Origin of the sequence: Shewanella sp. SACH, assembly GCF_001887095.2 — a bacterium.
GTDB classification, from domain to species: domain Bacteria; phylum Pseudomonadota; class Gammaproteobacteria; order Enterobacterales; family Shewanellaceae; genus Shewanella; species Shewanella baltica.
The window spans coordinates 200,176-315,518 of record NZ_MPDG02000001.1 but is presented as its reverse complement, the minus strand read 5'-3'; the positions used below and the strand labels follow the sequence as shown (position 1 = coordinate 315,518).

The following is a 115,343-nucleotide window of genomic DNA, read 5'->3' as shown; positions in this document are numbered from 1 at the left end:
GTTAAACACGGATGTTGTTCAAGTCAATCCGTGGATGCAGGGCCGCTCCATCCTGCTCTTTGATGAACGGCGCCATCTCTGATATTTATCTGTGTACGTTAGTGACGCTTAAATATAAACCCAACATTAAGATATTGATTTAAAATGTGATATTACTACATTCTAAGGCAATCGTTAGTGATAAGCAGGGGATCTTTATCAAGTCGCTTTAACCACGTGCGATAGCGCACATACTGAGGATACCTTGGTAGTCTCCTCGACTCGGTTGGCTGTATTCTCGACTACGTCTATTAGGCATTTATAGTAAAGGTGAGTAAATGAACGAAGTATTACTACAAATAAAGGCGCTCACCAATGGTGATCCTTTGTTGACGGCTGTCACTGTTGGAGTATTAACATTAACGTTAATTGGACTCGTAGGCTATATGATAAAAGATGTCCCCGCGAAGCTGTTAAGTTGGCTCAGTAGTCTGCTGTTTGTGCGGCTCACTATAGACGATAGCCATCAGGCGCGCACAGAGGTATTCAATAAACTGTCCTTTTTGATCAGTAATACTACCATTCCGTTTTTTTCACGCTCTATCTCTGAGGCTGTGTACTATGACTATAGTGTGAGTTACGACGGGCGTGTCAGTGTTAAGTCTATCGGCTACGGTATGCACCTGTTTAAATACGGTGGTTGTTTCATGTTGGCTACCCGCTCTAAGGTCGATAGTACGATGGCATACGATACTATTACTGTAAGTGCACCATGGTGGGCAAAAGATAAACTACATAGTTTTTTAGAAGATACTCGTGGAGACATCTCTACTGAGCCGAAAGTTAATATTTTCGAAGAAACCGAATGGTGTCGCTATGGCATATTGAAATCATCGGGTTTTAGTGAATTAGTGCTAGATGAAGGGTTTAAGCAGGAGTTGATGGGGGAAGTTGATAACTTCGCAAGTAGGGGGGAATCGGTTGTAAGTAAGCTAACCATACTGTTACATGGAAAAACGGGTACGGGTAAGACGGGTATAGCGAGGGCGTTAGCTGTTGAGTATCATCGCGATCTATACATATTGAATCTATCGACTGTAAATGATGCCACTATTCATAAGGCTATTAGAAAAGTACCGCCCGGAGCTATGTTGTTAATCGAGGACTGTGACTGTGTAAAGGCTACGGTATCACGAACTGCTGAAAGCAATGCAGATAACCCACCACTCACTTTAGGTGGCGTTCTAAACGCGTTAGACGGAATCATTCCTCTTGATGACTGCCTTGTAATAATGACCACAAATCATCCTGATAATCTTGACCCAGCGTTGATACGTAAAGGTCGTGTAGATGTCAGTATTGAAGTACCACTTATTAGTGCAAAACAAGTTAATGAAGACTACTTTGAACGTTTTGGCGCAGTTCTTAATAGAACTGAGCCATTGTTAGGTTGTGAAGTCTATGAACTCCATCGCAGAGCGAACTTAAGATATGGTGTGTGTTGTAAGCCAGTGTAACCCTCTTCCTCTGTAATAGACGAGAGTGTCTTCAACACTTATCTGAGTTCTGCGAGGGTGCGGCCTCATTTTGAGGGGCGCTTAGAAAACCATATCGATCTGTGAAATTAACCTGACACAGAATTATGTACAGCCTCTACAAACCTCCTTGTTTAATGCTTAACCCAAGCATAGTCGGAGGTTAACAACTGCGCTATTAAGCGCTGGGTTTCACTGTATTCTTTTTCCATAGATAAATTTATTTATGCAAATAAAATCCAAACTTTTCAAGATATTGTCTATTACGTATTTTTATTTTTTCTATATATTCATTTGTTTTATCTTCCCCCATATCTAGACAAGATAAAAACTCAACCACATCGCCTTCTATTAATGGATATCCCCCCTTTGATTCTATTGCATTTCTAATTATCTTTTCTCCAAGCAACTTATCACCAACACAGTAATGCAACAGGCCTAAATTCAACTGACTATAAACACCAGAAACTGATGATGGAAATAAACTTAACAGTTTAATAAAATCATTTTGTATTTTTACATCATCAAAGTCTTTTACTCTTTGGGTAATATAATCAGCCACCTCATTTATCAATGTATCCTCATCTTTTTTAGGCGATAATAATTCAGAATTTACATTATATGAAATTAGTCCACTACGTCCTCCTCCAAGGTCCCATCCATCAAAAACCCAAAACGTTAGTGGTTCACTAGGGTAAGAAAAATGAATCAACGGGCAAAACCAAGTACAAACTAAAATACCTGCGCGAGCTTTGATAAGAAAAACACCTTTCAAAAGTTCGTCATCTGAGCTCTCTGAAACAAATATTTTTGCCAATTTAAACTTAGAAACAAAAAATAAACCACTTAAATTATCAGAAAGCTTGGAGTAAAAATTTTTATTCATATACGCCTCGTTAAAAGATTATTAATTACCTTGTACCAAAACAAAAATATGGCTATCAATTTTAGACCAAAAACATAATGCACTTTTGGTTTGTCTACACTTGTACGAGCTAAAATAGCTTAAACTAGAGCCATTAAAAAATTGGTGTATTTAAGACATGCTAACAAAAAAAATCTGGCCATCCATTTTAGATCAACAACATAATGCACTTTCAGTTTGCCTACAACTTGTACGAGCAAAAATTGCTTAAATTAGAGTCATTAAAAGTTGAAGGGCTAAAGCTGATGCATAAAAATGAGCTAACTCATTAAAAAACGGGTGTATTTTAGACATGCCCACCCAATAAAACAAATGGGCAGTGATTGGTTTGGATAAGCAAGGTTACAGTGAGTTGCAGGACATGACATCCCATTTTTAAGCTAGGCCAGTCAATAATTGATTTTTTACTTTTTATAAGGGAACGACCAAGTGTTCTTGGGCGTTTTTATATTTGGATTAACCAATCGCAATGCATCGTATAGTTCGCTTCGCTTATATGGATAGTTGGGACTCAATAAAACTGATGAACCATTATTCATTTTCACTGAAATGAGGCTAGCGTTTGCGCCTATATCTGTACTGTGTTCAATTTCAATAATGTCTTGCGGATTGACGCTGAACGTCCATTCTTTAAAAGTAGGATGAAATGAGCTCAACTCAGAATTTGTAAGCTTGATATAAAATTTTGCCGGATGAGTAAGTAACCATGCTGCTAGCAACAATAGTACAAGCTCTGAGCCCACAACAATATATTTTATATAAAACAAGAATTCGTCATAAAAAGGCTCATTTTTTGAAATCAACATCCAAATAAGCCAAAGGATAAGCGGCAAAAATAGCATATTGAAAACGAGCACTTTGGCTTGTTGTTTTCGGCTTCTTTCGTAATAGAAAAATGTGCGTTCGATATGCATACATTTAACGCCCAGATTTAGCACGAAAAGCTGCGCGGCGGGTTGACGTTGCAGCCGGCACTTTTTGCTGGCGATAACATTTGTTTGTTATGTATCCGATGATTCATTAAACAATAACTTATTTGAAAATGGATCTGTCACAGTGAAACACCTCGCCCCCCAAGTTGCCTCTTCAATGCTTGGCTTATTATATTTGTATGGCATTGCAGTAATTTGTGTAAAAAGTTTATCTAGGTTGCTGACATTCACGAAAACCTTACTGCCAGGCGTGCAGTCACCGGAATGTTCACTTAGGTGTAAAACAAAATTGCCAAGCGACACTTGCATATAAATAGGGTAACCCTCTTCAAAACGATGTTCCCAATCTAACTCCATGCCAAGAAAACCAAGATAAAACTCTTTGGCTTTATCTTCATCAAAAATCCGCATAATTGGGATAGCCTGAAACTCCATGTCAACAACTCCATCACTGATAAAACCAAACAACTGACTATTCTAAATCGACAACATAATGCACTTTAGGGTTACCTACAACACGCTCAGATTAAAATGGCTTATTAAACGAGCGCTTTGGTAAATTGCGGATATAAAAAATGGCAGCGAAAAAGACTTGCGCTGCCATTTCGATGAAAAAAGCTCAGTCGATGTTTCTACAACAATCCGTTACATAAAGGCTTTAGTGAACGCTTCCTTCGACTGGCGAATGTAGTTACGGGCGCTTTGGGCGTGTTGCTCCCATACGGCGCGATCGCTTGGGTCGGTGAAGGGGTTTTGTTCAGTGGCAATCGAACGTTCAAATTTATCGTAGAAGGTTAGCATGGCCGAGGTGATCTGGTTAAAACGCTCCTTGAATTCTTGAAATTCATCAATTTTTTCAGTAGTTTTAATCATGTACTGCACCAGTTCAGCATTGCTATTCGAAGCCAATAAAGCTTCGGCTTTGGCGCTGATATTGGCACTCGCCTCAGTAATCACAAGTGCTCGAGTCTGCTCATCTTTACTCATCACTCGGCTGTAGTTTTCAGGTGTGCGAGCAATGCCAGCATGCTGTAAATAGCCGCGTAGATGCTTATCGAGATCCTTACGGAACGTATCTAAGTTCTTCTGCATGCTGACTAAATCATTGTCTAGTGCCGTGACTTGTTGCAGCTCTTTTTCGATTTCAGACATAAAGCGTTCGGCCTGCTGATAAATTTTCAGGCCATTTTCTTCGGCAAACTTTTTATCGCTACGGCTCAAGTCGCTGTTGTCATAATTAGAGCGATCGAAGGTCGCGGCCAAGAATGATTTAAAAGGTTCGGCAAAGGCGGAATAAGCACCGGCACTGACCACATTTAAGGTCGCTGTGGCCAAGTCGCCAAAGGGTTTCACCATAGAGCCTAAGCGTGCCTGCTGGATAGGTGATGCCACACGTTTAGTGTCGGATAGCACCGACCTAAAGGTGTTATATCCCATAGGGTTAGACATCTTGTTGCGCTCAGATGTTGCCAACACAAAGGTGATACTGGAATAGATGGCATTCGAGTATTCGAGGTATTGTCTTTGGCTCTCAAGCTGGGCGGCGTAATTTTTACCTAAAGTGCGGAACGACTCAGACTGCACTTCGTAGTTCTTGTCAGCTTTAAGCTTATCTAAAATCCCGCCGATAATTTTCTGCTCATTTTTTTGCAGGGCCATATCGAGGCGAATTTTATCTAAGCTCAAATCGTCCAGACTGATGGGGCCATTAATGGACTCAATGTCGAGGCGAATATACTGGCGGCTCGGATCGTCGATAGAGACTCTGTGTGCTAAATACTCGTTCGCACCCGGAGTGATATCGATTAAGGCAACATGCTGCCACTGGGCATCGAGCTTTAATACTGGTGAGGTTAATACATTGATTCGATACTGGGTTTGAGTATTTTGGGTTTTAACCCAAAACTCCAACAGACCCGCTTCAGAAATGGGGTACTTGCTGACTATGCTGCTATTACCTTCGGCACATAACAGCGCACTTTCACCACTGTGGGGTTCAGCGCCTTCAAATTGACAACCCATGATCCACGACCAAGGTTGAGATAAACGATTGCCTTCAAAGTCGCTGGCAAACACTAACTCATTCTCTTTGGCACTGGCATTAACAGTGGTTAACACGCCAAGCAACAGCATAGAAATGACTGCAGTGGTGCGCATAAGGGCCTCATAAAACATAAATTACTAAAATCAACGAGCGAGTCATTCGGCTCAATACCCAGTTATATCGACGATCAACTGACCCAAATTTCAAAGCGAATCTAGCTGGTTTTCTGAGGGTTATGACCTCGAAAAAACCGCCAGCTTGAAGGCGTCATTTTTGATAGCAGATTAAACCAGCGAAATGTATCAGAGGCCATCATCCCACGCTAGCCCTAAGTCATGTTTGGCGCAGAAAGATAGCAGTTGAATGGCAATCGGGGCCATAAATCGCCCCGATACTGAAAACAATAGTGAAATTAATGATGAAATCGATTATAAAATTGATTATGAAACTCAGGGAAAACTAACCACTTATGCCTCTGTTCATATATCTATTCTTACCGCTTGTCTGGCCGCTTATTTTGCCTTCCTTTGCCCTCTTCCCTCATCATCAGCGCACGCAAAAAAACAGCCAAAACCAAGACCCAAGCAAAACAGGATTATTGCAGCCGCACCTCGACTCGCTTCATGGCGTAGAACATCCATATCGTCAGAATAGTGCTACAGGTTGCGAGCGATACCCACACACCAATCACGCCAAACATCCAAGCGAAGCAGTAGATAATCGCCGCGATCAGGATAAGTTTCGCGCCCGTCAGCATAGAGGCTTGTTTCGAGCAATTAATCGCTTGGAAGAAACTCGCACCGACTAAGATTAAACCTTCCATTGGTAAGCCCCAGAAATACCAGCGCATCCCTTCAATCGCCACGGGCGTTAGGTTCTGATTATCGCCGGCAAACAAATACACTAACCATTCTGGGCGAGAATAAATCAGCGCTAAGCCCAAGGCAGCGGTGAGCAGTGTCATACCAAAGGCAATATTGCGTGCCTGCTTGACCCTATCGAAACGCCCAGCGCCCGCATTGAAGCTGTAAATGGGTTGTGTGCCGAGGGCGATACCTTCAAAAATCAAATAGAAGAATGCTTCTGTGTAACTGACTACGCCATAGGCTGCCACGTGTAAGGGGCCGCCCACCCACAAAAATGCCGTGTTGTGTAGGGTTAACACTATCGATAAATAAAGGTTCATCAAAAAGCTGGGTAAACCCACGCGGGCTATGTTCAAGCAATTGTCGAGCTTAAGCTTCATCTGCTCAAGGTCGATCCTCAACTGAGTCCGAGGACTGAAAAAATGCTGCAAACACAAAAGTCCAGTCACCGCCTGCGACATCATAGTCGCAATCGCAGCGCCCGCTAAACCAAAGGGGAAGACCACAATAAACAGCCAATCTAAGAAAGTGTTTAATACACCGCCCAAGATCAGTACCCAAGTTACCATAGATGGCCGACCATCATTACGCAGCAATGTGGTGAAGGTCATTGAAATAATAGGGAAATGACACAGAGCGAAATACCAGAACAGGTATTCGTTGGCGTTTTCGAGAATGTCCCCCTGCGCCCCGAGGGCGATCAAAATATCCCGCGAGAATATCCCACCCATGAGGGCAAAAATGGCCCCTGCCAATAAACACAAACTAAAGGCATTACCAAGTAATTTACGGGCCTTAGCCACATTGCCTTGACCAAGGTTGATCGACACTAATGCCGCGCTGCCCATGCCGATCATAGCGCCAATCGCATACAAAATAGCGCCGACTGGATAGGCTAACATCATCCCCGCCAGCCCTGTTTCACCCAAATAGTGGCCAACGAAGATGCCATCAATCGTCACATAGACGCCCGTCACCAACATAGAGGCGATGGTGGGTATGGTATAGCGCCAAAAAAGCTTCGCAATCGGCTCCTCGAGCAGGCTCATATCCGCAGGAGCATGATTAGATGTTATTGCTGTCATTAGCGTTTCTCACAAAAAAGGGGGCAAGAGTCGTATCTATTTAGAAAAATGATCGGGTGAACAAAAATGCGACAATGGATTGTACCTAAAATCAGCCGTAACTCAAAGCAAGTTAAGTATGAAGATGTAACCACAAAGATTAATTATCACAATGACTTAAGTGTACACAGTCCAATTCCAGTCAAATGACAAACCGAGCACAGTCCAATAACAGATGTAGGCTAACTCATCATTTTTTGCTACTTTTTTGGTGTTTAAGGCCGAATTAGGTAAAGTATCAGCTCAAGCAAGCCTATTCGCGTATTTTAGCAAGATGAAATGATTAACTATAAAAATTTAAGATATTGATAATTAATGGCTTAATTAATAATAAATTCAATAACAATAATAAGGGAAGGACATGAGTCAGAATAGTCCAAATGCAGGCAACGACCTGCGGGAAGTCAAACAGCTCGGTATGTGGGCCTCCATTACTAGCTTAGGTTATGTGTTTTGGCTGGTCGGCGGGATGGAGTTAGTCGAGCGTATCGCCTACTACGGCGTCAAAGCCAGTGCGGGGCTGTACGCTAAAGCGCCTGAGTCTGCGGGCGGCCTTGGCATCAGCCTAAGCGACTACGGCATTATTATTTCCCTCTGGGCGATCATGCAAACCTTTGTCCCAGTGTTCACCGGTGGCATGTCTGACCGCGTCGGCTACAAAGAAACCATCTTTGGCTCCACCATCATTAAAATATTTGGCTATCTGGTGATGGCATTCTTCCCCAGTTTTTGGGGTTTCCTTGCTGGCGCATTACTCCTTGCCATCGGCACAGGGATATTTAAACCGGGTATTCAAGGCACCTTAGTGCTGTCCACCAATCGCAATAATACCTCTATGGCTTGGGGCATTTTTTACCAAGTCGTCAACATTGGCGGTTTCCTCGGGCCGTTAGTGGCCGTACATATGCGCCAATTGTCGTGGGACAATGTGTTTTTCGCCTGCGCCGCGATTATCTCACTCAACTTCTTATTTTTACTGACTTATACAGAGCCAGGTAAAGCCGAGCGACTCGCACGTAACAAACAAATCAAGTCAGGTGAAGTCAAACAAGAAGCCCTGTGGCGTGATGCTTGGCGTGAGCTGAAAAAGCCGATTGTGATTTACTACATGTTGGTATTTTCAGGCTTTTGGTTCCTGTTCAATGCCCTATTCGATGTGTTGCCTATCCATATTTCCGAATGGGTCGATACCAGCGTAATAGTCACATCCCTTTTTGGCAGCGAAGGCACCAGTAACGGCATTCTGCAATTTTGGCTTGGCCTCAATAACGAAGGCACTAAGGTGATGCCCGAAGGCATGCTCAACCTTAATGCTGGCCTGATCATGACCTGCTGCTTTATCGTCGCCGCACTGACGGCTAAATACCGTATCACTACTGCTATGTTTATTGGTTGTTTGCTGAGTATTTTGGCCTTTGTGTTTATCGGCGCCTTCCATGCGGCTTGGTTTATCGTGCTCGCAATTGCGATGTTCTCCATTGGCGAAATGATGATTAGCCCGAAGAAAAATGAGTTTATGGGCAACATAGCGCCCGAAGGTAAAAAAGCCATGTACTTGGGCTTTGTGATGTTACCCCAAGGGATCGGCTGGGGATTAGAAGGCTACTTTGGCCCTAAACTCTATGAGATTTATGCATCGAAAGAATTGTTTTCGCGGGATTTATTGTTAGAGCGCGGCATGAACAGCACTGAGGTTAGCGCCATTCCCCAAGGTGAAGCCTTTACTACCTTGGTGAGCTACACAGGTGAAAGCGCCCAGGATCTCACCCAACTGCTGTACCACAGCCATAACATTGGCATGGCGTGGTACATCATCGCCGCCATAGGGACTATCTCAGCGGTGGGGATTTTTATCTATGGTAAGTGGTTACTCACACTGCAAAGAGCCCAGCAAGCCGCCTAAGCGGGACTCGCTAACCTCATTCGGGGTAAGGGCGATAAAGACAAGATAAGGGCTAGATAATGGCAAGGTGAGGAGCGATCTTCATCTTGCCTTGTCAGTATCAAAAAGGACGCGTCAGCAGATCAGGCGTAAATTGTTCAGGCGACAGCAATAAACCTAAGCTCTCGATTTGTGCATTCAAACGATTGAGATCTTGAGTCAGCGCTGGCAAGGTCAGCGTATTGTCATCGAGTTCATACACTTGTCTTAAACTCGTGTAATAAAACAGCAGTATAATCAAAGCATTCACATCATTTTGCGCCGCAGCGGCTTTAATCTTAATCAACTTGCGATAGATACGATTATGGAGCTGCTTTAATTGCCACACATAATAAATTTCACTAAAGAAGGGTTTATCCTTCAAGTTGTAAATCACTGCGCTACACAGACCCAGACTGAAAATCACCCCTAAGAGATTCAAATGGAAATTACCTGTAGGCTCACCCGGCACAGGCGTCGCACCAAACAGCGCAATCAACCCAGCTCCAAAAATCAGTGACAGCACGACTAAGCTAACAACTAAAATTACGATGAATAAATTCATGTTTTTACGGTACAAGGTTTTATCGATTTCCTGCAGCTTCATAACATCCCGCTCAAATAGGCCGCCTAGCGTTGGCGTATCAATCAATTAATGGCAGAGCATACCGCAATCCCCTTTATTCGGCCTTAACTGATTTAAACGCATAGCTAAAATACATTTCTCATCCTCACCCGCGAGCGATACAAATTGACACCTTTAGGTGTAACCAAACTGGCTGAAGGATAGGATGATGTATCAATTGAAGAACAACGGCTTAATGCCCTTGCGATTCAGCGTATGAAAAATAATCTTGCGTTTATCTCAAAACATTAAAATGTTAACGTGCGCCCCAATCAGGGTAAAATTTGCTAACCTTTACTTCAGTGAATGTCCTAACGATATCGCCGCTTTTACAAGATACCGTGCCTTAAGTTCCCGCATTCAAACCACACAAGGAATGCCATGATACTCAGCAAAGCCTTTGCACAAGTCGTCCTTTTGGCGCTCAGTAGCCTTTGCTTGACTGCGCAGGCCAAAGACCTGCTCGCGGTGGGTGCGAGTTTCAGCCAAATTTTCGAACTACAGCCCAATGGCGAATATACCGGCTTAGGTGTCGATATTTTAAATCGCTTCGCCCAGCAGCAAAGTGTGAACATTCACTATCAAATTACCCCTTGGCGCCGCGCCATTTCTATGGTCGAACGTGGCCAAGCGGATATTCTTATTGGTCCCTACGATACCCCAGAGCGTGAAGCAAACTTGGCTTTTGCTACGAAAGCGTTTTACCGCGATAACATGGTGTTCTATGCCCGTGTAGGCCATGAAACAGTATGGAATGGCGACTATGCCAGCATTAAAGGTCAACGGATTGGTAAGATGCAGGGTTGGAGTTATGGCCCGACTTTTAATGAACAAACTAAATCATTGAACATCAATGAATTTGTCGATATTAAAAGTGGGATAGAACGCCTCTCTCGGGGGGATTTAGATTTACTCGCCACAAACAGCCGTAATACCGATGCTGTGCTCGCCCAAATCAAAATCCCTAAGGCAATTACCCCAATCACGCCGATAATCGATGTTCAAGACGGTTTTATGGCATTTCCGAAACAGGCGAAATTTGATCCCTTAAGACATAGGTTTGACAGCTTTTTCGATGAGATGATCCAAAATGGCACCTTTACAACACTCGGCCAAAAATATCGCGTAACCTTGCCTTACTGAGCCTGCGCGATTGATCATGCACGACCGCTGCAACTTTATTAGCACCCGCCTAACCTATGCTCACATGTGTAATAAAGGGCGACGGGAAAGCCAGTTAACCGTTAGAAGCTAGCAGTTAGCAGTTAGCAAAGACAAGCGAGCAACTGCTGCTCTATCTCGTCCCAATTGACTTCGTCCACGGTAATCATCTCTAGTCTGGAATCTAAGCTGTCATCGAGTTCAACCACAGTAAACTCATGATCAATCCAGTTAAATCCAGCTATCCCCTCAGAGGTGATCATCACGGCCTTTAATCTCAGCAATACTTGCCCGACGTCTGATGACTGAGTGTGGCACTGAATAAACGCCATTAACTTATCAAAATCAAACTCTTGCCTTGGATCAAACACCCAGCCACAGCTAAAACAGCCTTCGCCTTGATTCTGCTTACGCACTATGCCGCGTGCATCAAATTCAAGTGCGACTTCGATTGCGCCTTCAGCAAAAAGACTTAGCTCACTCAAACGCGAACCACCCGTGCGGAACAAGCTAGGAGCAGTCGTTGTAAGATTACCTAGCTTAGGGACTATGCCACCATTACTGCTAATGTTGAGTGACACGCGCCTTGGTTGGTTTAAATAATCCAGCAGCGCGCTAGGTAAAGGTTGCTGGTTAGTGTGGCTCACCACAGGAATATCAGTGCGTTCGATATGGCTTAAATAGGTCTGTAACTCATAGAGTAACTTGGTATTTTCGGCATCATATAAATCTGACTTAGTCGCGATAATCACATCGGCCACTTGCAGCTGTTGGATGAAGTTTGCATGTTCGCGATAGCGGGGATCGTGGATTTTACGCGCGTCCACCAAACATAAAGTACTGCGCAGTGAAATCACATTCTGATAATGGGGCGCACTCAATACTTTAATGATTTCATTAGGATGCCCAAGCCCAGTCGGTTCTATCAGTAAGCGGTCAGGTTTCGCTTTCGCAATCAACTGATTGATCGCCACTTGCGTCGGTACGCCCGCGGCGCAGCACATACAGCCACCCGCCACCTCACGAATTTGTATGCCGTTATCGGAGGCGTTCAGTAACCCCGCATCAATGCCGACCTCACCAAACTCATTGACCAGCACAGCCCAAGTCTCATCCGCGGGTTTAGTCGCCAGCAATTGTTTAATCAAAGAGGTTTTACCTACGCCTAAAAAACCTGTGATGATATTGGTGGGAATCGCTTTGATAATCATAAGGAAACTCGCTCGAATAGAAAGCTTGGCGCTCGAGTGTAGAAGTATTGGCTTTGAAGCTCAACAAAAAGCGCATCGGTGAGGATGCGCTTTTAGAATGGCGACGGGCTATTTAACAAACTAGGCAACCGTCAAACAGCGAGGCTGACAGGCGCTTGGCGCTTATTAGCCTTGATTGTTGGGCTTAGCTTATTTTGACTTAACTTATTTAGACTTAACTTATTTTGACTTAACTTATTTTGACTTATTTGCGCGAGAGCCAAAACCTGACTTATTGCTCACCAAATTCGACTTAGGTTTAGTCGCATTAAACGGCTTACCTGAGCCCGAAGCTGGCTTAGCACGGCTAGAGGATTTCTCGCCACCTGCTTTGCTGTCCTGCGCTTTACCTTTAGCGTACTTGCCCTGACGAGACTGACCAATAGTGCGATCCTGCGGCGCCTTATGGCTCCACTTTCCAATCGGCTTAATCGGTGCCGCTGGCGCATCACGGTAGCGGGCAGGTAAAGGCGTGCCTTCTTCATAACCCGGTTGTACCGACACAGGCAGTTTTTGCTCAATCAAGGCTTCAATTTCAGCGAGCATTTCATCGTCTGAAGGTGACACGAACGAAATCGCGCGGCCGGTTAATCCTGCACGGCCTGTACGACCAATACGATGGATATAATCTTCGGCGAGGAAAGGTAATTCAAGGTTGATCACCATAGGCAAGGCATGAATGTCTAACCCACGTGCAGCCACATCGGTTGCCACCAGCACACGTAATTTACTGGCTTTAAACTCTTCTAACACCCGATTACGGGCGCCTTGAGTTTTATCACCATGGAACACGCCTGCGGCTATGCCATCAAGCTTTAATTCTTGCAATAAATGCTCGGCGCTTTCTTTCGTGCTGGCAAAAACCAACACTTGACGCCAATTGTTGCGGCCAACGAGTTCTGACAACAGCTCGGCTTTGCGACGTTTATCAACGCGATACACTTCCTGCACTACTGTAGATGCCGTTGTCGTATCGGCAACATTCACCCACTGAGGTTCATTCAGCATTTTCTCGGCAAGTTGTTTCACCGCATCGCTATACGTGGCTGAGAACAACATGGTTTGATGCTGAGGCGCAATTAAGCGTTTCACTTTTTCAATGTCGCGCACAAAGCCCATGTCTAACATGCGGTCGGCTTCGTCGATCACTAAGGTCGTGACGCTCGACAGATCTAACTGGAATTGGCCGATAATATCGAATAAACGACCTGGGGTTGCCACCAAAATATCAACGCCCTGCTCTACCCCTTTACGCTGGGGATTCATGTTGGCGCCGCCGTAAACCGCTAAGGTTTTCAGTGGCAGGAACTGGCTGTATTTCTGGATATTTTCGCAGACTTGAATCGCGAGTTCACGGGTGGGAGTCATCACCAACGCGCGTAAAATCGGTTTATCATTGCTGTCATTTGTTAAAGACTCAGCCGCCAGCTTTTCAAGTACAGGCAGAGCAAAGGAAGCCGTCTTACCTGTACCCGTTTGGGCGCAGGCCATAATGTCTTTGCCTTCAAAGGCAAGCGGGATCACTTTCTCTTGCACTTGAGTGAGTTGCTGATAGCCACACTCAGTTATCGCATTCAAAATAGGAGAAGATAAACCGAGTGTTTCAAATTTCATAGGGACTCTTTAGCTAAGTAGTAAAACTTTGATGCGAGGTGATACTCAATGCCCCAACGCGGGGCCGCGGAGTCTAGCAAAATCCGCGGCGTTTTTATAGGCAATTATCATGTCTCAGTTAATATCCCCTCAGACACGGGAGACTAACGGCGGATCCTGCAGGTATTTTTGGGTAAATTCAGCGGCAGGCACAGGTCTTGAGAATAAGTAACCTTGGCCGTAGTCACAACCTGCTGCCAACAACACTTGGCGCTGCGCTTCGGTTTCGACACCTTCGGCAATCACCTTCATCCCCAACTTGTGGGCCATCACGATTATCGCCTCACAGAGAATTTGATCGTTTGAATCGGTATCAATATGGCGGGTAAAAGATTGATCAATTTTAAGATAGTCGATATCAAACTTTTTCAGATAGGCGAGTGACGAGTAGCCCGTACCAAAATCGTCCAACGACACTTGCACGCCCGCATCGCGGTAGGCCAGTAGTTTTTCGGTCACGCCCATACTGGCGTCCAATAACAAGCCTTCGGTAATTTCAACGCACACGCCCGCACCCGTGATATTGAGATCTTGCAATAACTTCAGCCAATCATTGAGCAGCGTGCCTTCATCGCGAAATTGGATTGGGGATTTGTTGACGCTGATTTGGATTTCAACCCCTAACTCGTGGCGCCACGCCGCACTTTGACGCGCAGCTTGCTCAAACACCCAATTACCGATTTCAACTATCAGCCCAGTGTCTTCCGCCACCGGAATAAACTCGGCGGGTGACACAGCGCCACGCTCAGTATGGTGCCAGCGGATCAATGCCTCGGCCTTAGTCACTTCCCCTGTCGCTAAGGCAACAATTGGCTGATAATGCAGTTCAAATTCTTTATTGGCGACCGCTTGACGCAAATCTTGGATCAAGCGCATGCGGTATTTGGCGTATTCCTGCATCGACGGGGTGAAATAGTTGAAACGATTGCGCCCTTGATCTTTCGCCGCATACATCGCCTGATCCGCATGCTTAAGCAGTCCTTCAATACTGGTCGAATCATCGGGATACAAAGTGATCCCAATACTGGCGCTGATGTAAGCCGTTTCTTCACCCAGCACATAGGGCTCGGCAATTCGCCGCAGAATATTCTCGGCAACGCGCTCAATGCCCTTATGATCTTCCATCGAACTTAACACTACAGTAAATTCATCGCCGCCAAGACGCGCCACGACGTCGGCATCACGCACGCAGGATTTTAAGCGGCTCGCAGTTTCTATCAGCAGTAAATCGCCCATGGCATGGCCTAAGGTGTCATTCACTTCTTTAAAGAAATCTAAGTCCAAGAACAATAAGGCAAAGTGGTTGCGATTGCGGTCAGCGTTTTTCACTTCGCTGCTTAAATATTCCAACAACATGCGCCGATTGGGCAAGCCCGTCAGCGTATCGTAGTTGGCTTGCTTCCAGATCAGATGCTCATTTTGCTTCTTGTCGGTAATGTCAGAAAACAGCGCCACACGTCGATAGGGATGGCCTTCTTTGTCATTGATGGTATTGATGGTTAACCAGATGACATATTCCTCGCTGTTTTTACGCCGCTGCCACATTTCCCCTTGCCACTGGCCCTTTTCACGGATCTCATTATTCATTTTGGTGTAAAAATCGCGGCCATTGAGGTCACAATAAAGCAGTCGAATATGTTGATCCCGCACTTCAAATGCGCGATAGCCGGTCATCACACTAAAGGCGGCATTGACGGTAATAATCACGCCTTTTTCATCGAGCACACTCATGGCTTCTGAGCTGTTGTCGTATACCAGCGCCGACAATTTTAACGATTCTTCAATCATTTTTGCGTCGGTAATATCGGTATAGGTTCCGCACATCCGCAGGGCATTGTTGTTTGCGTCACGGCTCACTACTTTACCCGTGTCTAAAATCCAGCGCACTTTGCGATTGAGTGTATTTAGACGATATTCCATCTTATGCTGCGCCGTTTCGCCGCGAATATGGGCCTCAATCGAATGCAGCACTTTAGGTCTATCTTCGGCGACAATCGCGTCCATCCATTGGCGACTGTTAGCGTTGAGCATATCCACATCGCAGCCGAGAATATCGGCGCTGCGAGCGTTACGTTCGATACGATCATGACGAATATCCCAATCCCATACCCCAAGATCGCTACTGCTCAACACCAGTTCGAGTTGTTCACGACTAGCAAGCACCTCTTGGTCGGCTAAGGCCTGTGAGGTGATATCCAGATATCCGGCAATCACCAGCAGCGCAGTATTACTACCACCGCGCTTGCAGGCCACTGTCATATGGGTATAAACCACACTGCCGTCTTTAACGATAAAACGTTTATCCATCTCGTAATTATCAATTTCTCCGCGCAGCATGAGCTCAAATTGCAGCGCATCGCTTTCTAAATCATCGGGATGGGTAATTTGCGCCCACGTCATCCGCAGCAATTCAGCCTCTGAATATTTGAGCATTTGGCATAAACGTGGATTCACCTTTATCCACTTTTGGTCAATCCCCGTTATCGCAATACCAATGTTGCCGACGTTAAATTGGCTACGAAATAGGAAATCATCCTGCAGGCGAATTTGTTCATCACGTTCTAACTCAAAACGCCGTGACAACAGGCGGCTCAGTAGCCAAGTCGCAATGGGAAAAATGGTGAGCACAGGTAAGGTGACTTGTTCAAGTAAGGGCATTCCGATGCCATTGGGTAAAAATACAAACCACAGCAGCATTACGATATGCACTGCATAGGCGAAGAGAAAGATTTCTCTACCTGAAATGTTCGCTAAATAGGATTTGCGATATTGACGCCAGATCACCCCAATTAACCCGGATGACACTATCACGCCGACGCCAATCCACATCCCCGCGCCACCAATACTGATGCGATATAGCGCCGTCATCACCACAGCAATAAAGGTCGGCAAACCACCGAAAAAGAGGCCTGAAATACAGAGGATAACCGAGCGAGTATCGAAAAAAACGCCCGGTTGATATATCCAAGGCGTGCTCATGATGGTGATACCAATACCACCGATGAGCATCCCAATAATGATACGCCACAGCAAGAAATACTGCCGCTGATGCTTTTTAGGGATCACGTCGTACAAAAATACCAACGCCAGCAGCAAAGCCGCATTTTGCACTAACGGAAAGAGAATACCTTTATCCATGACTCAGGGAGCGACTCCAATAAATGAGGGGGCTTGATACAATTTTAACATTCCCCTCACTAGTGTAGCAGAATCACTTAGAAATCATGCGCTAATTCCTTTTACCACATCACACTTTGTATATGCTGCATCACACTTTGCAATAGAGTTGTTGACGATATTGTTCAGCAATGGAATGCCAGTCAAAACGCTGTGCCATGGCCGCCGCACGCACCTTTGACCATGTTTTCCCCTCGAAACAAGCAATGGCTTGCATCAACCTTTGCAAAAACGCTTCGGCTTGCTCGTCTAAGCTATTGCCGTTAAAAGCAAAGCCAGTCACGCCATCCTCAACGGTATCCTTCAATCCGCCCACACCATGCACCAAGCAAGGCTGTCCGGCGCGCATCGCGAGCATTTGACTGATGCCACAGGGCTCAAAGGAGCTTGGCATTAAGAAGAGATCGCCATGCTGATACAGCGCCTCGGATAACGCCTCGTTATATCCCTGCAAAAATAATAGGTTATCGTATTTAGCTCCTAACGCTTGAAAGGACTTAGCAATCGATGCATCGCCGCTGCCGAGTAAAATCAGCAGCGCCGTCGGTTTTGTTTGCTTCAACGCGTTAAGTAAGGTTTCAAGCACAGATAAACCCGAGGGTAATTGATGGCGCAGCAATAATACTTTTTGATCGGTCAAGCGGCCAACTGAAGTGAGTAACAGGCTCGGTACTTGCTCTGCCATCGCTTGGCGCCAATGGGCTTGCGTGCGCGCAAAGGCAATCATATCTACGCCGCTCACTTGGGTTTGATGTCCCTGCCATTGCACTAACGCAGTCTCAATCGCACTGAGCAGTTGTTTGAACTCAGCCCCTTGAATACGCGCCTTTGGCTTAGCGGGTAAATCCGATACTGACGAATATACACAGCCATTTAAAATCCCCACCACTTTGCCGTCATTAGCCTTGACCTGTAAGTCATGCTCTAACCCTTCGCCACCAAAGAATCCCGCTTCTGGTCTGGAGGGCTGCAACACTTCCTTGGCATAACTGGGTGAGACTAAATGCACTTTGTCGCTTAACACTATGCCCATGCGCATAGGGTTAACACAGTAGGGATAACGGGGATCGGTGATCAGCTGTTTTTGCCCCTGCGTTAAAGACGCAAATAACTCGGGAAACCAAGCCGCAAACGAGGACGAGTCTTGGCTTAGGGGACGTATCCCCTGCAGCGCCAAATTGTGGATGGAGAACACGCACTCAATCTGTTTAAGTGCGCTGAACTCAGGCACAAACGCCCTTAGCATGGCTAAGCAGCCCGCATGCCAATCATGTAAATGCAGCACAGCCGGCATTGGCACTCGACCCGTGGCTAATGCCGTGGCGACACTCGCGCAAAGGAAAGCAAACTTAGTTGCATCGTCGGCAAAAGGACGCTCGGCGCTGCCTTGGCTATAAATTTGCCCAGGTACGGATTGCCATAATGCATGTTCGAGCAGATAAATCATCGCCTCTGGCACTTGAGGATGGGGCATGGCAAACACATGCACCCGCTCCAATCGGCCGCCAAAGGCTACGGTTAACTCCCCCAGATCTTGGGGTTGATTCGCGACCGTAGTCAAAAAACCATAGCTTGGCATAATCACATCGGCGCACAAATCCACACCCGCCAAAGCGTCGGGCAAGTCACGGATCACATCCGCCATACCGCCAACCTTGGCGCCCGCAAGGGCACCGTTTTCAGCCGCGACCATCAAAATGCGTTGTTTCAATTAATTGGATACTCCCGCTACTTCATTTCAGCGGCTTATTAATAAGCTGACTGTACCTAAGCGCTAAATCTAAGGGCTAAATCTAAGGGCTTAATCTAAACACTTAACTTAAGCCCGTACTTAAAGCTCGAACTTAAGCCCGTTCCTAAGCCGTTTGTGCACATTATGCTCGGCGACTCAAAAGATGAATTGCAACCGCTATTCATAACCCACTGGTAAACCTAGCATGTCACGGGTCACTAAGGTGACGCCTTTTTCCGACACCCTAAAACCTTTGGCTCGGTCGTGATCGTGGTTATAACCTATCACCATGCCTTCGGGAATAATGCAGCCACGGTCGAGTATTGCATTCTTGATTTTGCAATGGCGCAGCACGACCACATCGGGTAGCACGACTGAATCTTCAACCAACGAATAAGAACAGACACGTACTTCGTTAAACAATACGCTACGGCGCACGGTCGCACCCGAAATAATACAACCGCCCGAAACAATCGAGTCCAACGCCATACCGCGTCTGTCATCGTCATCAAACACAAATTTAGCGGGAGGCAATTGTTCTTGGAAAGTCCAAATTGGCCATTTTGCATCGTACAAATTCAGTGCTGGCGTGGGCGATAACAGCTCCATATTCGCTTGCCAGAAAGAGTCTAGCGTCCCCACATCGCGCCAATAGGCTTGCTCGTTCGGGAAAGCGCTCTTAAAGGGATAGGCGAACACATTATGTTTTTCGATGATCGCAGGAATAATATCCTTACCAAAATCGCGATCTGAGCTTTCGTTTAGGGCATCTTTCTTGAGCTGGTCAAACAAAAACTCAGTGTTAAACACATAGTTGCCCATAGATGCTAAACACATTTCTGGATTGCCCGGAGAATGTTTAGGCTGCAGCGGCTTTTCTTCAAAGCCTAAAATGCGCATCTCGTCGTCGACTTCCATCACCCCAAACGAACCCGCCGCTTCGGCGATAGGCACCTCAAGGCATGAGACTGTCATGTCTGCACCCGACTCGGCATGGGCGGCTAATAACCCCGCATAATCCATGCGATACACATGATCGCCCGATAGCACCATCACATACTTAGGTAACTCGTGGCGAATGATGTCGATGTTTTGGAATACCGCATCGGCGGTGCCTTGATACCAGTTTTCCGAATAGCGTTGTGAGGCGGGTAAAATCTCCACCGACTCGCCTAACTCTTTCTTAAAATGGCCCCAACCGCGCATTACATGGCGGATCAAGGAATGCGACTTGTACTGAGTGACCACACCCACGCGGCGAATACCTGAGTTGATGCAGTTAGACAGCGGAAAATCGATAATACGAAACTTACCACCGAAATACAGCGCCGGTTTAGCACGCCAATCCGTGAGTTCATGCAAGCGAGACCCGCGCCCACCAGCTAAAATCAACGCATAGGTTTCACGAGTTAAATTACTGATATAACGAACATTAGACATAGGCTCTTACTCCGAAATCGGCAAACTGATTGCCCATAAATGGCTTCTCGATACGGCAGAAACTGCCGTATTCCCCTGAGTATTTCTCACTTGCATTCCCCATTCCTTCCATTGATTGTTGCTTTCCTTTCAAACACTTATACTCATCCGCTATAACAAGACTTATAACCCAGAGCCCAGCCCTTACAGTTTCCAAATTTCATCGCGATAACCCGCGATCGTCACATCACTCGAAAAACGTCCACTGGCGGCGGTATTGCGAATACTCATTTGCGTCCAAACCTGCGGATCTTTATAGGCCCGCGCCACGGCTTCTTGCACGACTCGATAACTGTCAAAGTCAGCGGCCGTCATCCATTGATCGTCGCTACTTTCGATGGCGGCAATAATGGGATCGAAAATCCCTGGCTCCAGCAGATTGAAATGACCACTTTTGAGTAACTTCATCACCTCAGATAACGCCGGTGAATCGTCAATAATGCTGCGTGGATGATAGTGGTTACGTACCTCTGAGACCTGCTCCGCATTGAGTCCAAACAGGAAGAAGTTCTCTGAGCCTACTTCCTCTAACATCTCGATATTGGCGCCATCCATAGTGCCAATCGTCAGTGCGCCGTTCATCATGAACTTCATATTGCCCGTGCCCGATGCTTCTTTACCCGCGGTCGAAATTTGCTCTGATAAGTCAGTTCCCGGGCAGATTTTTTCCATGGCGCTGACGTTGTAATTGGGTAAGAAAGCAAAACGTAGGTAAGGCGTGACTAAAGGATCGGAATTGACCATGTGGGCGACATTGCTGGCGAGCTTGATGATCAACTTAGCCATAAAGTAACCGGGCGCCGCTTTACCGCCGATCAACACGCAACGTGGCACCATGTTTTCGGTGTGGCCTTGTTGGATCTGATGATAGAGATGGACCACGTGTAAGATATTGAGCAGCTGACGTTTATATTCGTGAATACGCTTCACTTGCACGTCAAACAACATAGATGGATCGAACTCGACGCCACATTCTTTAGCAATCATCTTAGCCAGCAAAGCCTTGTTAGCTTGCTTCACATCACGCCATTTTTGGATAAATGCCGTGTCCTGCGTGAGGGCATTGAGCGCCGTTAACTGGCTTAAATCTGTCACCCATTCTTTACCTAAATGGGCTGTCAATAACTTAGCTAAGGCAGGGTTACAATGGGCAAGCCAACGCCTTGGGGTCACGCCATTGGTGCGATTATTAAACTTGTGCGGCCACAACTCATAGAAATCCTTAAACAACCCAGATTTAAGCAGTTGCGTGTGTAAACCCGCGACGCCGTTGACCGAAAAACTCGCCACAATCGCCAGATATGCCATGCGCACGTGAGGATGGGGGCCATCTTGAATAATCGACATACTCGCCAGTTTGCTAGCGTCCCCCGGCCAATGGTGGGCGACTAAATCTAAGTAGCGGGCGTTGATTTCATAAATGATTTCTAAAATGCGTGGCAGCATCTGCGCCATCATGCGCACGGGCCAACGCTCTAGTGCTTCTGGCAATAGGGTATGGTTAGTGTACGCCATGGTCTGGCTGGTGATCGCCCACGCACTGTCCCATTCCAAACCGTATTCGTCGATCAATAACCGCATCAACTCAGGCACGGCAATGCTGGGGTGAGTGTCGTTCAGCTGCATCACATTTTTAGCGGCAAACTGGGTGAAATCATGACCATGACGACTCACCCAACGTTTGAGCAAATCTTGCAAACTGGCGGAGGATAAAAAGTATTGCTGACGTAATCGCAGCTCTTTGCCGTTCTCGCTCGCATCATTGGGATAGAGCACCATAGTGATCTGCTCGGCCAAGTTTTTACGGGCCACGGCTTCTGTGTAGTCGCCTTGGTTAAACTCAGCTAAATCAAAGTCATCGGTCGCTTCGGCCTTCCACAATCTCAGGGTATTCACCCGTCCATTGCGATAACCGGGAACTGGCATGTCATAGGCGACGGCGAGCACATCTTGGGTTTCAACCCAAATAATGTGCCTGCGACCCTGTTTATCGACATAGGATTCTGTGTGGCCAAAAAATGGCACTGTCACGTTGTGGGTGGGGACGCGCACTTCCCACGGATTGCCTTCGCGCAGCCAACGGTCGGGACGCTCAACCTGATAACCGTCGACTATCTTCTGGGCGAACATGCCATATTCGTAACGTATGCCATAACCCGTCACGGATAAGTCCATACTGGCGCAGCTATCGAGGAAACACGCCGCCAATCGACCTAAACCGCCGTTACCTAAACCGGCATCATGTTCGGCTTCTTCTAACTCTTCCAGCGATACTGCATAGTTGCTCAAGGCATCACGGCTATCTTGCTGTAAATCTAGACTCAGCAGTGCATTACCTAGCGCCCGGCCCATCAAAAATTCGAGGGATAAATACGCCACTTGCTTGCGCTGAAAATGACTGTCATCCACACGGGTCTGACGCCAATTGTCTAGCATCTGTTCTTTGACGCTATAGGCCAACGCTTGAAATAATTCGCAGCTAACACCTTCGCCACGGCTGAGTCCATAACGTAAATGGCGCTCAAAAGAAGCAGGCAAGGCATCGCAGGGCTCACAGGGTTCAACGGCTTTAGGCTTGGCCTGACGCTTAACTGGCGCCTTCTTACTCGCCGCTTTTGGCGCGGATGATACGGGTTTTTCGCTGGTATTTGGGCTCAGTTCGCTTTCGTCAGTCATAGTTAATTCCTTCATTTCTTGAAAATCAAATCAGCATGAAAAAGCATGAGACTGCGATCTTGCAGCAAGTATCGCGTCGTAGAGATCTGAGCATCCAGCGGCTCAGTTTGGGTATGGATAAGGCATTGCCACGGACTCAAGTGCTCAAAAGTCGGCGGCGTAAATGCCAAAGGATTATCGTCGGCATTGACCATCAATAGCAGAGCTTGCTGCTTACCTTGGCCTTCTAAGTCACCAGAAAGCACTACAGATAAACTGCGGCACATAGATTCAGTCCACAAGCTCTTGGTCATTTGCTCACCTTGACGACTAAACCAATCTAAGCGAGCACCGGTATCGGCTAAAGATTCGGCCAATAACTGTTCATGAATGAAGCGTTTAGCGCATAACAACGGGAAACGTTTCCGCAGGGCGATAAGCTGCTGAGTAAAGGCTAACAGCTCAGTGTCCATGCCCTTTGCCGACCAATCGAACCAGTTCAGTTCATTGTCTTGGCAATAGGCATTATTGTTACCTTGCTGGGTGCGGCCCGTTTCATCGCCACTCAACAACATAGGCACACCTTGGGATAAAAATAGTGTCGTCAATAAGTTACGCTGTTGACGACTGCGAAGTGCCAGAATTGCGCTATCTTCGGTTTCCCCTTCAATCCCATAATGATGACTGAAGTTTTCTTGGTGACCGTCGCGATTATCTTCCCCATTCGCCAAATTGTGGCGCTGGGTATAACTCACTAAATCTTTGAGGGTAAAACCGTCGTGACTGGTTAAAAAATTAAGACTGGTCGCAGGTGGACGGCCGCCATGCTCGAAGAAATCCCCCGAGCCGTGAAACCGCCGAGCAAACTCGGGCAACATGCTGTGATCGCCGCGCCAGAAGCGGCGCATAGTGTCTCTATATCTGTCATTCCACTCGCTAAAGGCCACGGGGAAATTACCTAATTGATAACCGCCAGGGCCAATATCCCAAGGCTCAGCAATCAATTTTACTCGGCACAACACAGGGTCTTGCAACAATGCATCGAAGAAACCTGAGCCGGGATCAAAACCATAGGCCTCGCGACCTAGGCAGGCCGCTAAGTCGAAGCGAAATCCATCGACGCCCATGATTTCTACCCAGTAACGCAGCGAATCTAACACGAGCTGCAACATGCGTGGATGGTTGATATTTAAGGTGTTTCCGCAACCCGTATCGTTAATGTAAAAACGCTTATCGTTCGGATGCAGGCGGTAATAACTGAGATTATCTATGCCACGAAAACTAAAGGTTGGCCCAAGTCGACTGCCCTCGGCGCTGTGGTTATAGACCACATCGAGGATCACTTCGATACCCGCACCGTGAAGTGCATCAACCATAGCCCGAAACTCACCAATATCGTCGGATGACAGATAACTCGGCTCAGGGGCAAAAAAACCGATACTGTTGTAGCCCCAATAATTGGTAAGCTTTTTCTCGAGCAGAAACGGCTCAGTAAAAAAGGCCTGTACTGGAAGTAACTCGACGCACGTCACCCCAAGTTCGGCCAAATAATCGATAGCAGGCTGAGTCGCTAAACCCGCAAAGGTGGCGCGTTTATTAGGTTCAATCTCAGGATGCGCCGCCGTAAAGCCTTTAACGTGCATCTCATAAATGATGCAGCGCTCTAGGGGGTTGGGCTGAAACCTCGTCGCAACGGGCTGAATCGACTGCTTAGCGGCGATATCGATTAATGGACGAATGTCCACAACCTTACATTTTGGCACATGGGCAGCGTTATCTAACTTACTGAAAGATAAGTCTTCATCCTTGTGATTCAGCTCGTAACCATAGTTAGACTCATGGTCGCTATATTCACCGACCAGCTGGCGGGCATAGGGGTCGAGCAATAACTTATTGGGGTTAAATCTGTGGCCAAGCTGAGGCTCATAGGAGCCATAAACGCGATAGCCGTAGAGTTGCCCCGCCTTAAGCCCCTGCACAAACACATGCCAGATTTGCTGGGTTTGCTCAGTTAACGCAATACGCGCGACTTCTTGCTCGCCATTGTCATCAAATAGGCATAACTCGACCGCTGTCGCGTTAGCTGAAAATAACGCAAAGTTGACGCCATCCCCCTCGACACTCGCACCGAGCGGAAAAGGCTCACCTGCCCCCAAGGCCCATTTCTCATTTTGAGAAGGGTTATGTTTAGCGTCAGGGTTGAGCTTGATATCATCAGCCGTTGGCTTTTGCATACTAGTTCGCCTCAGCCAATCCAGTTGCAGGCCCTATCACTAGGCAACCCAAGGGCGGCACAGTGATCAGCGCGCTCTGCGCCATGCCCTGCCACGGCAGCGACTCAGCAACGACAGTGCCCGCATTACCTTGGTTACTGCCACCATAAATCTGGCTATCGCTATTCAGGTATTCGCGGTAATCCCCCGCCAAGGGCAAACCAATACGGAACCCAGTGTGCAATTGGGGCGTCATGTTGATGACAAACACTAACGGCGCATCACCCGCTAACCCGTAACGCACAAAGGTAAAGATGCTATCGCGGCTATTTTCACAATCTAGCCAACTGAATCCTGCCCCATCGTAATCCTGAACTGATAAAGCAGGCATAGCTTGATATAAGTGATTGAGATCTTTAAGCCAACGTTGCACACCTTGGTGCGGTTCATAAGCCAATAAGTGCCAATCTAAACTCTGGTTATGGTTCCACTCATTTCGCTGACCAAACTCGCAGCCCATAAAGAGTAATTTCTTACCGGGATGCCCCCACATAAAACCGTAATAGGCACGCAGGGTCGCAAATTTCTGCCAATCGTCACCGGGAATTTTATGCAGCAAAGAGCCCTTGCCGTGGACCACTTCATCGTGACTCACGGACAACATAAATTGCTCGGTATAGGCGTACATCAAACTGAAGGTCAATTGATGATGGTGGAATTGGCGGTAAAGCGGATCTCGGCCTAAGTAGCTTAAGCTGTCATTCATCCAGCCCATGTTCCATTTAAAGCCAAAGCCGAGACCTTGCTGATCCGTCGGCTTAGTCACCCCCGCAAAAGCGGTGGACTCTTCGGCAATCATGCAAATGCCGGGGAAAGCTTGGTACAGGCGTTGATTCAAAATTTGTAAGAAACTAATGGCTTCGAGATTCTCCCGTCCACCATAGGCATTGGGCAGCCATTGGCCCGGCTCGCGGCTGTAATCGAGGTACAACATGGAAGATACGGCATCGAGACGCAGGCCATCGAAATGAAACTCCCGCAGCCAGTAACAGGCATTACTCAACAAGAAGCTGCGCACTTCACCGCGATCATAGTTATAAATCAGGGTATCCCAATCGGGATGTGTGCCCTTGCGAGGATCTTCATGCTCATACAAACAAGTGCCATCGAAACGCACTAAGCCGTGGGGATCCTTAGGAAAATGCGCCGACACCCAATCGAGGATGATACCAATTCCCGCCTGATGGCAGGCATCCACAAAGGCTTTTAACCCATTGGCATCGCCAAATCTGTGGGTCGGTGCATAGAGACCCACAGGCTGATATCCCCACGAACCATCGAAGGGAAACTCGCTGATCGGCATCAATTCAATGTGGGTAAAACCTTGATCCTTCACATAGGGAATCAGCTGTTCAATCAAGTCTTGATAATCAAGATATTGCTCGCCTTGATCCCCCTTACGACGCCACGAACCTAAGTGCACTTCGTAGGCCGACATGGGCGCTTTATGCCAAGCAGTCGCCGCGCGTTTACTCATCCAAGCGGTATCATTCCAACTGTGATGGGCTTTTGGGGGCACGATAGAAGCATTATGGGGCGCGCATTCCATTTGAGTCGCCATGGGGTCGGACTTGGTATGACGCTCACCATTTTGATAAACCAAATCAAACTTATAGTGGGCGCCTTCAACCACATTGGGTAGAAATAGCTCCCACAAACCATTGGCAAGATGTTGGCGCATTACATGGCGAGTATCGTCCCAATGGTTGAAATCCCCCACCACAGAGACCCGTTTGGCATTGGGTGCCCACACACAAAAATGCACACCTTCAACGCCTTGGGTCTGACGCCAGTTGGCGCCTAAAAACTCATAGGCGCGCTCGGCGCTGCCTTCACCAAACAGGTAAATATCGTCACTATTGAGCAGTGAATCAAACTGATAAGGGTCGACTATATCTAGCTGACACAGGGGGTATTCTACCCGCAGCAAATAGAGAAACGGTTTGACGCGTCGCCCCAGCGTACCGGCGAACAATCCCTGCTCGTTAACTTTGTCCAGACTCGCTACTTTGCGGCCATCTTTAATGCTGATCACATCCACACTGAGGGCATTGCGTAAAAAACAACGAACAATTAATGCCTTACCCTCGTTGGCACTGTGCATACCCAAGAGCGAAAAAACATCAGTGTATTGACCATTAAGTAGGGCGACGTCGGCGCCATCGTAAAAATAGGCATTGGCTTGAGTCATCATTTTTCTTCCGTTTATCAGTCAATTAAACTTGCAAATTGGCACTCTTTATCCGCATAACACACCCTAAATATCGAACCTTTAGGGATGGCATAATGTGGCACTGGATCAGCAGCATTAACTCGGTAGCTGTCTCGCCGCAGCGATATTTTGTAATCGCTGCAGTATCTCTGGCGAAGCCGACACTTGCGTTAAACTCAAAGGTAAGCGGCGCTGCCAGTTAGGATATTCGAGCCAAGTGCCGGGAATGTTCACCGCATGGCGATCGGCTAATAAATCACACAGTTGCACGCTGTACAGCGCACTATTTCCGCGAGCCCCTAGGGTCATCCAAGCCGTGAGCAAGGTTTGAATATCAAGTTCGGCTATCGTCACCTCGGCTAACAGACCTTGAGCGACTAACAGTGAAATAAGCTGCTGCTTTTCATGCTCCCGCCCTGCGAGCGCATCGCCCAATTGTTCGTCAGAATCAAATAGGGATAACTGTCGACGCAGGTGCAAATCGCTGCCACACCACCAAGCGACTAAAGTCGGTACATCGTGGTTCGCCAGTATCATCAGGCTCTGGGACTTGTATTGATCCGGTGATTTAAAGCCTTGATGGTCTTTGCAGAAATAGAACAATTCGTTGGAATAAATACCAGAAGTGTAGAGACGATGAATAATGTCCGGTGGCACTAGCCCTAAGTCTTCACCAATCACCACACAGCGGGCGCGTTGGCTCTCAAGGCAAACGATGGCGAGCATGGTTTCGACGGGATAATACACATAGGCACCCTGGCCGAGTTGTTTATCCAGTGGCCACCACCAAAGGCGCAGTAAACCCATCACGTGATCGATACGCAAGGCACCACAGCTTTCCATATTGGCGCGGATCAAGGCGATAAAATGACTGAAATTATGTTGTTTCAACTTCACCGGATCGAGGGGAGTTAAGCCCCAATTTTGCCCTTGGGGCGCAAAGGGATCGGGCGGTGCGCCGATACTGGCATGCAAACAAAACTGCTCGGCATTGGCCTGTACTTCACTGCCCTGCAGCGCTGCGCCAACGGCCAAATCACGGATTAATCCCAACCCCATACCCACTTCTTTCGCTTTTAGCTGGCAAAGGTGTAACTGGTTTTCAGCCACAAATTGCAGGTAAAGATAGAAACCTTCCTCTTGTACAAACGCTTTTGGGCTACGTAAGTATTCCGCTTGAGCAAACTCTTGCAGCGCAGTGCCCTGCTCACGCACAAACTCATGGAATCTTTGCGCTCTGGGCGTGTCGTTTGCTAAATGGGTTTCACAAAAAACGCGATATAACTGCTCAAAGGCACGGTATTTGAGCTCACTCACCTTAGGATAATCGAGCCAATTGTCACGATTCAGTAAGGCGATGGCCTCTATCCAAGTCGCGCTTGAAAATTCAGTGGTAAGTGCTTGGTATTCAGGAACGCTTTGTAATTGAATATAAAGAGGATTGAGTCTGCGGCGATCGCACGGACTATAGGGACTCGGATGCTCTGGCGCCGCAATGTCGAGGGCATGCAAGGGATTGAGTTGAATGAAATCCGCTCCCTGCGCCGCCACCAGCGCGATCAGTTGTTCTAAATCGCCAAAGTCACCAATGCCCCATTGGCTCTCGCTGCGTAAACTGTAGAGTTGAACGCTGATCCCCCAAGGTTTATGGCGTTTACCTTGGGCGACAGCCGTGAGTACGCCTTGATAAGCGGCCCGCGGTGCCACCATTAAGGTGCCAGAAAACAAGGTGCTGGTATCAGCCTCTGCCGTCACACTGCTCTGTAGCGACGAGCTTGGCACTTGTGCACTGGTCTCTAGAGCATGTTTTAAGCTTAAAGCTATGCGATGAAAGCCCAAACCTAACACAGAGAAATCACTCGCATTTTTGTCAGCTGCATGCGCAAATGAGTCTTGGTTTTTGATTAAGGCTGGGTTGTTAGTGAACTCTTGGCTGCTCAGGAAATAAGACGCTAAATTTACCGCCTCAGTCTCAGCGGGCATTGAATGTTCAGGGGAAGTTTGGGTCTTAGCCTCAGCTAAATCGAGGCGTGCTAATCCCAGTTGCGTAAGATCAAGGCGATAGTGGAGATAAAGCGTTTGTTCAATGCGGTAATCGCCAATCGACTTAAGCGCCGAGAACGGCACATCAAATACGATAGACTCACCCTGTTCGCATTCAATTGCCACACTCAGATCTGAAGTATAGGTTTCAGGTAAACAAAGGCTTATCCAAGGTTCATCCACGAAACACCAATGGAATTCGGGTAACACCTGAGTCCAAGGACGGGCATCCAGCAAGTCAATTTGTGAGGCGATCAGCGCTTCGGTCAATACCGCATCGACGTTAGTCTGCCCAGCATAACTCGATAACGCCTCTGTAGCAGAAGCATCAATGGCAGTCCCTGCCACAGTGTTTTTTTCCTGTAACATACAGGTCAAGATACCTTGCCTGTCTACCTCGGAAATATGGATCTCTTGGCCAAAACAATCAGTAAATTCTGCTCCAACCCCCCGCAAATACAGCAACTTTTCCAGCCCCATATTTTGTCGCCCCCGCGACCGCTCATCCATAGCTTTAGATATACAGTAACCATGCCAACCAAAAGTAACAAGAAGATGACATAAATATTTCAGGGAAATAACAAAAAACTTTTTCAAAAAATCAGTAACTTACTAGAAGCACTCAGTTAAGTTCGCGCGCAGTGACAATCGAAATAATAAACATGGAACGCACCAACTTGGGGCATGCGTTCAGCAAGAGGGCAAGCATGCTTCCCAAGGCCTTGACGAAAAGCAGTCACGAGAGGCAGTTAAAAAAGACAAGCACTAAGCAGGGAACTAAGGCATAAAAATAATATGACAGGCGTAAGACATTTATATGTCATAGCATTCGAACTAAAACCCAATGAATAAGACCCAAAACATATCGACTAGTGAGTTCGGTGCAACACTTTGTATCAATTGTACTTTATAACTTGAACAGCCTATCTCTCCTCTGTCAACATCTCATCTCGCTACAGCGTAGAAACATAATAACAACATTACATTCATGGAGCCTGCTATGCCCTCGCTTATCCGCCAGAGGCTCGCTCGATGGAACGCTAAAGCAGAAACTCCCCAATGATGATTGAGAATAAGGATATGAAATGAAGAAGTTATCAGGATTACTGTTTGTCGGCTGCATAGCCTTAACCGGTTGTGAAGGAAGTACAGATGGTGATCTAACGCCGACGCCACCGACGCCCGATCCCACTCCGCCAGCCTTATCTGCGGATGTATGTTATTTAATGAAAACCACAAAAGGCGATATCACACTCGCCATTGACTTAACGAACATGCCCATCACAGGTAAAAACTTTAAGCAGTATGTTGATAAGTCTTTCTATAACGGCACCTTATTCCATAGAACCGTTAATAACTTTATGATCCAAGGCGGCGGTTTTACCACAGGGCTCAAAAGCAAACCAGGCGATGCCCCCATCAAGAATGAAGCCGCTGTCGGTATTAGCAACAAACGTGGCACTATCTCCATGGCTCGCACAGATGACCCTAATTCTGCAACATCACAGTTCTTTATCAATGTGTTAGATAATCCACATTTGGATGCGTCTGCGAGCAATTATGGTTATGCCGTGTTTGGCAAAGTGGTTGACGGCATGGATGTGGCGGATCAGATCAGCATAGTACCGACAAAAAACAGCGGTGGTTTCGCCAACACGCCAGTACAAGAAATCCTGATTAACTCTGTGGCTAAAACAAGCTGCCCTGCAGCTTAAGTATCTAAAAGATGCACAGCTAAACGACATCGAGTTAAAAGCAAAAAAGCACTGAATCTTCAGTGCTTTTTCATTTTAAAAACGAATCGATTTTAGCGTCTAATTCATTTAAACCATGAGCTAAACGATTACTCGTCGCCTTGGATCTTTCCGACCAAGAGCATAGGCGCCGCATCAATTTTATCGGCGTCCATCATAGTCGCGATACGCTCAACGGCAGAGAGCAATTGACTTTGTTCCCATTCTTCAAGATTCTGATAACGCTTAATAAAATGATCCTGTAACGGTTTAGGTGAGTCCTGTAACAGCGCTCGTCCCGCATCGCTAAGGTATAAATGCACCTTACGTTTGTCAGTCTCACTGCGCAAACGGATCACTAAACCACGGCCCTCGAGACGATCGATAATGGTCGTCACAGTCGCAGGGCTCAACGTGATCTCTTTCGCTACAGTTTTCGCCAATGGCGCATCCAATTGGGCGATTTTTTGCATCACCATCAATTGCGGCCCAGTTAAACCTGAATGTTTGTTCAGCTGGCGAGAATGAATGTCGATAGCGCGTATCACTCGACGCAGCGAAATGAGCAGTTGTTCGTACTTTTCCATAATGTCCCGTCCCAGTTGTCCAGTGCACCTTACCAGAAAGCGCGACTGAACTCACCAAGAGGAGGCACTTTTATGGTAAAAGTCCCTTATATTACAACATGAATTGGCGCGATACCGACAACACTAGGCGCTCGTCACTGGTATCTAAGTTCATGCTGGTATCTTCAGCGGCAAGGCTGAAATCAAAGCCGCTCCAGCTGGTCATATAGGCAACGCGGAAGTGATTAAAGGATTTACCGCCATCCCATGACCATTTGTCTTCATCGAGTGACGTCGAGCGGTCAACACTGAAGCGAATATCATGGCCTTCGGCAACGCTAATCGTATGGCCGAGCAACATAGTGTAATGTCCGCCGCCAAAACCAAAGTAGTCCCATGTGTAGGTTAACTTAGCTTCAGAGTGGCCAAGGGAAGTGTCGTAACCTAGCTTGCTATACAGCTCAGGATAGTTGTACTCATCAGAGAAGGAATCGCCGTGGTAGGTGTAATAGGCCAGCCCGACATCGAGACTCAGTTGCTTGTTAAGCTGAAAGTACTTACCCGCATAGGCATCGAGCTCTAACCAAGTGTCATCGCTGCCACCAAAGTCGACATTCGAGGTAAAGCCGCCCACGTACCAGCCCGAATCAAACCCGTAATCCAAACTGCCTTGCAGTGCTGGGCCGTTGTCCGTTTGGCTGACACCGTTAAAAGTGTAATCCGACGTCGCCGTCACAGTGGCCGATAATCCGGCATTCGCCGCAGTCGACATCAATAAGAATCCGCCGGCGACAAGATAAAAACATTTTGATTTCATTATTAATTTTTCCATTAGTTAGCTAGCTCAATTTTAGTAAAGTCGATTTTGTTCTCTTTTGGCGAGCGCTCAATGGCACGAACAGTTTGCAATTGCGTCATCATGATGTAACCAAAACAGCTAAAGATCAGGCCCAGTGCGATTGCACCAACCCATTGAATTTGAAGAAAGTCTAATTGAAAGAGTAATGTCAGACTGCAGAGCAACACTAAGTTAAAGCTGACATATTTAAGCTTGCCTAAACGCTCAATCGTCAGATTAAGATTGTCGGTATACAGGCGTACCAGTGAGTCGAGTGAGTTAATCACAAAGGTCACCCCTACAATCACCATCGCCAGATTATAGAAGCCCGAGGTATCTAACCCATTGGCGCTGTAGTAATAAAGCACGGTGAACCAGATAGCGATGGGGATAGACGGAAACACCATCATGGCCAGCAGCACTTGGTAGGTTTTCATCCCGCCGACAAAGCGCGAGGTAAATTGACCAATCATAATGCTCCACGCAAACCACCAGAACAGATAAAACTCATGGTAGTCGTTGATGGGTAACACAAAATGTTGAATATTGCCGAAGTAGTCGCCCAACATGGCAAAGGTCGTAAAGAACTCGCCCACACTCGAGTCAGCCGATAAAAATGCACTGGCCCACATCATGGCAATCAAGCCTAAAAATAACCAAGTGCTGGCTAAGCTCAAAATACGCACATAACGTATGCTAGTGCTGGAATATACCGCCGCGGCAATCACCATAAATACGATTAAATAAAAGCTACCGACTATGGTTTCGCCATCACCTAATTCGGGTAAGTACCAGGGCAAATTGCTCAATAACAAATAGGCGGTAAAGGCACAGGTACCAATAATCACGATATTATTGATGAACTTGACCAAAGGAATGTCGAAGAACTTCACCCTAGGTTCAATCACACAAAAATAGAAGCAGGTTAAAAAGTAGAAACCCCAAATCAAGAAGGCCCAAAAGCCAAACTCAATCGCCAGCGGATTGGTAAAGCCGTATTCAGGACTCGCCGCCACATTGGCATAGCCGGCAAACTCGGTCAGCGGAAACATGATCAAGCCGACATCAAGGCCAGAGGTGAACAGAATCGCGATAAAGGTAAACGTACGCACAGGCGTCACACCGATACAGCGAATGTTACCCCAGCGATAAATCACAAACGCAATCGCGGTAAAAGTGAACAGTATCCCTGCGGATAATAACCAGGTCATAGGATGCACTCCGTCCCAGTCGATACTGGATATAAGTAGGCATGAGGATATGAATCCATAAAATGTAACTCCATGTTTTTATTTAATAATAAAAAACTGAATCATTTTTAAAGGCAGCGCTCTGCCCTCAAGCCTTAAATATCGCTACTTAAAAAGCGCTCTGCGATAGTTAAACCCTGATAGATGTTCAGTCGTGAAAGTGATCATTTGCACACTCACTGCGGGCTGACCGACCCTTTAGATAAAATGAATCATGACCCTTATTTTCAGTAATCAATTAATGAGTTTTGAGTCATCAATTAATGAGTCACTTCAAAATTGAAGCCGCCAGTCCATCGATAAGACGGACCGAGCAGGCATGTTGTGCACTTATGGCGTTAACTTACGCCGTTAACTTGTCGCAGTACTTCTTTGTGTGGTTTGCCAAGCGTCGGCAACCACAACGGCGGAATCCGCCGGCGCTAACATCTCAGCCTCTAAAATCATATCCGCGGCGCGCTCAGCCAACATGATGGTCGGCGCGTTTAAATTACCGTTCGGGATAGTCGGGAAAATAGAAGAATCCACTACCCGTAAATTCTGCAATCCGTGCACGCGGGTTTCAGGATCCACCACCGCCATCGCATCTGTGCCCATCTTGCATGAACAAGAAGGATGATAAGCACTCTCAACCGATTGACGCACAAAGGCATCGATTTGCTCATCGGTTTGCACTTGTGTGCCGGGTTGAATTTCCTCACCGCGATACTCATCGAATGGCGCTTGATTGATGATCTCACGGGTTAAACGCACGCAGGCTCTAAAGCCTTCAATATCATCAGGATGCTGTAAATAATTGAACTGGATCTTAGGTGGCGCTTTAGGATCTGCCGACACTAAGGTCACGGCACCACGGCTTTTAGGCTTGTTATGGCCCACATGCACCTGAAAACCATGGCCCGCAAAAGCTTCTTTACCATCGTAACGCATAGCCGCAGGTAAAAAGTGGTACTGCAAATCTGGCCACTCAAGCCCCGCTTTTGAGCGAATAAAACCACAGGATTCAAAGTGATTCGTGGCCCCTAGGCCAGACTTATCTAAAATCCAACGGGCACCGATTAAGAACTTGCTGAAAGGATCTAACTTGCCATTGAGTGAAATCGGTTTAAGGCATTTGAATTGGAAATAAAACTCTAAATGATCCTGTAAATTCTGACCGACACCGGGCAACTCATGTTGTAACTCGACCCCTGCATCGGCCAATACTTGGGGATCGCCAATACCTGATAATTGCAGTAAATGCGGCGAACCTATTGATCCAGCAGCTAAAATCACTTCTTTATTACAACGAATATCTTCAACTTTGCCTTTGTGCTCAATGCGAACGCCAACGGCCGCTTGTCCTTCCAATAGCACTTTATGCACTAAGGTGTGGGTCAACACAGTAAGGTTACGTCTGGCCATCGCTGGGCGTAAATAGGCATTAGCGGTAGACCAACGCACGCCTTTTTTGACCGTCATATGCATAGGACCAAAACCTTCTTGCTGCGCCGCATTATAATCGGCGGTCGATAAATACCCCGCCGCAATGCCCGCATCCACAAAGGCTTGGTATAAGGGATTTTGCATCTGGTTACCGTTATTCACACCTAACGGTCCAGACTCGCCGCGATACTCATCACCACCAAAGGCCCAGGTTTCTGCCTTTTTAAAATACGGTAAGCAATGGCTGTAATCCCAGTTGGTCGCCCCTTGCGCCTGCCACTCATCAAAGTCTCTGGCATGACCACGGACATACACCATGCCGTTGATCGACGATGAACCGCCAAGCACTTTACCCCGAGGACAATGCATCTTGCGATGATCTAAATGTGGCTCAGGCTGCGTCTCAAACTGCCAAGCATATTTAGGGCTGTTCATCGGAATCGATAACGCAGTCGGCATCTGAATAAAGATGCTCTTATCGCTGCCACCGGTTTCTAATAACAGTACTTCGTTTTTAGGATCCTTTGACAGACGATTAGCGAGCACACACCCTGCAGAACCGGCGCCGACTATGATGTAGTTATAATATTTTTGCTGAAGTGAATGGGCCAAAATGCCTCCTTAAAATGGGCTTTCTAAGGGCTGTAGACCCACGTAAACGGCTTTAACTTGGGTGTAATGCTTGAGTGTCTCGCTACCGTTTTCACGGCCAATACCCGACAACTTATACCCACCTACCGGCATTTCGGCTGGCGATGCGCCATAGGCATTGATCCAGCAAATACCCGCTTGTAACTGATGAATAACCCGATGGGCACGGCTGATATCTTGGGTGAACACCCCAGCAGCTAGGCCCATGGCGGTATTGTTTGCCCGAGCAATCACTTCGGCTTCATCTTTAAAGGTGAGTACCGACATCACAGGGCCAAAGATTTCCTCTTGGCAGATGCGCATCTCGTCGGTGCAATCGGTAAAAATGGTTGGGGCGACAAAGTAACCATTGGGTGCATTATCTGGCGTTAACGCTTTGCCACCAGTGAGCAAAGTTGCGCCGTCGTCGATACCTTGCTGAATATAATCGAGCACTTTTTGCTGGTGGTCTTTGGAAATTAACGCGCCAAAGTTAGTCTCTGGCGCCATAGGATCGCCCACCACAATATTGGCTTGGGTACGGGCGAGCAGCTTCTCAATAAAGTCTTGATAAACCGACTCATGGACAAACACTCGCGTCCCATTGGTGCAGACTTCACCTTGGGTGTAGAAATTACCGAGCATGGCACCTGAAACGGCATTGTCGATATCAGCATCGTCAAACACGATAAGTGGTGATTTACCGCCGAGTTCCATAGTGACGTCTTTTAATGAACTTGCTGCAGCGGCCATGACTTTCTTGCCAGTACCAACTTCGCCAGTGAAGGACACTTTGGCAATATCCGGATGTCCCGTTAACCAAGCGCCAACCTTGCCATCGCCCATTACGACGTTAAATACGCCATCGGGCAAACCCGCTTCACTTAAGAGTTGCGCTAATTTCAGTGCGCCAAGCGGCGTTTCTTCCGAAGGTTTAAAAATCATCACATTGCCGCTGGCTAAGGCAGGAGCGGCCTTCCAACAGGCGATTTGTAATGGGTAATTCCAGGCACCAATGCCAGCACAAATGCCTAAGGGCTCGCGGCGAGTGTAATAAAAATCCCCACCGACTTGCTGCTGCGCGCCTTCAAGCCCAGGGGCAATATGAGCGAAAAACTCGATAGCATCTGCACCTGTGACCACATCAACCACTGAGGCTTCTTGCCAAGGTTTACCTGTGTCGCACACTTCGATTGCCGCGAGCTCATCATTACGGGCGCGCAATAGCGCAACCGCGTTTAATAGAATACGACTGCGTTCGGTGGCACTCATGGCAGACCAAATCGCAAAGCCTTTTTTGGCGCTCTCGATGGCCGCTTGCTGAATTTTTTCATCGGCCACTTGCACTCGATACGCCAATTGCCCAGTGGCAGGATTGACGACGTCGAAGGTTTCGCCGCTATCGTTAGCGAGCAACTGACCCGAAATAAAGTTGTACTGTACTTCTACTGACATGTTTTGACTCCATGCTGCTTTATCACATTGTGGATAAAGGTTTTGCATAATTTTTCGGCCTGAACAAAATCCTGCTCAGGGGTTTCACTTAAGGCGCTGCGTAACCAAAATCCATCGATCATCGCCGCCGTTTGCTCAGCAGCCATCAGGGCAAACTCTTTGGGCAACACGTGCCGAAAGGAAAAATGTAAGTTGCTGTATAAGCGGCGACTATTAATATTCTGCAAACGGGCTAACTGGGGATCGTGGACGGCCAGCGCCCAAAAACTCAGCCAAGTGTGAGTGACATTTCGTGAGCGCTGTAACTCGGTAAAATTCGCTTCAACTATCATCATTAAGCGCTCTGTTGGCGCCAACACTTGTCCTTGGATTCGATTGAGCAACGCCTGCTTTAACTGCTCGAGCAAGTGGCGTAGCGTCGCTTGGATCAAGCCCTGCTTACCACTGAAATAATGACTGATGATCCCCGACGACATCCCCGCCAACTGACTAATGCTGTTGATAGTCGTGTGCTGCAATCCATGCAAGGCAACCGATGCTAATGTCGCATCGATAAGCTGCTGTCTGCGTATCAATTTCATTGCGGCTTTAGGCATAAATACTCAAGGAATAACCACTCTCTCAATACTCTGAACGACGTTAATTGAACGTTCAATTAACAATCATAATAATGATTAGTGATGTAACTATCAACCTAAAATGGCACAGTGACAAAGCTCATAAGTTAGTTATGTAAAAAAGAATTGATGTGTAAAAACAAGATAAATGTATAGATTTCTTTGACTTGCGGCCCTACCACAACCACAGCAGCACGCATAAATTAATATTAGATATCAAACTAATTAACTGGAGTTAATGCTACGAATGAGAGTATTAATGAGGTTTAACCTCTGTTAGATTTAACAATTGAGCCGTCAAATGTTAGCTAAAAAGTGGGATGAAAAGTGAGATAAAAAGACCAGTAAAAAACACACAGAAATGATGCCTCGCCACGGGCGCTCCCCCCAGAAAAACCATATCGTACGCCAACACTAATACCCGTCATAAAAGTCCGAAGTTTAGTTACCGAGTTCCAACTTTAGTGGGAAATTGCCCCCAGATAAGCGCCGAACTCGATCGAGCTCACACTTTCACTACCTCCAAATTGGTAGCTTGATCACCAGAAAAGAACACAACTTAATCTTTACAAGCAAATAGGTGGATTTTATGGCTGCTAAATTTTTTATTCCTTCTGTCAACGTGTTAGGCCAAGGCGCAGTGGATGACGCTATCGGTGACATCAAAACCTTAGGCTTTAAACACGCACTCATAGTGACAGACAAACCCTTAGTCAAAATTGGCTTAGTCGGTGAAGTGGCCGAAAAACTTGGTCAAAATGGCATTACCTCCACCATCTATGATGGCGTACAACCTAACCCAACCGTGACGAACGTCGAAGCCGGTTTAGCCCTGTTAAAAGCTAACAAGTGTGACTTTGTGATTTCACTCGGTGGCGGCTCACCCCATGATTGCGCCAAAGGTATCGCCCTTGTTGCCACCAATGGCGGCAGCATTAAGGATTACGAAGGGTTAGATCAATCCGCAAAACCACAGTTGCCATTAGTGGCTATTAATACGACGGCAGGTACTGCCAGTGAAATGACGCGCTTCTGTATCATTACCGACGAAGCCCGCCACATTAAAATGGCGATTGTCGATAAACACACTACGCCTTTGCTGTCGGTCAATGACCCTGAACTCATGCTGAAAAAGCCTGCGAGCCTAACGGCCGCAACCGGTATGGATGCACTGACTCACGCGGTTGAAGCCTATGTGTCTATTGCTGCCAACCCGATCACCGACGCCTGCGCGATCAAGGCCATGGAATTGATTCAGGCTAACTTAGTCAACGCGGTTGAAAACGGTCAAGACATCAACGCCCGTGAACAAATGGCCTACGCCCAGTTCTTAGCGGGTATGGCCTTTAACAATGCCAGCTTAGGTTATGTGCATGCGATGGCGCACCAGTTAGGCGGTTTCTACGATCTGCCCCACGGTGTGTGTAACGCACTGCTGCTGCCCCATGTACAGGAATACAATGCCCAGGTCGTCCCTGCTCGCTTGAAAGACATCGCCAAGGCTATGGGTGTGGATGTGTCCAACATGACCGATGAGCAAGGTGCCAATGCGGCGATAGCGGCAATCAAAAAACTGTCTGTTGCGGTTAAGATCCCAGAAAACCTGACCTTGTTAGGCGTGAAAGCGGAAGATATTCCAACACTTGCGGATAACGCGTTAAAAGATGCCTGTGGATTCACCAATCCAAAACAAGCGACCCATGCGGAGATCTGTCAGATCTTCACCAATGCGCTGTAGTTGCGCGCTGTAATCGCCATACTTTATCAATCGCAAGTTATCGCACAGCAATCGTGCGCTAACTTGCTGGATAACGACTGATTGTCCTGCTAGTGCGTAAACACGACTTCATCCTCCAATGAATGCGTTTTGGGCTCCAATAGTGCACAGAATATCGCTGCACTATTGGAGCCTTTTTTATACTGGTATCGACAAGGTTGCTATCTTAAAAATTGAGTAACAAAAACCAACATAAAACTCAGTGTCTATGCACCTTTGCACTGACAAAACACTCACAAATCTGCATATTCAAGTAGAAAGGATCTGAACCTCAAATATTCATAGCAAAATGATATAAAAAACGTGATCTCTGTGGGTTACAGACTGTTACAGATCCGATAAGATGGCCCCAGTTCGCTTTTTCCCTGCAAAAGATGAAGCCAGCTGAGAGGCCCGTTCTAACGAATGGGCCTCTGTCCATTCTGCCTTCTGCGTTTCCTCTGCGACAACTTATGCTGCCACTTAATCGTATTACGCCCACCAAAGCCTAATTAACCTATTTACTCCGCTGTTCACTCTTTTTATCACTTACACTCAATAAGACTTACTGACGACCAAGTTGTTGCTTTATTAATCAGTAATTCAGCAAAAGCGAAACTTCACCCAAAACTGAGATCTAGCACAAAGTTATTGGCATAAAACTCATGCTAAATAGAGACATGACAGATTAAGTAAATGGTTAATTTTCATGCAGTAACTATCCTTCTCCGTCAAAAAACATCAAGGCTAAATAGACTTAATTAATGATTGACCGAATTCAAAAACGATGCCTATGATGGCAACAATATCCTCGAACAGGTAGGTACGCTATGACTGCAATCACCCATGTATATAACTACACAGTTAGATGTCCACATTACAAAGATCCTGAACATCCCGTTACTTGGTTAAATCATATTGAAATGAACCAGTCCTGTGAAATCGCGTTAAATCGCATCACTAAGTGGCATGAGCTTTCTGGGGATAAGTCCTTCGAAACAAATAAGTTTGTGGTTCGTAAAGCCGAAAATGAAGATGCCTACTTCTCAATGCAGAGTGACAGACTCAAAAATGACGGCCATGCCCTAGTCACCTTTAAAATCTTTTTAGATGATTGCTGTGACGATGCTGCACCGGAAGAAATCATGCAGCACCTGATTGAAGACTATCAACAACGCTTAGCCAAACTCGAATAATCTTTGCAGTATTATTTAGCGACCTTAGACGCCAGTGCGCAAAACGCCACTGGCGTTTTTATTTGCTGAATTCATAAAATTTAAACTCCGACGCATTTCGCCCCATCTGCTCCACACCTCTTGCTCAAACTTGCCTAAAGACATTACGACAACGGCTTGGCAGATACTGGTGCCATAGCGTGATTCAGCTCAAGATCTGTTATATTGTCCCGAATGTTATTTGGCACTGTAAAAATGGCAGGGCTCAGTAAATTGAGTTACGAACTTAAATTGAGGATTAGCATCACAATGAATAAAGCGACGCTCATTATTATTCCTTTATTGCTCGCTGCATCCGCCTGTGCGGATTTAAAGGACGCAGGCCGTGCCATCGGCACAACCACTAAAGATGTCACCACTGAGATAGGCCACGCGACCCGAGACACCACTAAAGCCATAGGTCATGCCTCGCGGGATGCCGTTAAGTCGGTAAAAGAAGATTTAACCAAAGACTAATCACAGTGACGCCTAGGCGTCACTGTCTGTTTTAAGTATCTTATCTATTCAAACGTCACGCATTTCAAGCTCCGCGCCCGCTAAGCCGCATTCGCCCGAATACCGTGGGGCACAGGCAATCCTTGGGCATTCACATGCACAAACACCATCTTATCTATGCTCACCACTGGTGCCTGCGTCATCTTATTGCGCACTTGGCAGCTTACGGTAATCGAACTGTGGCCGAGGCTCACCAGCTCCAGACCAAACTCAATCACATCACCTTGGTGCGCTGGCGTCATAAAGTTGATTTCAGAAATCAGCTTAGTCACATGGCTGGTGCTCTTCATCTGGCAGGCAGCAAAAATAGCGGCCTCCTCGTCTATCCAACTGAGCAACTGACCGCCAAACAGCGTATTTGCTGGATTTAAATGTTCAGGTTTAACTAAACGGCGACTGTAATATTTCATGGCGGTGACCTCAATGTGAATGCCAACAATCAGCTTTAATACGCTATAACTTCCCACTGTATTCAGAGCATTTTTCAGGCCACAATTGATAGCCATTAAATAACAATGAGATAGCAATAAGCTGCTGTAAAATAATCCGATTATTGCACCAAGTCGTATCAGAGTTGCACCATATTAATCAGCGCAATAGTGAACCAATAAGCAAAAAAAATAGCGACTCATAGAGTCGCAAAGCTAAGGCAAGCAAAAACTTACTGGGTAGGAAGTTAAGTCACAAAATTTGACTTAAAAACCCGCACAGCACATGTAGGCGAACTGCACGGGGGACAACAGCTGCAGAGCAGCTAAACACAGGCTTACGGGTAACACTCTTTCATACTCGACTCGAGATTTAGGCTGCAAGGTCGGTAACTCATCACAGTCCGCCCTTACCCTCAATTTCGAGTTTTTAACCACGCCTCACCAGATACATCGGCATAAGGCGTTCTGAGGAGTGATCCACAATCACAATGGATCATCCTAAGCGCTGCTTACTGCTTAAAACTGCTCTTCTTCGGTAGAACCTGTCAGTGCGGTCACTGATGAATGGCCACCTTGAATAACCGTAGTCACTTGGTCAAAATAACCTGTGCCCACTTCCTGTTGATGCGCGACGAAGGTGTAACCTTTCTTCGCTGCAGCAAACTCAACTTCTTGAACTTTCTCAACATAATGCTTCATGCCTTCGCCACGAGCATAGTCGTAAGCGAGGTCGAACATGTTGTACCACATGTTGTGGATGCCGGCTAAAGTGATGAACTGGTACTTGTAGCCCATGTCTGACAATGCTTGTTGGAAGCGCGCGATAGTGGCGTCGTCCAGATTTTTCTTCCAGTTGAACGAAGGCGAACAGTTATACGCTAACAGTTGATCTGGGTACTGAGCATGAATCGCTTCAGCAAAAACACGCGCTTCTTCAAGATCCGGTTTAGCGGTTTCACACCAAATCAAATCCGCATACGGGGCATAGGCAAGACCGCGAGAAATCGCTTGGTCAAGACCCGCTTTAACACGGTAGAAACCTTCATTAGTACGCTCGCCAGTCACGAAATCACGGTCGTATGGGTCGCAATCTGAAGTTAACAAATCGGCTGCGTTAGCATCGGTACGGGCGATAACCAGTGTATCGACACCGCTCACGTCCGCCGCTAAACGTGCAGCAACCAGCTTTTGTACCGCTTCTTGGGTTGGCACTAATACTTTGCCGCCCATGTGACCACATTTCTTCACTGAAGCTAACTGATCTTCAAAGTGAACACCGGCAGCGCCCGCGTCGATCATCGACTTCATCAGTTCGAAGGCATTTAATACGCCGCCAAAACCCGCTTCTGCATCAGCAATAATAGGCAGGAAGTAATCAACAAATTTTTCATCTTCTGGATTAACGCCATTGCCCCACTGAATTTGGTCTGCGCGGCGGAATGAATTATTGATGCGAGACACCACAGCTGGCACTGAGTTCGCTGGGTATAAAGATTGATCTGGGTACATAGTGCCGGCTAAGTTAGCATCGGCAGCCACTTGCCAACCAGAAAGGTAAATCGCTTCGATACCCGCTTTCGCCTGTTGTACCGCTTGACCGCCCGTTAACGCACCGAGCGAATTCACATAGCCTTTTTTAGCGCCGCCGTTAACCAGTTCCCATAACTTAGCCGCACCACGCTTAGCGATAGTATTCTCAGGCACGATTGAACCGCGAAGTGCAACCACTTCTTCCGCGGTGTAAGGACGACGCACGTTTTTCCAACGTGGGTTTTCTGCCCAATCTCTCTTGATTGCATCAATCTGCTCTTGACGTGAATTCTGAGTCGTTGCCTTAGTCATAGTGTCGCTCCTTTCTCTTTGATGTTGTAGCTATCATGAAACTGCCCCCCAGTTTCACTCTGCTAAATTGTTTGGTTGGCGGTAGCCCCGCCACAGCTAAATCTGATTGATATAAAACGGTTCAAGCAAATGGGTTCATCCTAGGCTGTCAGTATTTCGTAACCGGGTAAGGTTAAGAAATCGACCAGCTCGTCGGAGGTGGTAATATCTTCGAGCAATACCGCCGCTTGGGTGAATTTGCCATGGGTGAATCTGTCGCTACCCACTTCTTTTTTCACGTTTGACAGCTCTTCAACCAACATGTCTTTAAAGAGTTGCTTGGTCACGAGTTTGCCGTTTGATAGCGACTTACCGTGTTGGATCCATTGCCAAATTGAAGCTCTAGAAATCTCAGCCGTAGCTGCATCTTCCATTAAGCCGTAAATGGGTACGCAACCGTTGCCGCTGATCCACGCCTCTAAATACTGCAGTGCGATACGAATGTTCAGACGCATCCCCTGTTCGGTGCGCTCACCGTCGCAGGTTTTAAGCAGTTCGCTAGCCAGGATTGGCGCGTCGACATCACGGGTAATATGCAATTGATTACAGTGATCTTGGCCTATGTATTCGTTGAAAATACCCATAGCGGTATCGGCAAGACCAGGGTGTGCCACCCAAGTGCCATCGTGGCCGTTACGCGCCTCGAGCTCTTTATCTCGACGGACTCGTTGCAATACCGCTTCGTTCTGAACCGGATCTTTGGCTGGAATAAAGGCCGCCATACCGCCCATCGCTAACGCACCGCGTTTGTGGCAGGTCTTAATCAAGAGTCTTGAATAAGCGCTTAAGAAAGGCGTATCCATAGTGACGGCTTGGCGATCCGGTAAGACTCGGTCGCTATGACGCTTTAATGTTTTGATATAGCTGAAGATGTAATCCCAGCGACCACAGTTCAGCGCGACGATATTGGAACGCAGCTCATAGAGGATTTCGTCCATTTCGAACACGGCCGGTAACGTCTCGATCAGGCAAGTACATTTAATCGTGCCCGCTTGCAGACAAAACCTTTCCTCAACAAAAGCAAATACTTTTGCCCACCAGCGCGCTTCAACATGACTTTCTAACTTAGGAATATAAAAGTATGGACCACTGCCCTTGGCCAAAAGTTGGCGATAGTTGTGGTAGAAATACAGTGCGAAATCAAACAGTGAGCCAGGAATCGCTTTGCCGTTAAACTGCACGTGTTTTTCTTTAAGATGCAGACCACGAACGCGGCAAATAAGCACTGCCGGATTTGGTCCTAATTTGTAGTGCTTACCTGTGTCCGGTGCTGTGTACTCAATATCACCACGCACGGCATCACGTAGATTGATTTGACCTTCGACGACTTTTTCCCAGCTTGGTGCTAAAGAATCTTCGAAATCGGCCATAAACACTTTGGCATTGGCGTTGAGTGCGTTAATCACCATCTTACGTTCAACGGGACCTGTGATTTCTACGCGGCGGTCAAGCAAGTCATCGGGAATACCGCGAATTTGCCATGCACCATCACGAATAGCGCGGGTTTCAGGCAGAAAGTCGGGTAATGATCCTTTATCGATACGCGCTTGCTTATCTTTACGTTTAGCGAGTAAGGCAGGTACTTCGTCGGCAAACTCACGACAAAGGGATTCGAGTAAGGCGACAGCTCCTTCGGTAAAGATGACTTCTTGGCCTGGAATGTCACGACCCACAATATTAAGCGTGGCGTTTGCTGTAGCTTTACCCAGTGTCGAATTCAATTGCTGTTCACTCAAAGTGTGTTCCGTCATCTTGATGCCCTCCCAAGAGGCTCCACTATCACAGGCTTAACGCTGACATATAAAGCAGTAGCATCCCCAATCACCGCTGCTTATAAACTCACCAAAAAACCATCAAATGTTTGTTTCGAACTAAAACTTACCGACAAACGTTTGTATTTGCAACAGTCCAAGATTGACAGAAATGGGCACGAACCTAAGTAAAAACCATGCTAAAATTGGTCTGACCAAGCAACAAAAAACAACATAACGTTATGATATAAAATGCATTAAACATTTTAATTACATTTGGTAATTTGAGTTAAATGAAACTTGTCAGACAACTTTACCAACCCACACGCAAAGTAATTATTTACGTAATTAAATTACCAACAGTAAATATATATATACAGCATTTTTACCCTATTAGACCTAAGTAGAAAATACCCAATGTTTTGAACTAACCTAGAGGGAAGCAAGCTAAATCCATATAAATCATAATGATAACGACTGCCACCATCACCATAAATTTAAACGACCGTTTCATTTTGACGTTTACGTAAACGAAAAAATGACAGAGTCTAGTACAGACTAAGTACAGGGTTGCGTTTCCCGATCAACAAGGTGGGATGTGATGGTTAACTCAAAAAATAAATCACTTTTTTATAAAAAAAATGAAACAAATTTGAAATTACAACGGGATGGAGCGTAAACCCGCCCTTTTGTGACGCTTCTCTCTTGCTAGAACCCATTACTGGTTTGCTCACAAAGATGCTTTTTGCAGCATTTATTGGCAGCACTGCACATTTTGACAATAAGAACTGAAACATTTGTTGCCAACTTAAATGCAAATCATTACTATTCGCGACCTATTTATTTGGGGGAACCATTAATGAAACCATTTCGTTTGTCGCTAACTGCACTCGCCTGCCTTTCTGTTTTATCACAAACCGCACACGCCGAAGTCAACTCAACATCAGCAAATGCTGAAGCCAACGTTGAGCGCATCACGGTTTATGGCAGACAGAACTCAGTAGTGAAGAATTCAGGGCTGGCGACTAAATCCGACATGTCTCTTATGGAAACCCCAGCAGCTGTAGTGATTGTTGACCAAGAGCTGATCGAAACCCAAGGTACAGATAATCTGCAGGACTTGATCCGTAACATCAGTGGCGTAACTCAAGCGGGAAATAACTATGGCATTGGTGACAACATAGTCATCCGTGGTTTAGGCGCAAATTACACCTATGACGGTATGTATGGCGGTGCAGGCCTAGGAAATACCTTCAACCCCACGCGCTCTTTAACCAACGTTGAATCCGTTGAGGTATTAAAAGGCCCAGCGACTGGACTCTATGGCATGGGAAGTGCTGGCGGCGTGATCAATCTGATTGAAAAGAAACCGCAGTTTGAGTCAAAGCATAAGTTCAGCGCCGAAATGGGCCAATGGGACACCTACTCCCTTGCTCTGGATAGCACGGGCGGACTGAGCGATGATGTCGCCTACCGTTTAGTGGCCAAATCTGGCCGCAGTGATGGGTATCGCGATATAGGTACAGACAGAGACGAAATCTATGGCGCCTTAAAATGGGTATTAAGTGATAGCCAAGATTTAATGCTTTCAGGTGCTTACATAAAAGATGCTATTGCCGTTGATTCAATTGGTCACCCGATTCGGATTTACAATGCAGAATCTGTCGGCGGTAAGAGCGCGGGCGAGGTCACGTGGCAAGATCTGGTCAATGATCCCAATGGTAATGGTCTACAACTCACCGATGCACAGCGTCAGCAGTTAGCGGCCTCGTTGTCGGGCGCTGACGGCTTAACCCCCTATTCGTTTGGTGATGCAGGGCTGATTTCACCCATGGCGAAGGACAATGAGGGTGAAGAGTTAAGATTTAAACTGACCCATAATATCTATTTCACTGACAATTTGTTCCTCAATCAACAATTGCAGTATCGCGACTACACGTCAGGTTTCGCCCGCCAAACTGGCGCCTATAACTACGTCTATTGGAAGCGTAACATCAAGATTAAAAACGTACCTACCGACGTGATTAACGAAGAGCCTAGATCGCCTTTAGTTGAAAATGGCGTACTTTATCCTTTTGCCGCAAGACGTCAGGAATACCGTAAAGTCGATGCCGACGAGACTTCGTGGCAGTACTTTGCCGATCTACGTTATGACTTCCAAATTGGCAATATAGACAATGAATTATTGGTCAATGCCAACTATGAAGACCGTAATATTCGTTTCCAGCAATATTCTATCTTCGATGCCGATCAAATCTATAAAAATAAGGATGGAGAAATTACATATCAAGGTTCCCTGCCTTATATTTACGACATCCGTAATCCTAATTGGGGCACAGGTAAGTTTGAAGACTATGACCCACTCAAGACCGCTAACTATGACAAAAAGGTCAGCGCTTGGGGTCTAGGTGTACAACACGTGGGATATTTAGGATATGGCTTCACCACACGTGTAGGTGTCGCATTTAACGAGATAAAACAAAGTTATGAACACTTAGGCCTTGATCCTCGCTACAGCATTAGCCAATCCCAAGCGACTCCAGAGGCCGATACCACAGATAACGGCATGACCTATAACTTAGGCTTGACCTACATGCCAATAGAGGATTTGTCATTCTTTATCAATCACTCAAAGGGACGCACCGCCTACAGTGTGCTCGATGCAGTAAAAGATAATGCTACCAATCGAGATGATTCAGAATCGATTAGCAATGATTTAGGTATGCGCTTTAAGGCATTTGAGGATCAATTACTGGGCTCACTGGTATTGTTTAAAAGCTCGCGCACTAATGTCGCCTATAACAATCCTGATTATACCAATGGCATATTAACACCTAACATCCCAGTGTATTTGTACAATGGCAGCGAAGACACTCAAGGTATTGAACTCGATCTTAATGCATATATTAATGAGGAGTGGCGCCTTAACCTCAACGGCATGTATCAAGATGCGAATGACAAACAGAATCCTAAGGATGGAGATAACTATGAAAACCAGCAAAAAGGTGTGCCTTATGTCAGCGCCAGTGCTTGGGTTACCTATGGCGCGAATTGGTTTGCGCTACAGAGTCCAGTCGAATTAAGCCTAGGAGCAAAATACGTTGGCGATCGTAGTACACACTCTAGCTCATTTGGTATTCCAGACGGTTACGTGCCTAGCTATACCGTCGTTGACTCGGCGGTGAGTTACAGCACTGATTCTTGGAAAATCCAGCTTAATATCAATAATCTATTCAATAAAGACTATTACAGTAAAGCGATGTTCTTAGGTGGTATGCCGGGTGAAGAACGCAACGTCAAACTGCAATACAGCTATAGTTTTTGAGCGCTAAATAGATTTAAGCGCTAAACTGCAGCGCGAAAGTCGATATGTTTCCAACAAAAAAGAGAGCATTTATGCTCTCTTTTGACATCTAAATCCTCAATTGAGAATGGCAAATGATACCCAGCGTATTAACTGACATTCTCCCTATCACCGCGCATAAGGGATTCCAACTCTGCCTTACCCTTATTCGATAGATTGATTAACGTCGCTAAATCATTTTGATGAGCTGCGCTCGCAATCACCAGTTTCTTATCATGCTCAGCAAAGATTTTTACCCGCTCGTTGGCTTGTACCTGAGATAGACCTAAACCTTGGAGGATCTTCTCGCTGGCCGAAAGCGCTGAACCAAAGGTCTCACGAAAGACATCTGTCACCCCAAGGCTCATCAAACGATAAGCATGGTTACGATCCCTTGCCCGCGCGACTATGTGGATATGAGGGAAATGGGTTTTCACTTGCTGGGCGATTTCGATGGAATCCTCAACACTGTCCACGGCCAGCAATAACAAACGCGAGCGCGCGATCCCCGCCGACATCAACATGTCTAAGCGTCTGGCATCACCAAAATAGACCTCACCGCCATATTTGCGAATCACATCCACATGGCTCGCATCCTTATCCAAGGCGACAAAAGGGATCCCTGATGAGGCCAAAATACGCCCGGTTATCTGGCCTACTCGGCCAAAACCGGCAATCACCACTTCCGATTCCGTGACATTAATTGTATCTGGCAGGCGAGTGTCCACCACCTTGGCCTTAGTTGCGCGAAACAGGGTAAACAATATCGGCGTCACCGCCATAGATAAACCAATCGCCAGCACTAGCACTTGCGCAATTTTATCGCCGACAATGCCAGATAACTGCGCCTGGGATAACAGCACAAAGGCAAATTCACCGCCTTCGGCAAGGATCAACCCCAACGCAATACTCGGTCGCCATTTGTGGTGCCGAATGCGGCCCAGCACCATCAGCACAAACGTTTTAATCAGCAACATCGCCATTAAAATACCTAAGATAAGTAACGGATCTGATATCAATAATTTCAAATCCATACTCATACCGACCGCCATGAAAAACAGCCCAAGCAATAAGCCTTTAAAAGGTTCGATGTCGGTTTCAAGTTGATGTCGATAACTTGAGTTAGCAAGCATAATACCCGCCAAAAATGCCCCCATACCCGCAGAGAGTCCAAGCCACTCCATTAACTCAGCGCTGCCCATCACGAGCAGTAACGCAAAGGCGGTGAGTACTTCACGCACCCCGCTACTTGCGACTAACTTAAGGAGTTTTGGCAGTAAGTATTTGCCCACTAACACAAACCCTACTAGGGCTAGACACGTCCAGTACCAAGGCACGGCATGATGTTCAATCTGCGCCGAATTGGGCGCCAAATATGCCGTCAGCAGCAACATGGGGATAACGGCAAGATCTTGCATCAACAAGACACCAAAAGCATCACGCCCGAGTGGGGTAGTGAGCAACCTATGTTCACTCATTAACTGCACAGCAAAGGCTGTCGATGATAAAGATAGCGCGGCGCCAACCACTAAAGCTGCGTCAACAGACAAACCAAAGCCCCAAGCTAAACCACCAATCGCAGCCCATGATAACAACAACTGACCACTGCCTAAACCAAAGATAGCACTGCGAAGTTCCCATAATTTACTTGGATTTAATTCGAGTCCAAGTACAAACAACATCAGCACTACACCTAACTCGGCAAAATGCAACACAGCAGCAGGATCAGAAACTAAGGCCATGCCGCCTGGGCCTAAAATGATGCCAGCACCTAGGTAGGAAAGAATCGGGCCTGCGCCAAAACGTTTACCCAAAGGAACAAAAATAACCGCCGCCAATAAAAATAGCAGCACCGACGTGAGTAAACTCGACTGTTCCATGAAGGCTCCAACGGAAAAAGGAATGCGCAGTGTTCCATATAATAGCCCAGCCGCAGCTAGGCGAATTAGCAACTATGATATCCCATTTATTTATTAACAAGGTCAAGGCAATTCATTAAAAATGAGAAATTTTTGGTACGAAAAACACTTAAGCGTGGGGAAATCAACTGGAGCAACAAAGCAAAGTAAAAGAGCGTTCAGAGACGCCTTAGACTGTTATCGCATTTTTGTTAGTGGCGGCAAAACCCAAAACGAGAAATAAATGAAGGAAGAATAAAAACCAGTAAGGACTTTTGCCAACTCAGGATGAGACTAAATGCTCACTCGGCTTACATTACACCGAGGGCGATGCGATATGACGCCGTAAATCAGTTGCCTGCTTGTCACATTTTAAAATGTCAGAATAGCGTACTACGGCATTGCGGCCATTGGCCTTAGCGGCATAAAGCGCCATGTCGGCTCGGTGGAATAATGGGTCTAAACTCAGATCATCAGCCATTAAACCGCTCACGCCAAAACTCGCCGTAATGACGAACTTATGTCCTGAATGTTGGGTATCAATGGCCTCGATACGGGCTCGGCACTGCTCTGCCACTTCCATACCTTTCTCTTCATCGGCATAGGGTAATAAAATCGCAAACTCCTCACCGCCGATACGAGCAAAAACATCACCATTTCGGATATGGGATTTAAGGGAATCGACCACCTTTTTAAGCGCCCAATCGCCAGTTCCATGGCCAAAAGAATCGTTGATCCGTTTGAAGAAATCCAAATCAAATAAAATGACACAGAAATCCCCACCGCGGGCCGTGGCTTGCACAAAAAGGTTTTCCCCTAACTCTTGCCCTGCACCGCGATTCAAGATGCCTGTTAATGCATCCATTCTCGCCATACGCATAAACTTGCGTTTCTGCATCTGGCCTACAGCTAACAAAATCCCGAGGAAGAACAGTCCGCCTACTAGAATAGTGACAAACATCAGCATATTGGTATATTCGCGCTCTTTTACCGTTTGCTGAGCGACATACAGTTCACGTTCCTTATTCAATAAATTAATTTCACGTGACTGTTCATCAGCATTAAACTTTGCCGCCTGATACGCTAACGTTTTCATTTTCGCTTCATCAAACATCAGCTGATTGTAATACTGCTCTTTTTTCGAGAACTCATAGGCTTGTTCAAACTGTTTATTCTCAGCATTTAAGCCCGCTAACACTTTAAAGACAGTATGTTTTAACTCGGTATAACTAGGATCATTAGGTAATGACGTAACGAACTTGGCATGCTCGACCACCTCAGCAGATTGCTTTAGTGCAAAATACGCTTCGGTTAACAAAGAATGGACACTATTAATTTCTAGTTGAAAATTAAAAGACTCATATCCCTTTAATGCTTTCAAAAGTAAAGCAACTGCAGCAGAGTATTCTTGCAACCTTAACTTAGACTCTCCCATCCCTTTCAATGCAATAAACGAAATCAATGGAAAACCATTCGACTCACAAAAATCGTGCGTGTACTGGAATTCATCAAATGCCTTGTCATATATTTCAAGCTCTAACTGATAAACTGATAAATACAACTTTGCAGTACAAATATCTTTTACATTATCTGCTGAAGCAAGCGATTCTGCCTTAGCCGCGTAGGTTCCCACCTCTTCTTTTATGCCTATTGCAGAGTACAAACTCGCTAAACGTAGATATGCAGCACGTTTGATATCTATATTATCTATTCGATCTATTAGCCCTAGGCTTTTGCTCATTACAACAAAAGCGTCTTTAAAGTTCCGTAGGGCGATGTACGCAGTTGCCTCATAGCTATAGGCAGAAAATAAATAATCGCTATTTTGAACTAAATTTTCAGATTGAATTAAATTATCTAGGGCTTCTTGATATTGACCTGCATAAATAAATGAAGTCCCTTTAAATACCAATAAGCGCCCTTGTTGAAAACGCGTCATATGCTCGAAATCAGCTTCAAGCTCATGGAGCTTAGTGATTGCACTTTGCATATCGGTATGTTGTAGCTGCTCCAGATCAGCTAATACCTCATCAAAATTGATAGTTGCAGCCATTAAGGGCATACAAAATATGCCCGAACATAACCACAAAAAAGCGCACAGGAGTTTCAATTACTCACCATTACCATGGGAAATAACTAAGTAGGCTTTACAATCATCATCCCCACTCAAGCTTTTCAGTTTTTCCATGTCTCCCGACATGACGGCTGCAATTTCTTCATCAGTTAACCCATGGGCACGCATTACGGCCTCAGGGTCCTGTTGATACGCTTGCATCAACTGTGCATTTTGGCCTAACTGAGTAAAAAAATCGGATAATGCAGGCATACTTTTTCCTTATTTTAATGATGACTTCCGAATTCAACTCAGAAGTACGACTCTCGCAATTAGCCTAAATCTTCAGGCCTAATACCTAATTTGGTTAAAATAGCATAGTTGTATTCGAGTTTTTTTGCTGGCGGGATCAGTAACGTACTGATGGGAGACAAGTTTGCCTCGGGCAGCTTACTCAACGGCAAATACTCAATTATAGGGGCTTGAATGGGTAAATTAGCAGCCTCGTAGATCACCACTTGATGATCCAGTGGATACCATTGATGCAGTTGTTCAACCAAAATCTGCAGCCTATCACTCGTAGTATGAAACTGAGTTAAGGTATGTTCGCCAGCAATAGCAATTTGCCATAACAACAAATGAGTTGTCGGATCGGGCACATGATTAAAGAACATAAACTGGCTGGCTTCAAAACTTTGATGCCCAGAGTTACCGGGGTCGATACCTAAATCTGCCCATAAACACGCCTCGGCCGATATCCCAGGCTCCATCTTTGCAGCAAATCCTTCAGCCCTCGCCTGCTTAATCGCTAAGTGGGACACGCAAGCAAACACACCGGGGTGACCATAAAGCGCGCAAACTGTTTTTTTACCGGCTCTAACGGCGTCCAAAATAGCACTCACCATCTGCTCATAGGTCTCACGGCGATTTTTCACTTCGCCATTTTGAGCATAAAACGGCTGCAAATTGATGACATTAGGATTAATAGTCTGGATCCAACGCTGCGAAAAACCATCGGGCAGGAGTGAAAACACCACATCGGCGTGCTCAATATAACTGCGGCTCATCACACTGATTTGTCCGGCCAGCTGTAAACCCGTGCCTACGCAAACTAAAGAACCCAAAGCATCTATCCCAATATTTTATTTCAAACACTGCGAACTCATACTAAAGCCACAGCACAAGAACATAATAAAAACATATCGGTAACTTTAATCTGATTTATGCAAGATTACTATGGTTATCGCCACATAAACGGTTTATCGACTTACTGACTAATTGCTTGGCTTTAAAGAAGAAATCAGGCTCCCATTTCCTTTTGTCCAATCCTGTCAGCAGTAAACCAGTACGGTTCAGAGGCTGAAAAGCACACCCACAGCACCCATGTGACTTCTACTAATAAATATCCTTAAAGATTGAGAACTAAAGCCAACATCACGGGTCGAAAAGTCACACAATTCGATCTATGACGGCAGCAAAGCCCGATTGCCCTTGTCATGAGGGGGAATGCTTGGGTATTATGGCCGCCAGATTTTCAGAAGTAGCGCATACAATGATCAATAAAAAGCAAAGTCTTACCCTGCTGAGCGCTGTGGCGCTCTCTGTTTCGCTCAGTGCTTGTAGTGTGTTCGATTGGTTGATTTATAAGCCCGACATCCCACAGGGTAACTACATGGAACCGCAACAAGTTGAAAAGTTGCGCATTGACATGACCAAAGAACAAGCCGAATACATTCTCGGCCGTCCGGTATTACGCGATAGTTTCGCCGAAGATACTTGGTACTACGTCTATCACTACAAGAGTGGACGCGATGCCAGCATTACGCATAAAGAACTCATTTTGCACTTTACGGGTGATAAACTCACCGCAGTGAATGGCGATTATGAGCTAAGCAAAGAATTTGATACGCCGCTCGAGCAGAGCAGTTTACCTACGGGTAATAAAACTGAGCTAGTGCCACAAATTCCTGCACAGCGTCCAGATGCCAAACCTTTAGTAAAAGAAAACCAAACAGAAGCGCAAGTTCAAAAACCAATTAAGTAATATCCTAAACTTTGCTTATGCTCTTCTCAGTCAATCAAATACAAAAAAGCGCCCAAGGGCGCTTTTTTATTGAGCAATGATGTCAAACTGACGACAGTCGTTATACCAACCGTGTTAAGCCCGTCCGCCCGTGACTTTATTCGCGCGGCCTTCATCTTTGGCTTTATCCGCGCGGCGGCGGCGAACATCCTTAGGATCGGCAATCAAAGGACGGTAAATCTCGACCCTTTGGCCCGGTAAAATCACTTGGTCATGTTTAACCACATTACTAAACACACCGAGCTTGACCGTGTCTAAATCGATCTCAGGAAAAAAGCTCACTATGTTGCTTAAACGCACCACCTCAATCGCCGACGTGCCGGGATTCACATTCACCGAAATTACTTTTTGCTGAGTAGGCAAGGCGTAAACCACATCAACTACAAACTTATCTGTCTCATTTGTCACTGTAAATCACCTTAGCGCGACTCGTAAATGCCGTCACCATTGATACCATAAGATCATTAAACACTTTACCAAAGGCCATATCGGCTAACGAGTTTGAAAACTCAAAACTCAGTTCGAATTCTACCTTGCAAGCTTCTTCAGTCAGCTCAGTAAAACGCCACTGCCCCAATAAATGCTTAAAGGGCCCATTTTCCAATGTTAAATCAATACTCTTCCCGGGAACCACTTGGTTGCGAGTCGTAAATGTCTTACGGATCCCCGCTTTACTCACATCCACAGATGCCAGCATAGTCTTACCATCAAATTCTAAGACTTTGCCACCCACACAACCGGGTAAAAATTCCTTATACGACTCGACATCATTTACTAAGTCATACATTTGCATCGCACTAAAACGGACTAACACACTTCGAGAAATTTGCGGCATAGGACTTAGCACTCTTAACTAACGACTTCACAGCGACCTTAGCAAACTCAAACGCACGAAAAGAACGCACATGCGATGAACAACTTAGGCAAGCAATCAAAATTTGCACGGATTTTATCACGATACGTAAAAAACGCACCCCTTGTGCACTTAAGCTGATACTCAACCCCTTAATGGCGTTCAAAAAACAAGCAACAACACGATAGAGGCTTGAAATTAACTAAATAAAACCTTATATCAATACCAAATTGAATCACCGTGCGTATAATGGCGCCACTATGGTAAAGAAAAATTCAAGCAAAGCCGCGCCTGCGACTATCGCACGTAATAAGCGCGCAACCTTCGAATACCGTTTCGAAGAGAAAATGGAAGCTGGCCTATCCCTAATGGGATGGGAAGTTAAATCTATCCGTATGGGTAAGGTCAACTTGTCCGACTGTTACGTATTCCTGAAAAATGGCGAAGCCTTTATGCATGGCTGCACCATTATTCCCTTGAATACGGCATCGACACACGTTGTCTGCGATCCCCTGCGCTTGAAAAAGCTGCTACTCAGCCGTAAAGAGCTCGATAAACTGGCTGGCTTAGTCGAGCGTCAAGGCTACTCCATCATTCCTATTTCTATGTACTGGCGTAAAGGTGCATGGGTGAAAGTGGAGATTGGCCTAGGTAAAGGTAAGAAAGATCACGATAAGCGCGAAGATACTAAAGCGCGTGAATGGGAAGTTGAAAAAGCCCGCGTGATGAAAAAAGAAAAAACGCACGGATAATGAACAAACGATTGAACTTGAAGCAAATGATGCTAGGTGATCATTGTGCTACGGGTTACAATCAAATTCTTGGGGGCGATTCTGGATTCGACAGGATTCACGAAACCCTGGGAGCATGCCGAGGGGCGGTTGGCCTCGTAAAAAGCCGCACCGTTATAGTTGCAAACGACTCTAACTACTCTCTAGCAGCTTAGGCTAGCTAGCCATCTGACACAGGTCTCTCAAATGGGCAGTGTATACAGATGGTCATCCTACATTTGATAGCGAGGGAACTCCGTCCGGGGGTGAACCGCGAAATAGTACCGGACTCGCCCGATGAAATCCTGTCTTTCGGAGTTTATTCGGGTTAATTAAAAGAGAGACTAAGCATGTAGTGCCTTGGATGTAGGTGTTCTGGACGCGGGTTCAAGTCCCGCCGCCTCCACCAAATAAAACAAGGGCTTAGCAGAAATGCTAAGCCCTTTTTCTTTTCGGTGGCGACAAAATGGCGACACCGAAAATTCTACTTACTGTTTCATATCTTTTTCCCTCTGATAAATTCCCCCTCTTAAATTATCAAAAATCATTTCAGTTTTTGATCGTCTTAAGTTGTTGATTATTCTTACTTAGATCTTTTTCTATATTTTTCACTCATTCATAAAAACCCCACGAAATCCACGTAAAAACCAATTAAATCAATGCTTAGATATTTTCCACCATCACCAAACGCGCTGTATGGAACTGTAAAACAGTGAAATAAACCGCGATCATTTCAGATCTTTGATCCTTCAAAACCCCTAGGAATGGCGCTGGCTGCGCCTATGAACTGTAATAAACTAAAACTGAAAAAAAATTAACATATAAAGCGAGTAGGAGGGTGAGGAAGAGTGCGGATTTCGTGGCGTGGTTTCTCTGTCGCGCTGGTTTTCGTGGCGTATTTCATTCTTTTAATGATTTTTTATTGCTGTTTCAGATGATTCTATGTGAGGTCTCGAAATCGTTGCGGCACTATGTAAATAGTAACTGTACCTCTTATCTAACTAGATAAGAGGTACAGTTGATAACTCAAATTAGTTTTGACTACTCATATTTAAAAACGAGTAGTTCAAAAAAACTAATTACTCCCATAAAAATAGGAAAACGAATGAACAATAGACTGATTGGGGATGCTGGCGAGTATTTAGTTGCATACCACTTATCTCGTCGTGGTATCGCTGTTGCGTTAATGAATAATGGGACTAAGGGCGTAGATTTACTAGGGTCTGTTGATCTTTGCTGTACAAATGTTGTTCAGCAATACATCGGCAGCCACATTAACATAAACGCCAGTGACACCATACTGGCGTAATTTCTTGCTAGCTTGTCATATCTTGTTGATATTGCTCGATAGTGTTTAATTCTTCAAAAAGCATTCTCCACTAAATGTCGATACCGATATAAGCACCAATCGACTCTTTCTTGAGGTGTATTCTTATAGCGGCGCCTTGGAATAACAGATTTCCCGCCTTTATTTGCGATAAGTTCACGAAAAGCATCGCTGTCATAACCTTTATCTGCAATGACGGTATCAACCTGCTTCAGGTGCTCAATTAAGCTGGGGGCGTGTGTAATATCGTGTTTTTGGCCTTCTGATAATTCGAAATAAATCGGTAATCCTCCGCTGTCGACGGCTAAGTGAATTTTGGTTGAATTACCGCCTCGACTTTTACCAATACTCTCATTACTTAGCGTCGCTGCACCTGCACTGTGCTGGTGAGCCCGCACTATCGAGCCATCAATAAAGACCCATTCTATATCAGCAAGGTTGGCTAAGACCTTGAATAAATGTGCTAGAACGCCTTTCTTAGACCATAAATGAAACCGTCTAAAGACCGTGCTCCAATGACCGAACTCTTTAGGTAAATCTCGCCAAGGGATACCTGTTCTAAGGCGGTAAAGAATACCTTCGAATGTTTGTCTATGTTCAGGTTTGTCATAAACACGGCCTGTGCTTTTCATTAAATGAAATAGCTTTTCCCAGCGTGCATCGGTTAGCATAAGTCTTGGCATGGCTTGAGGTTATGGTTACTTTTGGCGAAGCAAATTATAACGTCTTGCCATGCTGTCTAAAAATCACTTTCGAAAGATCAACAGACCCTAGTAACAGATGATGGTCAACATGTAGCTAGTATTCAGGTTAAAGCGTCTCAAGGTAAAACTCAACCGAGGCAGTGGATAGTCGGCAAAAACCAACCTAGAGCTTCTGAGAACTTCTTTTATATTTTTTGCAATATATGGATTGAACTCGATAAAACACCTGAAATTTTCATCGTTCCCAGTGATGATGTCAAAACAGCTGTTAAGTGGGAATCCAAAGTCCCACTATTTAAAATAACACCTGATAATGAAGGTAAGTACTTAAACAACTGGAAAGCAATCACAGATATATTCATTACATCTTAACAAAATGAAGTCCTTACTTGGTTATCGGATCAAGTCTGCCTTTCTGACTATTGGCTTGTGATGCTTGGCTGCTGAAGTCGCCCGCCTCGTTTGGTGCTGGGCTAGCTCCGTGGGTATGGCTGGCGCAGGTGGTGGCTAATGCGTTAACGGTTCCATGAGTTCGGATAATAACTTCAGTACGTTTTCGCTATCGCTGCCTAACCATGTTTTAGGGCTGCGCTGGTCTTGCTCAATGCTTGCTGTCACTTTGTGGGTTTGGCATTGTAGATCGGCCAGTTTGCCGATGATGTTGGTTAATGACTCGTCTGTCTTATTCTTAAGAACCATCAACCCCTTGTCCCATGTGTCCTTCAAAAGTGTAAGTACCCAAAAACACGCTATAGCAAAAAAGAGGAACATGACCATGCCTGAGGTTCAAGCCGTTAAAGATCAAGACACCGTTAAGCTTATCAGCTATCTGCTCGAAAGACAGTTTAGCCAGCAACTGGCCGATGTGTGGAATATCGGCCTTAATCTTGCCCTGCGGATCTCCGACTTACTCTCAATTAAGTTCAGTGATATCCACGGCGATAGACTTATCATTAAGGAATCTAAAACCGGCAAAATTGCCAATATCAAACTCAACTCAAAAACGCTAGAACGGATACAGCGTATTGCGCGCGAGCAACCTAACCATATCTACCTATTTCAGTCCTACCGTAATCAAAGAGCTAAAAATATCAAACCCGCGCCTTTGTCACGCCGCTATATTTGCCGTGCCCTAGCGATGATTGGGGAAGAACTCAAAATCGCCTTAGGCACCCACTCCATGCGCAAGACCCGTGGCTATCTGCTGTATCAACAAACCAAAGATATTGGTCGAGTGATGAAGATGCTCAGGCATAGCGCTGAAGACACTACCCTGAGGTATATCGGTATTGAGCAAGACGATATCGATAAGGACTTTGTCGAGCTGGAAATCTAAAAATAAGGAGGGTGCTCACCCTCCTTATTTTTTGTCAAAAACGACTTTATTTTTAAATAGCAACGCAAGAGAGTTACGGCTTAATGTGTTTACATTACTTACAACCTTTTACGAGATAGAGCGATTCATTTTGCTTTTCACCATCCACATAAATTTTTAACTCCTGAGCACCTGTGAATACAGCTTTAAATAGCGAGCTAAACAATCCATTTTGAACATACTGAGCTGGTGGCATCACAGGTTTGTACTCATAAATCAGCTCTCCAGCCCTAACCCTAAAACAATCAAGGTTATATGCAACTTGGGTTGCTTCACCTGGTTCAATCCGAGATAACTCTAGATCTGAATAGCCAGACAGAATGTGGATGGTACTACTGCTATCATTCAAAACCTCAACATTAAATTGAGTGGGACAGCCCGCTAAATTTAAGCCAGCAAGTACAATGGCAACCGTTTTAGGTAACACATGTAAAATTCTCATAAAACCTGCACTCATTGAGGGGCTAACTCCCAAGATGTACTTACGTCTTTCGTAAAATCGAAAATTTAGTCCGTTTTAGTTAGATGACATCCACTTAATCAGTTTCTTATGAAAATAGATGACTTGATGATTATCCAGAGGTAGCAGGGAGCCGGAAAAATCGAGAGCAAAATCTACATCTTTGACCTTTTCAGGGAATTTAAAGTACAGGTTATAGCAGTTATCTACAAATCCACTGCCGAGCCGTAAACTCTCTTTGTTATCGGCAATATCGACACTGCGAGTACCCCATCCACCAAAAGAGTTATCAAAACCACAAAATTTAGTATCATAGTCTTTAAATTTCATTACCCTATATGGCTTGAAATGCTGTTCAATACCATCAACTTTCATGATTAGCACGATATTGTTTGCTATTAACTCAACATTCAACTTCAAGGGTTTTACCCCCAATGCGAGTATGATTTCATCATTATTAAATTGACTATCGGGCCAACGGTTCATCTCGATACCCAATATCGCATTCCCTCGGTACTTGGTTTCATAATTGTTGAATAGTAACGACAAATTAACGTCGGGAAATTCAATAATATCATCAAGGCTTTTGTTATACGTGTATTCCTTAGTATCGGGAACGGGCTTCCAAGGAATGACGGAAGGCACGCTGGCCACCTCCAGAGTCGTGGAAGTGCAGCTACACAAGCAAAGACCGATAAGCAGTAACAAATACTTCATCACTCATTCCTTCCACTCTTACCCATATCAGCTCAAAACTAATTTAGCCAATACATCAACCGAATCAACACCAAGCGACTTAATGGGCTTTACTGAGTAGATAAAAATACACGGTTAACGCCTTGGCTTTACCACTCAAAAAATCCTCGGACACTATTAGCCAGAATTCCCCTTTGAGCCTGGAGTGATTATGCTGAAGTCAATATTTCTGTCTTGTAACCACTGTTCAACTTTTTTCTTCTGTTTATAGGCGTCTTCATTTTTATCCATCACCCGCTCATGCTCGGCTAACCAATCAAATAAAACAATGATGCCTCTCCGGTTAACCATTTGGAACTCGGCACCACGATTTAATAGATCTAAAACAATATCGTATCGACGTCTACCAGCTGCTTGAGTTAATAGGGTAGCGTTTGTGTTTGTTTTTATATTAAGATCTGTGCCAGCTTCGATGAGCAGATAATAATTCCTGGGTATCGTTTTTCCGCCTAACTCAACGGTTTCCTCAATAGGTGGGGCATCAAACATTCCTCCTTTAAGATTTGGATCGCCACCATAGGCTAATGCCAACTGTAAAAAGCGACTATCTTTATTTCTGGTCGCCCAATGCATCACTGTACTAGAGCCCTCAAGTTTGACATTGGGTGTGGCGCCTTGTTTTAGTAATTCTTCAAAGCCCTCAAGGTTACCCTTATAAATTGCCCAAAACAGGGGCGTGCCTGTAGATCTACCCTGAGCATTGACATCGACTCCATTTGCCACTAACTCACGGATTTTTTTGATATCGCCTCTTCCTGCCGCTTTCGCCAATGCTCGAACTTGAGGATCAGGGAATATCTCATCCAAATCCATTAGCACTAAAGAAGTTTCACGCTGTTTCTGATTATGTGCTTTTTCGGCGTCTTCCAAGGCCTGAAAATGCGGCTCTGAAGCGCAGGCACTGAGTAAACATGCAAACATCACATAACTGATAACTCGTTTCAACATAAGCTTACTCATGTAACCGTAATCTCATCACATCATTCACTGCACTTGATGATAATGCTTTCCCCACCACCCTCATATAAATTCCTTGTGCTATCGATGATTTCCATATTTTTTTTACAACCAACAGGGATATTCGCATGTAAGCTAATCAGTTTTTTAAGTCTTGCTAAACTAGGTTGACGGTCGCCTGTTTTTTCAAAATCAACAGCTTGAAACATATAGTATCGACCTTCACCATAGTCATTTTTTAAACTATTTAAATGTTCAGAGTACTCGATACGGGTATTTAAATCGTAATAACGATTTTCAATACTCGTACAACTGAATAACATTAGAGTTAATCCCCATCCCCAGAACCTATTCATAATAATTCCTTTTTGGAACGTTGATCCGAACATAACTAGGGACGAGTTACTTAATGGTGTAACGAGTCCCTACTGGATAGAAATGCACTGTGTATTCTTTGGTATTTTCCGCCTTGATAAAGGACAGGATGATGGTAAAATATCCTTGCTCGCCAGCAAAATTAGTATCCATCGCGACCAAGTCACCACACAATACATTGGGATCATACCTTAATGCTCGCGTCACCAAACTTAAATCTGTTTCCCTATAAGGAATATTAATAGTCTCTTCTGGATAAAAGTCATAAAAAGCTTTGTGTGTTACTTCTTGAAATCTACAGACTAACACCCATGTTGGTTGGCTTTGTTTCCTAAATCGAGTCAGCGAACAAAACTCTCATCATTGTTCAAATATCAAGCTACATAGTGGGTTTCAGGCATACCTAGCCCAGTAAGCTTGTTCAAAGCCCTAATCATCGCGTAAGCTTCTCCCACCTGAGCGTTATAATTCCGCATGCTCAACGTGCCTCCTAGCAGTTGTTTTATCCTGTACATAGCGGTTTCTGAGATTGAACGGCGATGATAACCATACCGTTTTTTCCACTGCTTATTTGAGCCATGAAGCTGTTGCCAACTGACGGCTAAGTTTCGTGGATGCCCTTGTTCCCATAGCGCAGCACCTTCCCTAGGTGGAATGAGCACTAAAGCGCGTTTTCGACGAACGGCTTCGTGACAGGCTTTCGTGTCGTAAGCACCATCACCCGAGATATTGCGGATTTTTCGATGGGTTTGCTTAAGTAAATTGGGCATCACTTCAGCGTCTGTGACACCTGATAAACTGAGTTCTGCAGCAATAACTTCATGGCTATGTGTATCTACGGCAATATGCAGTTTACGCCACACTCGGCGCTTTCCATCTGTACCATGTTTCTTCACTTTCCACTCACCTTCGCCATAGACCTTCAAGCCTGTTGAGTCGATAGCTAAGTGCTCAATGGCGCCGCGAGTCTTGGTTTTAAAAGCAATATTGACCGTTTTCGCGCGTTTACTGATGCAGGTGTAATGCGGGCAAGATAATGGGATGTCACCCAGTTTAAACACCGAATTGATGAAGCCCTGTAAGACTCGCAGTGGCATAGAGAAAATACGCTTAACCATCAACGCAGTGGTAATGGCTAAGTCGCTAAACACACGAGGACGACCTTTCTTGGGCTGCTCGACCTTGGATTTCCACTTAGCAATTGCATCCTCATCAATCCAGAAGGTAAGTGAACCGCGGTTGATTAAGGCTTGGTTGTATTGCTTCCAGTTGGTTGTTTTATAGCGAGGTTTTGACACGGTTGATGGGTAAGTTGATAGGCGATGCCGATCAGATCTGCGGCTACGGTTTTAGTTCAACCTATTTAGGAAACAAAGCCGTCCACATTATGCCCACGCAGCTTGTTAAGCTGCGTCGTTATCAATCTCAAGTAATCAGATAAGTATTTAATTATAATATAACTTACTGATTTTAATATATATAGAAATAAATATAGGTGTTCTGGATGCAGGTTAAAGTCCCGCCGCCCCACCAATTTTACCAGAAGGGCTTAACCGCAAGGTTAAGCCCTTTTTATTGGAGTTTTCAAATGATTTGCTATCGATTCAAATGTGGCGGCGGGAGCTGAACTGGCGTCGATAAATAAATCATCTAATCACTTGATCTAAAATCTATTATATTCAGCCATTCAGACGCCGCACCTAAAAAACTACCTTTTCCCCTTTCCACCTAAAGCGCGCTTTTTGGCACGTTGTTTTTGGGCCGCTTTGCCGTTACGTCTAGGTTCGGTGTCCATTTTATTAAAGTCGGGTTCAAAGCCGGGTAACCATTGCTGTGGTAAACGCTTGTCTAATACGACTTCGACTTCTTCCAGTAATAGGGCGTCCTCTTGGCTAAAAAGGGTGATGGCAAGCCCTGTACTGCCCGCTCGACCTGTGCGGCCAATACGATGAATATAATCTTCGGCGATAAAAGGCAGCTCAAAATTAATCACGTACTTGAGCTCGACGATATCTAGGCCTCTGGCGGCAACATCCGTAGCCACTAGCACTTGAATTTTGCCTTGTTTAAATTCCTGCAAGACTTTCTCGCGCGCACCTTGGGACAAGTCACCGTGAAACGCCTGAGTGATAATATCGGCTTTATTGAGTTGCTGAACCAGTTTGTCGACGCCTTGCTTAGTGCGGCTAAAAATCAGCACTTGGTGCCAGTTTTTACTGCGCACCAGATGGCTGACGAGTTCGGTTTTACGGTCGGCGTCGACGGCATAAACCACTTGTTCAATTTCGGCAGCGGTCGTATTGCGCTTGGCAACTTCAATCAACTTGGGATCACGCAGTAAGGTTTTACTTAAGCTAAAGATGGCGGCATCTAAGGTGGCAGAAAATAACAGTGTTTGTCTGTCACTCGGCACTTGCTTGAGCACGGCTTGAATTTCATCCATAAAGCCCATATCGAGCATACGGTCGGCCTCATCGAAAACAAGCACGCTCAATTGCTTAAGACTCAATGCGCCTTGCCTGAGGTGATCGAGTAAGCGACCCGGTGTTGCGATTAACACATCTATCCCTGCATTAAACACAGCGACCTGCGCATCGATACTCACGCCGCCGTAGGCGATGCCGACACGGATATCTGTCCCTTTAGCGTACTTAACAAAACTCTGCTGTACCTGCACCGCCAGTTCACGTGTCGGCACTAAGACTAATGCACGTACAGGTCTCACCGCGGTTAACTCTTGCGCAGGGCTGAGTGCCAACAAATGATGCAAGATTGGCAAGGCGAACGCCGCGGTTTTACCTGTACCCGTTTGGGCGCCAGCCATCACATCCCGTTTCGCCAAGATGGCAGGGATAGCTTCTAGCTGGATAGGCGTTGGCGACTCATAGCCAAGGCTCGCTAAGGTATTCACTAATGTGGAGTTTAAGGATAAGACACTAAAAGACATTGCGGTTAACCACTGAAAATAATGACCAGAATTTTAGCAGACGCAAACCCAAGCGACTAGCGCCATAGCGCTAGCCCTGTGGTTCTATCGGGTGAAACTAAATCAATTTCAGGATAGTTAGCCTTACCATAAGTCAGTCTCGCAATACGCCAGCATCACGATAGAAATGCGTCGAGATCTTCTGGTAGTTGCGGACGACTAAAGAGATAACCTTGGGCTTGATCGCACTGATTCTGTTGCAGAAAATCGGCTTGTTCTTTGGTTTCCACTCCTTCGGCGATAATGTCGAGCTTCAACGCATGTCCAAGCGCAATCACAGCTTTAGCAATCGCAGTATTGTTAGTGTCGAAGGGAATATCCCGCACGAAGGATTGATCAATCTTCAGCTTATGGATGGGTAGTTTTTTCAAATAATTCAGCGATGAATAACCGGTGCCAAAGTCATCGACCGATAATTCTATGCCCAGATCGCCAAGTAACTTTAAGTCACGGATAGCAAGATCGGGATTTTGCATCATCACACTTTCGGTCACTTCAAGCTCTAAGTGTTTGGCGGGCAAGCCCGTTTCAGCTAAGACACGTTTTACATCATCCACAAAGGAACTACGCTGTAACTGTTGTCCGGCCACGTTCACTGCAATGCGGCCAAAGTGTTTACCTTCACTAAGCCAACGCATGCCCTGACGACAGGCGGTTTCTAGCACCCATAAACCTATCTCATGGATAAGACCAATTTTTTCTGCCACGGGTATAAATACCGCGGGAGAAATCAAACCCAGTTGAGGATCGTGCCAACGCAGCAGCGCTTCAAATCCCACGGTTTTTCGAGACACTAAGTCGAGTTTTGGCTGGTACATCAAGTACAAGGCATTTTGCTCAATCGCGCCATAGAGGGCACTTTGCAGCTTAAGATGTTCAAAAGACTGTTGCGTTAAGGACTCAGTATAAAAAGCATAATTATTGCGGCCATCATTTTTAGCGCGATACATGGCCGCATCGGCGTTACGCAGTAAAGTGTCCGCATCGGTTCCATCATTTGGATACAAAGACACGCCCATGCTCGCAGTCAAACGCAGGTGGTCGCCCGTACTCACAATAAAAGGTTGTTCAAACACTTGGCGCAATTGATTAATGGCAACCGTGGCATCTTCGTTATTATCGATCCCCGAAATTAACGCCACAAACTCATCGCCACCAATCCGCGATAACACATCCTGATCGCCTACTTGGCTGCGTAAACGCTTGGCAAGCTCGACCAGCATTTCATCACCTATGCTATGGCCAAAACTGTCGTTGATATGCTTAAACAAATCGACATCTATCATCACTGTCGCTAACTGCAAATTCAGCCGCTTAGCTTGCCGCACTTCCTGTTTGAGCTGCATCATAAACTTCATGCGATTAGGCAAATGCGTTAGCGGGTCGAAATACGCTAAGTGCGTGAGTTGCGCTTCATTCTCTTTTTGGGCAGAAATATCGGCAAAAACAGCGACAAAATAACGCACATCACCGACTTCATCATAAATCGTACTTATGGTGATATTTTGCGGGAAAATAGTGCCGTTTTTACGCCGATTCCAAATCTCACCGTTCCACTTACCGTTAGCTAACAGGGCATTCCACAGTTTGTCGAAGAATGCTTTATCATGGCGACCCGAGCTAAAAATCCGTGGATTCTGACCTAGCAGCTCTTCCCTCACATAACCTGTGATCTCAAAAAATGCGCCATTTACGTCGGTGATATTGCCGTGTCTGTCGGTCACAACCACGCCTTCGACCGAGTTTTTAAATACATTGGTCGCCAGTGTCAGTTGTTCTTCAACCGCTTTATGCTTGGAAATATTGCGAGTCATACCGATAACGCCCACAAACTCACCTTGGGTATTTAAGGTTGGGAGTTTGAGCGTTTCTAACCAAAGATGATTTTTAGCTTCATTGCCGTCTAAACACTCAGCGACAATAATTGGCATACCAGACTCGATAGCGAGCCTATCCCCCTCTAGAAAAATATTCGCAATTTCAGCACCAAAGAGTTCGACATCGGATTTACCGACAATCTCACTGCGGGGCATTTCCCATGCTTTCTCGACGCTGCGATTACAGAGTGTATAAATGCCAGCGGCATTTTTCATCCAAATATGTTCTTCAAAACTATCAATAAATGTTTGTAAATCGACCGTATCGACACACCTTGGCGTACCTCGGCTTAATGCTTCAGCCGCACTGTGTTGGCTCAATATCTCGCCTAACTGGCGTTGAATGCTATCGCTGATAAGCTTTGCCAGCTGCAGCGTTTTCGAATCTACGCCGAGCGCCTCGTTGTGATAAAAACATAAAAAGCCAAAATCTGCCCCAGATGGCCAAGCGAGGGATAAACAAATCACGCTGCCGATTGCGCTACAAGTGCGCCAATCTGAGTGCTGCCGAGTATCTATGATCAATTGGGACTGACTGACCAACTCAGTTAACTCTGACACAGATAATAACGAGGTGATTTGATGGTGACCTAATCGCGGCAATAGCGAAATCGGCTCAGTTGGGCTGACCAACTGTTCTTGGGCTAATTGGGTATCAACGGAAGTTTCAACAGCATCTGAAGGACTGGAAGTGAATTCTGATGTCGTCGCGTTTGATGGAGTGGCTGTTGATGGAGCAGCTTTGGGCTGTGTAGCGGTTGATGACGTAGTAGCTGATAATGTTGCGATAGGCAGGGTTTTCGCCGAATGATTACCGCTTAATTGACAGAGTATTGCCTGTATTTCGCTTTCAGCCGCAGAATCTGAACTTAACATGCTGCTAAGTTCACCCGCAGCATTCCATGCTATTAATATTGCTTTACTGTTTGATATCTCGGCGACTAAGTTTACGTCCCTCAACCAGTTATCCAGCTCTTGCTGCGAAATAGGTAAATCTATCATCATCTTGCCAACTAATACTTAGTTACTACTCAATCGACCCACGGCGAGAATACCGTAAGACCCCAAACGCATGCTCACATTAGCCCCAGAGGGAAAGCATTAACCAAGGGGTAAAACTTCATAAAATTTTACGTTTAATATCAATCCACTACATTTCAATTGGCGTTAATCTTAAATCGCAAACCGTCCTCATCATAACCACCTTTTAAGGCTGGAGAGGTCAAACCATCAAGGTTAGAGGGATGTTTCTAGCCGACTCTTTCTAGCAGACTCAACGTGTCCATACACAGTTAAGCACTGCTGACATAGACTTTGCTACTTTAGCACAAAATTTTCGAGTCAGTATTGGGATAAGTTTATTGCGTAACAATTAGTTAGACTTAACCGATTAAGCCTGACCGCAGTGCTACAGCACTTTATTAGCAGCAGATAACTATCCCTAAAGGCATAAATCAGCAATAACAGAGTTTTGATTGACAAAAATGCTATCTTATTGTCTACAATGGAAATAATAAGGCTGAAAAACCAAGGATATTTATGCCCACTGACGTCGTATCAAGCCAAGCCACCCTACTCGACAGTAAACAACTGTATCGCATTTGCGAACTCGACCAATTAAGCACAGATTGCCAGTCCACAGCCGAGCTCACTCCACTTGATGATATTGTCGGCCAAGAACGTGCCCAGCAAGCGGTAGAGTTTGCGATGGGGATTAAAGAAAAGGGCTATAACATTTATGCCATCGGCCAAAACGGCCTTGGCAAACGCACTATGATGCTGCGTTATTTAAGTCGTCACGAGCCAAGCGATCATACGCTGTACGACTGGTGTTACGTGGTCAACTTTGACGATACCCGTTGCCCTAAAGTACTCAAACTGAGCGCGGGTACTGGGCTTGAATTTAAAAAAGCCGTCGAAAAGTTAATGCTAAAACTTGTCAAAGCTTTACCTTTAGCCTTTGATAATGAAATGTATTATGCCCGCACCGAAAAGCTCAAAAGCCAGCTATCGCAGAAACAAGAAGTCGCACTCACAGAATTAACCGAAGAAGCAAAACAAAAAGGCATCAGCCTCAGCTTAACTATGCAGGGCGACTATCAAATGTTAGCCCTCAATGGTGAAGAGCCCCACGACGAAGCCTCATTCGAAGCCTTGACCGATGCTGAACGCAGCCAATTTGAAAGCAATATCAATGGCCTAGAAGTGAAACTGCGCGGGATTATTCGCCAAATCACAGAATGGGAAGAAGAATTTAGCGACAAGCAGCAAGAGCATGACGAGCAAGTCGCCAAAGAAGTGTTAATCCATTTTATTAAGCCACTTAAAGATAAGTTCAAGCATCAGCCAGAAGCGCGCACTTTCTTAACCGGTATGCAGGCGGATATCTTAGATAATCTGGATATTTTCTTAGAAGAAAGCGAAGAACAATTGGGCCTAGCCTACGCTTCCCTAGAAAAGAAAATGCCCCGTCGCTACCAAGTTAACGTTTTGGTCGGCCAAGGCACTCAAAAATTCCCCATAGTCGTCGAAGAAAGCCCGAGTTATCACAGCCTATTTGGCTATGTGGAGAACGCCACATTTAGAGGCACAGTGTTCACCGACTTCTCGCTTATCCGTCCCGGCAGCCTGCACAAGGCGAATGGCGGCGTGTTATTGATGGATGCCGTTAAAGTATTAGAGCGCCCTTATGTGTGGGACGGACTAAAGCGCGCCCTGCGTTCACGCAAACTGGATTTAAGCTCACTCGAACGGGAAGTGTCACTATCGGGTACGATTTCCTTGGCGCCCGAGCCTATCCCCTTAGATGTGAAAATCATCCTGTTTGGCGATCATGAAACCTATCAGCTGCTGCAGCACTATGATCCTGACTTTAGCGAGCTATTCCGCGTTACCGCCGATTTTGAAGATGTGATGGACAGAACCGCCGCCTCTGAGGCGCACTATGCCCGCTTTATTTCGAGCATAGTCCACGACAACAATATGCTGCACTGCGATCGCGCCGCCATAGCGCGCATCATTGAATACAGCTCGCGGGAAGCCGAAGATCAGCAAAAACTGTCGCTACACTCGGCCAATATTGCCAACCTGCTGCGGGAATCAAACTACTGCGCTAAATCGGCAGGCAGTCAGCAAATTTTAGTGCCGCACGTTGAGCAAGCACTGCGAAATCAAGAACAAAGAGTCTCGCGTCTGCACGATAACATAATGCAGAGCTTTACCAACGGCACCACCTTGATCAGCACTCAAGGCAAAGTGGTTGGGCAAATCAATGCCTTATCCGTCATCTCGACCTCTGATCATCAGTTTGGTATGCCCAATCGCATCACAGCAACCACTGCCTTTGGTAAGGGTGAAGTGATGGATATCGAACACAGAGTCAAACTAGGGGGGCGAATTCACTCTAAGGGCGTGTTGATCTTAACCGCTTATTTAGCCTCAGTGTTAGGTAAAACAGCGCAAATCCCGCTCACCACTTACCTCACCTTCGAGCAATCTTACAGCGGCGTGGACGGCGATAGCGCCTCAATGGCCGAATGTTGCGCCATTATCTCGGCCATTAGCGAGCAAGCACTAAGGCAAGATATTGCCATCACAGGTTCGATGAACCAGTTTGGTGAGGCCCAGCCCATTGGCGGTGTGAATGAGAAGATTGAAGGCTTCTTTGATGTCTGCAAAATTAAAGGCCGTACGTCAGATCAAGGGGTGATTATTCCTGCTTCGAACATGGCTAACCTTATGCTACGTAAAGACATTGTCGATGCAGTGGCGCAAGGTGAGTTCCACATTTGGGCCATTACCCATGTGACTCAAGCCATGGAGTTGCTGCTTAGTAAAACCGCAGGCAGTTTGTCGCAAACGGCCACGCCTAGCCAAGGGCAATATTCTCCCGAGAGCATTTTCGGCATTGCCCAGCAAAAGCTCACCGCACTTAGATCCTTAGTTAAAGCGGATTAAATAAAAACGCGAGAGAGACAAAAAAAAGGGTTAGCAAATGCTAACCCTTTCTTTATTAAGCTATTAAGTGAAATTACACTAAGCTTGCTAGCATTTCGTCGCTGTAAGGCACAAGTTCAACGCCATCACGCACGCGAGCAACATAGTCAGGGTTAGCAATGAATGGACGACCGATAGCAATCAAATCGAACTTATTCGCTGCAATCGCTTCACTGGCAGTTTCAGCGCTGTAGCTTCCCACTCCCACTAAGGTTTTGCCATAGTGTGCGCGCACATAGCTTGAAGCTCTGCCGCCAAGATAGTCGAATTCCATACTGTCATCGAAAATCCCAATATGCACAAAGGCGATATCACGTGACTCTAGTTCCGGCAAGAAGTAATCGAACACTTCGCGGTCACGGCTATCGGCCGCCATATTGAAATAAGCCCCAGGTGAAATCCGCAGACCAGTTCTGTCTTTGCCGATACGAGCCACAACAGCATCGACAACTTCAAGCGCAAAACGGGACATATTGGCAGGAGTGCCACCGTATTCATCGGTGCGGCGATTGCTGTCATGATGTAAGAAAGTATCAATTAAATAACCATTTGCACCGTGGATTTCAACGCCATCAAAACCTGCTTCAATGGCATTTTCCGCCGCTTTGGCGTAATCACGCACTAGGCCTTGAATATCCTCGAGTGCGGCTGGTTTTGGCGTGACATAAGTTAGCTCACGCATTCTTGGCACACTGCCTTCAATCTTCTGTGCTGATGCAGCAAGCACATCGCCACCACCAAAAAAGTGTGGATGTGCAACACGACCCGTATGCCATAACTGCACAAAAATCTTACCGCCATTGGCATGTACCGCATCGGTCACTTTACGCCAGCCAGCAATTTGCGCTTGAGTAAAAATACCAGGGGTATTTGGGTAACCTTGAGCATCGGGACGAATAATCGTCGCCTCAGTGATGATCAAACCCGCTTCGGCGCGGCGTGCATAATAGGCAACCATATCATCGGTCGGCACTAAGTCGGCATCGGCCATACAACGGGTCAAAGGTGCCATTAAGAAACGATTCTTTAAGGTAATAGTGTCATTAAGCGAGTAGGTTTCGAACAGATTTGCCAAGGAGTTTGGCGTGGTTTGTGTGGTCATTTTCTCAGTCCCATTCTTGAATATGCATTCAAGATATTATTATTTGAACGATCATTCAAGTTAATTTTTGAATGTTCGTTCAAAATTAGGTAGAATTCGGCTTAAGCGTTTCTATACAAGTGAATTAAATTCGATGCGTAATGCAGAGTTCGACCGAGAACAGGTACTTCGCGGCGCGATGGCCGCCTTCATGCACAAGGGTTACACCAAAACGAGCATGCAAGATCTAACTCAAGCCACGGGATTACATCCGGGGTCGATTTACTGCGCTTTTACCAATAAACGCGGATTACTAATCGCGGCCATTGAGCAATATCAACTCGACAGAAATACGCAGTTCAACAGCCTGTTCGTTAATAGCGAAAATGTACTAACGAACTTGAAAACCTATTTAGATCAAATTGTTGCCGAATGCCTAAGTTGTGATAGTGCCCAAGCTTGTTTATTGACGAAGGCATTAAATGAAGTAGCTGAGCAAGATGTTGAGATTAGAGATATCATCAATCAGTATCTGCAATCTTGGCAGCAAGCGCTAACGCAGCAGTTTACCAGCGCAGCCGAGCAAGGACTGCTAGAAGGTCATCGCAGCGACGAGCAAAGAGCCCAATATTTTATGATGGGAATTTATGGTTTAAGAACCTTCGCTCACACCCATCCAAATGCCGAAACCCTTCAACATCTTGCCGATCGATTGCTGACTGAAGTCTGCCATTAAAGGCGTTTTAATTTGTTCAATGGCGAATATCTGGGCGACAAAATCGACAGAGTGTAGATAGTCTTTAGACAATATAGTGTTTAGCGAGATGTCGCAGTATTGGTGTCCATTGCTCAGATATTGTTGAATGTCGAATTATTGGGTGTGATGCTATGGAAGGTGGTGTTATTCAAGTCGAGATAAGCGTCACTATCTCCTTGAATTCAAGCCGATAAAGCGCAGTAAATACGTTCTGTACATTATAAAAAAGATTAAAAGAAGTATTGCAGAGAAAGTCGAGACGCTAATTCAACAAGGCGATTATGCGTCCCAAGGATGACTATTTTTTGACATGCTAATCTATTGAATGTTAATTTTTTAATTCTAACCTTTTGAAATTATAAGCTAATTTCAACCTATGTTAGCCTGAGCAAATACCCGCTCGCCCAATGAGTTCAGTATCTTACATTCACCTTCAAGTACGGCAATGATCGATTTTCCCTTACGAAAACTTGCCGGTATCATCACACGCCCCGCTTCACTCACAGGCAAATTAGCTAGCACAGAATTGTGCATAATTAACCCTACGGGCGCGTCATAATATAAAACAGTAACAGTCGCTTGATTTGCTTGCATCACATTTAACTCACATTAAGCAGCGTCTGCTGCGTTATATTTACATCGCAAGAGAGCTCCTTGTCCTCTACATCTTAAAATATCCCCGAAGATATTTTAACCATTTTTAAATCAACTAATTAAGGTCTTATTCAAATTTTATATTTTTATTATGGCGTACAGAACTGTATCAAACTGTGCACCTTGAGCTATTTAAGCACTTCAGCAAAAAGATGCCAATCTATTTCTATTATGTTAATCAATTACCCACCACGGATCACAAGTACAACACATGACAAGGTGCGTTTTTATGCATTTTTTAGAGTAAATAACCTAAATTTGATTATCTATTATTTACTTAGCCTTAAATCCCACCCTAAATCCGCCCCAATGTTTACCATTCACAAAAATGGGCACAGACAAGTCATGCATCACTTCGCCCGTATCCCGTTTGTAGGTTTGCAGTAATACAGGTTCTGTATGGGCGCCGCAGCGGATCCCCGTCGGATCATTAAACAAGCGTTTGGTTCGATTATGCACCATATCGACTTCGACCTTGCCCGTCAGCGCTTGGCTAAAGCGTTTATTATGGGTCGGAAAATAACCTTTTTTATCAACGGCTCCCGCATAAATAATTTCGCTATGTTTTGCCAGAATGGGTTCTTGAATCGTTGGAAAATGCTGATCGGTATAACGATCGAAAGCTGTGCTGTATTTCTGCGGCTGAGTATTCGCAATAGGTTGATATTTAGGATTAAACAAATCCGCCTCGCTAAAACTGCCGCTAGCTAAACCTTGTGCCAACTTGTCACCGCACGCTTTAGCGGCCGCATTGGCCAATTGCAAAACCTGCTGATCGAAGGTTTGTGTATCCCACTTCGACAGCGCTTTAAAAATGCCCTCGGTGGTCAAGGATAGAGTAAAGGCCTGCTCAGATACGCTATGACTCTGTTTACCCGTCGAATTTAACGAATCACGTATTTGAGTCACAGAGCGGCTAATGTCGTTAGTGGTGTTGTTATATTGTTTGAGGGAATCTTCCATATCACCTAACGCATGGGCCGATTGAGTCACAGAGGCCGAAATCTCAGTGAAATGCGCGTCTAACTCGCCCATAGCCGCGACCACATCGGCGGTTTGCGTTACGACGCGTTCCATCAGCCCAGAGGTTTTATCGGTTTCGCTGCGGATTTCTAATAGCATCTTGCCGATATCTTGGGTCGCACCTGCGGTTTTACCCGCAAGGCTGCGTACTTCGTCTGCGACGACCGCAAAACCTCGACCCTGTTCTCCCGCACGAGCCGCTTCAATGGCCGCATTTAACGCCAACAAATTCGTTTGCTCGGCAACGGAGTTAATCACTTCGGTGATTTTTTGGATTTCTTCGGCTCGCGACTTAAGCGCCTGTACTTGCTCGGCGGCGGTATCAATATCCGTACTCAGTGAGCGAATAGCCGACACACCTTTTTGGGCTTGGCTGCGCCCCTGCACGCTCACGCGCTCGGCCTCTTGTGCCTGACCTAAAATATCGGCGGCATTATCGCCAAGTTGGGCAGTGGTATGACTCAATTGCCCTGCGGCAACCGCAATAGCGCTGGCATGTTCGCCATTTGATTCAATGGATTTATTCAGTAAATCAATAAAATGCGACACTTCAGCCGAACCGATAGCAATTTTACTGGTTTGCACACTGATATCATGGGCTGGAAGGCTTTGATCTTTTAATGCCTTAGCATTTGCCTCATCGGTGTCGAGCTTGGCCTTAGTTGCGCGCAAACACACCCACACCACTAAGCCAGAGGTGATAGCCCCCAAGATCAGCGCCTGCACAATGCTGGGAAGATGCAGCCCCGCAAGCAATAAACTCCCTAGAGTGACCAGCGTGAAACTGATAAAAATTAAAACTTTGTGCTGTATTTCCATATACTTCCCGTAACTGAGCAAGGTAAAAATGAAAGGGAAATGCTAAGAGTCGAATCATTCGCCCTCGTTCTGCAGCTATCAATTACAGCTGCTATCGATTACAACTGACTAGGGAGGACTCACTATGATAACGCTCAAGATTTATAGTTTTAGTCTATTTCTCTGAATAAGCTAGATAATTTATCCAGCTAGATAAACAAAGTAGCAGGTAACTATCATCAACAGTCTCACGAGCGTATGGCATTAGACATTAGTATTAATTTCGTGTGATTTAGTCTTAGTCCATTCTCAAGATAACCTCGCCTGAAAAAGCCAACTTTGCCCTGAAATGCGTGCCCCGTCGCCTTCTAGGTAATAAATCCCACATGGACGACTGCACTTATGCCAAGAAAACTGCTAATATCGGCGCAATTTTTTTGAGCTAACGAGATCAAGATGGGCAGAGCATATCAAAACAAGAAAGAATCCATGGCGAAAACAGCCGGTCAAAAAACCCGCATTTATTCACGCTACGGTAAAGAGATTTACGTTGTCGCTAAACAAGGCGGCGTTGAGCCAGATGGAAACTTATCACTGCGCCGCTTGATTGAACGCGCTAAAAAAGACCAAGTGCCTGCGCATGTTATTGAACGCGCAATTGAAAAAGCCAAAGGCGGCGGTGGTGAAGATTACGATACCGCCCGTTACGAAGGTTTTGGTCCTGGCAACTGCATGGTTATTGTTGACTGCCTAACCGATAACGTAAAACGTACCTTCACCGAAGTGCGTCAAGCCTTCGTGAAAAACGATGCCAAACTCGGCGGCCCAGGTACAGTTGGCCACATGTTTGATCATCAAGCCGTGTTCGTGTTTGCCGGTGATGACGAAGATGCGATTTTAGAACTGCTGATGATGGCTGACGTTGATGTGAGCGATGTAGAGCTGGAAGATGGCTTAATCACAGTTTACGCGCCGCACACTGAGTACTTTAAAGTTAAAACTGCACTGACCGAAGCGATGCCAGAAGTTAACTTCGAATTCGATAACATTACCTTCGTACCGCAGGACATGACTAAGGTTGAAGGTGAAGATGTGGCCATGTTTGAAAAGTTTATCGCCGCTTTAGAAGATTGTGACGACGTACAAAACGTCTATCACAATGCGGAAATTGAAGACTAAACACTGCTTTCGCCTGAAATAAAACGCAGCCCTAGGCTGCGTTTTTTGTTTATAGGTCAACATATTAAGCGTTAATGAAACAACCGTGAAATCCTAACGGCAATACCCTGTTCATATGAGCCGAAGCAATGGGTCCCGCACTGATGTCACTGGCACGAAACAAAGACAAGCCAGATTGTGCATTGTGGTAATCGAGCCAAGTCATCAATAAATAGGCTTCATGCTGCTCAGTGGCGGGGATATAGAGCGGCTCTTCGGCAATCTTGCCTTTGCCAAGATAAAACGCGCTATAGCTCGCGTCGCCAAGTGTATCCACACCGTGCTGGCTGCTGTCTTTTGCATTATGAATACAATACAGAGTATTACTCAGTCCTGATTCAGATTCGGCTTCTGCTTTATATTTAAAGTTAGAGCTGGAGCCAGAGTTAGCAGCAGAATCTGATCTTGCTCCAACGCCAAATAACGGGACAAATTCCGAAGCCCCACCCGTTTTCTCTGCAAGCTTTTCGGCATTGCTCGTTTGCTGTGCAGACTCTTTGTTACTCATAGTGTGCTGCGCAAACTGGGGAAACTCCATCATCACGCCGCTGCGGTTAATACGTGCAGAGGGAGATAACGTCCCCGCAAACTGCGTTTTGCTAGCTGCTGTAAGTGGTGCCGTCAGCGGTACTGTGATCGTCACTAACTCGGCATGGGGTGTTTTTGTTTTACGCTCCCCCGTTAGTAGCCCCTTCATCCCTTGAGTTAAAATTGCCGAATTGGGATAGAGGCAAAGTTGCACTGATAGTTCGCCATTCTTCTCAATGGCTTGGCCAAAGTGAAACACAAATCCTGCAGGCAGCGGGTGTAACTGGCGCGCTTTAAAGTCGGCTTTGTCGATAACCAGTAATTGCGATGGCAATTCTGGGCGCCATTTAAAAGCATCGATATAAGTTTCGCCCTCTTCATACACGCAGGATGAAATGTAAAACACTAGCTTATTTTCACTCTGCGCGAAGGCATGTAAATAACTCGCCTGTGGTAATTCAATCACTTCCATTCTGGCAATGCTGTCATCGGCTGCCACTTGATACACAAGTAATTGCTTCTCGCCGCCGACATACCAGACGCCAAAATTCCACAATCCACCTTGTCCATCATCGAGTGGATGGGCGGAAAAGGGTAAGCCCTTAAACTTGTCGCCAAAGCTTTTAACACCGAGCGTGGTTAAGGTCTGCGCATCGAGTCGATAGGGTGAACCCGCTTCCCACAAAGCGAGCAACTCGCCGTGGCGCGGTAATAAACTGGTGTTAGCCACATTCAAGTCATCGTTATTGCGAATGGGTAAAGCATTAGGGATCACTGTGCCTGCGGTGGTGTACTTAAATGCGCCAGCGGCCTCCTCCACTTTAAACTTCTTTGTTTGGATAAACTTAGCCTGATGCTGAATTTGCCCATTAACCACACTAAACTGCTGCACCATGCCATCGCCATCGAACCAATGTTGATATGCCTTACCTGCCCGAGACATTTTTGCAGGCCCATTACGATATAGATTGCCGCTCAATTGCGCTGGCCATTCGCCCGAAACCTGCATAGTGAGTGGCGGATAGTCGCCTTCAGCCCCATTAAAACCTATGGCCCATGGCTCACGGGCGACCGCTTGTGCGTTATCCAGTGCCAGCAATTTATCTACTGAACTTGCCCAAACAGCAGTCGTCATTAGGGCGGCTGAGCCTGCTAGAAATTGACGTCTATCCATGGTGCAGCCCCCTCTTAGCGAATATGTATCGTGATTTGCGCATCGGCCTGCAAACTAAAGCTGGCGTCTTTAAAGCTCGCAGGTCCAAAACTGCCGGCGTTATTGCTAAAACCATAGCCTTCACTCGGCACTCCTAACATATTGGTATCTAAGCTGTGGTTGCCGTTTTCATCATGAAAGACCTTGACCGCATATTGACCATCGGCGAGATCGCTAAATACCAGCCTATGCTCTGTCTTAGTGACGGGCTTTATCATAGAAGCGCTAGGATTGTGGCCTGCGGCGTAATCCTCGGCATTGGCATAAAGCTCAACCATTAAGGCGCCGGTTTGTACTTGAATATTATCGATATCCACAGTCAGGGTATGTGTCTGGCTGCCTGTGGACATGGAGCCTGCCGATACACTTCCTGCCGACAAGAGCAAGCAAGCTAAGCCTGCGCCCCAAATCGCTGATAACGTCCTTTTGGTCATATTGGCTCGGCGAATCTGAGTTGTTGTCATCGTTAAGTTCACGTGTTTCATGTCTTACTCCTGTTATTTGCGCTGATAAGTAACTGCGATGGAGTTAGCTTAAAAAATCACAGGACTAAAAACAGGTGCCAAAAGTCATGAAACAAGAATTTAACAACATGACTTTTGGCATAGTGACATCTGACGCTGATACCTTAGAATGGTCGGCAGAATTGGATTAAGGAATCGTCATTCGTGCTAGAAAATCGATTAGCAAAAGAAGAGAGCATGTTAATTGCCGCAGGAGTGCTCACTTGGGCATTAGTGGCTTGGGTTGGGATAAACCAAGCCGCATTGCATACATGGCAAGGCATGCTCAATGCCACGCTTTATGGGCTGTATTTAGTGCAATTTATACTGATAGCTACCGATAAAGTTGCGCATAACAATATTCTGTTTCGTCGCCTTGCCACATTAGCAATGCCGTTGATCGTGTTGAGCTTATTACTCACGGCAAACCATGCATTGCTGCCGATCCTCTTCGTTATTTGGGCGTCACTTTTGCCTGAGTTCTTTAATCGCCGCCAAGCCATTTCGCAGTTACTGTTAGCCAACCTTGTTTATTACGCGCTGCTGCAATGGCATTTGCATGAACAAAGCAATGTGTTCAATATTTTGATCTATCTTGGCTTTCAATTCTTTGCCTACAGCAGCAGCCAAGCAAGGCTCTCCGAGCGTAAATCACGCTTGATACAAGAACAGCTAAACCAACAGCTTATCGCCACTCGTGCCCTACTTAGCCAAGCCAGCGAACAGCAAGAAAGATTAAGGATCTCCCGCGACTTGCACGACATTCTCGGCCACCAGCTCACAGCACTCTCTTTGCAATTAGAAGTACTGAGCCATAAAGCGCCCGAAGACCTCAAACCTCAAGTTAACCAAAGTAAATCCTTAGCCAAAGAGCTACTTGAAAGTATTCGAGCCGTCGTCAGGGCTCAAAGAGTGCAAGTGGGATTGGATTTAGTCCCACCTTTAGAGGCGCTGATGACCCGCTTACCCAGCGTGACTCTCACCTGCAAGACGATGAAACCACTGCAATCAGCCGAACTGACTCAAGCACTGCTGTTAGTACTACAAGAAGGTATCAGCAACGCCGTGCGCCACGGCAAGGCGAATCAACTGCAACTGAGCATGGAAGACTCCCAAAACGCACTGGTATTGCAACTGAGCGACAACGGCGTGGGACTAACGCGGGTAGCCGCGCGAAACGCATCAGCTAAAAGCGGTACAGGGCTTAGCGGCATGCAGGAAAGACTGCAGCCCTTTAATGGCAAGGTACAGCTAAGGGCGAATGACTCGGCGCCCGGCTGCCAACTCACCCTCACCCTCCCAGCACTCGCTTAACTTTTTATTGGAAACTCTTTGGAATCGCTATGGATACGCAAAACAACATCATCAATGTCGGCTTAGTAGAAGATCAACAATTGGTTCGCCAAGGTATCGCTAGCCTGCTCGCCATTTCCGACAACATTCGCGTGGTGTGGCAGGCCGAAGACGGCCAAGATGCACTCAGCCAACTCGCCAATAATCCTGTCGATGTGCTGCTCAGTGATATTCGCATGCCAAATCTTGATGGCATCGCCATGCTCGAACAGATACGTCAGAGTGCCAATCGCTTACCTGTCATCATGTTAACCACCTTCGACGACAGTGAGTTATTCCTCAATAGTTTACAGGCGGGAGCAAACGGCTTTTTACTCAAGGACGTGTCACTCGACAAGTTACTGCACGCCATCGAAACCGTCGCCAAAGGCGGCTACTTGATAGAGCCTTCGGTACTCAAACAGATGAGTGAGCCTAAACCTGCACCTAGCGTTGGGGTAACTAGAAATGAATTATTGTCGGAACGGGAGCGGGAAATCCTCAGTTTTATGGCGGGCGGGTTCTCCAACAAGGAAATCGCCAACGCGGTATTTTTAGCCGAGGGCACAGTGAAAAATCATGTCTCTAACATACTCACTAAACTCGATTGCCGAGACCGCACCCAAGCGGTACTCAAGGGCTTACAACTGGCATTGATCTAACCCAATAGCATTCAGCAAAAGCCAATTGCCATGAGCGTAGCAAAGCCATGCTCAAAAATGAAATCAGCCTTGCTCTAACAGCATGAATTAATAGGAAAGGAACACTAATGCAAAATCTTACTAATGCCATCGGCACGATAGTCAGCCACACGCCAATGTGGGTCTTTGCTTTACTAGCAGGAGTGATTTATTTAGGGCTGAGCCAGACAAAGGATCGTCAACTCAGCTTAGGCCGCGTATTACTGATGCCAGCGGTGATGTCGATATGGTCTGTGATGTCACTCAATTCGAGTCTACATAGCCCATTAGCGCTTATGCTATGGGGAGTCAGTTTACTACTGACGGTGGGTGTAGCTTGGTCTCTGCTGCCCAAAACACCCGTCAGTTACCAAGCGGGTCTGTACCATATCAAAGGCAGTTGGCTGCCGCTGCTGCTGATTTTAGGGATTTTTATCATTAAATATGCCGTAGCTTACACACTCGCGACACAGGCAAATATCTTAGAAAACCATCTTTTTATCGCCATCACTAGCGCTACCTATGGCCTGCTCAGTGGCATCTTTATCCTAAGGGCTGTTCGCATACTCACTGGCGCGCATCATGCTCAGATTAACGGCTATTCGGCGCACTAGTGCGCTAACACTTACTCAAATTGCAGCCAACAAAAAGGGCCAGTTAAGGCCCTTTTTGTGCTCATCTAAGGCGATGAGTAATGGCTAAAAACCTAACGAAGCTCCATCTCTTGGATAATTTCATGGGCAATGGCTGGCGTTGTGCAGCTCGGGGTTTCATGTAAATCTGCTTTTAGCTGACCTTTACGGTGCTTAAGTGCAGCATCTAATTTTTTCGATGCGGCCTTGATAGCTGGGTACATAACCTCATCGGTACCCGAAGCGGAAATGCGGCTGCCTTCATAATTGGTACGAAGTTCAACCTGATACTCGCCATGCTCTTTCGCAATAATGATGTCCAGCGCGATCAGAGAGGGGAAATGGGTGGCGATTTTTGCAAACTTTTCGTTAACATGTTCTCTAATAGAATCAGTAACATCGACGTGGTGACCAGAAATATTTATTTTCATAGGTTGTCCCTTTTAATGTCATTACTTTTATTTTCGCTTCACTAATAGAGCTTGGGGCATGCAGGATAAAACACAAGGGGAATTGGCAAATATTTCGATCAACTCAGGTATTAGCATCTCCTAAATGTGACCGCCATCAAGAAGTTGAAAATAAAACCGCCAGAAAAATGCGATTAAGTGATTGATTTATAAACAGGCATTAATAATAAATCAATCACAAAATCCAATACGACATAAGGTAAATACGCTTAATATTTACGTTGCACGCTCTGCTGCCAAAACTGCTGGGACAGATGATGCGTCTTGGTCGATAACCGCGACACTTGATCGCCCCGCGCCGCCGCATCGAGCGTCTGCTCTAAACTCTGTTGAGCCAAATCGCTGATCACATGGATGGCACGGCTAATTTCAGCGGCCACAGAAGTCTGCTGGGTCATCGCCGCGGCATTATCATCACTTAAGGAGTTAATTCTTGTTATAGATGAAAGCAACTCGCCAAAAGCGACACTGGCTTCCTGCGCTAAGCCTACTGAACGTTTAACCTGCTCTTGTCCCGCCACCATAGTCGAAGTCGCCCTTTGGGTACTTTCCCTAAAGCGGCTAACGATTAACTCGATTTGCGAGGTGGATTGGCTAGTACGACTCGATAATTGTCTGACCTCATCGGCCACCACTGCAAAACCGCGACCACTATCCCCTGCCCGCGCCGCTTCGATTGCCGCATTTAAAGCTAACAAGTTGGTTTGGTCAGCGATGGCACGTATCACTTCAAGCACTTGATGAATAGCACGGCTATCTTCTTCAATCGTTTGAACTACATCGGAAAAGTGGCTCACTTGCACACTCAACTGATGTATCGCCTCTATCACTGTTTCTAAACGTGAATGCCCGCGTTGCGCCGCCTCATGGCTCGACACCATTTCAGAAGCAGTGCGATGAATGTTGTCTGTCACTTCGGCAAAACTGGCGCTCATCTGCTCCATCGCCGTCGCGGCCTGCGTTGTTTGTTCGCTCTGACTATCGGCATGTTCCCAAGTGTTGGTAATGGTTTGTTTAAGGCTGACACTCTGAGATTGTATTTCACTGGCCGAATCCGCCATTCGGCCAACAACGCCACCGATTTCGGTGATCAAAAAGCGCAGGGCGAGATCCAATTTTCCAATCTCATCTTGGCGGCCGGTGTACACGCCCGTCGCCACAGGATCGTCAATAATGTTGGTCGCCATAGAAACGAGCTTTTGCAGCGGCTGCATCAGGTAATACCATGCTAGGCACGCTACCGTCATCCCCGCAATCGCAGCAACAATGGGAGAATAACTGGCAATTATTGTCGTAGTCATAATCGACATCAGCATGGCCAGCAGTATCTTGCCACTGAAACCTAACCTGTCTTTGCGCAATACCTTAGGTTGCTTACCCTGATTAATATCGCTGTAAATACGCTCGGCGGCTTTGATCTGCTCTGGAGTGGCTTGGCGGCGAACAGATTGATATTCGTGAATTTTACCGTCTTCATACACAGGGGCAACATAGGCATTTACCCAGTAATAACCGCCATTTTTAGTGCGATTTTTAACGATACCCATCCAAGGTTTACCCTGCTTAATTCGCTCCCAAAGGATCTTAAACGCAGCCGCTGGCATATCTTGATGACGCACTATGTTATGGGGATTCCCTTGCAACTCAGCAGCGCTAAACTCGCTGATCTGCGAAAAAGTCTGATTCACATATTTGATGTTTCCCTTCAAATCCGTCGTGGATAGTAAAATCGCATTATCTGACAGGTGTGTTTCACCATTCTTAGAATTTTTATGCATAGGGTTATCAGGCTAGGTCTCGGTAAAAAAGATAACGAGCATTCTGCCAAAACCTCAGTACATCAAAATTGATAAAGCTCACATTGGCAGCATAAAAATTAACCTAACGCTAAACAAGCAGTAACCACTAGACACACCTAAGCAAATAAAAACAAACAATTGTGACAAAGCCAGCAAGTCAGAAAATCCATATCTTGTTTCGCTCACAGTTTTAAGCCTTGCCTCTGTATCGGTTAAATATTTGTAACCCTCCAGTTCAGGGGAATAAAAAAACCACCTTAAGTTCGCACTTAAGGTGGTTTTAAATTCACAGCGAATCCATGGTGAGTTAACCGCGGCTCGCTGCGTTAGCCTAATTAACTTGAGTCACAGTTAAGGTTGGCGATTTAGGATCGGGACCTGTCACAGTAAAGCGATAAGTTGCATCCACTGGCGCATTAAAATGCATATTTGCCCCCTTTGAAGCCAAGACTTTTAACCCATCAAGCGTCACAGCCTCATCCCCCACCACAGCACCAAAATCGACACTAGACCAATCTGATGAAGCAATTTTGAACTCGTTATCACCTGCGATTAACGCGATATCGACACTGTAAACCGAAGCGCCTTGATAGGCTAACGTGTCCACTGTGCCCCAACCATTCATGCCGCCACGAATGTAAACCGTGTTCGCACCAAACATCGCCGTTTTATACACGCTGAGTTTAGGTTCATTACGATTTGACGCATCAAACACAAAGCTGTAGGTATCATCGCTGTCGAAGGTGATGCTCATATTGCCGCCTTTGACCGCCAGCAATTTCTCTTGATTGAGCACGACGACACCATCGGCCTCACCGGTACCATAATCTACGGTAGACCAATCACTGGACGCGAGTTTAAAGCCCTTAGTACCAGCCGTGATGGCGAGATCAACGCGATATATCCCACCGCCCATATACTTGACTTCGTTATCAGTCCCCCAACCATTCATATCACCACGCAGATACACTGGCGTTCCTACAAATGGCTCTTCGTTATAAACGCTTAATACGGGATGGTCCTTATCCGATGCATCAAGGGAGAACACATAGGTTGCCGTTATCCCCGCGGAAAAATGCAGATTCCCGCCCTTCGCTGCTAGCGCTTCGGCCACGCCTTCATCAACTTGCGCGACATCAGCACTTATGGCACCAAAATCAACGGTATTCCAGTCTGCCGAGGCAATTTTGAAATCATAGTCACCGGCATTCAGTTTGATGGCAATACGGTATTCGCCAGCGCCGACGTAGGCGAATTTATCGACTTCACCCCAGCCATTCATGCCGCCACGGACAAATACATCGGTACTGCCATAGGGCACAACATCGGGCGCACCAACTGTAGCGTTTGCCGAGAGACCCACGCCCTGCGCACCGCTTTGTTTTTTCACAAATACAGCCGTGCTGTAGGCAGGAACCGTAAATGTGCCTTCATTCGCACCCTCACTAAAACTTGCGCCGCGGATTTTGGCATCAACAGAGTTTGCTTGTACTTCGTGTAAGCTAAAGCCTGCTGCAGTTGGCACTGTGTGAGACTGCTCCGTTGCGCTGCCGTTGATCATCACGACGATGGCATCGACTGTCGGGTCGAGATCGCTAAGACCAACGCCGTCGTCCAGACTCATGACGATGACACCCTGTTGCTGACGCTTACCGACGTTATGGAATCCCACACGCTCAATAATGGTCTGCTCATCGGTCAAGCGGAATAATGGACTCTGATGGCGTATACGTAAAAACTCGTTAAATACCCCCGAAGCCAATTCGATATCCGACATGGAAGCCGCCGCATTTGGGTTAGCAGAAATACCCGCAATCTGTGTCCATTTGCTGCTGTTATCCTGCGCGAGTGGTAAACCTACATTCCAGTTATTGGTGTTATAGGTAAAGTCGACATAGTTAAACCAGTCCCCCGAGTCATAGCTGTTTCTGTCCATCGATTTTGAGCGCAGTAAATCACCGCCCATTTGCAGGAACGGCACCCCTTGGCTCAAGAGTGGAATACTGGCGGCCATGTTTTGGACTCGCACACGATTTTCAATACTCAAACCAATGGCATGTTTATATTGCAGGATATCCCACAGGGTTTCGTTATCGTGCTTAGAAACATAGTTAATACTGTCGGCAGGATCGAGAGCGTAAGCACTCGGTTGTGAGTTCCAGCTAAAGCTACTGCCCTTAGCCGAATTGCCATTAAAGTCTTTTAGTACATAGTTTTGTAAGTTACCCGCCAATGATAAGCGTAAGGTATCTTGATCCCGCAGGTAGTCATCCTTTGACTCAGTCGCAAACAATGCGCCACCACGCACCGCCTCGCGTATTCTGTCATTAAAGGTGCCCACTTCGGAGCCTGCCATATTGGCTTGGGTTGCCTGTTCGAATAAACGATTATCGGCAACTTCACCAAAGTTCCATCCTTCACCGTAGAAGTAAGTGTCTGGATCGACGGCCTGAACAGCGGTTCTCGCATCGAGAATACCTTGCTTAGGCATGTGCCCCATCACATCAAAACGGAAGCCGTCATAGCCATATTCTTTGGCAAGCAAAACTAAAGAATCAGTGACGAGTTTGCCCATCATTCGATGTTCAGTGGCGGTATTTTCACAACAGGTTGACTGTTCCATCGCGCCAGATACAGGGTCATATCTGTGGTAATAACCAGGAACGACCTTATCAAGCACAGCGTTAGCATTCACGCCAGAAGCGCTCGTGTGGTTATACACAACATCCAATACGACTCTGAGGCCAATATTATGCAAGGCTTGGTTCATTTCGCGCAGTTCAAGCACTCGCGCCGTACCATCAGCCACTGTGGCATAACTGCCTTCAGGTGCAAAAAAATGCTGCGGATCGTAACCCCAGTTAAAGCCATCTAAACCACGCATAGCATCCACTAATGCCTGCGCATCACTTGAGCCGGGTAAGCTATTCGCCAGAATACTCTCTATAGTTGCTGACTTGTTTTGGGTTTTACAAGCATCGGCCGCATCATTGATTTTGCTGCATAACTTGGCCAATGTGTCGGTCATTTCGATGCGTTCACTGGCATTTTCATTGACTGTTGCCATATCGGTGGCGGGCAACACATGGAAATGAGTTAAGCCATTATCAACCAGCTTTTTAAGATGTTCGACTGGCGCAGAGCCTTGCTCGGTAAAGGCCAAATATTTACCACGATGGGCGGCACTTGTACTCTGATCTCGAATACTAAAGTCTCGAATATGCCCCTCGTAGATCACCGCATCTTCTGGGTGAGCAATCGCAGCAACGGTTTGGTTATCCCAGCCGTCAGGTTTAAGGTCCGCATCATCCAAATTAATGAACTGGCTGAAACGACCGTTACTCGACACATTTAAAGAATAAGGGTCAGTGCTTTCTAACGACTCCAGTTTTTTAGTCGTTGGATGGTACACATTGAGCGCATAACGATAATAGAGGCGATTAAGGCTAGCATCACCGCGATAGGACCAGATACCAGTGAGGCTGTCTAAGGTCATATTCTCAGTGCTTTTAAGTGTTTTATTGGCATCATAGACTTTCAGTTTTACGTCTTGGGCAGTCGGTGCCCACACTGAAGCAATAATGTTCGCCCCATCGTAAACCACACCGAGCGTAGCCTCATCAGCATCTTGGTCGCCCTGTGTGTAAAGATCATCAAGCACCTTGGCCGCTTGCACATAAGTTGCGCCAACAGGTTTGTCATCGGCATCGTAAGCGACTAATACTAATTGATATTTTGCAATGGCTTTGGCTTCATCCGCAGTAAAATTAGCAGTATAAGCAGGCCAATCTGCCAGCACTGGCGATAACGCTTTTTGTGCATCGCTTAAGGTCGCGGGCGTTAAGGTCACTTGAGTGCCACTGATCACATTATTATCATCGGCGGCGATATCAGCCTTAGCTGAATAATGCAATTTCACGCTTGTCACCCCCTGTGGATCTTGATTCCACACAAAGGTATTGCGATCTAACCAGTGGGCACTCATACCTGAAATAGAGAAACCTGTCTCTAGAATCGGATACTCATACACATCCGACTCACCGTGAATGGTGAAATTCACGCGAACATACGTCGCATCGTCCTGTACCAGGGACATGGTTAAGTTGTTTTTACCTAAGGCTTTACCCGCATCATCCGTACCGGCATGCACAATAAAGTTGCCGCAGGCACCATAACCTTCCTTCAGATTAAGGATCCAATAGGCGCCATAATTAGGGTCAATACCATCGAAGGGATGGCCGTTGCTCCAGTCGCTGGTATCAAAAGGAGCGGCATAGGCATCACACTTTTCATCGTTCCAAGTATGTAATTTGTACTTAGGATATTCAGCGTTACTCGCAGTATTGTTTTTATCTTTAATGCGATTGTAGTAAAGCACTGCTTGATTGGCTTGCGGGAATACGCTTGGCGCGGGTAACGAGGGATCTAAACCGTTTATACAACTCTCGTTTTTAGGATCAGGGAATTTAGGCGCCTTACAACTGATAGGCGTTGGTGCAACGCAGCTTGTGCCCGTGGCATCGGGCACCATAGGCACATCGCAAGTTAATAGCACTTTACCCGGTTCAGATGAATCACTGCCACCACAGGCCGAGAGTAAGGTCATACTCAGAGCTAAGGCCGACAGTTTAATAAGATTAGAGATACTCAACATGAGTGGTTTCTCCCAATTTGCGAATAAGACGCCGTGAAGCAAAATGGCGCAACATGTAATGGATTTAGGCTCTGTGCGTTTAAGCACACTAACTGATGCAATGGATTACAGGGCATAGGTGAACCCCAAGAAAAATTCGCGGCCAAAGTACTGTAGGGTGCCGGTTTTCTGCTCGGTGCCGAAGTAACTCTTAGTCGGTTCATCTGTGAGGTTATTGACTTGGAACAGTACGTTTAAACCGTCCGTTACTTGGTAGGAGGCTTGATAGTCCATCACGGTTTCGGAATCGAAGTTCACCACTTGATCGTTAATCGCCACCTGTTCAGAGACAAAAGCATCACGGTAACGAGCGCTGATACGGGTTTCAAAGCCCTCATAGCCATAAAACAAGGTTGCACTGAACACATTATTCGATAACCCAGGTAAAGATTGAGTCGCACTATCACCGCCTAGGCTGGTAATGGACTGCACCTCACTCTCGGTATAAGAATAACTGGCGTTAAAACCTAAACCGGAAAATAAATCGGGCAAGGAAGCAAACACTTGGGTATAAGCCAACTCTAAACCGCGAATGTATCCACCCTCAGCATTGTTCATTGCAGTAGTGTAAGTGCCATTACTTGTTGAGGTTTGCACCCCAGTAACAGGATCGACGATGTAATCCGGCACGTTGAAGCCATTCCCCTTAAAATCGAAATTGGTGATAGCCACAGTATCAATAAAAGAATCAATATTTTTGTAGAATAGCGCCGCGACAAAGGCGCCTTCATCAAAGTATTTCTCGTAGGAAATATCATATTGATCCGCATAGAAAGGTTTTAAATAAGGGTTATTAGTACTGGAACCATTGATGACCCCATCGCTATTAGCCGTTGCGCTCGCATCTCCCGCCAAGCGGTTAATGGGCGGACGCGACATTACTTTAGCGGCAGCTAAACGGATTTGAGAATCTTCAGTGATCTTAAAACTAAGGTTAAGGGACGGTAGATAATCAACATAATCTATCCCTTTGATTTTAGGTGCATAGTAGTTATTTACTATGCCTAAATCATCGACAATGTACTGAGCGCCAAGCTCTGGATGTGCACCGACATTCTCTAAGACAGTTGCGGATTGGTCTGTTTCAACACGGCGTAAACCGAGATTTCCTGTGACTGGAATACCACCAATCTCGGTATCAAAATTAACCATGGCATAAGCCGCAAACACCTTTTCGAACACCTCCCCACTTTGCAATACGGTCCAAGAATAGTTAGTGGTATAGCCCTTAGCATCGAGTACACCATCGGCATTTCCCCAAGTTTGTACTGGTTGTGGGATACCTTCAGGGAACCAAGCCGCTAGCGCAGTGTCGAGATCAATGGCGAGATAAGAGGGAAAATAACTGAACTCACCCTGCCAATCGACGACCGAGGCCATATCAGACGTCAGCTTGAGTGGTGGCTCAGCGCTAGAGAAAGCGCCATCATTGCCATATTCAAATACCGAGCGGCGATTGGAGTAATTGCGATCAGAGTAACGTACACCAAACTCTACTGAGCTGATGTAATCATTCTCAAGGTCATATTTAAAATCAAGGCGATAAGCCTTTACCGCATCTTCATTCTCATAGGGATAGATGCCGTACTTACTCACCATCACCCGATCCAGATCGGTGAAAGCATCTGCTTGATTAAAGCCCACATCGGGCAGATTAAGCCCGTTAAGTTGATAACTAATCGAGACATTATCATCGAAAACTGGGGTATCAGCATTAGCATCGACAGCAACGTTCGCCCATAACAGGCCATTCCTAAAGTTACTTTTGGCTGAGGAATAGGAAATATCGGCGGCGACATTCAGTCTGTCTGTCACTTGCCAGTCAGCATTTAAGCCAAAGCTATTCACTTCATCAAAATCTTGGTTATCGTCGTTTACAGTCTCAACTCGGGTATAGCTTTTTGAGGTACGATTAAAGGTTCCGCCAATAACAGAATTGCCATCGAGTACAGGATTGGCAATCGCAGCGCCTGAGCCACCAAACTTAACCCTGAATCCTCGGGCAAACGATTCGCTATCGAAACGCGATAAAAATGCATCGGCCTTGAGCTTAAAATTATCCCTAGGAGCCCACTCAATCGCGCCCATATAACCGTTACGAATTTCAACGCCACCAAGGTGTTGTAGCTCAAAACCCTCGCTGATGTACTCATTCGCAGGGGCATCAATAGGACCGTTGGTATCATTAGCCAGTCCATCAACTTCTTTGCTGTCGTTATAAGCCAAACCGATAAATTGGGTCGCTACACTTGGTTGTTTTAGACGGGCATAACCTAACGCCACGCCTAAGGTATCGTCGAAGAACTTACCCTGATAAGACATACTCAATCTGTGGCCATACTCGTCAGCACCATACACTTCACTAGCTCTGTCGTTGTACATACCACGGGCATTTACCAGAAAACTATGGTCTTTATCGGATTGCAGTGGGCTGACTGTTTGCAGTTCAACTGTGCCTGCAACGCCCCCTTCAATGAGTGATGCTTTAGGGGATTTGTACACAGCGGCGGATGAAATCAGTTCAGACGGGTATTGATCGAACTCGATACTGCGAGTACCACTCGTCGATACCTGTTCACGGCCATTTAAGGTTGAAAAAACAAAACCGCCAGACATACCGCGAATGTTAATTTCCGCCGCTTGTCCACCAGTACGTACCGCTGAAATACCGGGTAAGCGGGTCAGCGCATCCGCCATTGATACATCGGGTAAGGCGCCAAGATCATCTGCCGATAATTGCTCTGAAACTGTGTCGCCGTAACGCTTAGCATCGAGGGAATCAATCAGACTTTTGCTGTAACCTTTAACCTCAATACGTTCGATATTTGCCGCTTCATCGCTGGCTTTTTTGTTGGTTTCGACACTCTTGGTATTCGTGTTGGTATCGTTTTTTATATTGTCGTCTTGAGCTTGTTTGGCCTCCTGTTGAGTTGGCGTAGTCTCTGCTGCAAAGGCTAACTGCGGTGTATACACCGCACTAAAGCCTGCTGTCGCGAGAGCCATGGTCAAGACGCTGAGTTTACAATGACGCATTTGGCATTCCCCTATGTCATAACGACTTGTTTTAACCCGATGCTCTATTCACCACATCAATCCAAGAAACATAGGGCAATCAAAGTGTCATACTAACGGTGTAGCGTTTTTCGCCTCAATGGGATGCATACGTATTCATAACTTATCATTTACAACATATTAACCATAAATTTTTAGACTTTGATTTAAAAGATTTATATTCAAAGCTAAAAAAATACAAAAACACAACCTAGTAACAATCTGCACCTCCGTTAGTCCAAGATCACATATTTACATTCGAATCTAAATGATATCGTTTATCATTTGAATTAACTAAGTTATACTTCTCGCGGTTAGCTATCCCCTGTTAATAGAAATGCATTCACCGTTAAGCCGAGTCTTCTGCCGTTAAACCAGAAAGCTCAAGCGCACGTTGCAGAATTAACCGTAACGGATAGCCATAACGGACCCATATTGGCTCGAAATGAGAAGTGGCACTTATGTCTAATACACCCGCGTTTGAAACGTCAACGCAATCATCTGCAGTGCAAACGCGCTCTTTCTCACTGATTTCACGGGGGATTGTGCAAATTGCGCGATGGTTTAAGCAAGAGCAATCGCAGTTTGCCTTCAAAGTCTTTGCCCGCGCGAGCGCCGCCCTACTGGCGGGTTATATTGCGGCAGCTACCTTGGCTTGCCTGCTGACAGTCGTGCTACCTATGCCCCGCTTCGAAAGCACAATAACGGCCAATATGTTGGCTTTTCTGTTTTATGCCGTTGCCATTATTTACGCCTTTTGTGTACGTAAAACATGGCATGCATGGCGAGATTTAGGCCTAGTGAGTTTGTTATGTTTTGGTTTGCTTCAGGTGTGTGGGCAGTAAGATGAAAGAGACATTTTTTAGAACCTTATCTTGGCTACATACTTGGGCAGGTTTGCTCGTGTGTTGGGTGTTATTGTTGATCTTTTTTGCGGGTAGCTTGAGCTATTTCCGCCATGAAATCAGCCTTTGGAACGAACCCGAATTACACCAAGGGGTTTATCAAGACTATCAAGCCGATACGCTCGCAAATCAGCTGGATAAAGGCCAAGATTATATCGCTGCGCATTCGCCCGAATCGGCGCAGCGTTGGATGATAGGTTTTCCGACCGAACGTAAGCCCTTTCAAAGTGTGAGTTGGCAATTGCCACCAGAAAAAGGTCAACGTCGCGGCAAGACTGAAGAACATGTCGCCCTCGCCGATGGCAGCGGCATGATCTCAGCAGTGCGAGCAAGTCGCGGCGGCGATTTCTTCTATCGTCTGCACTTTGACTTGCATTATATGTCCGCGATTACGGCCCGATATATCGTCGGTGTTTGCACTATGTTTATGCTAATTGCCCTTATCAGCGGCATAGTGATCCACAAGCGAATCTTCAAGGATATGTTCAGCTTTAGACGCGACAAGGGCGCCCGCTCTTGGTTAGATGCACACAATGTGAGCTCTGTCATCGCCCTGCCCTACCATCTGATGATCACTTATACCGGGCTTATCACCCTGATGTTGATCTATATTCCGTGGACGGTGGATACCGCTTATTCGGGTGACAACCAAGCCTTTTTAAAAGAGCTAAACCCCGCCAGACAAACCGAGAAAGCCACGGGGATTAGCGCGCCACAGGTGCAGCTGAGTCAATTACTGCCGCAGGTGCAAGCCGCTTGGGGCGATGCGCCAATTAAGCAAGTGATAGTGTCATACCCTAACGATCAAAATAGCCAAGTGACCTTTTACCAAAACACAGGTAAAGATGTGACCGATGAGGCCAACATTTTGATATTTAACGGGGTCAATGGTGAGCTTAAGTATGCCAGCCCGCATGAAGCCTCGGGGGCGTCAGTCACCTACGACACTATGATGTCGCTACACACGGCGCGTTTTGCCGCCCCACTATTACGAATATTATTCTTTTTCTGCGGCTTATTGGGTTGCGCTATGGTCGCTACAGGCACCTTGATGTGGGCCATTCGCCTACGTCAAAAACAACAGAAAGCTATAGATAAAGGCGAGAAACCAAGCTTGGGGTTACGTCTCGTCGAAGGGTTAAACTTCATGTTTATCTTAGGATTACCCTTAGGCGCTGTGAGCTTCTTTTACGCAAATCGTCTGCTATCGACAAGTTTTGCAGGCCGCTCCGAATGGGAAGTTCACAGCTTCTTTATCGCGTTAGCGGCAATGGGAGTCTGGGCTTTCTTTGGCCGTTCACGTCGCCAGTGGCAAGCAGCATTGATAATCACAGGCAGTTTGTGCTGTGCACTGCCCGTGCTCAATGCCTTCACATCGCCGAGCAATCTCATCGATAATATCCAATCCCATCAATGGCCTTTAGTCGGATTTGACGTGCTCGCCATTCTACTTGGCGGCGCTATGCTATTTGCCAGCAAAAGATTAACTTTAATTGCTAAAGCCCCAGCCAAGCGCCCAGCAAGACCCGCATTCAATGCGCCGAATGCCAAGGCGAATAAAGCGCGCCGCAGCGAACCACAAACATCCCTAACCAACGAACATACCTCGCCGTCTTCATTGGAGGAAGCCAAATCATGATGCCAGAATTTATCCCTGTACTTGGGATCTTAGGCTTAAGTTATCTCTCACTGGCCCTGTTCGCCTTAGCTAAGTTTGGCCATTTTAAGGATGTGTTTAACCGTCCACCAGCACAATGGCAAAGCCATTTGCTCACCTTGTTTGCTTGGTTATTACTGGCATTTAGCTTAAGTGCCTGCGCGAGCGATCAAGGCTGGGCCTACGGTAGCATTTTGTTTATGGGGATCATTTCCCTCGCGGCCATGCTGGTCATACTGACGTTAAGCTACAGTCCACGCCATTTACCGATTGGTATCGTCGCTGGCAGCGTGCTCACAAGCAGTCTATTACTGAGCGCCGGGCTATAACTTCTTGCCGCACTGGGCCACAGGTCATGGCTAAGTGCGCACCGCTAGGCTATAGTGCCCTGATGTCCTTCAGATAGGAGAAAATAATGGGCTTTAACTTAACGGTTAACTGGCAAACCTCGCCCGCCGAAGAAGGCGAATTTTGTCGAGACCACAGTATTACCTTTGGCAGCGGCCAGACGATTCAAGCCTCGTCGGCACCGGAATATAAAGGCAATGGGCAGAATGTAAACCCAGAGGAAAGCCTGCTAGCGGCGTTATCCTCATGTCATATGTTGACCTTTCTCGCGATTGCACATCTTAAGCGCTTACCTGTCACGTCCTATGTGGACAATGCCACTGCAGAGCTGGGTAAAAACGAAGCGGGCAAGTTGGCCGTCACTAAGATGGTGCTGAATCCTAAGGTCATTTTTGCCGAAGGGGTTGAAGTCAGCCAAGAAACCCTTGAGAAAATTCACGAAAAAGCACATGTAAATTGCTTTATCGCCAATAGTTTAGCGACAGATATTCACATCAAGTTTTAAGATTTGTGCTGATGTCTACGGCCCGCTAATGGTTTTCCTAAGCGGGCTTTTTTATTGCCGCACCGCAGATCATTACCAGTCTGACTCATTGCCATCACCGAATCACCGTCGCCGCCACACAGAGTCTTACCATCCGCATCCCCGAAACCTTTTCCATGGTTCAGCTCATGTCCAGCTTTTAAACCGTACGATGGCTAACTTAGTGCCAACTGCTGGAGTTAAACGATGCACATTCAACCACTGCGACATTCCCCGTCTGTCAGCCCACAAAAAAATGTCTCCACCGCTGAATTTGCACAGGTTAACAATGCCGTTCAAACCAGCGCACCAACATCAACTGATACATTAACGCTTTCTCGCGATGCAAAACAATTGGCGGCGAATGCGCAAAAACCAGCTGAAATGCCAGCACTGAGGGATAACATAGAAACCTTAGTCGAATTGAAACACGCGAAGATGAAATACCAAGTGATCGCCGACATGACCAACATAGCAACAGGAACAAGCCAAGGGATTTCGGCGCCAACGGCCTATTACCTAAGCCATAACAAAGACGCGAGAGCGATGACAGTTAATCACCTTGCCCAACAACAGCAAGTGAACACTATGCAGATCTACGCAGAAACGAGTAAGAATATTAATGAATGGGCATAAAAATGGGTGTTGTCTCGGGAACTAAGAGACAACACCCTAACTTTGTACGCGACTATGCTAACTGAGCTACCTTAAATTTCAGTTAAATACTGAATTTAAATATCAATTACTTAGCTTTTATATCCTGTGCCATTCCTTTTGCAGGCAGAGGTTGCGCTTTTAAGGCTGGAACAGGCTGCTTAACCAACTCATCCTTCAAATAGCTTATCGCTGTCTCAAGCTGGGCATCTTTACCGTTAAAGGTGGCGAAAGGTAAGTTATCGACTTCAATATCCGGCGTTACGCCATGTCCTTCCAGCACCCAGCGACCATCCATTGCATACTGTGGATACTCGGCCACTCGCGCCATACCTTTATCGGTCAGCGAATTTCGCCCAGATAACCACACGCCCGCGCCTGCCGTTTGTTTACCAATTAGCGGCGCAATACCCAGCGCTTTAATTCCCGCTGAGAAGGTTTCACCGTCGGAATAGGTCAGTTCATCGGTTAACACGACTAAATGGCCACGGAAGGTTTGCTGCATATTGGTGTTTGGTGTGCCGTGAGTCGGTTGCCAAAACGCCCAAGCGCGGCGTAATAACTTCTCGATAATCCAACTGTCGATATTGCCGCCGCGATTACGGCGAACGTCGATAATCAAACCGTCTTTATCGTAATTGGTATAAAACTCACGGGCGAAACTTTCAATATCGCCGCCGCCCATGGCATATAAGTGCAAATAACCAATCTTGCCCTTACTCGCATCCTCGACCACAGCCGCGTTATGGCTCACCCAATCTAAATAACGTAATTGGCCATCCACCATAGCGCTGACGGGCATAACGATAGTTTTATGGGTTTGGCTGCCACGCTTAAGTTGCAGTAATACTTGCTTGTCCTGTTGATTGCGCAACAGCCGCGTGACATCGGCCACGTTCGCCACTGGTGTGCCATTAATAGCCAGCAGCACATCGCCTTCTTTGGCATCGACTTCGATACGATTTAACGGTGAAGCGTTAGCTGGCAACTCAGGATCGTTACTGTAAATATGCGCAATTTTAACGCCATCGGCGGTTTGCTGTAGACGCGCACCTAGACTCGCGGCTTTAGCCGCATCGGGATCTTTGGGTAAATCACCGCCGCGTACCTGTGAGTGCAATGAATCTAATTCGCCCATCATCTGCATGAAGATATCGTTCAGTTCGTTACGGTCAGTCAGGCGGTCAAGCAAAGGTTGATACTTAGCTTTGGTCGCTTGCCAATCGAGGCCGCGCATCTTCTTATCGAAGAAAGATTCTCTGTGCATCAACCAAGCATCTTCAAACATTTGTAGCCATTCAAGCTGGGGAGAAATCGCTAATTGCCATTGATCCGTTTGCACTTTGGCATTGTCGGTATCGCCTAGCTTATCACCACCATCAACAATCATTAGCGCCTTGTCATTGCTGAACTTACGCAGCATCAGCTTTTTGCCATCGGCAGAAACCGCATAATGGCCAATATCCTCGGCAAAAACCTCGGCTTTCGGACTCAAAGGATCAAACTTGATGGTCATCAGACTCGGTTCAGCATCATCACCCATCGCTTGGTCGAGCACATATAGCCTGCCATCGACGGCGCGCAGTTCACTGTAATTGCCTGAATCGATAGGCACTTGCCATAGGCGCTGCGAAATACCAGACCAATCGATTTTCACCGGATTCGGTTTATCCTTGGCATCTGTTTTGTCAGCTTGGTTAACGCTGAGTTCATTGGGTTTACTAAAGGGGAATTTGGCATTGTTAACTAAGGCGATGGCAAAAATTTGGCTGCGTTTATCAAACACTGGGCCCATGTTTCTATCGCCCCAAGGTGAACTTGGCGTGGCGCTGAATTGGCGATTTGACAGGAAATATAACCACTGGCCGTCACTGCTAAAAGTTGGCGAATAGGATTCGTACTTATCGCTGGTGAGCGTCTCGGCCTTATTTTCATCCACAGAGTAAAGGACGATTTGCGGTCTTTGTTTACCGATTTCAGACTTAGTTAATGCAATAAAACGACTGTCACCGGACCAGCGGATATCGGCGTAAGGCCCAAGTCCCTCACCGTTAGTAATGATTTTTTGATTGGTATTTTTCTTTAAGTCGAGCAGCCAAACATTGCCATCGTTATCGTCGTGGGCAATAAATCGACCGTCATTGGACAGATTCAGGCTCATTCTTAAGGTATGGCCGTCTTTCGTCAGCTGCTTAGCACCACTGCTGCCATCGGCGGGGAATTGCCAAATTTCTTGCTGACCCGTCATATCGCTGATCGCATAAACAGACTTGCCATCTTGACTCAATATCGCTTCTCTCACGCGATAAGTCCCTGGCAGCGCAACTTGCACTAAGCGCGAGCCATCAACACCCGCGATTGCCACATGGCTGCGGGCGGTGATCACCACTTTATCGCCAGCAAGGGCCAAATCGGTAGAGGATGCGTAATCCATAGGATCTTTCACCCAGTGCTCACGGCGCTGGGCAAAATCGGACGTGAGTTCAATATTGACTAATGCGTCTTTTGCGGCCGCGATATCAAATACATGGATATCAGCACCCTGCTGGAAGACCACTTTGCCTTGATCCATCTGCGCGCCGCGGACTTGCCAATCTTTAAATTGGGTCAACTGTTTTGCGTCTGAACCATCGACCGCCATCGACCAGAGGTTGTCGTTACCATCGCTGTCGCTGATAAAATAGAGTCTGTCTTGCCATAGCATAGGTTGGCGCACTGAGCCGTCGTGCTGGCCGCTGAGCAACTGGGCTTCGGTTTTGCTACCAAGCTTGAAGCGCCATAATTCGCCCTTTGCGCCGCCACGGTACACTTTGGCGTTATCGCCAGTGACTTGCAGGCCAAAGCGGGTGAAATATACATATTCGTTGCGATCATCAATCACACCTTCGACCGCATCGGCTAAGGGTAAATCTGTGGTCGTGAGGGTTTTAGGATCGACGCTGCGTAGCATCCAATTATTCGCGGGGCCAAAACCACTGTCGGTGGAATATAAAATCTCGCCTTTTGGGGTCCAACCTTGAACCCGCACACGGCTATTCTCAAAACTCACCCGCTTGGCCACACCGCCGGCAACCGGGATCACATACACTTCGCTCGCGCCTTCATAATTGGCCACATAAGCAACCCACTTGCCATCGGCGGAAATGGTCGCACCTAGCTCTTCTGCGGGTAAACTCGTTAAGCGAGTCGCCGCTTTTTGACCTAAGGTCTGAGTCCATAAATCCCCTTCAGCAGTAAAGACTAAGGTTTGATCGTGCAGGGCTGGCGCGCGGTAATATCCTTGATTGCTCACCGCATCGGCAGCGATGGCTTGGGCCGCAGTAAACGTGCCTAGGGCAAGCATGCAGCAGGCGACAGAATGGCGAAGTTTCATGTATGACCTCTATCCTATTGTTATTTTTAGCAATGGACTCTTTGACTACGAGATTTTGCTAGCAGATTTAGCGAAGAAATTCTTGCCATAGACTTTTGCGAAAAAACGCAATCAAGCCCAAAGCATGACAATTTAGCCCACCAAGCTAGCAGAATTTAATAGAGAGTTCAGTAACTTCGAGCCAGAGAAGTTTTAGCAAATGTGTCACATCTTAAATCGCGGGAAAACAACTGAGTAAAAAACAATCTTCTTTAGCGGAAAACACCAAAGATCATAGCGTTACCCTGTTGCATCACGATAAAAATCATCAGGAGTAAGACAGAATTAGCTAACGTGAGGGCTAATGTTTAGGGCTAGTGTTTAGGGCTAGTGTTTAGGGCTAGTGTTTAGGACTAATATTAAGAACTAATGTTAAGGGCTAACGTTAAGGACTGATTACGGGCTGACGTACAGCGTCTTTAGCGGACTATTTAGGCGACTCATGTTGGATTGTTTCGCCAGTGACATTTGTTGCCATTTATTGATCACGCGTGCAATTTCACCGTTATCCATCAAGGTCTTAATCGCCTGATTAAACTGCTCTAACTGGTTTGGCGTCATACTCGCTTTACTGAGCATTAAATGGATATGGTTTTGATCTAACACTAACTTGAGCGGCACTAGCTTGATGTGTTGATGCTGACTGGCAATATAGGGCATGGCCATAGTATCGCCGACGATCATATCCCCGCGACCATAGGTGAGCATTTGTACCGACTTATCTGAGTCAGGGCTTAACACCAATAAATGCTCCTGCTCTAATCGATATTGAGACTCTTGATAATCGGCGCCATACCAACCGCTTGAAGGCACAAGCAGGCGTAACTTTTTGGTAAAAATGTCCTCCCACTTATCGACATTAATCTGATCTTTTTGCTCATCGAGCACGAATAAGCGCAGCTCTTCGTCTCGATAATAACTGGAAAAATGCGCATAAGCCTGACGTTCATCCGTCATTGTCGCTCCCATCAACACATCTAACTGTCCAGCTTTCAGCATCTGATGCGATCGCTTCGCAGGTACATTGATAAAATTGATTTCGCAGCCGAGATACACGGCAAATGCCCGCATCAGATCCACATCTAAACCTTGGGCTTCTCCTTGGGGATCTTGCCAAGCATAGGGAGGCCAGTCGTTATAACCGACTTTAATGGTTTTATGACAGGGTAAAGGACTATTAACCTGCAACGCACTTTTGGCGGGCAAAGCTAAAAAAAGCAGCAATAAGACAGGAACGTATTTAAACAATGACATAGGCTAAGTTACTTGCCCCTTAAGTTGGCGATCCTCTCCTGATGAAGATGAAGCAAAACGGTTCAACGTCAGGCTTCCGCGGTGTTTTAATACCTAAATAAGCGTAGTTGGCACTTAGACAGTGCGCCATAAACACCAGTCAGATCATAGTAATTAACCGAAATAGGGCGCGGAGAATAACAACAAAAAAGGACAGTAGCTAGTTTAACGCGTTTAGTGTAGCCGACTTAATGCACTTGCCATAAAGACTCCGCCTGAGTAACTGAAATCAAGTTGAAGGTTAAGCTAACTAAATCTGACACTTATAAATAACAGCAACAACCTTAGTGGGATCGCCCATATCAGTCTGTAACCAAACGATGTGCGTGCCGCCCAATTGCTCTCCCTGAGCAATGGCAGACTCTTTAGCTTCATCTAGATTATTCTCGCGGCGACTCACCCCAGTGACGATGGCAAAACTGTCGCAATGGGTCACTTCAAAATCGTAGGCTACATTTATGCGCCGATATAACTCTCGTTGCTCGGTTGCGCACCCTGAGGCTAAGACGCAAAAACAGACACTTAATAGAAAAAATCTAGACAAATCAATCAACCCACTGAGTAAACACGCGGGTGAACATAAACAATTAAAACTAATAAAATTGTGAATTTGATCACATTTCTATTACCAAAGACAATACAATAAGTTACAAATATTAATTAAATATCATGTAGTTAAATAAAAGTTCTTTTATGCTTACCTGCAACACAGTTCCATCAATTTATCGTTATTTTGCTTACATCTGTAAAAAGTGCGCTTATAAAAAAATGCATTTGTAAAAAGTGTACTTGTTGGCAATGTATTTATAAAAACGTATTTATAAAAATTGTGCTGATAAAAAAGGGAGCTAAGCTCCCTTCTCTTCTTTAACGCTATGTTATCTCACCGCTAGGCTAATACTTTAAGTACAAGCAGCTTAGGTTAAAATCTTGAATAAGTGCGCTTTCAGTGCGGCAAAATCAGCGGGTAAGTCAGCCGACAAGATAGGTTTATGGGCAACGGCCTCAAGTTCAACCGGCAGTGGTAAGTTAAGATTTAGCTCTCTATCGACCACATCCTTAAATTTAGCGGGATGCGCCGTACCTAAGAATATACCCACTTCGTCAGGCACTAAGGTTAAAGACAAGGCTTTAGCTGCAATCGCCGCATGGGGCTCAGACACATAACCTTGTGCATGCAACTCAGCTAATGCCAGTGAAGTTTGCTCTTCAGATAAACGCATGCCCACTAAGTTACTCAGCGGCCATGCTAATTTCTCACAAATGGCTTCCACTCGCGGCCAGTTACTTGGCTCACTCACATCCATCGCATTAGACATGGTCGCTTGGGTTTGATTGGGCTGCCATTGGCCGTTTTCTAAATAGCGCGGCACAGTATCATTCGCATTGGTTGCGGCGATAAAGCGTTTAACCGGTAACCCCATGGCTTTGGCGAATAAACCCGCCGTCAGGTTACCAAAGTTACCACTTGGCACTGAAATCACAGGATCGGCGTCGTGGCGTTGTTTAGACTGGGCAACTGCTTCAAAGTAATAACAAATTTGCGCGAGTAAGCGGCTGATGTTAATAGAGTTCGCCGAGTTTAAGCTCAACCCCTCGCGGACTTCTGGATCATCAAAGGCGCGTTTAACTAAGTCTTGGCAGGCATCAAAATCGGACGATACGGCAACTGTATGGATATTCTTGCCCAAAGTCGTGAACATCTTTTCCTGTAGCTCACTGATCTTGCCCTTAGGATAGAGCACCACTACATTGACTTTTTCAAGCCCATAAAAGGCATCGGCAACCGCGGCGCCAGTGTCACCCGAAGTCGCAGTCAGAATGGTTAAGCGTGTGTCGCCGACAAAGGCATTGACGCATTGCGCCATAAAACGCGCACCAAAATCTTTAAATGCCAGAGTAGGACCGTGGAACAATTCGAGGCAAGCGCGCTGCTCATCGACGGCAACTAAAGGTAAATCGAAGTTAAAGGCACGCTCAACCAGTTCATCTACCGCATCTTGCCCTAATTCAGAGGCAAGCCATGCACCGAGCACTTTCTTACTGCGCTCAACAAATGGCAGCGCCAGCAGCCCTTCAATATCGTCCAAGACCGGAATTTGGGTGGGAAAGAACAAACCTCTGTCCAGACCTAAACCTAATTGCACTGCTTCTTTAAAGCTCACTTTCTGCGAAGGGTGTTTTAAATTATATAGTTCCATGCTCACTCGACCTTTTGATGCTAAGCCTTAAATGCTAATTCTTGATGCATGCTCTTTATGCATAAAATTGATATTTAGCCTTAATGCTTAGTCTTGATACTAAAAATAAGAATTAATCGACTCTACGCGTGCCTTGCTCATCGAGGCGACACACGTGGGCAAAGCCACCCACCTCGGTTAAATAATGCTGTTCTAACCAAGCTTTAGCCGCATTTGCCGTGGCTAAATCATCGGTAATCGAAAACAGCGTTGGGCCACTGCCGGAAATCCCCGTAGTCAACATGCCTAAATCGGCTAAAGCGACTCTGGCATTGTCATAACCCGGAATCGCAGCTGCGCGATAAGGCTCGGCTAACACATCTTTTAATACGCTGATCGCAAGCTTGGCATTCTGCTGATAAGAGGCATGTACAAAGGCACTTAAATAACGACCAAAATCGATAGTGACACTTTTATCATATTGATCAGGCATGAGTTTACGCATCATCGCCGTTGAGAGTGAAATGCCTGGATAGGCCACAACCCAATACCATTCTTTAAAACTCGGTATCGCTTCACATACAGTGCCCGGCACATTGAGCATCAATTGCATGCCGCCTAAGTAACAAGGGGCGACATTGTCATAGTGCACACTGCCGCTGATCTTACCTTCAAACTCGCCCATCAGTTCCAGCAGGGCTTGTTCGTTGTAAGGTCTGTCAAAATGTTCATTCAAGGCATATAACGCAGCCACGACTGAGCTTGCACTCGAACCTAAACCACTGCCGACGGGCAGGTTCTTTTCCAGTGTCAGCGCTACGCCTTCATCTGCTTTACCAATCGCTTCTAAATACGCCTTACTCAGGGCGGTTAAGAAGAATTCGGCACATTGGTACACTATATTGTCTTGCGGATTTTCAGGCAGTTTATGGGCCCAAGCACCAGTCTGCGCCAGACTCACACCCGACTCTGCCGCCGCGATAGTCACTCTGTCGCCGAGTAAACTGCCATCAATAGGCGCCAAAGCGGCGCCCAGTAAATCAAATCCGACTCCCACGTTACCCATAGAGGCTGGAGCGTAAACGGTCAAACTCATACACTCACCTCACGAGTCCAATTCAAGGTTCTTAATACATCGGCAAAGGCGCCAGCGGCGGTCACTTCCGTTCCTGCGCCATAACCGCGTAGCACAAACGGAATGGGCTGATAATAACGGCTGTAGAATGCCAAGGCATTTTCGCCGCCTTTAACACTATAAAGGGGATCCTGTGCATCGACTTCGGCGATACGCACACGGCACACACCATCTTCAATTTGTCCCACATAACGCAGTACTTTACCTTGGGCTTTGGCCTGCGCCACTTTAGCGGCAATAGCAGTATCAACCTGCGGCAAACGCGCCATAAAGCTTTCAACATCACCTGAATCATCAAACTCGGCTGGCAATACAGATTCAACCTGCACATCACTGAGTTCTAGCTTTAGTCCCACTTCACGGGCAAGAATGAGCACCTTACGCGCCACATCCATACCGCTCAAATCATCACGGGGATCTGGCTCAGTAAAACATTTTTCCCGCGCAAGACCTGTCGCTTCAGACAGTGTCATGCCGTCATCGAGCATGCCGAAGATAAAGGATAAAGAGCCCGATAAAATACCATTAAACTTATGCAGTTTATCGCCCGCAAATAACAGCTTTTTCAGGTTATCGATAACAGGTAAACCCGCGCCGACTGTGGTTTCGTATAAAAATTGGCGACGCTGTTTTAAGGCGGTTTGGCGAAGTGCTTGGTAATAAGCATAATCGCGAGTGTTCGACTTTTTGTTCGGTGTGACCACATGCAAACCTGAGTTCATCACATCCAAATACAGATCCGACACTTGCTCGCTCGAAGTACAATCAACCAGCACAGGGTTTAGTAATTGTTGCTCTTTCGCCCACGCCAGTAACGCTGGGATATCACAAGTTTGCTGACTATCGGCAAGCAAGCTAGACCAGTTGCTTAAATCTATGCCTGCGCTGTCGAGTAACATCTTGTTCGAATTCACTATGCCGCAAACACGGATACTGATGTGCTGCTCTTTGAGCATGGCGGACTGTTGTTTTATCTGCTCAAGCAGACCAGCACCCACGTTGCCGCATCCCACTAAAAACACATCTAAATATTGCTGCACATCGAAAAAGCCTTGATGACAAGCCGCCACCGCATGCTTAGTCTTACGCTGCTCGATCACAGTCGAAATCGAGCGCTCGGACGATCCTTGGGCGATGGCGATAATGTTCACGCTTGCCTGCGCTAACGCTTGGAAGAAACGCGCCGCCACCCCTTTGTGGGTGCGCATTCCATCACCAATCAAGGACACAATTGCCAGCTCATGGCGCATAGCGATAGGCTCAAGCAAATCACTTTTTATTTCTAACTCAAACTCTTGCTCTAAAGCCCATTTCACTTTGGCCGAATCAGATGTAGCCACACAGAAGCTAATGCTGTATTCAGAAGAACTTTGAGTGATTAAAGACACAGATACGCCGCTGCGGGAAATCGCCGCTAAAGTGCGGCTCGCCATGCCAACCATGCCTTTCATACCTGGGCCTGAAATATCGAACATGGTCTGGTTATCTAAATTAGAGATAGCTTTAACCTGCAAGCCGGTTTCATCGGCTTGGTTTGATACCAGAGTGCCGGGCGCATCAGGGTTAAAACTGTTTTTGATATAACAGGGAATATGGAACTGGGCGATAGGTGCAATAGTCTTAGGATGCAACACCTTAGCACCAAAATAGGAAAGCTCCATTGCCTCTTGATAGCTCAGTTGTGACAACAACTTAGCATCGGCAACCACACGTGGGTCGGTATTATAAACACCGTCAACATCGGTCCAGATTTCACAACTTGAAGCATCCAAACAGGCGGCGAGCACGGCAGCAGAATAGTCAGAACCATTACGGCCTAACGTCACCACTTTGCCCTGTTCATCGGCGGCGGTGAATCCTGGCATCACCCATACGCGTTTTTCACCTAGCGCCAACGCGCGAAACCTTGGCTTACTCACAACGATATCAACGACAGATTCTAACGGACGACCACGACCTAAAAATAAGGCGCGTGGGTCGAGCTGAGCCGAAGTGATCCCCTTAGAAATCATCACTTGTTCCATCAAGGCTGCAGATAAACGCTCACCTGCAACCACGATTTCGGCGCGGATACCATCGGGACATTCTTGCAGTAATCCGATACCACGTAATCTATCCTGCCAGATCACCAGCTGGGCATTGAGTCCAGAAAAAAGCTGTTCGCTTTGTTCACTCGACAACACTGAGTTAACGGCGTCTTGGTACAGCGAAGTAAATACCCGCTCAACATGCTGCAGCACAGGTAAATAATCTTCACCTTTAACGGCTACGTCGACCATTTCTAATAAAGCATTCGTCACAGTTGCAGGGGCCGATAGCACAGTGGCTATGGGTTCAAGCTTAGATGACTGAGCAACGATATCCGCTGCCATCGAGAATCGCTGCCAATTTGCAAGCGAGGTACCACCAAATTTCATTACTTTCATCTTGTTCTCCTGTACCGCGCCCGACTTAGAAATAAGAGCTAGAAACAAAAAAGCCCGCTTCTTTGTGGGAAGCGGGCTCATTGTTAAAATTCTTTAGGGTGTATCAGCCCGCCCCCACTATTGTTGTAGTGGTGGTTGTAATAATGGTAGTTACTACGAAACCTAGGCTATGCATGTGTTTGGGCTAATCCATGTTAATTTCTTGATAAACAGAATTGCTTTTTTTACCCGCGCTTGTCAACCCCTAAAATGGATTATTTATCAGCAAATCTTCACACACGATAAAATACTGTATCAAGATTAGTTAATATAAAGTTTTCTAGGGGCAAAAATGCGATTTATGCAATAGATAACTGTTGACGTTAACGTAATCAAATAGGAAATCCATTATAAAATCACTTATTTTTCAGATAATTATTTATAGTTCACTTTTAACTAATGCGTTATTTGTTCTACCTCATCACTCAGGCCAAATTGACAGGCTAATGAGCAAAAATCACATTACACATGCTGCACCGCGTAAAACAGGCTTTAATCTGCCGAAAAAAAAGCTGTGCGATATCTAACATAAGCCACTTCAAATTATCGCCAGCACTAAAAAAGCACGTTATTATGCGCGCACATTCCGAACCGGAGGCGATATGAAGATCACTCAACACAGCGCGGTAACTATTCATTACCGTTTATCAGATCAAGAAGGCAGACTATTAGAAGACTCTTTCGACTCTGAACCTATGCTATATCTACACGGCACTGAAAACCTGATCCCAGGTTTAGAAGCCGCATTAGATGGTAAAACCAAAGGCGAAAAACTCGATGTCACTATTAGTGCCGAAGAAGCCTATGGCCCTTACCACGATGGCCTACGTCAAGCCGTGCCATTAGAAGCCTTTGGTGATATCGAAGATATCGTCCCAGGTATGCGCTTCATCGCCGAAACTGAAATGGGTCAACGCCCAGTTCAAGTCATGGAAGTAAAAGATGATGTTGTTATCGTCGATGGCAACCATCCTTTAGCGGGTCAATCACTCAACTTCAGCGTCGAAATCGTTGACGTTCGCGAAGCCTCTGCCGAAGAAATTGCCCATGGCCATATTCACGCTCAAGGCGGTTGTGGAAGTCATGGACATGATCACGACCATGGCGGTGGATGCTGTGGCGGTTCAGGTAAAGAAGAAGCTGGCGGATGTTGTGGTGGTTCAGACCACGATCATGGACATCACCATGAAGAGCATGAAGCCTGTGACACACCTAAAACAGGTTGTGACGGCAATGGCGGCTGTGGTTGCCGCGGCTAGATACAGATTGATGCCCAAGGTGAGCTAGAAATAGTTTATCCCTAAGCGGTTGAACTGCCATAGTTTAACCTTTTAAGATGCACGCCCTTAATTTAAGGTCGTGCATTTTTTATACGCAAGCGTTTATACTATTCGTAATAGATAAATAACTGACTGGTAAATTGATGTATTCAATTTTTATATGTATATTTTCAATTAGATATTGATATCAACCTGAGTTAAGCGACGGAGTGCTTATGTTAACCAAACCCCTTTACGAAATTTTGCCTTTTGGCTACATGGCGCTCGGTAGTTCGAGTTTTATTGCACTCGACATCAACTATGCCCTAGTTGCGGCTACAGTAGTGTTCGTCTTAGGTGCGAGGATCTATGTTATGCGTTCTCAAAACCGTCGAACTGACTCGGCAAGGCGACGTAAGTCGGGCTATCTTCCCGAGATGATTTATAACTTCTTACCTTTCATCTATCTTATAGCGGCATTGGCTATCTTTAAATTTTTTCCCAAGGACCTTTACCCTATTTTGGCTATCTGCTTACTTAGCTACGGCTTATATATTCTGGTACGTCGTTCACTCTATCGTCGCCATAAGCTGCCCATCACGCCTTAAGGCAGAGTTCTATTCACCAAAACAAGCGCAAAAAATGTCCACAGGGCTTGTTTCCATGTGGGCATTAACCAATCAACTTTTGAACTCTCGCTCTATGTTCAGGAGACATATTTTTCAAGTAATTAGAACAACGCGTGATCGTCGCAATACTCACTTCATATTCTGCAGCTATGTGCCTTTGGCTCATATCCCCATCCAATAACAACTGAAATACCTTTAAGCGTCCGGCAACCGCACTACGCTCTTCTTCGGTTAACAGTAAATGAAACAACACAGAAAGATCTTCATAATTGCTGTGGCTCAAAATTTTTTCTAATACTAGATCCCAGTTTGCTCGCATAATAACCCTCATAAGTACTGTTCAAGCATTACATAGGCAGTCTAACAGATTTACTCTACATACAAATAACTTGTTACGTTTAGTCATCTTATCCAGACAAAAACTGACAAAAATGCTTCTAGTACATCAAGTTAATTTGTGTACAATAGAAGCGCAATGTCACACTTCGACGCTAATTTGTGAGAATACGATGAAAAAATTACTACTTACTCTCGTTGCCAGTACTCTATTGGCTTCAGCTGCACAGGCACACAATTTCGAAGATTCTAAAGATGCGATTGAATACCGCCAATCTGCATTTGGTCTTATTGCTTATAACTTTGGCGATATGGCAGCCATGATGAAAGGCAAAAAACCTTTCGAAGCGGAAACCTTCGCAATGCGCGCAACGAATGTTGCTGCATTATCAAAAATTCCTTTCGAAGGTTTTATTGATGGCTCAGACAAAGGCGATACTGAAGCCTTAGCCAAAGTTTGGCAAGACAGAGCTGATTTCGATGCAAAAATGAAAACTTTCCAAGAGAATGCAGCCATTCTTGCTACTGTTGCTCAAAAAGGTGATCAAGCTGAAATCAAGCAAGCCTTTATGAATACAGGAAAAAGCTGTAAAGGTTGTCACGACGTTTATAAGAAAGACTAGTTCTATTTAGTTTTTCGTCCATCAAAAAGCCTGCTAATTAGCAGGCTTTTTGTTACTCAAACACTCAGCGTAAAACTATAGCACTTGCACTATCGGCCACATTAAATACACAAAGACTACAGCCGCTAATACAGCCAGCAGCACTAAGGCAAACCACTCTGACTTGAATGTAAGATCACGATTCACGCTTGATGACAGTGCCACCTTAGAGACCTTCTTGTAGCCACTGAGCATAGCACCAACTAACTTATCGCCCTTGATAGCATGGATAACCACTGCCAGTACATGAATGGCACTCAGCGCTAGGATAAGGTTAAAGTTCATCTTATGTAGCCAAGTCAAAAATCCACTGGTATCTGAACTGACATAGCTATAGAGCGGACCTTCGGTAAAAATATCATCGGTCGCAAAAAGGCCTGTGACTAATTGCAGGCTAATGATCCCAATCAGTGCGACAACCATGTAGCCACCAATAGGATTGTGCCCCAGCACAACGGAGACTCCCTTCGTTTTGATTGCTTTCAAGTAGTCGAGCACAACCTTAGGGTGATGAACAAAGTGGCTAAACCTTGCCGTATCGCTACCAATGATCCCCCAAAGGATCCTAAATCCAATGAGGATAAGCAAACTATAAGCAAAAATTTGATGCCACTGCATTTCGCCAGCGTCAGCACTCCACCATAAAAGTGCCAACAGACACACCATGCCCCAATGGAAAATTCGCGTGGGTAAATCCCAGACCTTAATCTTAACGTGTTCAATATTCATAAAATGGGCAAACTCAAAGTGAACGAATGAAATAAGTTGAGGTATTTTATCGGGATTTGGGATGAAACTTAAAGTAAATATAAGTAAATAAGGGCAAAGACTGCGGAGTTATCCCATCGAATATGACCCGATTTAGCAGGCAATACAAGGCTTTTTGGCCAGGAATTATTGATATTTGTCTAAGTGATCAAATATCCAACGAACAGTAACTAACTGGCACAAAAATGTGATCTAGATCTCGTTTTATAGTGCAGACCTTGGTAATCTGAAATCCAAGGAAACAACAGAAGGTTCGAAATATGCTAAAGATTACTAGCAAGCAACTTGAAGTCACATCTCCTATTCGCGAACGTATTGAAAGCCGTTTCGAAAAACTTTCAAGGCATGATGTGCAAATGATAAATCCCCATGTAATCATTACGGAGGAGAAACCTGGTTTCAAAATTGAAGCATCGGTTGGCATCCCAAATGGAGAACTCTTCGCTCAAGCAAAACATGAAAATTTATATACTGCGATTAACGCTATGGGCCAAAAATTAGAGAAGCAGCTCAATCGCATAACACACAAACCGGAAGCACAACGTTCCACATCATTAACACCGACTAATAATATTGTTGAAGTTGACGACGAGTACGAGGAGGAAGATGCGGCATAATTTAAGTTTAGTGAGTGCGAGAAACGCATCACTTTGAGAGCAATAAAGTAGAAATATTTAATCAGATCACAGTTTTTACAAAAGCTTAGTGCAATCATTTTAATGATGAAAAAAAACAGTTCGTTTGACTAAATACCTACTACACTTTACAAAGTGACAGCAAGAATCGAAGTGGTGCGAATTTAAATCGTTTCAAATTTTGATTTACATATATTGGTTAACAGATATTAATTTATAAATAACGTTACTGGATATAACTAAGGAGAACGACCAATCTAAGCTATATAGTTTTAAGTACTAAGATTTTAAGCACTAAGGGTTTTAAGTTCTAAGATTTACTGTTAATGATTAATTTTACATATAATTTCCACGTTCTAAAGCTTAACGTTATACTTTCAACTAGGTTCCACTTTCAATAGTAAGTTTGGAAAGGAGGCAACACAAAGCGAACAACTTGATAATATTGATATTGTTGATATTAGGTACAATCAAGTATGTTGGCATTCACTAAAAGTAGTGCTCAATTTTGACTGAATAACAGGACGACCACCAGAAACAGGCGGCATTGCTGAACACCAGAGTTAACATAAGGAGCCGAGTACAGCGCAACAAGTACAAACGAGTACATTAGCGAAACCTTTAACTATCCAATTTTTTATATCCACAATGGAGACACTGGTAAACATAAACAAAAGTCACATAATAAAAAGCTAAATTAGCAAAAGTGCTTATTGTAAAACGGGTCGGCACCAATGCGTGCTAAACACTGAGATAAATGAGGTAACAACTGTCACATTTAGTTAGATGTAGATTAGTGATTTGAAGTGAGTCATATTTACACTGATATGTAAGTTAGCGTTTTTAGCGTGAGATTTAATGTAAGTGTTTAATGTAAGTGCAATACGTTGGTTTTATTAAAAGTTATTAGTTTACTTAGTGTTATTTGTATAGTAAAAACTGTAAATCGTATAAATATTTTTATGTAATGTGTTAACTTTTACCGTTAGTTGAGTTTTGATATTTTATAGACACCTTAAATAATGTTTAATTATCAACTAAAAAGGAGGGCATCTAGACTTGACGAAAAATGCAATAACAGTAAATGAGAGTTTGTTATACGCTCCATGTATTAACACGTTAGGTTTTAAAGTAAAAAGTAACAATGTAAGTAGCAAGACCTAAACGCATGACAAGGCTAAGCTGTTTTTACAGCAATATGTACCTAGTACAACTAATGAGCCGTAAATCGTTTATTTAAAATTTTCGTTTTGTTAGTGTTAGTTTTTAATGTTATAGATCCATGTAAGTTTTTATTGTTAAAATATAAGTGCAAGACATGTCAACGTAAGTTCGCTGGTACTGCAAAACAGCATAGTTTCAATGTTATACACTATGCCGTATAAAGTACTTGTTAATGTTCATTGTAAATGCAAGTCGTTATCTAGTGAGTTGTTAACGTTATACTGTTACACGTAAATGTAAGATAAACGAGTGTTTTACCTTGTCCCACACTGACCATAAGGAGGATAAACTCGCTTGACCATATATTCATACTCAAACCAGCGCACCCCCGGGTGCGCTTTCTTTTTAGTCTGTCTGTGAGAAAGTTTTGATTGACAGCTAAGCCCTAGCCCTTTAGTTTTAAGCCCATGAAAATTATAACAGCAGCTTTTTTTACTTTCTTTTTTACACCCCCACTCTAGGAGGCGGATTTACTGTGTAAAAACGAAAGTAAAAATCCAAAGCCTCCCAACTGGGAGGCTTTTTTGTCTTAAACGATTGATAAAATACATGGCGGCAATTGAGGTCAGAATGCATACACCACAGCCTTTAAATCAAACCCGAGAGCAGATCACCAATCTGGATAATGAACTGCTGGCATTACTCGCAGAACGCCGTCGCTTAAGTCTAGAAGTGGCCCGTAGTAAAGAAGTGGATGTCAGACCCATCAGAGATACTCAAAGGGAGAAAGAACTGCTCGCTAGACTGGTGAAAGAAGGCAGAGAAAAGGGATTAGATGCCCACTATGTTATCTCCCTTTATCAAAGCATCATTGAAGATTCAGTATTGAATCAACAAGCTTACCTTCACGGCCGTGCCAACCCAGAAACACAAAAACAGCAGTATTGTATCGCCTACCTCGGTGCACGAGGCTCTTACTCATATCTTGCAGCAACCCGCTATTGCCAACGCCGCCAAGTTGAAATGCTGGACTTAGGTTGCCAAAGTTTCGATGAAATAGTGCAAGCCGTTGAGTCTGGGCATGCTGATTATGGTTTCCTGCCGATTGAGAACACTTCCTCGGGTTCAATCAACGAAGTCTACGATGTACTGCAGCACACCAGTCTATCGATCGTTGGTGAAACGACGATTGAAGTCAGCCATTGCCTACTAGGAAAAGCTGGCAGTCAATTAGCTGACATCAAAACTGTCTATGCCCACCCTCAGCCTATTAGCCAATGCAGCAGATATTTAAGTCAGCACAAAGACTTGAGACTGGAGTACTGCTCAAGCAGCGCAGAAGCAATGGACAAGGTAAACCAAAGTCCAGATAACAGTGCAGCAGCCATTGGTAGCGCCGAAGGTGGTGCACTCTATCAACTAGAGTCGATAGAAGCGGGCTTAGCGAATCAGAAGATCAATCAAAGCCGCTTTATCGTTGTTGCCCGCAAAGCGGTTGCCGTGCCAGAGCAGTTACCCGCTAAGACCACGTTGATCATGGCGACGGGCCAAAAAGCTGGGGCTTTAGTGGAAGCTCTGCTGGTTCTGAAAGCGCATCAGTTAAACATGAGTAAATTAGAGTCACGCCCGATTCCAGGAACACCTTGGGAAGAGATGTTCTATTTGGATATCGACGCGAATATCTCCAGTGAATCTATGCAGGCGGGTTTAAAGCAACTTGAGCGGATCACCCGTTTTATCAAAGTATTAGGCTGTTATCCTTGTGAAACAGTCAAGCCCACGCAGCTGAGCAACAGCCAGTTACTGATTGAACCTAGCACCTCTAAGGATCAAGTCATCAGCGAGAATGGAGCAAAGACCAGCCCTGTTCGATATAGCAAAGCCTATAAGGAGCAAGCCAGTGAGATCAACTGCGGTGCAATGACAATCGGTGCCGGGCATGTCGGTGCCATAGCGCAAATCACGCTGAATAATGACATTTCACACTTAGCGTTATCGGCTTTCGAGCAGCAAGTGAAACAGCTTAAAGAAGCGGGATTCCAAGCGGTTCTGCTCAATAGCGTTAATCAAGTGGCTATGGCGGAAGTGACCCTAGCTAAACTGCGCCAAATCCTGCATCAATATGGTCTAGTGTGCATTATTGCCATAGAGCAAGAAGCCGATATGCCATTAGCCGTTCAGCACGCCGATATGCTGTTTCTAGCGGGTAAGCAGATGTTTAATCAAACCTTACTCACTCAAGCGGGTACGTTGCCAATACCTTTGATACTTGAACGTAACGATATGGCAAGTTTTGAAGAATTACTCACGGCAACAGAAGTGATCTTAAGCCAAGGTAATCAGCAACTGATACTGTGTGACTCTGGCATTAGAACCTTAAATAACGCCAATCTACCCTCACTCGATTTAACGAGCCTGATCCAGATTAAAGCCACGAGTCATTTGCCCATTTTGATCAACCCTAGCTATGCCGTATCAGATGATGCCCTACTGGTTCAAACCCAAGGTATTAAGCAGCTTAAAGTGGATGGATTGATACTCAATTGCCCACTCGATAGCAGTGATGACCATGAGTCGCTTAATTTAATTAGCGCTGTAGTGCGGGAATTATATCGGGCTAACTAGCGCTTTATCTTGAGTGATTTAATCTTAACTGAAATGTGGTTAGTTCGAAGTGTATTCAGGGATAAATGAGACTTCTTTTATCCCTGATTGACTGAAATAAGCCTGCAAGTCAGCGTGATGACTAGCAGGCTTAATATTGTTTACTATCGCTGCCCAATCATCCTTTATGCATTTTCAGAAGAGCCGACAGCCCTCGATGGTTCGGTAACCGCATTACTCCTGCGGATAAGCCCTGTCATAGTAGAGCCCTGCACTAGAATCGAAAATACGACGACGGCATAGGTCATCACTAACAACAATTCCCGCAGCTCCACACCACCAATAGCATCGATGACAATCCCCTCAGGTAAACTCATCGCCATCGCGAGTGCTAATCCTCCCCTTAAACCACCCCAAATCAGAATCGTCTCTGCATAGGGGTTGTAAGACTTAAACAACCTAAAGCCCAAATAAGGCAATAACACACTCACGGCACGCGCCAATAACACCAATGGAATAGCCACAAACATAAACCACCACAATGGTGCTTTAAAAGTGACTAACAAAAGCAGTAAGCCGAGTAGTAGGAAAAGTAATGCATTGAAGAAAGATTCAATCAGCGACCAAAATGTCAGTAGTTTCACTCGCTCGTGGCGGGCAAAAAACTTAGGCACACTGAAATTACCTATGATGATACCTGCACTCACCATAGCTAAAGGCCCAGAAACCCCAAACACTTCCGCCATCACGTATCCCGCGGTTGGGATCAGCAAAGTGACCAACATCAATTGCGTTTCTTCCTCGCAATAGCGGAAAAAAT

Annotated in this window: 85 protein-coding genes, 1 other RNA gene, 1 pseudogene and 1 other annotated feature (1 of these 88 running past the window's edge); of the genes and pseudogenes, 29 read left to right on the top strand and 58 right to left on the bottom strand. The window is 45.8% G+C overall.

The genetic code is table 11. The features are described 5' to 3' along the window. Nucleotides 1-317: 317 nt before the first annotated feature. Nucleotides 318-1,496, top strand: coding sequence for an AAA family ATPase (locus BM607_RS01275; RefSeq protein WP_071939133.1), 1,179 nt, complete (start codon nt 318-320; stop codon nt 1,494-1,496). A 238-nt stretch (nt 1,497-1,734) separates the two neighbouring features. On the opposite strand, the gene BM607_RS01270 is transcribed toward BM607_RS01275, so the two are convergent. The 5 genes from BM607_RS01270 to BM607_RS01245 all read right to left on the bottom strand — a co-directional run bounded on the left by BM607_RS01270 (nt 1,735) and on the right by BM607_RS01245 (nt 7,366). Continuing rightward, nucleotides 1,735-2,400 carry a hypothetical protein gene (locus tag BM607_RS01270; protein WP_071939134.1) on the bottom strand — a complete coding sequence of 222 codons (666 nt, stop codon included), beginning with the start codon at nt 2,398-2,400 and terminating at the stop codon, nt 1,735-1,737. Between the two features lie 443 nt (nt 2,401-2,843). After that, nucleotides 2,844-3,353 (bottom strand): hypothetical protein, encoded by a 510-nt coding sequence (locus BM607_RS01265; RefSeq protein ID WP_071939135.1) that lies wholly within the window; start codon nt 3,351-3,353, stop codon nt 2,844-2,846. A gap of 87 nt (nt 3,354-3,440) precedes the next feature. Next, nucleotides 3,441-3,806 (bottom strand): glyoxalase superfamily protein, encoded by a 366-nt coding sequence (locus tag BM607_RS01260; RefSeq protein WP_011846274.1) that lies wholly within the window; start codon nt 3,804-3,806, stop codon nt 3,441-3,443. 210 nt (nt 3,807-4,016) lie between these two features. Beyond that, nucleotides 4,017-5,528, bottom strand: a complete 1,512-nt coding sequence (locus BM607_RS01255; RefSeq protein ID WP_006085141.1) for a hypothetical protein — start codon at nt 5,526-5,528, stop codon at nt 4,017-4,019. Nucleotides 5,529-6,010: 482 nt separating this feature from the next. After that, nucleotides 6,011-7,366: an MATE family efflux transporter gene (locus BM607_RS01245; RefSeq protein ID WP_071939136.1), complete on the bottom strand. Its 1,356-nt coding sequence runs from the start codon at nt 7,364-7,366 to the stop codon at nt 6,011-6,013. A 400-nt stretch (nt 7,367-7,766) separates the two neighbouring features. Between BM607_RS01245 and BM607_RS01240 the strand changes: the two genes are divergently transcribed. Next, the gene (locus tag BM607_RS01240; RefSeq protein ID WP_071939137.1) at nt 7,767-9,308 is read left to right on the top strand and encodes an MFS transporter; all 1,542 of its coding nucleotides are present in this window, start codon (nt 7,767-7,769) and stop codon (nt 9,306-9,308) included. A gap of 100 nt (nt 9,309-9,408) precedes the next feature. Here the strand turns inward: BM607_RS01240 and BM607_RS01235 are convergent, their stop codons facing one another. After that, nucleotides 9,409-9,933, bottom strand: a complete 525-nt coding sequence (locus BM607_RS01235) for a DUF3087 domain-containing protein (protein WP_006085138.1) — start codon at nt 9,931-9,933, stop codon at nt 9,409-9,411. Nucleotides 9,934-10,332: 399 nt separating this feature from the next. Here BM607_RS01235 and BM607_RS01230 point away from each other — a divergent pair, with 399 nt between their 5' ends. After that, a complete protein-coding gene (locus tag BM607_RS01230; RefSeq protein WP_006080865.1) occupies nt 10,333-11,094 on the top strand; it encodes a transporter substrate-binding domain-containing protein in 762 nt (253 codons plus the stop codon). 122 nt (nt 11,095-11,216) lie between these two features. On the opposite strand, the gene BM607_RS01225 is transcribed toward BM607_RS01230, so the two are convergent. The 9 genes from BM607_RS01225 to malQ form a co-directional block, all read right to left on the bottom strand. Then, on the bottom strand, nt 11,217-12,323 hold the full coding sequence (locus tag BM607_RS01225; protein ID WP_071939138.1) for a GTP-binding protein: 1,107 nt from the start codon (nt 12,321-12,323) through the stop codon (nt 11,217-11,219). 234 nt (nt 12,324-12,557) lie between these two features. Then, the gene (locus tag BM607_RS01220) at nt 12,558-13,976 is read right to left on the bottom strand and encodes a DEAD/DEAH box helicase (RefSeq protein ID WP_071939139.1); all 1,419 of its coding nucleotides are present in this window, start codon (nt 13,974-13,976) and stop codon (nt 12,558-12,560) included. A 129-nt stretch (nt 13,977-14,105) separates the two neighbouring features. Next, nucleotides 14,106-17,153: an EAL domain-containing protein gene (locus BM607_RS01215; RefSeq protein WP_071939140.1), complete on the bottom strand. Its 3,048-nt coding sequence runs from the start codon at nt 17,151-17,153 to the stop codon at nt 14,106-14,108. A 130-nt stretch (nt 17,154-17,283) separates the two neighbouring features. Continuing rightward, nucleotides 17,284-18,903 (bottom strand): glycogen/starch synthase, encoded by a 1,620-nt coding sequence (locus tag BM607_RS01210; RefSeq protein WP_071939141.1) that lies wholly within the window; start codon nt 18,901-18,903, stop codon nt 17,284-17,286. Between the two features lie 198 nt (nt 18,904-19,101). After that, a complete protein-coding gene (glgC, locus tag BM607_RS01205; protein WP_006080859.1) occupies nt 19,102-20,364 on the bottom strand; it encodes a glucose-1-phosphate adenylyltransferase in 1,263 nt (420 codons plus the stop codon). Nucleotides 20,365-20,547: 183 nt separating this feature from the next. Then, a complete protein-coding gene (locus BM607_RS01200) occupies nt 20,548-23,079 on the bottom strand; it encodes a glycogen/starch/alpha-glucan phosphorylase (RefSeq protein WP_071939142.1) in 2,532 nt (843 codons plus the stop codon). Between the two features lie 11 nt (nt 23,080-23,090). After that, on the bottom strand, nt 23,091-25,292 hold the full coding sequence (glgX, locus tag BM607_RS01195; RefSeq protein ID WP_071939143.1) for a glycogen debranching protein GlgX: 2,202 nt from the start codon (nt 25,290-25,292) through the stop codon (nt 23,091-23,093). Between the two features lies 1 nt (nt 25,293). Further along, nucleotides 25,294-27,525 carry a 1,4-alpha-glucan branching protein GlgB gene (gene glgB, locus BM607_RS01190; protein WP_071939144.1) on the bottom strand — a complete coding sequence of 744 codons (2,232 nt, stop codon included), beginning with the start codon at nt 27,523-27,525 and terminating at the stop codon, nt 25,294-25,296. Nucleotides 27,526-27,639: 114 nt separating this feature from the next. After that, nucleotides 27,640-30,066, bottom strand: coding sequence for a 4-alpha-glucanotransferase (malQ, locus tag BM607_RS01185; RefSeq protein ID WP_071939145.1), 2,427 nt, complete (start codon nt 30,064-30,066; stop codon nt 27,640-27,642). Nucleotides 30,067-30,671: 605 nt separating this feature from the next. Here malQ and BM607_RS01180 point away from each other — a divergent pair. Further along, nucleotides 30,672-31,301 carry a peptidylprolyl isomerase gene (locus BM607_RS01180; RefSeq protein WP_071939146.1) on the top strand — a complete coding sequence of 210 codons (630 nt, stop codon included), beginning with the start codon at nt 30,672-30,674 and terminating at the stop codon, nt 31,299-31,301. Nucleotides 31,302-31,429: 128 nt separating this feature from the next. On the opposite strand, the gene BM607_RS01175 is transcribed toward BM607_RS01180, so the two are convergent. The 6 genes from BM607_RS01175 to betI form a co-directional block, all read right to left on the bottom strand. Continuing rightward, nucleotides 31,430-31,906 carry a MarR family transcriptional regulator gene (locus BM607_RS01175; protein ID WP_011846259.1) on the bottom strand — a complete coding sequence of 159 codons (477 nt, stop codon included), beginning with the start codon at nt 31,904-31,906 and terminating at the stop codon, nt 31,430-31,432. Nucleotides 31,907-31,997: 91 nt separating this feature from the next. Beyond that, nucleotides 31,998-32,702, bottom strand: a complete 705-nt coding sequence (locus BM607_RS01170; RefSeq protein ID WP_071939147.1) for a TorF family putative porin — start codon at nt 32,700-32,702, stop codon at nt 31,998-32,000. A 14-nt stretch (nt 32,703-32,716) separates the two neighbouring features. Further along, nucleotides 32,717-33,934, bottom strand: a complete 1,218-nt coding sequence (locus BM607_RS01165; RefSeq protein WP_071939148.1) for a choline transporter — start codon at nt 33,932-33,934, stop codon at nt 32,717-32,719. A gap of 390 nt (nt 33,935-34,324) precedes the next feature. Next, nucleotides 34,325-36,010, bottom strand: coding sequence for a choline dehydrogenase (betA, locus tag BM607_RS01160; RefSeq protein ID WP_071939149.1), 1,686 nt, complete (start codon nt 36,008-36,010; stop codon nt 34,325-34,327). A gap of 9 nt (nt 36,011-36,019) precedes the next feature. Then, nucleotides 36,020-37,483, bottom strand: coding sequence for a betaine-aldehyde dehydrogenase (gene betB, locus BM607_RS01155; RefSeq protein ID WP_071939150.1), 1,464 nt, complete (start codon nt 37,481-37,483; stop codon nt 36,020-36,022). Next, a complete protein-coding gene (gene betI, locus BM607_RS01150; protein ID WP_071939151.1) occupies nt 37,474-38,079 on the bottom strand; it encodes a transcriptional regulator BetI in 606 nt (201 codons plus the stop codon). The genes betB and betI overlap by 10 nt, the downstream gene beginning before the upstream one ends. Nucleotides 38,080-38,689: 610 nt before the next feature. On the opposite strand from betI, the gene yiaY reads away from it, so the two are divergent. From yiaY to BM607_RS01135, 3 genes are all read left to right on the top strand, one after another. Then, nucleotides 38,690-39,838, top strand: coding sequence for an L-threonine dehydrogenase (yiaY, locus tag BM607_RS01145; RefSeq protein ID WP_071939152.1), 1,149 nt, complete (start codon nt 38,690-38,692; stop codon nt 39,836-39,838). A gap of 848 nt (nt 39,839-40,686) precedes the next feature. Then, nucleotides 40,687-41,052 carry a hypothetical protein gene (locus tag BM607_RS01140; protein ID WP_006080845.1) on the top strand — a complete coding sequence of 122 codons (366 nt, stop codon included), beginning with the start codon at nt 40,687-40,689 and terminating at the stop codon, nt 41,050-41,052. A 288-nt stretch (nt 41,053-41,340) separates the two neighbouring features. After that, complete coding sequence (locus BM607_RS01135) at nt 41,341-41,547, top strand: hypothetical protein (RefSeq protein ID WP_063882759.1); 207 nt, start codon at nt 41,341-41,343, stop codon at nt 41,545-41,547. An 80-nt stretch (nt 41,548-41,627) separates the two neighbouring features. Here the strand turns inward: BM607_RS01135 and BM607_RS01130 are convergent, their stop codons facing one another. The 3 genes from BM607_RS01130 to aceB form a co-directional block, all read right to left on the bottom strand. Continuing rightward, nucleotides 41,628-41,996 (bottom strand): hotdog domain-containing protein, encoded by a 369-nt coding sequence (locus BM607_RS01130; RefSeq protein WP_006080843.1) that lies wholly within the window; start codon nt 41,994-41,996, stop codon nt 41,628-41,630. Nucleotides 41,997-42,533: 537 nt separating this feature from the next. After that, complete coding sequence (gene aceA / locus BM607_RS01125) at nt 42,534-43,859, bottom strand: isocitrate lyase (RefSeq protein WP_011846253.1); 1,326 nt, start codon at nt 43,857-43,859, stop codon at nt 42,534-42,536. A 140-nt stretch (nt 43,860-43,999) separates the two neighbouring features. Further along, a complete protein-coding gene (gene aceB, locus BM607_RS01120) occupies nt 44,000-45,649 on the bottom strand; it encodes a malate synthase A (RefSeq protein ID WP_071939153.1) in 1,650 nt (549 codons plus the stop codon). An 859-nt stretch (nt 45,650-46,508) separates the two neighbouring features. On the opposite strand from aceB, the gene BM607_RS01115 reads away from it, so the two are divergent. Beyond that, the gene (locus tag BM607_RS01115; RefSeq protein ID WP_071939154.1) at nt 46,509-48,974 is read left to right on the top strand and encodes a TonB-dependent receptor; all 2,466 of its coding nucleotides are present in this window, start codon (nt 46,509-46,511) and stop codon (nt 48,972-48,974) included. A 128-nt stretch (nt 48,975-49,102) separates the two neighbouring features. Here the strand turns inward: BM607_RS01115 and BM607_RS01110 are convergent, their stop codons facing one another. The 4 genes from BM607_RS01110 to BM607_RS01095 form a co-directional block, all read right to left on the bottom strand. Continuing rightward, nucleotides 49,103-50,872: a monovalent cation:proton antiporter-2 (CPA2) family protein gene (locus tag BM607_RS01110; RefSeq protein WP_006080839.1), complete on the bottom strand. Its 1,770-nt coding sequence runs from the start codon at nt 50,870-50,872 to the stop codon at nt 49,103-49,105. 334 nt (nt 50,873-51,206) lie between these two features. Beyond that, entirely contained in the window at nt 51,207-52,952 is a 1,746-nt protein-coding gene (locus BM607_RS01105; protein ID WP_071939155.1) for a GGDEF domain-containing protein, read from the bottom strand. A 48-nt stretch (nt 52,953-53,000) separates the two neighbouring features. Next, nucleotides 53,001-53,216 (bottom strand): hypothetical protein, encoded by a 216-nt coding sequence (locus BM607_RS01100; protein WP_012588220.1) that lies wholly within the window; start codon nt 53,214-53,216, stop codon nt 53,001-53,003. A 59-nt stretch (nt 53,217-53,275) separates the two neighbouring features. Then, complete coding sequence (locus BM607_RS01095; RefSeq protein ID WP_071939156.1) at nt 53,276-54,067, bottom strand: SAM-dependent methyltransferase; 792 nt, start codon at nt 54,065-54,067, stop codon at nt 53,276-53,278. Nucleotides 54,068-54,495: 428 nt separating this feature from the next. Between BM607_RS01095 and bamE the strand changes: the two genes are divergently transcribed. Then, nucleotides 54,496-54,987 (top strand): outer membrane protein assembly factor BamE, encoded by a 492-nt coding sequence (gene bamE / locus BM607_RS01090; RefSeq protein WP_087486488.1) that lies wholly within the window; start codon nt 54,496-54,498, stop codon nt 54,985-54,987. A 114-nt stretch (nt 54,988-55,101) separates the two neighbouring features. On the opposite strand, the gene BM607_RS01085 is transcribed toward bamE, so the two are convergent. Together BM607_RS01085 and BM607_RS01080 are read right to left on the bottom strand one after the other, a co-directional pair. Continuing rightward, entirely contained in the window at nt 55,102-55,434 is a 333-nt protein-coding gene (locus BM607_RS01085) for an RnfH family protein (protein ID WP_006080834.1), read from the bottom strand. Next, entirely contained in the window at nt 55,424-55,861 is a 438-nt protein-coding gene (locus tag BM607_RS01080) for an SRPBCC family protein (RefSeq protein ID WP_006080833.1), read from the bottom strand. Before BM607_RS01080 ends, BM607_RS01085 begins: the two co-directional genes overlap by 11 nt. Nucleotides 55,862-56,139: 278 nt before the next feature. On the opposite strand from BM607_RS01080, the gene smpB reads away from it, so the two are divergent. The 3 genes from smpB (at nt 56,140) to BM607_RS21875 (ending at nt 57,958) form a co-directional block, all read left to right on the top strand. Further along, nucleotides 56,140-56,631: an SsrA-binding protein SmpB gene (gene smpB / locus BM607_RS01075; protein ID WP_006080832.1), complete on the top strand. Its 492-nt coding sequence runs from the start codon at nt 56,140-56,142 to the stop codon at nt 56,629-56,631. A 71-nt stretch (nt 56,632-56,702) separates the two neighbouring features. Beyond that, nucleotides 56,703-57,058: a transfer-messenger RNA gene (gene ssrA / locus BM607_RS01070) on the top strand. A gap of 696 nt (nt 57,059-57,754) precedes the next feature. Beyond that, nucleotides 57,755-57,958, top strand: a complete 204-nt coding sequence (locus tag BM607_RS21875; protein ID WP_071939158.1) for a hypothetical protein — start codon at nt 57,755-57,757, stop codon at nt 57,956-57,958. On the opposite strand, the pseudogene BM607_RS01065 reads toward BM607_RS21875, so the two are convergent. Further along, nucleotides 57,901-58,659, bottom strand: a pseudogene (locus tag BM607_RS01065) (IS5-like element ISSod6 family transposase). The gene BM607_RS21875 and the pseudogene BM607_RS01065 overlap by 58 nt on opposite strands. A 528-nt stretch (nt 58,660-59,187) precedes the next feature. Then, nucleotides 59,188-59,379, bottom strand: a complete 192-nt coding sequence (locus BM607_RS22045; protein ID WP_249269534.1) for a hypothetical protein — start codon at nt 59,377-59,379, stop codon at nt 59,188-59,190. 76 nt (nt 59,380-59,455) lie between these two features. On the opposite strand from BM607_RS22045, the gene BM607_RS01055 reads away from it, so the two are divergent. After that, a complete protein-coding gene (locus BM607_RS01055; RefSeq protein ID WP_071939292.1) occupies nt 59,456-60,016 on the top strand; it encodes a tyrosine-type recombinase/integrase in 561 nt (186 codons plus the stop codon). A 94-nt stretch (nt 60,017-60,110) separates the two neighbouring features. Here BM607_RS01055 and BM607_RS01050 read toward each other — a convergent pair whose 3' ends face one another. The 8 genes from BM607_RS01050 to BM607_RS01015 all read right to left on the bottom strand — a co-directional run bounded on the left by BM607_RS01050 (nt 60,111) and on the right by BM607_RS01015 (nt 68,471). Continuing rightward, complete coding sequence (locus tag BM607_RS01050; protein ID WP_071939159.1) at nt 60,111-60,512, bottom strand: hypothetical protein; 402 nt, start codon at nt 60,510-60,512, stop codon at nt 60,111-60,113. 60 nt (nt 60,513-60,572) lie between these two features. After that, nucleotides 60,573-61,232: a hypothetical protein gene (locus BM607_RS01045; protein ID WP_071939160.1), complete on the bottom strand. Its 660-nt coding sequence runs from the start codon at nt 61,230-61,232 to the stop codon at nt 60,573-60,575. A 156-nt stretch (nt 61,233-61,388) separates the two neighbouring features. Further along, complete coding sequence (locus BM607_RS01040; protein WP_071939161.1) at nt 61,389-62,219, bottom strand: ankyrin repeat domain-containing protein; 831 nt, start codon at nt 62,217-62,219, stop codon at nt 61,389-61,391. A 32-nt stretch (nt 62,220-62,251) separates the two neighbouring features. Continuing rightward, complete coding sequence (locus BM607_RS01035; protein ID WP_140393417.1) at nt 62,252-62,584, bottom strand: hypothetical protein; 333 nt, start codon at nt 62,582-62,584, stop codon at nt 62,252-62,254. Between the two features lie 46 nt (nt 62,585-62,630). Continuing rightward, nucleotides 62,631-62,756 (bottom strand): hypothetical protein, encoded by a 126-nt coding sequence (locus BM607_RS22235; RefSeq protein WP_283160771.1) that lies wholly within the window; start codon nt 62,754-62,756, stop codon nt 62,631-62,633. Between the two features lie 221 nt (nt 62,757-62,977). After that, nucleotides 62,978-63,901 carry an IS5 family transposase gene (locus BM607_RS01025; RefSeq protein WP_071939164.1) on the bottom strand — a complete coding sequence of 308 codons (924 nt, stop codon included), beginning with the start codon at nt 63,899-63,901 and terminating at the stop codon, nt 62,978-62,980. A 410-nt stretch (nt 63,902-64,311) separates the two neighbouring features. Further along, entirely contained in the window at nt 64,312-65,550 is a 1,239-nt protein-coding gene (locus BM607_RS01020) for a DEAD/DEAH box helicase (protein WP_071939165.1), read from the bottom strand. A 155-nt stretch (nt 65,551-65,705) separates the two neighbouring features. Continuing rightward, nucleotides 65,706-68,471: a bifunctional diguanylate cyclase/phosphodiesterase gene (locus BM607_RS01015; protein WP_071939166.1), complete on the bottom strand. Its 2,766-nt coding sequence runs from the start codon at nt 68,469-68,471 to the stop codon at nt 65,706-65,708. A 534-nt stretch (nt 68,472-69,005) separates the two neighbouring features. Here BM607_RS01015 and BM607_RS01010 point away from each other — a divergent pair. Continuing rightward, the gene (locus BM607_RS01010; protein ID WP_071939167.1) at nt 69,006-71,423 is read left to right on the top strand and encodes an ATP-binding protein; all 2,418 of its coding nucleotides are present in this window, start codon (nt 69,006-69,008) and stop codon (nt 71,421-71,423) included. Between the two features lie 73 nt (nt 71,424-71,496). On the opposite strand, the gene BM607_RS01005 is transcribed toward BM607_RS01010, so the two are convergent. Continuing rightward, complete coding sequence (locus BM607_RS01005; RefSeq protein WP_071939168.1) at nt 71,497-72,564, bottom strand: alkene reductase; 1,068 nt, start codon at nt 72,562-72,564, stop codon at nt 71,497-71,499. A 133-nt stretch (nt 72,565-72,697) separates the two neighbouring features. Between BM607_RS01005 and BM607_RS01000 the strand changes: the two genes are divergently transcribed. Next, the gene (locus tag BM607_RS01000; protein WP_071939169.1) at nt 72,698-73,279 is read left to right on the top strand and encodes a TetR/AcrR family transcriptional regulator; all 582 of its coding nucleotides are present in this window, start codon (nt 72,698-72,700) and stop codon (nt 73,277-73,279) included. 390 nt (nt 73,280-73,669) lie between these two features. Here the strand turns inward: BM607_RS01000 and BM607_RS00995 are convergent, their stop codons facing one another. Together BM607_RS00995 and BM607_RS00990 are read right to left on the bottom strand one after the other, a co-directional pair. Beyond that, nucleotides 73,670-73,894 (bottom strand): TIGR02922 family protein, encoded by a 225-nt coding sequence (locus BM607_RS00995; protein ID WP_006080825.1) that lies wholly within the window; start codon nt 73,892-73,894, stop codon nt 73,670-73,672. 333 nt (nt 73,895-74,227) lie between these two features. Beyond that, the gene (locus BM607_RS00990; RefSeq protein WP_071939170.1) at nt 74,228-75,796 is read right to left on the bottom strand and encodes a methyl-accepting chemotaxis protein; all 1,569 of its coding nucleotides are present in this window, start codon (nt 75,794-75,796) and stop codon (nt 74,228-74,230) included. Nucleotides 75,797-76,231: 435 nt separating this feature from the next. Here BM607_RS00990 and BM607_RS00985 point away from each other — a divergent pair, with 435 nt between their 5' ends. Continuing rightward, complete coding sequence (locus BM607_RS00985; protein WP_006085103.1) at nt 76,232-76,954, top strand: YebC/PmpR family DNA-binding transcriptional regulator; 723 nt, start codon at nt 76,232-76,234, stop codon at nt 76,952-76,954. Between the two features lie 64 nt (nt 76,955-77,018). On the opposite strand, the gene BM607_RS00980 is transcribed toward BM607_RS00985, so the two are convergent. After that, complete coding sequence (locus BM607_RS00980; RefSeq protein ID WP_071939171.1) at nt 77,019-78,695, bottom strand: carotenoid oxygenase family protein; 1,677 nt, start codon at nt 78,693-78,695, stop codon at nt 77,019-77,021. A gap of 14 nt (nt 78,696-78,709) precedes the next feature. Next, nucleotides 78,710-79,219, bottom strand: a complete 510-nt coding sequence (locus tag BM607_RS00975) for a DUF2141 domain-containing protein (protein WP_071939172.1) — start codon at nt 79,217-79,219, stop codon at nt 78,710-78,712. A gap of 183 nt (nt 79,220-79,402) precedes the next feature. Here BM607_RS00975 and BM607_RS00970 point away from each other — a divergent pair, with 183 nt between their 5' ends. The 3 genes from BM607_RS00970 to BM607_RS00960 all read left to right on the top strand — a co-directional run bounded on the left by BM607_RS00970 (nt 79,403) and on the right by BM607_RS00960 (nt 81,863). Beyond that, nucleotides 79,403-80,551 (top strand): histidine kinase, encoded by a 1,149-nt coding sequence (locus tag BM607_RS00970; protein ID WP_071939173.1) that lies wholly within the window; start codon nt 79,403-79,405, stop codon nt 80,549-80,551. Between the two features lie 29 nt (nt 80,552-80,580). After that, nucleotides 80,581-81,231, top strand: a complete 651-nt coding sequence (locus BM607_RS00965) for a response regulator transcription factor (RefSeq protein WP_071939174.1) — start codon at nt 80,581-80,583, stop codon at nt 81,229-81,231. A 107-nt stretch (nt 81,232-81,338) separates the two neighbouring features. Beyond that, the gene (locus BM607_RS00960; protein ID WP_071939175.1) at nt 81,339-81,863 is read left to right on the top strand and encodes a DUF6622 family protein; all 525 of its coding nucleotides are present in this window, start codon (nt 81,339-81,341) and stop codon (nt 81,861-81,863) included. A 92-nt stretch (nt 81,864-81,955) separates the two neighbouring features. On the opposite strand, the gene raiA (BM607_RS00955) is transcribed toward BM607_RS00960, so the two are convergent. The 4 genes from raiA (BM607_RS00955) to BM607_RS00940 form a co-directional block, all read right to left on the bottom strand. Beyond that, nucleotides 81,956-82,312 carry a ribosome-associated translation inhibitor RaiA gene (raiA, locus tag BM607_RS00955; RefSeq protein WP_006085098.1) on the bottom strand — a complete coding sequence of 119 codons (357 nt, stop codon included), beginning with the start codon at nt 82,310-82,312 and terminating at the stop codon, nt 81,956-81,958. A gap of 248 nt (nt 82,313-82,560) precedes the next feature. Further along, the gene (locus BM607_RS00950) at nt 82,561-84,129 is read right to left on the bottom strand and encodes a PAS domain-containing methyl-accepting chemotaxis protein (RefSeq protein ID WP_071939176.1); all 1,569 of its coding nucleotides are present in this window, start codon (nt 84,127-84,129) and stop codon (nt 82,561-82,563) included. A gap of 352 nt (nt 84,130-84,481) precedes the next feature. Next, the gene (locus BM607_RS00945; RefSeq protein ID WP_071939177.1) at nt 84,482-88,804 is read right to left on the bottom strand and encodes an alpha-1,6-glucosidase domain-containing protein; all 4,323 of its coding nucleotides are present in this window, start codon (nt 88,802-88,804) and stop codon (nt 84,482-84,484) included. A gap of 105 nt (nt 88,805-88,909) precedes the next feature. Continuing rightward, the gene (locus BM607_RS00940) at nt 88,910-91,876 is read right to left on the bottom strand and encodes a TonB-dependent receptor (RefSeq protein ID WP_071939178.1); all 2,967 of its coding nucleotides are present in this window, start codon (nt 91,874-91,876) and stop codon (nt 88,910-88,912) included. A 479-nt stretch (nt 91,877-92,355) separates the two neighbouring features. On the opposite strand from BM607_RS00940, the gene BM607_RS00935 reads away from it, so the two are divergent. The 5 genes from BM607_RS00935 (at nt 92,356) to BM607_RS00915 (ending at nt 95,963) form a co-directional block, all read left to right on the top strand. Beyond that, complete coding sequence (locus BM607_RS00935; RefSeq protein ID WP_071939179.1) at nt 92,356-92,739, top strand: DUF3649 domain-containing protein; 384 nt, start codon at nt 92,356-92,358, stop codon at nt 92,737-92,739. A 1-nt stretch (nt 92,740) separates the two neighbouring features. Continuing rightward, the gene (locus BM607_RS00930; protein ID WP_071939180.1) at nt 92,741-94,438 is read left to right on the top strand and encodes a PepSY-associated TM helix domain-containing protein; all 1,698 of its coding nucleotides are present in this window, start codon (nt 92,741-92,743) and stop codon (nt 94,436-94,438) included. Next, nucleotides 94,435-94,785 (top strand): DUF3325 domain-containing protein, encoded by a 351-nt coding sequence (locus BM607_RS00925; RefSeq protein ID WP_006080813.1) that lies wholly within the window; start codon nt 94,435-94,437, stop codon nt 94,783-94,785. The genes BM607_RS00930 and BM607_RS00925 overlap by 4 nt, the downstream gene beginning before the upstream one ends. 86 nt (nt 94,786-94,871) lie before the next feature. Then, nucleotides 94,872-95,309 carry an OsmC family protein gene (locus tag BM607_RS00920; protein ID WP_071939181.1) on the top strand — a complete coding sequence of 146 codons (438 nt, stop codon included), beginning with the start codon at nt 94,872-94,874 and terminating at the stop codon, nt 95,307-95,309. Nucleotides 95,310-95,534: 225 nt separating this feature from the next. Then, nucleotides 95,535-95,963, top strand: coding sequence for a hypothetical protein (locus BM607_RS00915; RefSeq protein ID WP_071939182.1), 429 nt, complete (start codon nt 95,535-95,537; stop codon nt 95,961-95,963). Nucleotides 95,964-96,069: 106 nt separating this feature from the next. Here the strand turns inward: BM607_RS00915 and BM607_RS00910 are convergent, their stop codons facing one another. From BM607_RS00910 to thrA, 6 genes are all read right to left on the bottom strand, one after another. After that, the gene (locus BM607_RS00910; protein ID WP_071939183.1) at nt 96,070-99,354 is read right to left on the bottom strand and encodes a S41 family peptidase; all 3,285 of its coding nucleotides are present in this window, start codon (nt 99,352-99,354) and stop codon (nt 96,070-96,072) included. Nucleotides 99,355-99,789: 435 nt separating this feature from the next. After that, entirely contained in the window at nt 99,790-100,647 is an 858-nt protein-coding gene (locus BM607_RS00905; RefSeq protein ID WP_071939184.1) for a transporter substrate-binding domain-containing protein, read from the bottom strand. 289 nt (nt 100,648-100,936) lie between these two features. Further along, a complete protein-coding gene (locus BM607_RS00900) occupies nt 100,937-101,239 on the bottom strand; it encodes a hypothetical protein (RefSeq protein ID WP_170927446.1) in 303 nt (100 codons plus the stop codon). 364 nt (nt 101,240-101,603) lie between these two features. Continuing rightward, nucleotides 101,604-102,887 (bottom strand): threonine synthase, encoded by a 1,284-nt coding sequence (thrC, locus tag BM607_RS00895; protein WP_071939186.1) that lies wholly within the window; start codon nt 102,885-102,887, stop codon nt 101,604-101,606. Nucleotides 102,888-102,999: 112 nt separating this feature from the next. Continuing rightward, nucleotides 103,000-103,962 (bottom strand): homoserine kinase, encoded by a 963-nt coding sequence (thrB, locus tag BM607_RS00890; protein WP_071939187.1) that lies wholly within the window; start codon nt 103,960-103,962, stop codon nt 103,000-103,002. Further along, nucleotides 103,959-106,427 carry a bifunctional aspartate kinase/homoserine dehydrogenase I gene (gene thrA, locus BM607_RS00885; protein WP_071939188.1) on the bottom strand — a complete coding sequence of 823 codons (2,469 nt, stop codon included), beginning with the start codon at nt 106,425-106,427 and terminating at the stop codon, nt 103,959-103,961. The genes thrB and thrA overlap by 4 nt, the downstream gene beginning before the upstream one ends. A gap of 641 nt (nt 106,428-107,068) precedes the next feature. On the opposite strand from thrA, the gene slyD reads away from it, so the two are divergent. Continuing rightward, complete coding sequence (slyD, locus tag BM607_RS00880; protein WP_006085085.1) at nt 107,069-107,725, top strand: peptidylprolyl isomerase; 657 nt, start codon at nt 107,069-107,071, stop codon at nt 107,723-107,725. Between the two features lie 236 nt (nt 107,726-107,961). Next, nucleotides 107,962-108,333, top strand: a complete 372-nt coding sequence (locus BM607_RS00875; protein WP_071939189.1) for a hypothetical protein — start codon at nt 107,962-107,964, stop codon at nt 108,331-108,333. A 64-nt stretch (nt 108,334-108,397) separates the two neighbouring features. Here the strand turns inward: BM607_RS00875 and trpR are convergent, their stop codons facing one another. After that, nucleotides 108,398-108,673: a trp operon repressor gene (gene trpR, locus BM607_RS00870; protein WP_011846178.1), complete on the bottom strand. Its 276-nt coding sequence runs from the start codon at nt 108,671-108,673 to the stop codon at nt 108,398-108,400. A 190-nt stretch (nt 108,674-108,863) separates the two neighbouring features. On the opposite strand from trpR, the gene BM607_RS00865 reads away from it, so the two are divergent. Further along, entirely contained in the window at nt 108,864-109,313 is a 450-nt protein-coding gene (locus tag BM607_RS00865) for a cytochrome c (protein ID WP_006080801.1), read from the top strand. Nucleotides 109,314-109,388: 75 nt separating this feature from the next. Here the strand turns inward: BM607_RS00865 and BM607_RS00860 are convergent, their stop codons facing one another. Then, on the bottom strand, nt 109,389-110,081 hold the full coding sequence (locus tag BM607_RS00860) for a cytochrome b/b6 domain-containing protein (protein WP_063884545.1): 693 nt from the start codon (nt 110,079-110,081) through the stop codon (nt 109,389-109,391). A gap of 299 nt (nt 110,082-110,380) precedes the next feature. Between BM607_RS00860 and raiA (BM607_RS00855) the strand changes: the two genes are divergently transcribed. Together raiA (BM607_RS00855) and BM607_RS00850 are read left to right on the top strand one after the other, a co-directional pair. Beyond that, on the top strand, nt 110,381-110,737 hold the full coding sequence (gene raiA, locus BM607_RS00855; protein WP_006080799.1) for a ribosome-associated translation inhibitor RaiA: 357 nt from the start codon (nt 110,381-110,383) through the stop codon (nt 110,735-110,737). Nucleotides 110,738-112,391: 1,654 nt separating this feature from the next. Then, nucleotides 112,392-112,508: a sequence feature (Phe leader region), on the top strand. Nucleotides 112,509-112,549: 41 nt separating this feature from the next. Continuing rightward, nucleotides 112,550-114,544 (top strand): chorismate mutase, encoded by a 1,995-nt coding sequence (locus BM607_RS00850; RefSeq protein ID WP_071939293.1) that lies wholly within the window; start codon nt 112,550-112,552, stop codon nt 114,542-114,544. Nucleotides 114,545-114,708: 164 nt separating this feature from the next. Here the strand turns inward: BM607_RS00850 and BM607_RS00845 are convergent, their stop codons facing one another. Then, nucleotides 114,709-115,343, bottom strand: the 3' end of a protein-coding gene (locus BM607_RS00845; RefSeq protein ID WP_071939190.1) for a sodium:proton antiporter. 670 nt of this gene lie beyond the right edge of the window; 635 of the gene's 1,305 nt are visible here — the last part of the coding sequence; its start codon lies beyond the right edge, outside the window; its stop codon occupies nt 114,709-114,711.

Excerpts from the sequence above, each read along its gene's own strand:
- BM607_RS01275 (WP_071939133.1), top strand. The coding sequence starts at position 318 with ATGAACGAAGTATTACTACAAATAAAGGCGCTCACCAATGGTGATCCT.
- BM607_RS01270 (WP_071939134.1), bottom strand. The coding sequence starts at position 2,400 with ATGAATAAAAATTTTTACTCCAAGCTTTCTGATAATTTAAGTGGTTTA.
- BM607_RS01265 (WP_071939135.1), bottom strand. The coding sequence starts at position 3,353 with ATGCATATCGAACGCACATTTTTCTATTACGAAAGAAGCCGAAAACAA.
- BM607_RS01260 (WP_011846274.1), bottom strand. The coding sequence starts at position 3,806 with ATGGAGTTTCAGGCTATCCCAATTATGCGGATTTTTGATGAAGATAAA.
- BM607_RS01255 (WP_006085141.1), bottom strand. The coding sequence starts at position 5,528 with ATGCGCACCACTGCAGTCATTTCTATGCTGTTGCTTGGCGTGTTAACC.
- BM607_RS01245 (WP_071939136.1), bottom strand. The coding sequence starts at position 7,366 with ATGACAGCAATAACATCTAATCATGCTCCTGCGGATATGAGCCTGCTC.
- BM607_RS01240 (WP_071939137.1), top strand. The coding sequence starts at position 7,767 with ATGAGTCAGAATAGTCCAAATGCAGGCAACGACCTGCGGGAAGTCAAA.
- BM607_RS01235 (WP_006085138.1), bottom strand. The coding sequence starts at position 9,933 with ATGAAGCTGCAGGAAATCGATAAAACCTTGTACCGTAAAAACATGAAT.
- BM607_RS01230 (WP_006080865.1), top strand. The coding sequence starts at position 10,333 with ATGATACTCAGCAAAGCCTTTGCACAAGTCGTCCTTTTGGCGCTCAGT.
- BM607_RS01225 (WP_071939138.1), bottom strand. The coding sequence starts at position 12,323 with ATGATTATCAAAGCGATTCCCACCAATATCATCACAGGTTTTTTAGGC.
- BM607_RS01220 (WP_071939139.1), bottom strand. The coding sequence starts at position 13,976 with ATGAAATTTGAAACACTCGGTTTATCTTCTCCTATTTTGAATGCGATA.
- BM607_RS01215 (WP_071939140.1), bottom strand. The coding sequence starts at position 17,153 with ATGGATAAAGGTATTCTCTTTCCGTTAGTGCAAAATGCGGCTTTGCTG.
- glgC (WP_006080859.1), bottom strand. The coding sequence starts at position 20,364 with ATGTCTAATGTTCGTTATATCAGTAATTTAACTCGTGAAACCTATGCG.
- BM607_RS01200 (WP_071939142.1), bottom strand. The coding sequence starts at position 23,079 with ATGACTGACGAAAGCGAACTGAGCCCAAATACCAGCGAAAAACCCGTA.
- glgX (WP_071939143.1), bottom strand. The coding sequence starts at position 25,292 with ATGCAAAAGCCAACGGCTGATGATATCAAGCTCAACCCTGACGCTAAA.
- glgB (WP_071939144.1), bottom strand. The coding sequence starts at position 27,525 with ATGATGACTCAAGCCAATGCCTATTTTTACGATGGCGCCGACGTCGCC.
- malQ (WP_071939145.1), bottom strand. The coding sequence starts at position 30,066 with ATGGGGCTGGAAAAGTTGCTGTATTTGCGGGGGGTTGGAGCAGAATTT.
- BM607_RS01180 (WP_071939146.1), top strand. The coding sequence starts at position 30,672 with ATGAAGAAGTTATCAGGATTACTGTTTGTCGGCTGCATAGCCTTAACC.
- BM607_RS01175 (WP_011846259.1), bottom strand. The coding sequence starts at position 31,906 with ATGGAAAAGTACGAACAACTGCTCATTTCGCTGCGTCGAGTGATACGC.
- BM607_RS01170 (WP_071939147.1), bottom strand. The coding sequence starts at position 32,702 with ATGAAATCAAAATGTTTTTATCTTGTCGCCGGCGGATTCTTATTGATG.
- BM607_RS01165 (WP_071939148.1), bottom strand. The coding sequence starts at position 33,934 with ATGACCTGGTTATTATCCGCAGGGATACTGTTCACTTTTACCGCGATT.
- betB (WP_071939150.1), bottom strand. The coding sequence starts at position 37,483 with ATGTCAGTAGAAGTACAGTACAACTTTATTTCGGGTCAGTTGCTCGCT.
- betI (WP_071939151.1), bottom strand. The coding sequence starts at position 38,079 with ATGCCTAAAGCCGCAATGAAATTGATACGCAGACAGCAGCTTATCGAT.
- yiaY (WP_071939152.1), top strand. The coding sequence starts at position 38,690 with ATGGCTGCTAAATTTTTTATTCCTTCTGTCAACGTGTTAGGCCAAGGC.
- BM607_RS01140 (WP_006080845.1), top strand. The coding sequence starts at position 40,687 with ATGACTGCAATCACCCATGTATATAACTACACAGTTAGATGTCCACAT.
- BM607_RS01135 (WP_063882759.1), top strand. The coding sequence starts at position 41,341 with ATGAATAAAGCGACGCTCATTATTATTCCTTTATTGCTCGCTGCATCC.
- BM607_RS01130 (WP_006080843.1), bottom strand. The coding sequence starts at position 41,996 with ATGAAATATTACAGTCGCCGTTTAGTTAAACCTGAACATTTAAATCCA.
- aceA (WP_011846253.1), bottom strand. The coding sequence starts at position 43,859 with ATGACTAAGGCAACGACTCAGAATTCACGTCAAGAGCAGATTGATGCA.
- aceB (WP_071939153.1), bottom strand. The coding sequence starts at position 45,649 with ATGACGGAACACACTTTGAGTGAACAGCAATTGAATTCGACACTGGGT.
- BM607_RS01115 (WP_071939154.1), top strand. The coding sequence starts at position 46,509 with ATGAAACCATTTCGTTTGTCGCTAACTGCACTCGCCTGCCTTTCTGTT.
- BM607_RS01110 (WP_006080839.1), bottom strand. The coding sequence starts at position 50,872 with ATGGAACAGTCGAGTTTACTCACGTCGGTGCTGCTATTTTTATTGGCG.
- BM607_RS01105 (WP_071939155.1), bottom strand. The coding sequence starts at position 52,952 with ATGCCCTTAATGGCTGCAACTATCAATTTTGATGAGGTATTAGCTGAT.
- BM607_RS01100 (WP_012588220.1), bottom strand. The coding sequence starts at position 53,216 with ATGCCTGCATTATCCGATTTTTTTACTCAGTTAGGCCAAAATGCACAG.
- bamE (WP_087486488.1), top strand. The coding sequence starts at position 54,496 with ATGATCAATAAAAAGCAAAGTCTTACCCTGCTGAGCGCTGTGGCGCTC.
- BM607_RS01080 (WP_006080833.1), bottom strand. The coding sequence starts at position 55,861 with ATGCCGCAAATTTCTCGAAGTGTGTTAGTCCGTTTTAGTGCGATGCAA.
- smpB (WP_006080832.1), top strand. The coding sequence starts at position 56,140 with ATGGTAAAGAAAAATTCAAGCAAAGCCGCGCCTGCGACTATCGCACGT.
- BM607_RS21875 (WP_071939158.1), top strand. The coding sequence starts at position 57,755 with ATGAACAATAGACTGATTGGGGATGCTGGCGAGTATTTAGTTGCATAC.
- BM607_RS22045 (WP_249269534.1), bottom strand. The coding sequence starts at position 59,379 with ATGGTTCTTAAGAATAAGACAGACGAGTCATTAACCAACATCATCGGC.
- BM607_RS01055 (WP_071939292.1), top strand. The coding sequence starts at position 59,456 with ATGCCTGAGGTTCAAGCCGTTAAAGATCAAGACACCGTTAAGCTTATC.
- BM607_RS01050 (WP_071939159.1), bottom strand. The coding sequence starts at position 60,512 with ATGAGTGCAGGTTTTATGAGAATTTTACATGTGTTACCTAAAACGGTT.
- BM607_RS01045 (WP_071939160.1), bottom strand. The coding sequence starts at position 61,232 with ATGAAGTATTTGTTACTGCTTATCGGTCTTTGCTTGTGTAGCTGCACT.
- BM607_RS01040 (WP_071939161.1), bottom strand. The coding sequence starts at position 62,219 with ATGTTGAAACGAGTTATCAGTTATGTGATGTTTGCATGTTTACTCAGT.
- BM607_RS01035 (WP_140393417.1), bottom strand. The coding sequence starts at position 62,584 with ATGAATAGGTTCTGGGGATGGGGATTAACTCTAATGTTATTCAGTTGT.
- BM607_RS22235 (WP_283160771.1), bottom strand. The coding sequence starts at position 62,756 with ATGGATACTAATTTTGCTGGCGAGCAAGGATATTTTACCATCATCCTG.
- BM607_RS01020 (WP_071939165.1), bottom strand. The coding sequence starts at position 65,550 with ATGTCTTTTAGTGTCTTATCCTTAAACTCCACATTAGTGAATACCTTA.
- BM607_RS01015 (WP_071939166.1), bottom strand. The coding sequence starts at position 68,471 with ATGATGATAGATTTACCTATTTCGCAGCAAGAGCTGGATAACTGGTTG.
- BM607_RS01010 (WP_071939167.1), top strand. The coding sequence starts at position 69,006 with ATGCCCACTGACGTCGTATCAAGCCAAGCCACCCTACTCGACAGTAAA.
- BM607_RS01005 (WP_071939168.1), bottom strand. The coding sequence starts at position 72,564 with ATGACCACACAAACCACGCCAAACTCCTTGGCAAATCTGTTCGAAACC.
- BM607_RS01000 (WP_071939169.1), top strand. The coding sequence starts at position 72,698 with ATGCGTAATGCAGAGTTCGACCGAGAACAGGTACTTCGCGGCGCGATG.
- BM607_RS00995 (WP_006080825.1), bottom strand. The coding sequence starts at position 73,894 with ATGCAAGCAAATCAAGCGACTGTTACTGTTTTATATTATGACGCGCCC.
- BM607_RS00990 (WP_071939170.1), bottom strand. The coding sequence starts at position 75,796 with ATGGAAATACAGCACAAAGTTTTAATTTTTATCAGTTTCACGCTGGTC.
- BM607_RS00985 (WP_006085103.1), top strand. The coding sequence starts at position 76,232 with ATGGGCAGAGCATATCAAAACAAGAAAGAATCCATGGCGAAAACAGCC.
- BM607_RS00980 (WP_071939171.1), bottom strand. The coding sequence starts at position 78,695 with ATGGATAGACGTCAATTTCTAGCAGGCTCAGCCGCCCTAATGACGACT.
- BM607_RS00975 (WP_071939172.1), bottom strand. The coding sequence starts at position 79,219 with ATGAAACACGTGAACTTAACGATGACAACAACTCAGATTCGCCGAGCC.
- BM607_RS00965 (WP_071939174.1), top strand. The coding sequence starts at position 80,581 with ATGGATACGCAAAACAACATCATCAATGTCGGCTTAGTAGAAGATCAA.
- BM607_RS00960 (WP_071939175.1), top strand. The coding sequence starts at position 81,339 with ATGCAAAATCTTACTAATGCCATCGGCACGATAGTCAGCCACACGCCA.
- raiA (WP_006085098.1), bottom strand. The coding sequence starts at position 82,312 with ATGAAAATAAATATTTCTGGTCACCACGTCGATGTTACTGATTCTATT.
- BM607_RS00950 (WP_071939176.1), bottom strand. The coding sequence starts at position 84,129 with ATGCATAAAAATTCTAAGAATGGTGAAACACACCTGTCAGATAATGCG.
- BM607_RS00945 (WP_071939177.1), bottom strand. The coding sequence starts at position 88,804 with ATGTTGAGTATCTCTAATCTTATTAAACTGTCGGCCTTAGCTCTGAGT.
- BM607_RS00940 (WP_071939178.1), bottom strand. The coding sequence starts at position 91,876 with ATGCGTCATTGTAAACTCAGCGTCTTGACCATGGCTCTCGCGACAGCA.
- BM607_RS00935 (WP_071939179.1), top strand. The coding sequence starts at position 92,356 with ATGTCTAATACACCCGCGTTTGAAACGTCAACGCAATCATCTGCAGTG.
- BM607_RS00930 (WP_071939180.1), top strand. The coding sequence starts at position 92,741 with ATGAAAGAGACATTTTTTAGAACCTTATCTTGGCTACATACTTGGGCA.
- BM607_RS00925 (WP_006080813.1), top strand. The coding sequence starts at position 94,435 with ATGATGCCAGAATTTATCCCTGTACTTGGGATCTTAGGCTTAAGTTAT.
- BM607_RS00920 (WP_071939181.1), top strand. The coding sequence starts at position 94,872 with ATGGGCTTTAACTTAACGGTTAACTGGCAAACCTCGCCCGCCGAAGAA.
- BM607_RS00915 (WP_071939182.1), top strand. The coding sequence starts at position 95,535 with ATGCACATTCAACCACTGCGACATTCCCCGTCTGTCAGCCCACAAAAA.
- BM607_RS00910 (WP_071939183.1), bottom strand. The coding sequence starts at position 99,354 with ATGAAACTTCGCCATTCTGTCGCCTGCTGCATGCTTGCCCTAGGCACG.
- BM607_RS00905 (WP_071939184.1), bottom strand. The coding sequence starts at position 100,647 with ATGTCATTGTTTAAATACGTTCCTGTCTTATTGCTGCTTTTTTTAGCT.
- thrC (WP_071939186.1), bottom strand. The coding sequence starts at position 102,887 with ATGGAACTATATAATTTAAAACACCCTTCGCAGAAAGTGAGCTTTAAA.
- thrB (WP_071939187.1), bottom strand. The coding sequence starts at position 103,962 with ATGAGTTTGACCGTTTACGCTCCAGCCTCTATGGGTAACGTGGGAGTC.
- thrA (WP_071939188.1), bottom strand. The coding sequence starts at position 106,427 with ATGAAAGTAATGAAATTTGGTGGTACCTCGCTTGCAAATTGGCAGCGA.
- slyD (WP_006085085.1), top strand. The coding sequence starts at position 107,069 with ATGAAGATCACTCAACACAGCGCGGTAACTATTCATTACCGTTTATCA.
- BM607_RS00875 (WP_071939189.1), top strand. The coding sequence starts at position 107,962 with ATGTTAACCAAACCCCTTTACGAAATTTTGCCTTTTGGCTACATGGCG.
- trpR (WP_011846178.1), bottom strand. The coding sequence starts at position 108,673 with ATGCGAGCAAACTGGGATCTAGTATTAGAAAAAATTTTGAGCCACAGC.
- BM607_RS00865 (WP_006080801.1), top strand. The coding sequence starts at position 108,864 with ATGAAAAAATTACTACTTACTCTCGTTGCCAGTACTCTATTGGCTTCA.
- BM607_RS00860 (WP_063884545.1), bottom strand. The coding sequence starts at position 110,081 with ATGAATATTGAACACGTTAAGATTAAGGTCTGGGATTTACCCACGCGA.
- raiA (WP_006080799.1), top strand. The coding sequence starts at position 110,381 with ATGCTAAAGATTACTAGCAAGCAACTTGAAGTCACATCTCCTATTCGC.
- BM607_RS00850 (WP_071939293.1), top strand. The coding sequence starts at position 112,550 with ATGCATACACCACAGCCTTTAAATCAAACCCGAGAGCAGATCACCAAT.